At 68.3% G+C, this 112,703-nt stretch carries 112 protein-coding genes (2 of these 112 running past the window's edge); 49 read left to right on the top strand and 63 right to left on the bottom strand.

The features are described from left to right. A protein-coding gene (locus V9K99_RS22870; RefSeq protein ID WP_337006192.1) for a hypothetical protein crosses the window boundary here: on the top strand, positions 1–268 show its 3' portion. 221 nt of this gene lie to the left of the window's left edge; only the last 268 of its 489 coding nucleotides appear in the window; the start codon falls outside the window, past its left edge; the stop codon is at positions 266–268. On the opposite strand, the gene V9K99_RS22865 is transcribed toward V9K99_RS22870, so the two are convergent. Further along, on the bottom strand, positions 265–1,284 hold the full coding sequence (locus V9K99_RS22865; RefSeq protein ID WP_337006190.1) for a LacI family DNA-binding transcriptional regulator: 1,020 nt from the start codon (positions 1,282–1,284) through the stop codon (positions 265–267). The genes V9K99_RS22870 and V9K99_RS22865 overlap by 4 nt on opposite strands. Positions 1,285–1,508: 224 nt before the next feature. On the opposite strand from V9K99_RS22865, the gene V9K99_RS22860 reads away from it, so the two are divergent. Beyond that, positions 1,509–2,588 carry an ABC transporter ATP-binding protein gene (locus V9K99_RS22860; protein ID WP_337006188.1) on the top strand — a complete coding sequence of 360 codons (1,080 nt, stop codon included), beginning with the start codon at positions 1,509–1,511 and terminating at the stop codon, positions 2,586–2,588. Positions 2,589–2,667: 79 nt separating this feature from the next. Here V9K99_RS22860 and V9K99_RS22855 read toward each other — a convergent pair whose 3' ends face one another. Then, positions 2,668–3,642 carry a glycosyltransferase family 2 protein gene (locus V9K99_RS22855; protein WP_337006186.1) on the bottom strand — a complete coding sequence of 325 codons (975 nt, stop codon included), beginning with the start codon at positions 3,640–3,642 and terminating at the stop codon, positions 2,668–2,670. Between the two features lie 96 nt (positions 3,643–3,738). On the opposite strand from V9K99_RS22855, the gene V9K99_RS22850 reads away from it, so the two are divergent. Next, entirely contained in the window at positions 3,739–6,219 is a 2,481-nt protein-coding gene (locus V9K99_RS22850; protein ID WP_337006184.1) for a YfhO family protein, read from the top strand. On the opposite strand, the gene V9K99_RS22845 is transcribed toward V9K99_RS22850, so the two are convergent. Then, positions 6,209–7,201, bottom strand: a complete 993-nt coding sequence (locus V9K99_RS22845; RefSeq protein WP_337006182.1) for an ABC transporter permease subunit — start codon at positions 7,199–7,201, stop codon at positions 6,209–6,211. The two genes, V9K99_RS22850 and V9K99_RS22845, sit on opposite strands and share 11 nt — an antisense overlap. Then, on the bottom strand, positions 7,201–8,223 hold the full coding sequence (locus V9K99_RS22840; protein WP_337006180.1) for an ABC transporter ATP-binding protein: 1,023 nt from the start codon (positions 8,221–8,223) through the stop codon (positions 7,201–7,203). Before V9K99_RS22840 ends, V9K99_RS22845 begins: the two co-directional genes overlap by 1 nt. Positions 8,224–8,301: 78 nt before the next feature. On the opposite strand from V9K99_RS22840, the gene V9K99_RS22835 reads away from it, so the two are divergent. Genes V9K99_RS22835 through V9K99_RS22820 form a run of 4 tightly spaced genes read left to right on the top strand, consistent with a single transcriptional unit; the run spans position 8,302 to position 12,116 of the window. Further along, positions 8,302–8,604: a metal-sensitive transcriptional regulator gene (locus tag V9K99_RS22835; RefSeq protein WP_202866016.1), complete on the top strand. Its 303-nt coding sequence runs from the start codon at positions 8,302–8,304 to the stop codon at positions 8,602–8,604. Between the two features lie 33 nt (positions 8,605–8,637). Then, positions 8,638–8,856, top strand: coding sequence for a heavy-metal-associated domain-containing protein (locus V9K99_RS22830; protein ID WP_337006178.1), 219 nt, complete (start codon positions 8,638–8,640; stop codon positions 8,854–8,856). Then, positions 8,853–9,857 (top strand): hypothetical protein, encoded by a 1,005-nt coding sequence (locus V9K99_RS22825; RefSeq protein ID WP_337006176.1) that lies wholly within the window; start codon positions 8,853–8,855, stop codon positions 9,855–9,857. Before V9K99_RS22830 ends, V9K99_RS22825 begins: the two co-directional genes overlap by 4 nt. Before the next feature lie 18 nt (positions 9,858–9,875). Next, positions 9,876–12,116: a heavy metal translocating P-type ATPase gene (locus V9K99_RS22820; protein ID WP_337006174.1), complete on the top strand. Its 2,241-nt coding sequence runs from the start codon at positions 9,876–9,878 to the stop codon at positions 12,114–12,116. 235 nt (positions 12,117–12,351) lie between these two features. Here the strand turns inward: V9K99_RS22820 and V9K99_RS22815 are convergent, their stop codons facing one another. From V9K99_RS22815 to V9K99_RS22795, 5 genes are all read right to left on the bottom strand, one after another. Next, positions 12,352–13,893, bottom strand: coding sequence for a glycoside hydrolase family 13 protein (locus tag V9K99_RS22815; protein ID WP_337006172.1), 1,542 nt, complete (start codon positions 13,891–13,893; stop codon positions 12,352–12,354). 9 nt (positions 13,894–13,902) lie between these two features. Then, on the bottom strand, positions 13,903–14,772 hold the full coding sequence (locus V9K99_RS22810) for a carbohydrate ABC transporter permease (protein WP_337006170.1): 870 nt from the start codon (positions 14,770–14,772) through the stop codon (positions 13,903–13,905). Next, positions 14,769–15,539 (bottom strand): carbohydrate ABC transporter permease, encoded by a 771-nt coding sequence (locus V9K99_RS22805; protein WP_337006169.1) that lies wholly within the window; start codon positions 15,537–15,539, stop codon positions 14,769–14,771. The genes V9K99_RS22810 and V9K99_RS22805 overlap by 4 nt, the downstream gene beginning before the upstream one ends. Positions 15,540–15,718: 179 nt before the next feature. Next, positions 15,719–17,092, bottom strand: coding sequence for an ABC transporter substrate-binding protein (locus V9K99_RS22800; protein ID WP_337006167.1), 1,374 nt, complete (start codon positions 17,090–17,092; stop codon positions 15,719–15,721). A 251-nt stretch (positions 17,093–17,343) separates the two neighbouring features. After that, positions 17,344–18,336: a LacI family DNA-binding transcriptional regulator gene (locus tag V9K99_RS22795; protein WP_337006165.1), complete on the bottom strand. Its 993-nt coding sequence runs from the start codon at positions 18,334–18,336 to the stop codon at positions 17,344–17,346. Positions 18,337–18,484: 148 nt separating this feature from the next. Between V9K99_RS22795 and V9K99_RS22790 the strand changes: the two genes are divergently transcribed. The 3 genes from V9K99_RS22790 to V9K99_RS22780 all read left to right on the top strand — a co-directional run bounded on the left by V9K99_RS22790 (position 18,485) and on the right by V9K99_RS22780 (position 21,319). Further along, entirely contained in the window at positions 18,485–19,711 is a 1,227-nt protein-coding gene (locus V9K99_RS22790) for a DUF4032 domain-containing protein (protein ID WP_337006163.1), read from the top strand. 73 nt (positions 19,712–19,784) lie between these two features. Next, entirely contained in the window at positions 19,785–20,282 is a 498-nt protein-coding gene (locus tag V9K99_RS22785; protein WP_337006161.1) for a SigE family RNA polymerase sigma factor, read from the top strand. Next, positions 20,282–21,319 carry a hypothetical protein gene (locus V9K99_RS22780; protein WP_337006159.1) on the top strand — a complete coding sequence of 346 codons (1,038 nt, stop codon included), beginning with the start codon at positions 20,282–20,284 and terminating at the stop codon, positions 21,317–21,319. The genes V9K99_RS22785 and V9K99_RS22780 overlap by 1 nt, the downstream gene beginning before the upstream one ends. A gap of 117 nt (positions 21,320–21,436) precedes the next feature. Here the strand turns inward: V9K99_RS22780 and V9K99_RS22775 are convergent, their stop codons facing one another. The 7 genes from V9K99_RS22775 to V9K99_RS22745 form a co-directional block, all read right to left on the bottom strand. Beyond that, on the bottom strand, positions 21,437–21,838 hold the full coding sequence (locus tag V9K99_RS22775; RefSeq protein WP_337006157.1) for a type II toxin-antitoxin system VapC family toxin: 402 nt from the start codon (positions 21,836–21,838) through the stop codon (positions 21,437–21,439). Then, on the bottom strand, positions 21,838–22,110 hold the full coding sequence (locus V9K99_RS22770) for a type II toxin-antitoxin system Phd/YefM family antitoxin (protein WP_337006155.1): 273 nt from the start codon (positions 22,108–22,110) through the stop codon (positions 21,838–21,840). Before V9K99_RS22770 ends, V9K99_RS22775 begins: the two co-directional genes overlap by 1 nt. A 99-nt stretch (positions 22,111–22,209) precedes the next feature. Beyond that, positions 22,210–22,848 carry a glycoside hydrolase family 16 protein gene (locus V9K99_RS22765; RefSeq protein ID WP_337336407.1) on the bottom strand — a complete coding sequence of 213 codons (639 nt, stop codon included), beginning with the start codon at positions 22,846–22,848 and terminating at the stop codon, positions 22,210–22,212. A 215-nt stretch (positions 22,849–23,063) separates the two neighbouring features. Then, positions 23,064–23,885 (bottom strand): carbohydrate ABC transporter permease, encoded by an 822-nt coding sequence (locus tag V9K99_RS22760; RefSeq protein ID WP_337006151.1) that lies wholly within the window; start codon positions 23,883–23,885, stop codon positions 23,064–23,066. Beyond that, positions 23,882–24,865 carry a carbohydrate ABC transporter permease gene (locus V9K99_RS22755; RefSeq protein ID WP_337006149.1) on the bottom strand — a complete coding sequence of 328 codons (984 nt, stop codon included), beginning with the start codon at positions 24,863–24,865 and terminating at the stop codon, positions 23,882–23,884. Before V9K99_RS22755 ends, V9K99_RS22760 begins: the two co-directional genes overlap by 4 nt. After that, positions 24,862–26,229: an ABC transporter substrate-binding protein gene (locus V9K99_RS22750; protein ID WP_337006147.1), complete on the bottom strand. Its 1,368-nt coding sequence runs from the start codon at positions 26,227–26,229 to the stop codon at positions 24,862–24,864. The genes V9K99_RS22755 and V9K99_RS22750 overlap by 4 nt, the downstream gene beginning before the upstream one ends. Positions 26,230–26,239: 10 nt before the next feature. Then, entirely contained in the window at positions 26,240–27,025 is a 786-nt protein-coding gene (locus V9K99_RS22745) for an NAD-dependent epimerase/dehydratase family protein (protein WP_337006145.1), read from the bottom strand. A gap of 146 nt (positions 27,026–27,171) precedes the next feature. Here V9K99_RS22745 and V9K99_RS22740 point away from each other — a divergent pair, with 146 nt between their 5' ends. From V9K99_RS22740 to V9K99_RS22730, 3 genes are read left to right on the top strand one after another with little or no spacing between them, the layout of a single operon-like run. Next, a complete protein-coding gene (locus V9K99_RS22740; protein ID WP_337006143.1) occupies positions 27,172–28,404 on the top strand; it encodes an ROK family transcriptional regulator in 1,233 nt (410 codons plus the stop codon). Then, positions 28,401–29,546 carry a galactonate dehydratase gene (gene dgoD / locus V9K99_RS22735; protein WP_337006141.1) on the top strand — a complete coding sequence of 382 codons (1,146 nt, stop codon included), beginning with the start codon at positions 28,401–28,403 and terminating at the stop codon, positions 29,544–29,546. The genes V9K99_RS22740 and dgoD overlap by 4 nt, the downstream gene beginning before the upstream one ends. Beyond that, positions 29,540–30,793: an alpha-galactosidase gene (locus tag V9K99_RS22730; RefSeq protein ID WP_337006140.1), complete on the top strand. Its 1,254-nt coding sequence runs from the start codon at positions 29,540–29,542 to the stop codon at positions 30,791–30,793. Before dgoD ends, V9K99_RS22730 begins: the two co-directional genes overlap by 7 nt. On the opposite strand, the gene V9K99_RS22725 is transcribed toward V9K99_RS22730, so the two are convergent. Together V9K99_RS22725 and V9K99_RS22720 are read right to left on the bottom strand one after the other, a co-directional pair. Further along, a complete protein-coding gene (locus tag V9K99_RS22725; protein WP_337006138.1) occupies positions 30,786–31,553 on the bottom strand; it encodes an SDR family NAD(P)-dependent oxidoreductase in 768 nt (255 codons plus the stop codon). The two genes, V9K99_RS22730 and V9K99_RS22725, sit on opposite strands and share 8 nt — an antisense overlap. Then, entirely contained in the window at positions 31,550–32,701 is a 1,152-nt protein-coding gene (locus tag V9K99_RS22720; RefSeq protein WP_337006136.1) for an acyl-CoA dehydrogenase family protein, read from the bottom strand. The genes V9K99_RS22725 and V9K99_RS22720 overlap by 4 nt, the downstream gene beginning before the upstream one ends. 86 nt (positions 32,702–32,787) lie before the next feature. On the opposite strand from V9K99_RS22720, the gene V9K99_RS22715 reads away from it, so the two are divergent. The 4 genes from V9K99_RS22715 (at position 32,788) to V9K99_RS22700 (ending at position 37,235) form a co-directional block, all read left to right on the top strand. Next, positions 32,788–33,372: a TetR/AcrR family transcriptional regulator gene (locus tag V9K99_RS22715; protein WP_337006134.1), complete on the top strand. Its 585-nt coding sequence runs from the start codon at positions 32,788–32,790 to the stop codon at positions 33,370–33,372. A 183-nt stretch (positions 33,373–33,555) separates the two neighbouring features. Further along, positions 33,556–35,226, top strand: a complete 1,671-nt coding sequence (locus V9K99_RS22710; protein ID WP_337006132.1) for a DUF7800 domain-containing protein — start codon at positions 33,556–33,558, stop codon at positions 35,224–35,226. A gap of 93 nt (positions 35,227–35,319) precedes the next feature. Continuing rightward, the gene (locus tag V9K99_RS22705) at positions 35,320–36,150 is read left to right on the top strand and encodes a S1 family peptidase (RefSeq protein WP_337006130.1); all 831 of its coding nucleotides are present in this window, start codon (positions 35,320–35,322) and stop codon (positions 36,148–36,150) included. Positions 36,151–36,350: 200 nt separating this feature from the next. Continuing rightward, the gene (locus V9K99_RS22700) at positions 36,351–37,235 is read left to right on the top strand and encodes a S1 family peptidase (RefSeq protein WP_337006128.1); all 885 of its coding nucleotides are present in this window, start codon (positions 36,351–36,353) and stop codon (positions 37,233–37,235) included. 56 nt (positions 37,236–37,291) lie between these two features. Here the strand turns inward: V9K99_RS22700 and V9K99_RS22695 are convergent, their stop codons facing one another. Genes V9K99_RS22695 through cysS form a run of 4 tightly spaced genes read right to left on the bottom strand, consistent with a single transcriptional unit; the run spans position 37,292 to position 40,404 of the window. Further along, a complete protein-coding gene (locus tag V9K99_RS22695; protein ID WP_337006127.1) occupies positions 37,292–37,696 on the bottom strand; it encodes a type II toxin-antitoxin system VapC family toxin in 405 nt (134 codons plus the stop codon). Continuing rightward, a complete protein-coding gene (locus V9K99_RS22690) occupies positions 37,693–37,974 on the bottom strand; it encodes a type II toxin-antitoxin system Phd/YefM family antitoxin (RefSeq protein ID WP_337323597.1) in 282 nt (93 codons plus the stop codon). Before V9K99_RS22690 ends, V9K99_RS22695 begins: the two co-directional genes overlap by 4 nt. Positions 37,975–38,006: 32 nt before the next feature. Then, a complete protein-coding gene (gene rlmB / locus V9K99_RS22685) occupies positions 38,007–38,966 on the bottom strand; it encodes a 23S rRNA (guanosine(2251)-2'-O)-methyltransferase RlmB (protein WP_337006123.1) in 960 nt (319 codons plus the stop codon). A gap of 1 nt (position 38,967) precedes the next feature. Then, positions 38,968–40,404, bottom strand: a complete 1,437-nt coding sequence (cysS, locus tag V9K99_RS22680) for a cysteine--tRNA ligase (RefSeq protein ID WP_337006121.1) — start codon at positions 40,402–40,404, stop codon at positions 38,968–38,970. Positions 40,405–40,473: 69 nt separating this feature from the next. Between cysS and V9K99_RS22675 the strand changes: the two genes are divergently transcribed. The 4 genes from V9K99_RS22675 to V9K99_RS22660 all read left to right on the top strand — a co-directional run bounded on the left by V9K99_RS22675 (position 40,474) and on the right by V9K99_RS22660 (position 44,623). After that, positions 40,474–41,661, top strand: a complete 1,188-nt coding sequence (locus tag V9K99_RS22675; protein WP_337006119.1) for a neutral zinc metallopeptidase — start codon at positions 40,474–40,476, stop codon at positions 41,659–41,661. Positions 41,662–41,765: 104 nt separating this feature from the next. Further along, positions 41,766–42,602: a lysozyme gene (locus tag V9K99_RS22670; protein WP_337006118.1), complete on the top strand. Its 837-nt coding sequence runs from the start codon at positions 41,766–41,768 to the stop codon at positions 42,600–42,602. Between the two features lie 90 nt (positions 42,603–42,692). Continuing rightward, positions 42,693–43,256 (top strand): GNAT family N-acetyltransferase, encoded by a 564-nt coding sequence (locus V9K99_RS22665; RefSeq protein WP_337006117.1) that lies wholly within the window; start codon positions 42,693–42,695, stop codon positions 43,254–43,256. Between the two features lie 77 nt (positions 43,257–43,333). Then, positions 43,334–44,623 carry a peptidase C39 family protein gene (locus V9K99_RS22660; RefSeq protein WP_337006115.1) on the top strand — a complete coding sequence of 430 codons (1,290 nt, stop codon included), beginning with the start codon at positions 43,334–43,336 and terminating at the stop codon, positions 44,621–44,623. Positions 44,624–44,680: 57 nt separating this feature from the next. Here V9K99_RS22660 and V9K99_RS22655 read toward each other — a convergent pair whose 3' ends face one another. Then, positions 44,681–46,360, bottom strand: coding sequence for a DUF2207 domain-containing protein (locus V9K99_RS22655; protein WP_337006113.1), 1,680 nt, complete (start codon positions 46,358–46,360; stop codon positions 44,681–44,683). A 145-nt stretch (positions 46,361–46,505) separates the two neighbouring features. On the opposite strand from V9K99_RS22655, the gene V9K99_RS22650 reads away from it, so the two are divergent. Both V9K99_RS22650 and V9K99_RS22645 read left to right on the top strand, forming a co-directional pair. After that, a complete protein-coding gene (locus tag V9K99_RS22650; RefSeq protein WP_337006111.1) occupies positions 46,506–47,723 on the top strand; it encodes a neutral zinc metallopeptidase in 1,218 nt (405 codons plus the stop codon). A 1,120-nt stretch (positions 47,724–48,843) separates the two neighbouring features. After that, complete coding sequence (locus V9K99_RS22645) at positions 48,844–49,854, top strand: neutral zinc metallopeptidase (protein ID WP_337006109.1); 1,011 nt, start codon at positions 48,844–48,846, stop codon at positions 49,852–49,854. Between the two features lie 55 nt (positions 49,855–49,909). Here V9K99_RS22645 and V9K99_RS22640 read toward each other — a convergent pair whose 3' ends face one another. After that, positions 49,910–51,595 carry a DUF2207 domain-containing protein gene (locus tag V9K99_RS22640; RefSeq protein WP_337006107.1) on the bottom strand — a complete coding sequence of 562 codons (1,686 nt, stop codon included), beginning with the start codon at positions 51,593–51,595 and terminating at the stop codon, positions 49,910–49,912. Between the two features lie 122 nt (positions 51,596–51,717). Here V9K99_RS22640 and V9K99_RS22635 point away from each other — a divergent pair, with 122 nt between their 5' ends. Further along, positions 51,718–52,809, top strand: a complete 1,092-nt coding sequence (locus tag V9K99_RS22635; RefSeq protein ID WP_337006105.1) for a neutral zinc metallopeptidase — start codon at positions 51,718–51,720, stop codon at positions 52,807–52,809. Between the two features lie 33 nt (positions 52,810–52,842). Here V9K99_RS22635 and V9K99_RS22630 read toward each other — a convergent pair whose 3' ends face one another. Then, the gene (locus V9K99_RS22630; RefSeq protein WP_337006103.1) at positions 52,843–53,424 is read right to left on the bottom strand and encodes a dihydrofolate reductase family protein; all 582 of its coding nucleotides are present in this window, start codon (positions 53,422–53,424) and stop codon (positions 52,843–52,845) included. 67 nt (positions 53,425–53,491) lie between these two features. Continuing rightward, complete coding sequence (locus V9K99_RS22625; RefSeq protein WP_337006101.1) at positions 53,492–54,331, bottom strand: helix-turn-helix domain-containing protein; 840 nt, start codon at positions 54,329–54,331, stop codon at positions 53,492–53,494. Between the two features lie 487 nt (positions 54,332–54,818). On the opposite strand from V9K99_RS22625, the gene V9K99_RS22620 reads away from it, so the two are divergent. Together V9K99_RS22620 and V9K99_RS22615 are read left to right on the top strand one after the other, a co-directional pair. Then, positions 54,819–58,745 carry a Pls/PosA family non-ribosomal peptide synthetase gene (locus V9K99_RS22620; RefSeq protein WP_337006099.1) on the top strand — a complete coding sequence of 1,309 codons (3,927 nt, stop codon included), beginning with the start codon at positions 54,819–54,821 and terminating at the stop codon, positions 58,743–58,745. After that, positions 58,733–60,097 (top strand): M1 family metallopeptidase, encoded by a 1,365-nt coding sequence (locus V9K99_RS22615; protein WP_337006097.1) that lies wholly within the window; start codon positions 58,733–58,735, stop codon positions 60,095–60,097. Before V9K99_RS22620 ends, V9K99_RS22615 begins: the two co-directional genes overlap by 13 nt. On the opposite strand, the gene V9K99_RS22610 is transcribed toward V9K99_RS22615, so the two are convergent. After that, positions 60,066–60,929, bottom strand: a complete 864-nt coding sequence (locus V9K99_RS22610) for a LysR family transcriptional regulator (RefSeq protein ID WP_337006095.1) — start codon at positions 60,927–60,929, stop codon at positions 60,066–60,068. The two genes, V9K99_RS22615 and V9K99_RS22610, sit on opposite strands and share 32 nt — an antisense overlap. A 70-nt stretch (positions 60,930–60,999) precedes the next feature. Between V9K99_RS22610 and V9K99_RS22605 the strand changes: the two genes are divergently transcribed. Then, positions 61,000–61,986, top strand: a complete 987-nt coding sequence (locus V9K99_RS22605; protein WP_337006093.1) for a nitrilase family protein — start codon at positions 61,000–61,002, stop codon at positions 61,984–61,986. Here the strand turns inward: V9K99_RS22605 and ispF are convergent. From ispF to V9K99_RS22590, 3 genes are read right to left on the bottom strand one after another with little or no spacing between them, the layout of a single operon-like run. Then, on the bottom strand, positions 61,976–62,386 hold the full coding sequence (ispF, locus tag V9K99_RS22600) for a 2-C-methyl-D-erythritol 2,4-cyclodiphosphate synthase (protein WP_337006550.1): 411 nt from the start codon (positions 62,384–62,386) through the stop codon (positions 61,976–61,978). The two genes, V9K99_RS22605 and ispF, sit on opposite strands and share 11 nt — an antisense overlap. Positions 62,387–62,442: 56 nt before the next feature. Then, entirely contained in the window at positions 62,443–63,138 is a 696-nt protein-coding gene (gene ispD / locus V9K99_RS22595; protein WP_337006091.1) for a 2-C-methyl-D-erythritol 4-phosphate cytidylyltransferase, read from the bottom strand. A gap of 54 nt (positions 63,139–63,192) precedes the next feature. Beyond that, a complete protein-coding gene (locus V9K99_RS22590; protein WP_012918679.1) occupies positions 63,193–63,678 on the bottom strand; it encodes a CarD family transcriptional regulator in 486 nt (161 codons plus the stop codon). Positions 63,679–63,955: 277 nt separating this feature from the next. Here V9K99_RS22590 and V9K99_RS22585 point away from each other — a divergent pair, with 277 nt between their 5' ends. Beyond that, positions 63,956–64,537, top strand: a complete 582-nt coding sequence (locus tag V9K99_RS22585; protein WP_337006071.1) for a hypothetical protein — start codon at positions 63,956–63,958, stop codon at positions 64,535–64,537. 182 nt (positions 64,538–64,719) lie between these two features. Here V9K99_RS22585 and V9K99_RS22580 read toward each other — a convergent pair whose 3' ends face one another. The 3 genes from V9K99_RS22580 to V9K99_RS22570 form a co-directional block, all read right to left on the bottom strand. Further along, entirely contained in the window at positions 64,720–65,757 is a 1,038-nt protein-coding gene (locus tag V9K99_RS22580; RefSeq protein ID WP_337006069.1) for an iron-siderophore ABC transporter substrate-binding protein, read from the bottom strand. Positions 65,758–65,884: 127 nt separating this feature from the next. Next, a complete protein-coding gene (locus V9K99_RS22575; RefSeq protein ID WP_337006067.1) occupies positions 65,885–66,562 on the bottom strand; it encodes a response regulator transcription factor in 678 nt (225 codons plus the stop codon). Continuing rightward, positions 66,559–67,773 carry a sensor histidine kinase gene (locus V9K99_RS22570; RefSeq protein ID WP_337006065.1) on the bottom strand — a complete coding sequence of 405 codons (1,215 nt, stop codon included), beginning with the start codon at positions 67,771–67,773 and terminating at the stop codon, positions 66,559–66,561. The genes V9K99_RS22575 and V9K99_RS22570 overlap by 4 nt, the downstream gene beginning before the upstream one ends. 208 nt (positions 67,774–67,981) lie before the next feature. On the opposite strand from V9K99_RS22570, the gene phoU reads away from it, so the two are divergent. Together phoU and V9K99_RS22560 are read left to right on the top strand one after the other, a co-directional pair. Beyond that, complete coding sequence (gene phoU, locus V9K99_RS22565; RefSeq protein ID WP_337006063.1) at positions 67,982–68,689, top strand: phosphate signaling complex protein PhoU; 708 nt, start codon at positions 67,982–67,984, stop codon at positions 68,687–68,689. Positions 68,690–68,821: 132 nt separating this feature from the next. Further along, positions 68,822–69,055 carry a hypothetical protein gene (locus tag V9K99_RS22560; RefSeq protein ID WP_337012718.1) on the top strand — a complete coding sequence of 78 codons (234 nt, stop codon included), beginning with the start codon at positions 68,822–68,824 and terminating at the stop codon, positions 69,053–69,055. Between the two features lie 215 nt (positions 69,056–69,270). On the opposite strand, the gene V9K99_RS22555 is transcribed toward V9K99_RS22560, so the two are convergent. The 4 genes from V9K99_RS22555 to V9K99_RS22540 all read right to left on the bottom strand — a co-directional run bounded on the left by V9K99_RS22555 (position 69,271) and on the right by V9K99_RS22540 (position 72,782). Then, entirely contained in the window at positions 69,271–70,017 is a 747-nt protein-coding gene (locus V9K99_RS22555; RefSeq protein WP_337012720.1) for a phosphoglyceromutase, read from the bottom strand. A gap of 10 nt (positions 70,018–70,027) precedes the next feature. Next, entirely contained in the window at positions 70,028–70,516 is a 489-nt protein-coding gene (locus tag V9K99_RS22550; RefSeq protein ID WP_337012722.1) for a YbjN domain-containing protein, read from the bottom strand. Next, complete coding sequence (gene mshA / locus V9K99_RS22545) at positions 70,513–71,763, bottom strand: D-inositol-3-phosphate glycosyltransferase (RefSeq protein WP_442914778.1); 1,251 nt, start codon at positions 71,761–71,763, stop codon at positions 70,513–70,515. Before mshA ends, V9K99_RS22550 begins: the two co-directional genes overlap by 4 nt. 89 nt (positions 71,764–71,852) lie before the next feature. After that, a complete protein-coding gene (locus V9K99_RS22540; protein WP_337012725.1) occupies positions 71,853–72,782 on the bottom strand; it encodes a hypothetical protein in 930 nt (309 codons plus the stop codon). An 85-nt stretch (positions 72,783–72,867) separates the two neighbouring features. Between V9K99_RS22540 and V9K99_RS22535 the strand changes: the two genes are divergently transcribed. Next, positions 72,868–73,617, top strand: coding sequence for an SDR family oxidoreductase (locus tag V9K99_RS22535; RefSeq protein WP_337012727.1), 750 nt, complete (start codon positions 72,868–72,870; stop codon positions 73,615–73,617). Here V9K99_RS22535 and V9K99_RS22530 read toward each other — a convergent pair. From V9K99_RS22530 to V9K99_RS22520, 3 genes are read right to left on the bottom strand one after another with little or no spacing between them, the layout of a single operon-like run. After that, complete coding sequence (locus tag V9K99_RS22530) at positions 73,611–73,742, bottom strand: hypothetical protein (RefSeq protein ID WP_337012729.1); 132 nt, start codon at positions 73,740–73,742, stop codon at positions 73,611–73,613. The genes V9K99_RS22535 and V9K99_RS22530 overlap by 7 nt on opposite strands. After that, positions 73,739–74,212, bottom strand: coding sequence for a hypothetical protein (locus V9K99_RS22525; RefSeq protein ID WP_337012731.1), 474 nt, complete (start codon positions 74,210–74,212; stop codon positions 73,739–73,741). The genes V9K99_RS22530 and V9K99_RS22525 overlap by 4 nt, the downstream gene beginning before the upstream one ends. 40 nt (positions 74,213–74,252) lie before the next feature. Then, positions 74,253–74,924 carry a TetR/AcrR family transcriptional regulator gene (locus tag V9K99_RS22520; RefSeq protein WP_337012733.1) on the bottom strand — a complete coding sequence of 224 codons (672 nt, stop codon included), beginning with the start codon at positions 74,922–74,924 and terminating at the stop codon, positions 74,253–74,255. A gap of 280 nt (positions 74,925–75,204) precedes the next feature. Here V9K99_RS22520 and typA point away from each other — a divergent pair, with 280 nt between their 5' ends. Then, positions 75,205–77,067, top strand: a complete 1,863-nt coding sequence (typA, locus tag V9K99_RS22515) for a translational GTPase TypA (protein ID WP_337012735.1) — start codon at positions 75,205–75,207, stop codon at positions 77,065–77,067. A 216-nt stretch (positions 77,068–77,283) separates the two neighbouring features. Next, on the top strand, positions 77,284–77,847 hold the full coding sequence (locus tag V9K99_RS22510; protein WP_337012737.1) for a L,D-transpeptidase: 564 nt from the start codon (positions 77,284–77,286) through the stop codon (positions 77,845–77,847). A gap of 26 nt (positions 77,848–77,873) precedes the next feature. Here the strand turns inward: V9K99_RS22510 and V9K99_RS22505 are convergent, their stop codons facing one another. Beyond that, positions 77,874–78,377, bottom strand: a complete 504-nt coding sequence (locus V9K99_RS22505) for an O-acetyl-ADP-ribose deacetylase (protein ID WP_337012739.1) — start codon at positions 78,375–78,377, stop codon at positions 77,874–77,876. Between the two features lie 92 nt (positions 78,378–78,469). On the opposite strand from V9K99_RS22505, the gene V9K99_RS22500 reads away from it, so the two are divergent. Continuing rightward, positions 78,470–79,261: a L,D-transpeptidase family protein gene (locus V9K99_RS22500; RefSeq protein ID WP_337012741.1), complete on the top strand. Its 792-nt coding sequence runs from the start codon at positions 78,470–78,472 to the stop codon at positions 79,259–79,261. Positions 79,262–79,265: 4 nt separating this feature from the next. Here the strand turns inward: V9K99_RS22500 and V9K99_RS22495 are convergent, their stop codons facing one another. The 5 genes from V9K99_RS22495 to ygfZ all read right to left on the bottom strand — a co-directional run bounded on the left by V9K99_RS22495 (position 79,266) and on the right by ygfZ (position 82,875). Continuing rightward, a complete protein-coding gene (locus V9K99_RS22495) occupies positions 79,266–79,616 on the bottom strand; it encodes a DUF2516 family protein (RefSeq protein ID WP_337012743.1) in 351 nt (116 codons plus the stop codon). A 101-nt stretch (positions 79,617–79,717) separates the two neighbouring features. Continuing rightward, on the bottom strand, positions 79,718–80,272 hold the full coding sequence (locus V9K99_RS22490; RefSeq protein WP_337012745.1) for a hypothetical protein: 555 nt from the start codon (positions 80,270–80,272) through the stop codon (positions 79,718–79,720). A 36-nt stretch (positions 80,273–80,308) separates the two neighbouring features. Next, the gene (locus V9K99_RS22485) at positions 80,309–80,806 is read right to left on the bottom strand and encodes a helix-turn-helix domain-containing protein (protein ID WP_337012747.1); all 498 of its coding nucleotides are present in this window, start codon (positions 80,804–80,806) and stop codon (positions 80,309–80,311) included. Positions 80,807–80,879: 73 nt separating this feature from the next. Then, positions 80,880–81,836 (bottom strand): asparaginase, encoded by a 957-nt coding sequence (locus tag V9K99_RS22480; protein ID WP_337012749.1) that lies wholly within the window; start codon positions 81,834–81,836, stop codon positions 80,880–80,882. Between the two features lie 46 nt (positions 81,837–81,882). After that, positions 81,883–82,875, bottom strand: a complete 993-nt coding sequence (gene ygfZ / locus V9K99_RS22475; RefSeq protein ID WP_337012751.1) for a CAF17-like 4Fe-4S cluster assembly/insertion protein YgfZ — start codon at positions 82,873–82,875, stop codon at positions 81,883–81,885. 111 nt (positions 82,876–82,986) lie between these two features. On the opposite strand from ygfZ, the gene V9K99_RS22470 reads away from it, so the two are divergent. After that, positions 82,987–83,808, top strand: coding sequence for an LLM class flavin-dependent oxidoreductase (locus V9K99_RS22470; RefSeq protein WP_337012753.1), 822 nt, complete (start codon positions 82,987–82,989; stop codon positions 83,806–83,808). A gap of 60 nt (positions 83,809–83,868) precedes the next feature. On the opposite strand, the gene V9K99_RS22465 is transcribed toward V9K99_RS22470, so the two are convergent. Beyond that, the gene (locus V9K99_RS22465) at positions 83,869–85,245 is read right to left on the bottom strand and encodes a cation:dicarboxylate symporter family transporter (protein WP_337012755.1); all 1,377 of its coding nucleotides are present in this window, start codon (positions 85,243–85,245) and stop codon (positions 83,869–83,871) included. Between the two features lie 154 nt (positions 85,246–85,399). Here V9K99_RS22465 and V9K99_RS22460 point away from each other — a divergent pair, with 154 nt between their 5' ends. Then, entirely contained in the window at positions 85,400–86,656 is a 1,257-nt protein-coding gene (locus V9K99_RS22460) for a sensor histidine kinase (RefSeq protein WP_337012757.1), read from the top strand. Continuing rightward, positions 86,649–87,329 (top strand): response regulator, encoded by a 681-nt coding sequence (locus V9K99_RS22455; protein ID WP_337012759.1) that lies wholly within the window; start codon positions 86,649–86,651, stop codon positions 87,327–87,329. Before V9K99_RS22460 ends, V9K99_RS22455 begins: the two co-directional genes overlap by 8 nt. A gap of 50 nt (positions 87,330–87,379) precedes the next feature. On the opposite strand, the gene V9K99_RS22450 is transcribed toward V9K99_RS22455, so the two are convergent. Then, a complete protein-coding gene (locus V9K99_RS22450; protein ID WP_337012761.1) occupies positions 87,380–87,874 on the bottom strand; it encodes an FABP family protein in 495 nt (164 codons plus the stop codon). Positions 87,875–88,033: 159 nt separating this feature from the next. Here V9K99_RS22450 and V9K99_RS22445 point away from each other — a divergent pair, with 159 nt between their 5' ends. Further along, positions 88,034–88,396: a DsrE family protein gene (locus tag V9K99_RS22445; RefSeq protein WP_337012763.1), complete on the top strand. Its 363-nt coding sequence runs from the start codon at positions 88,034–88,036 to the stop codon at positions 88,394–88,396. Between the two features lie 25 nt (positions 88,397–88,421). Here V9K99_RS22445 and V9K99_RS22440 read toward each other — a convergent pair whose 3' ends face one another. The 3 genes from V9K99_RS22440 to V9K99_RS22430 form a co-directional block, all read right to left on the bottom strand. Continuing rightward, positions 88,422–89,954 carry a hypothetical protein gene (locus V9K99_RS22440; protein WP_337012764.1) on the bottom strand — a complete coding sequence of 511 codons (1,533 nt, stop codon included), beginning with the start codon at positions 89,952–89,954 and terminating at the stop codon, positions 88,422–88,424. Beyond that, positions 89,954–90,511: a hypothetical protein gene (locus V9K99_RS22435; protein ID WP_337012766.1), complete on the bottom strand. Its 558-nt coding sequence runs from the start codon at positions 90,509–90,511 to the stop codon at positions 89,954–89,956. The genes V9K99_RS22440 and V9K99_RS22435 overlap by 1 nt, the downstream gene beginning before the upstream one ends. A 222-nt stretch (positions 90,512–90,733) precedes the next feature. After that, a complete protein-coding gene (locus V9K99_RS22430) occupies positions 90,734–91,558 on the bottom strand; it encodes a 3-keto-5-aminohexanoate cleavage protein (RefSeq protein WP_337012769.1) in 825 nt (274 codons plus the stop codon). 93 nt (positions 91,559–91,651) lie between these two features. Between V9K99_RS22430 and dtd the strand changes: the two genes are divergently transcribed. Then, the gene (gene dtd / locus V9K99_RS22425) at positions 91,652–92,077 is read left to right on the top strand and encodes a D-aminoacyl-tRNA deacylase (protein WP_337012771.1); all 426 of its coding nucleotides are present in this window, start codon (positions 91,652–91,654) and stop codon (positions 92,075–92,077) included. A gap of 106 nt (positions 92,078–92,183) precedes the next feature. Here the strand turns inward: dtd and V9K99_RS22420 are convergent, their stop codons facing one another. The 7 genes from V9K99_RS22420 to arfB form a co-directional block, all read right to left on the bottom strand. Then, a complete protein-coding gene (locus V9K99_RS22420) occupies positions 92,184–93,410 on the bottom strand; it encodes a choice-of-anchor P family protein (protein WP_337010171.1) in 1,227 nt (408 codons plus the stop codon). Positions 93,411–93,722: 312 nt separating this feature from the next. Continuing rightward, positions 93,723–94,019 (bottom strand): DUF1416 domain-containing protein, encoded by a 297-nt coding sequence (locus V9K99_RS22415; protein WP_337010173.1) that lies wholly within the window; start codon positions 94,017–94,019, stop codon positions 93,723–93,725. Positions 94,020–94,022: 3 nt separating this feature from the next. Next, positions 94,023–94,871 (bottom strand): sulfurtransferase, encoded by an 849-nt coding sequence (locus tag V9K99_RS22410; protein ID WP_337010175.1) that lies wholly within the window; start codon positions 94,869–94,871, stop codon positions 94,023–94,025. A gap of 14 nt (positions 94,872–94,885) precedes the next feature. Then, positions 94,886–95,338, bottom strand: coding sequence for a DUF4395 domain-containing protein (locus V9K99_RS22405; protein WP_337010177.1), 453 nt, complete (start codon positions 95,336–95,338; stop codon positions 94,886–94,888). 272 nt (positions 95,339–95,610) lie between these two features. After that, entirely contained in the window at positions 95,611–96,447 is an 837-nt protein-coding gene (locus tag V9K99_RS22400; RefSeq protein WP_337010179.1) for an RDD family protein, read from the bottom strand. A gap of 61 nt (positions 96,448–96,508) precedes the next feature. Continuing rightward, the gene (locus V9K99_RS22395) at positions 96,509–96,967 is read right to left on the bottom strand and encodes a TlpA family protein disulfide reductase (protein ID WP_337010181.1); all 459 of its coding nucleotides are present in this window, start codon (positions 96,965–96,967) and stop codon (positions 96,509–96,511) included. A gap of 59 nt (positions 96,968–97,026) precedes the next feature. Further along, entirely contained in the window at positions 97,027–97,461 is a 435-nt protein-coding gene (arfB, locus tag V9K99_RS22390) for an alternative ribosome rescue aminoacyl-tRNA hydrolase ArfB (RefSeq protein ID WP_337010183.1), read from the bottom strand. A 34-nt stretch (positions 97,462–97,495) separates the two neighbouring features. On the opposite strand from arfB, the gene V9K99_RS22385 reads away from it, so the two are divergent. Genes V9K99_RS22385 through V9K99_RS22375 form a run of 3 tightly spaced genes read left to right on the top strand, consistent with a single transcriptional unit; the run spans position 97,496 to position 99,293 of the window. Beyond that, complete coding sequence (locus tag V9K99_RS22385) at positions 97,496–98,125, top strand: hypothetical protein (protein WP_337010185.1); 630 nt, start codon at positions 97,496–97,498, stop codon at positions 98,123–98,125. After that, a complete protein-coding gene (locus V9K99_RS22380; protein ID WP_337010187.1) occupies positions 98,122–98,691 on the top strand; it encodes a hypothetical protein in 570 nt (189 codons plus the stop codon). Before V9K99_RS22385 ends, V9K99_RS22380 begins: the two co-directional genes overlap by 4 nt. Continuing rightward, a complete protein-coding gene (locus V9K99_RS22375; protein ID WP_337010188.1) occupies positions 98,688–99,293 on the top strand; it encodes a hypothetical protein in 606 nt (201 codons plus the stop codon). Before V9K99_RS22380 ends, V9K99_RS22375 begins: the two co-directional genes overlap by 4 nt. On the opposite strand, the gene V9K99_RS22370 is transcribed toward V9K99_RS22375, so the two are convergent. Together V9K99_RS22370 and V9K99_RS22365 are read right to left on the bottom strand one after the other, a co-directional pair. After that, complete coding sequence (locus tag V9K99_RS22370) at positions 99,256–100,506, bottom strand: hypothetical protein (protein WP_337010190.1); 1,251 nt, start codon at positions 100,504–100,506, stop codon at positions 99,256–99,258. The two genes, V9K99_RS22375 and V9K99_RS22370, sit on opposite strands and share 38 nt — an antisense overlap. 213 nt (positions 100,507–100,719) lie before the next feature. Continuing rightward, positions 100,720–101,430 (bottom strand): winged helix-turn-helix transcriptional regulator, encoded by a 711-nt coding sequence (locus tag V9K99_RS22365; protein ID WP_337010192.1) that lies wholly within the window; start codon positions 101,428–101,430, stop codon positions 100,720–100,722. Positions 101,431–101,593: 163 nt separating this feature from the next. On the opposite strand from V9K99_RS22365, the gene V9K99_RS22360 reads away from it, so the two are divergent. Further along, positions 101,594–101,833, top strand: coding sequence for a MoaD/ThiS family protein (locus tag V9K99_RS22360; protein ID WP_337010194.1), 240 nt, complete (start codon positions 101,594–101,596; stop codon positions 101,831–101,833). Between the two features lie 16 nt (positions 101,834–101,849). Here V9K99_RS22360 and V9K99_RS22355 read toward each other — a convergent pair whose 3' ends face one another. Further along, a complete protein-coding gene (locus V9K99_RS22355; RefSeq protein WP_337010196.1) occupies positions 101,850–102,158 on the bottom strand; it encodes a hypothetical protein in 309 nt (102 codons plus the stop codon). 701 nt (positions 102,159–102,859) lie between these two features. After that, a complete protein-coding gene (locus V9K99_RS22350) occupies positions 102,860–104,647 on the bottom strand; it encodes a bifunctional metallophosphatase/5'-nucleotidase (RefSeq protein ID WP_337010198.1) in 1,788 nt (595 codons plus the stop codon). A gap of 119 nt (positions 104,648–104,766) precedes the next feature. On the opposite strand from V9K99_RS22350, the gene mshD reads away from it, so the two are divergent. Next, positions 104,767–105,684, top strand: a complete 918-nt coding sequence (gene mshD, locus V9K99_RS22345; protein ID WP_337010199.1) for a mycothiol synthase — start codon at positions 104,767–104,769, stop codon at positions 105,682–105,684. Positions 105,685–105,856: 172 nt separating this feature from the next. Here the strand turns inward: mshD and V9K99_RS22340 are convergent, their stop codons facing one another. Next, positions 105,857–106,915, bottom strand: coding sequence for an alpha/beta hydrolase (locus V9K99_RS22340; protein ID WP_337010200.1), 1,059 nt, complete (start codon positions 106,913–106,915; stop codon positions 105,857–105,859). Between the two features lie 86 nt (positions 106,916–107,001). On the opposite strand from V9K99_RS22340, the gene V9K99_RS22335 reads away from it, so the two are divergent. The 5 genes from V9K99_RS22335 to pstC all read left to right on the top strand — a co-directional run. Continuing rightward, the gene (locus V9K99_RS22335) at positions 107,002–109,161 is read left to right on the top strand and encodes an RNA degradosome polyphosphate kinase (protein WP_337010201.1); all 2,160 of its coding nucleotides are present in this window, start codon (positions 107,002–107,004) and stop codon (positions 109,159–109,161) included. Positions 109,162–109,170: 9 nt separating this feature from the next. Next, a complete protein-coding gene (locus V9K99_RS22330) occupies positions 109,171–110,049 on the top strand; it encodes an NUDIX hydrolase (protein ID WP_337010202.1) in 879 nt (292 codons plus the stop codon). 142 nt (positions 110,050–110,191) lie between these two features. Continuing rightward, positions 110,192–110,665, top strand: a complete 474-nt coding sequence (locus tag V9K99_RS22325) for a bifunctional nuclease family protein (RefSeq protein WP_433165628.1) — start codon at positions 110,192–110,194, stop codon at positions 110,663–110,665. A 266-nt stretch (positions 110,666–110,931) separates the two neighbouring features. Beyond that, on the top strand, positions 110,932–112,062 hold the full coding sequence (gene pstS, locus V9K99_RS22320) for a phosphate ABC transporter substrate-binding protein PstS (RefSeq protein ID WP_337010204.1): 1,131 nt from the start codon (positions 110,932–110,934) through the stop codon (positions 112,060–112,062). A 420-nt stretch (positions 112,063–112,482) separates the two neighbouring features. Continuing rightward, positions 112,483–112,703: the start of a phosphate ABC transporter permease subunit PstC gene (gene pstC / locus V9K99_RS22315; RefSeq protein WP_337010453.1), read on the top strand. 742 nt of this gene lie beyond the right edge of the window; 221 of the gene's 963 nt are visible here — the first part of the coding sequence; it begins with the start codon at positions 112,483–112,485; its stop codon lies off the right edge, out of view.

The raw sequence follows: 112,703 nt of genomic DNA, 5'->3' as shown, positions 1-112,703 counted from the left end.
GAGCGGGTTCTCCCAGTTCGACCTGGACACCGGCGGGAACGGGTGGGCTGTGGTCGGGGAGCTCGAGGCTCGGGACCCACAGCAGCGGTACACGATCTACGGGTGGTCTAACGACAACAGCTGGTCGGCGGCCCACCTGACCTTCAGTGACCGGGAGCTGTCCGGCCTGAAGCCGGGCACTGTGCTCGTGCCGGAGCGCGAGCAGGACGGGAACAGGTCCGAGTCGCTCGAGGACTTCAAGACGAGGACCTGCGAGGGCTGGTTCTAGCGGGCCGGGCCGGTCGAGCCCCTGACTACCAGTTCGGGGCGGAACAGGAACTCGGTGTGTGGGGTGGTGTGGCCGCGGACCTCTTCCAGCAGGGAAGAGACGGCGGCCAGGCCCATGGCCCGGACCGGCTGGCGGATCGTGGTCATCGGCGGGTCGGTGAACTCCATCATCGGGGCGTCGTCGTAGCCGACCACCGAGATGTCGCCGGGGACCGTGAGGCCGCGTTGGCGGGCCGCGCGGATGACGCCGAGGGCCATCATGTCCGAGCCGCAGATGACCGCGCTGACGCCGGCGTCCAGGAGCTGCTGGGCCGCCGCGGCCCCGCCCTCGACGCCAAACATGCTCAGGGCGACCATCTGGTCCAGTTCGTCGTCGGACAGGCCGAGCTGCGCCTTCATCGAGGTGCGGTAACCGGCCAGTTTCCGCTGCACCACGATGAACCGCTCCGGCCCGGAGGCGAACCCGATCCGGCGGTGGCCGAGGGCAACGAGATGGGCCACGGCCAGCTCCATCGCGGCGTACTCGTCCGACGAGACGAACGGCGCCTCCACCCCGGGCAGCCAGCCGTTGACGAACACCACCGGCAGCCGCCGGTCCACCAGTGACTGGTAGCGCGCGTGGTCGGCGCCGGTGTCGGCGTGCAGGCCGGAGACGAACATGATCCCGGAGACGCCGCGCTCCAGCAGCATCTCGACGTACTCCTCCTCGGTGGCCCCGGACGGCGACTGCGTACACAGCACCGGGGTGAACCCGCGCTGTGACAACGCGGACTCGATCACCTGGGCGAACGCCGGGAAGATCGGGTTGATCAACTCCGGCATCACCAGCCCGATCAGCCCCGCCGACCGCCGCCGCAGCCGGGTCGGCCGTTCGAACCCGAGTACGTCGAGGGCTGTCAGGACCGACTGTTTGGTCTCCTCCGCCACCCCCGGCTTGCCGTTCAGCACCCGCGAGACCGTGGCCTCGCTCACCCCCGCCTTGGCCGCGATGTCCGCCAGCCGTGCTCTGCTGCTCACGCGGGGCACTGTACCCACCGGCAGTTGACGTTGCAGCAAGATCCTGCAAGAACTTGCAGACTGAGACTGCGCGGAGTTGTCCACTACGTGAACAGAATGGACACGTCACACGCCGTACACCTTGTCAGGACGAGCCGGGCGGGTGAGGATAGCCGCACCCCCGCCCGGGGGCCTTTACTCGGATCGTCCGGCACGTTCCTGCCGGTGAAGGGATGTACATCGTCATGGCCACTGTGTCTTTCAAGGCTGCCACCCGGATCTACCCCGGTGGTGACACCCCCGCCGTCGACAAGCTCAACCTCGAGATCGAGGACGGCGAGTTCATGGTTCTCGTCGGCCCGTCGGGTTGCGGCAAGTCCACCTCGCTCCGGATGCTCGCCGGCCTCGAAGAGGTCAACGAGGGTTCCATCTACATCGGCGACCGCGACGTCACGCACCGTCCGCCGAAGGAGCGGGACATCGCGATGGTGTTCCAGAACTACGCGCTCTACCCGCACATGTCGGTTGCGGACAACATGGGCTTCGCCCTGAAGATGCAGGGTGTCTCCAAGGAGGACCGCGCCAAGCGCGTGATGGAGGCCGCCAAGCTGCTCGGCCTGGAGGAGTACCTCGAGCGCAAGCCGAAGGCTCTGTCCGGTGGTCAGCGTCAGCGTGTCGCCATGGGTCGCGCCATCGTGCGTAACCCGCAGGTCTTCCTGATGGACGAGCCGCTGTCGAACCTCGACGCCAAGCTCCGCGTCCAGACCCGTACCCAGATCGCCGAGCTGCAGCAGCGTCTCGGTGTCACCACCGTCTACGTCACCCACGACCAGGTCGAGGCCATGACGATGGGCGACCGGGTCGCCGTACTGAAGGACGGCCTGCTGCAGCAGGTCGACACCCCGCTGAACCTGTACGACCACCCGAAGAACAAGTTCGTCGCGGGCTTCATCGGCTCGCCGGCGATGAACCTGCTGACCGCGGACATCACCGAGGGCGGCGCGAAGCTGGGCGACTACATCGTCCCGCTCGAGCGCAGCCTGCTGGCCAAGGCCGGCAGCGACAAGACGCTGACCCTGGGTGTCCGGCCGGAGGCCTTCAAGGTCGCCGACCAGGGCCTGCCGGTCCACGTCGCCGTGGTCGAGGAGCTCGGTGCCGACGCGTACCTGTACGGCACCGCCGAGCACAACAACGAGCACCAGCAGATCGTTGCCCGGATCGACGCCCGGATGCCGGTCGAGAAGGGTTCGACCATCCACCTGGCGGCGCTCCCCGACAAGCTGCACCTGTTCTCCACCTCCACCGAGGAGCGGCTGACCGCCTGATCTCCGGTACGACGTAAGCCGCGGCCCCGGGTGGTTCGTCCACCCGGGGCCGCGGTGCGTCGTCGTACATCCCAAGCAGTCAGGGGACCTTCCGGTCGCGCTGGTCCCGGTTCGAAGGGTTGTCGGCCGGGTTCAGGTTGGTCTGCTTGAGCAGGTAGTGCGGCCGCTTCTTGGTCTCGTAGTAGATCCGGCCGATGTACTCGCCGATCACCCCGAGCATCACCATCTGCAGCCCGCCCAGCCCGGTGATCGCGGCGATCAGCGTCACGTATCCGGGCATCTCCACACCGCGCAGCACCGCCACCGCGATCACCCAGATCGCGTACCCGGCGGCGACCGCGGTGAGCAGCAGGCCGACGTAGATCGCCAGCCGCAACGGCCGGTTGTTGAACGAGAGCAGCCCGTCCAGCCCGTACTCGATCAGCCGCCGGAACGTCCACCGGCTCTTCCGCTCCGGCTGCTTCACGTTGTCGTACTCGAACAGGATCGACTCGTACCCGATCCAGGCGAACAGGCCCTTCGAGAACCGGTTGTACTCCCCCAGCTCGAGCAGGCCGTCGACGGCCCGGCGGGACAGCAGCCGGAAGTCGCCGACCCCGTCCATCAGCTCGACGTCGGCCCACTTGTTGATCAGCCAGTAGTACGCCCGGGCGAACAGCGTCCGGGTGGCCGGGTCGCCGACCCGGTTCCGCCGCGCGATCACCTGGTCGAACCCGCGCTCGTACAGCTCCAGCATCCGGCCGATCAGCTCCGGCGGGTGCTGCAGGTCGGCGTCCATGATCACCACCGCGTCGCCGGTGGCGTACCGCAGCCCGGCCAGCATCGCGGACTCCTTGCCGAAGTTCCGGCTGAAGGACAGGTACCGGACGGCCGGGTCGGCGTCCGCGAGCTGCACCAGCGCATCGAGGGTGCCGTCGTCGCTGCCGTCGTCGACGTACACGATCTCGTACGGCCGGCCGATCGCGGCCAGGTCCCGGCTGACGGCCTCATGGAACCGGTCGATCACCTCGACCTCGTTGTAACACGGCACCACCAGGCTCAACCGCATCGTCATCCTCATCCATCCCAGCCGGACACGTCGGTCCCACTAGTATCCAAGCCGGAATTACGCGCTAGCTTTGGCCAGGCAGAGTGAGCAGAGAGGCGGCCAGTGGTTTCGGACGACAGCGCAGTACGGCAGCGGTCGGCGGCGCTCCCCGCGCTCGTCGCCGGTGTGCTGGTGGCGGCGGTGTTCGCCGCCTCCGGAATCATCCGCGGCACCTTTCCTTTCGGTTCACTGTCCCGCAGTACCAACGATCTCGGTACCCAGTACATCCCTTTCTTCGCCCACTTGTGGGACATCCTGCACGGCCGCGCCCAGGGTGACCTGTTCTTCAACTGGCAGAGCGCGTTCGGCGTCGGGTTCCTGGCCGACTACGGCGTCGTCCTCGGCAGCCCATTGTCCCTCCTGGTGGGTCTCTTCCCGCGGGACCAGATCGACCTGGCCGTCTACGTCATCACCGTCCTGAAGCTGAGCCTGGCGGCCGCCGCGATGGCGGTCCTGCTGCTCAAAGCGGCGCCCGGCCCCCGTTGGGTTGCCGCGATGCTCGGTGCGTCGTACGGCGTCTGCGGCTGGGCGATCGACGACGGCGCGTACGTGCCGATGTGGCTGGACGGCCTGATCGCGCTGCCGATGTTCTTCCTGGTGGCCGAATGGTCACTGCGCCGGACCAACCGCCTGCTCAGCGTGCTCGTGGTCGGTGTCTTCTGGGTGTCGAACTTCTACACCGCCTACATGGCAACGATCGCGGCCGGCCTCTACCTGATCGCCCGGGTCCTGACCAGCGACCTGACCTGGCTGCTCCGGCTGCGGGTCGTCCTCCGGCACGGCATCTCGTTCGTCCTCGGGATGGCGGGGTCGGCACCGATCCTGCTCCCGATCCTCGAAGCCAACACGGACGCGACGCCGTCGCCGTCCGGCGTCTTCACCCCCTCGGCGGTCGACATCTTCCTGTCCCGCCTGCTCCCGCTGTCCGAGGGCGTCGGCCGGACGGCCAGCCTGTACGTCGGAACAGTCGCCCTCCTGCTCGCACTCACGCTGCCCTTCAACCGATACGTGCCGATCCGGACCAAGGCGGTCTGGATCGTGACGACCGCGGCGCTCGCGATGTCCTTCCGGTGGACGCCAACTCAGGAGATGTGGCACGGCTTCGACACCCCGAACGGGAGCCAATACCGCGAGGCATTCGTGCTGTGCGGCGTGATCGTCGTACTGGCCTGGTTGTCGGTCTCACACCGCCTGCCCGGACCGCTCGCGCTCCTCGGCGGCGGAGCCCTGGTCGCGGTCATCGCCGTACTGTCCGACGGCAGCCCGCTGCTGACCGAGCACGCCATGACCGTCCTGATCGCCTCGGGCGCGACCACGCTCGTTGCACTGGGCACCATTTGGGCGGTACGACGTTCTGCGTCCCTGCGACGTACCAAGTGGCCGGTCGCGGTGGCGTTCGCCGTGGTGATGGCCGTCGTCGCCGTGGAGACGACGTGGACCGCGGTGGTGACGGACGAGCAGCGGTCGAAGATCCTCAGCGCGTCGGTGCAACCGTGGGACCAGCAGCAGACCGAGCGGGCCGACGCGATCAGGGATGCAGGCGGCTGGCCGGCGTACCGGACCGATCCGGGGACGTCGGTGACGCCGAACGATCCGATGCTGCTCGGCGGTCAGGGCGCCGGGATGTACAGCAGCCTGCTGCCGGCGACGCTGAACCGGACGCTGACCGAACTCGGTTTCGGCTGGTCCGGGTACGGCCGCGCCTCCGACGATCTGGAGCAGCCGGTCACCGACGCGATCTTCTCGATCGGCGCGCGCCTGCATCTGCGCTCCGGCGGCGTCGAGACGATCGACCGGTCCGCGGTACCGCCGCTGGTGACAGTCAGGCGCCGACTCGGGGCGACGGACGGGTCGAATGCCTTCGTGGCGCAGGAACGGCTGCTCGGGACCCAGGTCTACGAGATCCCCGAGTATCGCGGCAGCAAGTCGATCACCGGCGGGGACGTGAAACTGGTCGGGCGATGCACCCCCGGTACGACGGCGTACCTGCACCTGCCACGGGTCTCCGGTGAGGCACGGCTGACCGACGGCACGCAGTGGCGTGAGCTGACGGCGAGCCGCCGGCCGGGGATCAACACGAACAGCGCGATGATCCTCCTGGGCACTGTCCCGGCATCCGGTGTGGTGTCGGCCGAGATCAAGTTCGGCGACAGCACGTCGGGGATCACGAGCACCGGTGCGCTCGGTTGTCTCGACGAGCAGGCCTTGGGGAGGGCCGTCCGGCAGTTGCGGATGGGCGGAGCAACGGATGTGGAGGTCGGCGGTCATTCGATCAGCGCGACACTGCGTCCGGGCAGCACCGGGTATGCCGTGGTCGCCGTACCGAAGCTGCCTGGTTGGCAGTGCTCGGTCGGCGATGGGAAGGCCCAGACTCCGCGTAATTACGGCGGTCTGATTGCCGTACAGCTGACGGGATCCGCCGACCGGATCGACTGCAGCTACACGCCGCCCGGCCTCCGGCGCGGCCTCGCGCTGGCCGCCGTCGCCGCCTTCATCACGCTCGGAATCGTGCTCTTCGGCCGTCTCCGCCGCGCTAGGAAGTGACGTCCCGGCGGTAGAAGACAGCTCCGCCGATCAGGACCAGTACGACGGCCAGGATGCCGAGATACCAGGCTCCGTGTTCGAACGACAGCGTCTTCTCGATCGTCTCGCACATGTAGTTGCCGTCGTCTCTGGTCGAGCACTTGTTCAGGAAGTACGTCGTGTCGTGCCGGACGAAGGCGTCGAAGTTCAGCTTCACCAGCCACGGCTGGGCGCTGTTCAGGAAGCCGGCGAAGACACCCTCGATCAGGACCAGGTACCCCATCGCCACACCGATCGCGGCCGCCGTGTGCCGGAGCAACAGCCCGACCACCCCACCGAGCGCGGCCCCCACCGCAATCAACAGAACGGCACGACCACCGATCGCGGTGAGATCGCCCCAGACCTTGGCCGTCGTACTGGACGTGTCACCGAGCTGATCCACGATCAGATAGACGCCGAACAGGACGATCGCCAGGACGACCGCCGCCACCGGGGCGAGTCCGATCGCGGCGGCCAGCAGCTTGCTGCCGTAGACGCGCAGCCGCCGTGGCTCGAAGGTCAGCCAGTTGCCGATGGAACCGGTACTGAACTCGGCACCGACGAAGCTGGCCCCGATCAGGAACGCGGCGAACACCAGCAGGTACGACGATCCGAGCAGCAACTCCGGGACCGCCTCGGCGAACACCATCCGCGGCTTGCCGAACATGTCGATGGTCGGCTCCGGGTAGCTGCACATCTCCTCCAGCGCAGGCTTCGGATCCGGCTGCTTCTGCCAGTCCGCCTCACACAGCCTGCGGTTCTCCTCGCCGTGTTCGACCCAGTTCTGGTGCTCGGTCTCGAACTGCGTCTGGGCGATCCGCTGTTGCTCGGCGGACAGCGGCCGAGCCTCCTGCCAGGTGGCGAACAACAGCAGCGCGGTGATCGCCAGCACACCCAGTACGCCGATGACGGTCAGGCGACGGGCGGTGAGCCGGCGGAGCTCGACCGTGGTGAGCCGGATCATCACAACCCCTCCCCGGCGGTCAGCTCGAGGAAGACCGACTCGAGGTCGGCGCGGACCGGGACCAGCTCGGACACGTAGAGCTCCTGTTGGGCCAGCCGGCGGGTGACGTCGGCCGGATGTTCGGCGCCGTCGACGAGGAGGTGGTGGTTGCCATCGGCCCGCACCGTCATCCCGGCCGCGGTCAGGATCCGGGTCGCGGCCTCGTGGTCGTCCACGGCGATCTTGACGGTGGCCGCCGTACCGCCGCCGATCACCTCGGCGACGGTGCCGGAGGCGAGCAGCCGGCCGTGGCCGATGATCGAGACGGTGTCGGCGACCTGCTCGACCTCGGCCAGGATGTGGCTGCTGACCAGGACCGTCCGGCCCTGGTCGCCGAGGCCGCGCATGGTCTCGCGGATCTCCCGGATCCCGGCCGGGTCGAGGCCGTTGGTCGGCTCGTCGAAGATCAGCAGGTCAGGTTCCTTCAGCAGCGTCGCGGCGATCGCCAGCCGCTGCTTCATGCCGAGCGAGTACGCCTTGTACCGGTCCTTGCCGCGATCGCCGAGCGAGGTCTGCTCGAGCACCTCGCCGACCCGCTGCCGAGGCGCGCCGATCGCCTCGGCGAGCAGTTCCAGGTTCTTCCGGCCGCTGAACGCCGGGAAGAACTTCGGCGACTCGACGATCGCGCCGACCCGGCCGACCACATCCGGCAACTGGGCCGGCACCGGCCGGCCGAACACCGTCATCGACCCCGCGTCGGCCCGGATCAGTCCGAGCAGCATCCGGATCGAGGTCGTCTTCCCGGACCCGTTCGGCCCGAGGAATCCGTGCACGCCCCCGACCGGTACGTCCAGATCGAGCCCCTGGACGGCCACCACTTTCCGGCCCAACCGGGTCCGGTAGGTCTTCCTCAGACCGCGCGTACTGATCGCCAGCTCCGGCACTGTGACCCCCTCGTCGAGCCAGTAGACGCACAGCTTGGCAGGTTTGTTGGTCCACCGCCGCTCAAATACCCCCGGTAGGTATGCCGCCAGGACTTGCATTCGATACCCCAAGGGGGTAACTTCATGCCTGTCGACATACCCCCAAGGGGTAGCCGCGGGACACTGAAGGAGCCAGACATGACCACCGACGCCGAGCACGTGCACGGTTACACCGCCGAGAAGAGCAGCCACCTGAAGCGGCTGCGGCGGATCGAGGGCCAGGTCCGTGGCCTGCAGCGGATGGTCGAGGAGGACAAGTACTGCATCGACATCCTCACCCAGGTGTCGGCGGCGACGAAGGCACTGCAGTCGTTCTCGCTGGAGCTGCTGGACGAGCACCTGGCGCACTGCGTGGTCGAGGCCGCGCAGAAGGGCGGTCCGGAGGCGGAGGAGAAGGTCCGCGAGGCCTCCGACGCGATCGCCCGCCTGGTCCGCAGCTGAACTACCCCACAGATCAGAGCAAGGAGAACCGATATGACCACCACGACCTACTCCGTCACCGGTATGACCTGCGGGCACTGCACCGCGGCAGTCACCGAGGAGATCAGCAAGCTCATCGGTGTCCAGCAGGTCAGCATCGACCTCGTCGCCGGCGGCACCTCCGCGGTGCACGTGACGAGTGAGTCCGCTCTCGACGAGGCCGCCGTACGCGAGGCTGTCGACGAGGCGGGCTACGAACTGGCGGCGTCGTGAGCCGGGCCGTCGCGCTCCGGCTCGGCGCGTTCGCCGGTGCGCTCGCGCTCGCCTTCGGGGCGGCGTTCGCGATCGGCACCGCGGTCGACCCGATCGCGGCGGCCGACACCACCACTGCCCCTGCTCATGGAGAGGAGATGGGCGGCATGGAGGAACCCGCAGCAGAACACGGGGAAGGGCACAGCGAGTCGGGCGGGCAACTGCCCGGGCTCGCGGTCTCCGAAGCCGGGTACACCCTCACCCCAGCCACGACGTTCTACCAGCCCGGCACCAAGACCGAGCTGCGTTTCACCATCCAGGGCCCGGACGGCAAGCCCGTCAAGGAATACACCGAGACGCACGAGAAGGAGCTGCACCTGATCGTCGTACGGCGTGATCTGTCCGGCTTCCACCACGTGCACCCGACCCGGGACGCCAGTGGCACCTGGAGCATTCCGTTCACGTTCACCGCCGGTGGTACGTGGCGACTGTTCGCCGACTTCCAGCCGGCCGGTCTCGACCGGACGCTGACCCTCGGCACGGACGTCAACGTCTCCGGCCTCTACATCCCGGTCCCGCTGAGCGACCCGGCGAGCATCTACAGCTTCGACGGGTACGACGTGACACTGGCCGGGACCCCGGTCGCGGGCAAGGAGTCCGAGCTGACCTTCACGATCAGCCGGGGCGGCAAGCCGGTCACCGACCTGCAGCCATACCTGGGCGCCTTCGGGCACCTGGTGTCACTGCGCGGCGGCGACCTCGCCTACCTGCACACCCACCCCGCACAGGAAGCGACAGCGGGGATGAAGGGTGGACCGGAGATCAAGTTCGCCACCACCTTCCCGACCGCCGGGACATACAGCCTGTTCCTGGACTTCCAGCACGCAGGCGCGGTCCACACCGCCGAGTTCACCGTCAAGGTGGGCACGGACGGCAGCACCGCGATCGTCCCGCCCAAGGAGCTCCCGGCCACCAAGGCTCCGGCCACGCCGGGCCACGAGACAACCCCGCACGGCCACTGAGAGAGGAGGCACACAACTATGACCACCGCAGAACCCGGTCAGTCCGTCGAACTCATCATCGGTGGCATGACGTGCGCCTCGTGCGCCGCCCGGGTGGAGAAGAAGCTGAACCGGATGGACGGTGTCACCGCGACCGTCAACTACGCCACCGAGAAGGCGAAGGTGACGTTCGCGGAGGGCATCACCACCGACGACCTGGTCGCCACGGTCGAGAAGACCGGCTACACCGCCGCCCTGCCGACGCCGGCTGTCACCTCTGAGGACGGTGAAGAGCCCGACGAGCTGAAGCCGCTCCGGCACCGCCTGTTCGCCAGCATCGCGCTGGCGGTGCCGGTGATCGCGTTCGGGATGATCCCGGCGCTGCAGTTCGACTTCTGGCAGTGGGCGTCGCTGACGCTGGCCTTCCCGGTGGTGACGTGGGCGGCCTGGCCGTTCCACAAGGCCGCCTGGACGAACCTGCGGCACGGCGCGGCCACGATGGACACGCTGATCTCGCTGGGTGTCGTGAGCGCGTTCCTGTGGTCGCTGTACGCGTTGTTCATCGGCGGTGCCGGTGAGCCGGGCATGAAGATGCCGTTCACGCTGATCCCGTCCCGGGGCAGCGGGGCCGAGGAGATCTACCTCGAGGTCGCGGCCGGCGTCACCACGTTCATCCTGGCCGGCCGGTACTTCGAGGCCCGGGCCAAGCGCCGGTCGGGTGCGGCCCTGCGGGCTCTGCTGGAGCTGGGCGCGAAGGATGTCGCCGTACTGCGCAACGGTTCCGAGGTGCGGATCCCGGCCGACCAGCTGGTCGTCGGCGATCAGTTCGTCGTACGGCCGGGCGAGAAGGTCGCCACCGACGGCGTGATCGTCACCGGCAGCAGCGCGGTCGACGCGTCGATGCTGACCGGCGAATCGGTACCGGTCGAGGTCGGCGAGGGCGACGCGGTCGTCGGGGCGACCGTGAACGCCGGCGGCCGGCTCGTGGTCCGGGCGACCCGGGTCGGGTCCGACACCCAGCTGGCGCAGATGGCCAGGCTGGTCGAGGACGCGCAGAACGGGAAGGCCGCGGTCCAGCGGCTGGCCGATAAGGTGTCCGGGATCTTCGTGCCGATCGTGATCGGGCTGGCGCTGGCGACGCTGGGGTTCTGGCTCGGCAACGGTTCGCCGGTGGAGATCGCGTTCACCGCGGCGGTCGCCGTACTGATCATCGCCTGCCCCTGCGCCCTCGGGCTGGCCACGCCGACCGCGTTGATGGTCGGGACCGGTCGGGGTGCGCAGCTGGGCATCCTGATCAAGGGCCCGGAGGTGCTCGAGTCCACTCGCCGGATCGACACCGTCGTACTGGACAAGACCGGCACCGTGACCACGGGCCGGATGGAGTTGGTCGACGTACTGCTGGCTCCGTCGGAGGACCGGGCCGAGGTGCTGCGGTTGGCCGGAGCGCTGGAGCACTCCAGCGAGCACCCGATCGCCGCTGCCATCGCCCGGGGCGCTCAGGCCGAGCTCGGTCAGCTACCTGAGGTCGAGGACTTCGGGAACGTCGAGGGCCTCGGTGTCCAGGGCATCGTCGACGGGCACGCCGTACTGGTCGGACGGACCAGGCTGCTGGAGGAGTGGAGCCAGTACCTGCCGGACGACTTGGCTCACGCGAAGGACCATGCCGAGGCCGAGGGCAGTACGGCGGTCGCAGTCGGCTGGGACGGTCAGGCCCGGGCAGTGCTGGTCGTCGCCGATACGGTGAAAGCGACGTCTGCGCAGGCCATCAGGGACCTGAAGGCACTGGGACTGCGGCCAGTGTTGCTGACCGGTGACAACGAGGCAGTGGCTACGAAGGTGGCGGCTGAGGTCGGTATCGACGAGGTGATCGCCGAAGTACTGCCGGCCGACAAGGTCGACGCGGTCAAGAAGCTGCAGGGCGAAGGCCGCGTGGTCGCGATGGTCGGCGACGGCGTCAACGACGCGGCCGCCCTGGCCCAGGCCGACCTCGGCCTGAGCATGGGCACCGGCACCGATGTGGCGATCGAGGCCAGCGACTTGACCCTGGTCCGCGGCGACCTGCGCGCAGCGGCGGACGCCATCCGCCTCTCCCGCAGCACCCTGCGCACCATCAAGGGCAACCTCTTCTGGGCCTTCGCCTACAACGTCGCCGCCATCCCCCTGGCCGCCGCCGGCCTCCTCAACCCCATGCTCGCCGGCGCCGCCATGGCCTTCAGCTCGATCTTCGTAGTCTCGAACAGCCTCCGACTGCGCAGGTTCCGCCCACTCGGCACGCCCTGAGGGCCGGAGATGTAGTCGTACGACGACATGTGCAAATGTCGCCGTACGACTACATCGGTGATTGCGATCTTCGGAGTCGCTCTCTGTGATTGGTGCAGTTCGACAGGAGGTGTCCGGCGATCGAGTCGGATACTCGGTGGGCTCGAGCGGGAGTGGCCGGTAGTGGGCGTATACGTCCTGTTGATTTGCACCCGGGTGTGTGCTCTGGGCGACCCCGACCTTCCTTGGCGCAGCCCTAGCGAATCCAGGCCGTCGTGTCGGGCGGCAGTAGCCCGGTGTCCAATGGGGTGCTGGCCAGTAGCAGTTCGTCGTGCGGTGGGAGGTTGATGGGGGTTGGGGTCAGGTTGGTGATGGAGATGAGGTTTTCGCGGGTGAAGGCCAGGACTCCGGGTGGGGTGTCGAGCCAGCGGAGGGTGCCGTCGCCCAGGTGGGTGCGGCGGAGTTTCAGGCCTGTCCGGTAGAGGGTGAGCATCGAGTTCTGGTCGTCGTACTGGGACTCGGCGGTGAGGTTCTTCCAGTCGGCTGGTTGGGGTAGCCACGGCGTACCGGTGCCGAAGCCGAACGGGGGCTCCTTGCCGGACCAGGGAAGGGGCACTCGGCAACCATCACGGCCGCGATCGGCGCCTTTCGAGCGGGTGAAGATCGGGTCCTGGAGCAGGTGGTCCGGGAGGTCTTCGACTTCTGGTAGGCCGAGTTCCTCGCCTTGATAGACGTACAGTCCACCGGGTAGAGCCATCGCGAGCAGGGCAGCCGCGCGGGCCCGGCGTTCGCCGAGGACGAGGTCGGTCTGCATGCCGTGCTTGCGGTCCTGGTGCGAGAACGACGTGTCCGGGCGACCGTACTTCGTCACCGGCCGGGTGACGTCGTGGTTGGACAGCACCCAGGTCGGCGGGGCGCCGATCGGGACGTGGGTGGTCAGGGTGAGGTCGATCGACGCCTTGAGCTCGTCCGCCTGCCAAGGGCGGGACAGGAAGTCGAAGTTGAACGCGGTCTGCATCTCGTCCGGCCGCAGGTACAGCGCGAACCGCTCCTGGTCCGGCATCCACATCTCGCCGACCAGGAACCGGTCGTCGTACTCGTCGGTGATCCGCCGCCAGCCGCGGTAGATCTCGTGCACCTCGTCGTGGTCGGTGTACGACTCCTCGGCACTGTCCAGGTCCTTGAACAGTACGGCGGCACTGTCGATGCGGATCCCGTCGACACCACGGTCCAGCCAGAACCGGAGGATGTCGTGGAACTCCTCCACCACCTCGGGGTTGCGCCAGTTGAAGTCGGGCTGCTCGGGGGCGAACAGATGCAGGTACCAGTCACCGTCCTCGACCTGGGTCCAGGCTGGTCCGTTGAAGATGGACTGCCAGTCGTTGGGTGGCTGGTTTCCCCTTCCAGGCTTGAAGATGAAGCGATTGCGCTCGGGCGAGCCGGGGCCGGCCTGGAGTGCCTGGACGAACCAGTCCTGCTGGTCGGAGCCGTGGTTGGGGACGATGTCGATGATGGTGCGGATGTTCAGGGCGTGGGCTTCCGCGATGTACGCCTCGGCCTCCTGGAGCGTCCCGAATGCCGGGTCGATGGCTCGGTAGTCGGCGACGTCGTACCCGCCGTCGGCCATCGGGGACGGGTACCACGGGTTCAGCCAGATCGCGTCGACACCGAGCTCGGCCAGGTACGGCAGTTTGTCCCGGAGACCGGCCAGGTCACCGATCCCGTCGCCGTTCCCATCGGCGAAACTCCGCAGATACACCTGGTAGATCGCCGCCCCACGCCACCACTCGTCCGCCATTGAATCTCCTTACCCTTTGAGGCTTCCGGCGGTCAGGCCCGCCATGATGCTGCGCTGGAATACGAAGAACACCAGGATTGTGGGCAGGCTGGCGATCACCAGGGACGCGATCAGCACGTTCTGCGGCATCTGCGCGGACAGCGACGCGATGCCGACGCTGATCGACATCTTGTCCGTCTCCGGCAGCACCAGCAGCGGCCAGACGAAGTCCTTCCACACCGTCACCACGGACAGGATCGACACCACCCCGAGGATCGGCCGCGACACCGGCAGCACGATCGACCACAGGATCCGCATCGGCGACGCGCCGTCGATCTCGGCCGCCTCCAGCAGCTCGCGCGGGATCGAGTCGAAGAACCGCTTCAGCAGGAAGACGAAGAACCCGTTCGCTGCCGCCGGCAACCAAATCGCCCAGGGCGTGTTCAGCAGGTCGAGATGCAGGATCGGCAGATCCTTGGCGGTCAGGTACGTCGGCAGCAGCAAGACCATCGGCGGGATCATCAGGGTCGCCAGCATCGCGCCGAGGACGACCTTGCCGAAGAACGGCCGGAGCTTCGACAACGCGTACGCCGCCGTGACGTCGACCGCGAGCGTGAAGAGCCAGGCGCCACCGGCGTACAGGACCGTGTTCTTCAGGAAGACGCCGAGCTGCAACTGCTCCCACGCCTGTTTGTAGACCCCGAAGTCGTAGTCCGTGGGGAAGAAACTCGGCGGGATCTGGGCCAGCTCGTCCGGCGACTTCAGCGCGCCGGTCACCATCCAGTACAGCGGGAAGACGAAGGCGCCGGTGAATCCGATGACTGTCAGGCTCAGCGTCGCCCAGTAGATCAGCCGGCCGCGGGTGGTCCGGAGAGACAGCGGTGACACCAGGGTCCTCATCTGGCCTCCTCTCGGGACACGCGCAGGTAGATCGCGGAGAACACCATCAGGACGACCATCAGCATCAGGCCGAGCGCGCCGCCGCCACCGAAGTCGCCGAAGTTGAAGGCGTACTGGTACATCAGATAGGCGACCGTGACGGTCGCGTTCTCCGGGCCGCCGCCGGTCAGCAGGTACGGCTCGATGAACACCTGCATGGTCGCGACGATCTGCAACAGCAACATCACCAGCAGGATCAGCTTGGTCTGCGGGATCGTCACGTGCCAGACACGCTTCAGCAGACCCGCACCGTCGAGCTCGGCCGACTCGTACAGATCGCCGGGAATGCTTTGCAGCGCGGCCAGGTAGATCAGCGTGCCGGTGCCGAGATTCATCCAGGTCGACACGAGCACCAGGCTGACAAGCGCCGTACTGGTCGAGTCGAGCCAGCTCAGCGGCGGCAGGTGGAACACGTCGAGCACCTGGTTGAACAGACCGGCGCCGGGGTCGTAGAACCACTTGAACAGCAGGACGGCGACGGCCGGCGGGAGCATCACCGGCAGGTAGACGACGAACCGCAGGTAGGCCTTGGCGTGCTTGAGTTCGTTGAGTACGACGGCCAGCACGAACGGAACGGCGTACCCGATGACGAGCGCCAGCCCGCTGAACGCCGCAGTGTTGAGCCAGGCCGAACGGAACGCCGGGTCCTCGATCACACTGCGGAAGTTGTCGAACCCGACCCACCGCGGCGGATCAACGAAGTTGTTCTCCTGGAAGCTGAGAATCACCTCCCGCACCATCGGGTACCAAGAAAACAACCCAAAACAGATCAGCGCCCCACACAAGAACCCATAGGCGGTGAGGTTGCGCCCCACCGCTCTCCGCAGAGCACCGTGGTCGTCCTGTGGTCGCGGATCCGTCGTCCCCACGCGATGGGGACGACGGACCTGCTCCTCGGTAACAGTCATCAGGTGTTCTTGGCGAGGATCTTGTTGGCTTTGCTCTCGGCGTCGCGCAGGAGCTTGTCGATGTCGGCGTCCTGGCGGGTGAGTACGGCGGACATCGCGACGTCCAGGACGGCGTACAGCTCCTGTGCCTTCGGTGGTTCAAGCTTGTTGGTGATCTTCGACTGCGCGGCGACGTACGGCGTGAAGTGGTCGACCGGGACAGTGGCGTACTGCTTGCGGAGGGCAACGATCTCCTGGCCCGGCGCGGAGTCGCCGTACAGGTCCGGGATCGGCAGCCCGACCGGCCGGCCCTGCTCCTTGGCGCGAGCGTAGTTGAACTGTCCCTTGCCCGGCGTGAGCTCGTGGAACTCCAGCCAGAGCAGCCCGGCCTTGATCTTCTCCGGCGTCGCCTTCGGGTTGAACATGTAGCCGTCGCCACCACTCAGCGACGCCTTGCCCTCGGACTCCGGTACGGCGGTGACGCCGTAGTCCTCGAACTTGCCTTGGAAGTCGTTGTTCACCCCCTGCACCACATCCGGTGCGCCGATCATCATCCCGAGCTTGCCGGAGCCCATCATCCGCATCAGGTCCTCCCACTGGAGGAGCTGCTTGCTGCCCATCGAGTTGTCGTTCCAGCGCATCTGCTTGAGGTTCTCCAGCACCGCCTTGCCCTCGGCACTGTTGAACGCGGCGGACTTGCCGTCGTCGCTGACCATCGAGCCGCCGCGGGCGTACAGGGAGGCGGCGAAGTGCCAGCCGCCGGTGTTGCCGGCGGAGTACTCACCGAAGCCGACGTACCCGGCGCCCAGCCCGGCGATCTTCTTGGCCGCCGCCTGCACGTCGGCCCAGGTCTTCGGCGGGGCGTCCGGGTCGAGACCGGCCTGGGTGAACAGCTTCCGGTTGTAGACCAGGCCCATGTTGTAGTTGTTGCGCGGCAGGCCGTAGGTCTTGTCGCCGTCCTTGAACACGCTCATCACGTCGGCGCGCACGTCGCTGACCGCCTTGACGCTGCCGACGTACTGGCTGATGTCGGCGGCTTGCCGGGCTTTGATGATCTTCTGCACGTCGGTGTAGTAGACGTAGAAGACGTCCTCCTGGGTCCCGCCGGCCAGCTTCGCCTGGAAGGTGTCCGGGTTGATGCACGGGAACGCATCCTTGCTCTGGATGGTGATGTTCGGGTGCAACGTCTGGAACTCGGCGACATCCGCGTCCCAGGCCGACCGTTCCTTCGGATTGCTCTTCGGCGGCTGACAGCCGACCGTGATCGTCACCGGGCCGTCGGCGCCCGCTGATCCCTGCGCATCCGGCTTGTCGTCCCCCGACCCACAGGACGCGGCCACCAGCCCGAGTCCCATCACCAGCAGCAGGCCGAGCCCGCGGCGCGTTGTCCTCATCGATCCACCCTCTCCCTCGGCGTCTGGCGCACACCGTAGGCAACTCGATCGAAGCTGCGCAATAGTTCGATCGAAGATTGCAAAAACGTGACTCATGATGGGAAGGTGGCGGGCGCCAAGCAGACGACAGCAGCCGCCGACCGGCGAGCGGTCAGCGGCTGCGGGTAGTGAGTGGTCGCGGGGTCAGATCCTGGCGCGGGCGGTGGCGGTCGCGCGGATCAGATTGGCGCCGGTGGTGCTGGTGGCGGGGGTTAGATCCTGGCGCGAGCGGTGGAGGCGCGGACGACGAGTTCGGGCTCGAAGAGGAGTTCGTCGGCGGGGACGGCGGCGCGTTCGATCAGGGCGACGAGCATGTCGACGGCAGCGCGGCCCATGGCGTCGATGGGCTGGCGGACGGTGGTCAGTGGCGGGTCGGTGCAGTTCATCATCGCGGAGTCGTCGTACCCGATCACCGAGACTTCCTCGGGGACGGTGAGGCCGGCCCGGCGGACCGCGCGAATGGCGCCGAGGGCAAGGATGTCGCTGGCGCAGACGATGCCGGTGACGCCCTTGTTGACCAGGCGGGTCGCGGCCGCGTGCCCGCCCTCGAGCGAGAACATGGTGTGCTCGACCAGCTCGAGATCCGCCTCGTCCGAGGCGATGAAGGCGTCCAGCTTGCGTCGTGACGGGATGTGGTCGCGGGGGCCGAGGACCATGCCGATCCGCCGGTGACCGAGCGCGCGCAGGTGCCCGAGCGCCATCTCCGCGGCGACAAAGTCGTCCGACGACACCTGCGGGAAGCCGAGATGGTCGACCGCCGCGTTGACCAGCACGGTCGGCAGCTTGCGCTCCTGGATCAACTCGTAGTGCCCGTGCGGCGCGTCGGCCTGCGCGTAGAACCCGCCGGCGAACACCACACCGGACACCTGCTGCTGCAGGAGCAGGTCGACGTAGTCCGCCTCGGACACCCCGCCGACCGTCCGGGTGCAGAGCAATGAGGTGAAGCCCTGCTGCGCGAGCGCACCGCCGACGACCTCGGCGAACGCCGGGAAGATCGGGTTCTGCAACTCGGGCAGCACCAGCCCGACCAGCCGGGCCCGGTCGCCGCGCAGTTGGGTCGGCCGCTCGTACCCGAGCACGTCCAGCGCGGTGAGGACCGCCTCCCGGGTCGCTTCGGAGACGCCTGGCTTCCCGTTCAGCACGCGGCTCACGGTCGCCTCGCTGACGCCGACCTTCTTGGCCACCTCTGCAAGTCGTCGTGTCATGACGCAAACTGTACGCCCGATAGCGCAAGTTCTTGCAACCACTTGCGTACATCGGTGTACACCGGGGCAGCCCGTCATCTTCGGGGCGCCGTACCAGGTGGTGGCTGAAGGATCAGGATTTCGGGCAGAAGCTGACAGACTGGGGGCCGTGCCCCGATTCGTTGCCACCCGCCCGGACACCGGTCTGCTGTCGCTTCCGTGGGATGTCCCGCTGGAAGACTGGCCCGAGGACCAACTGGTCGCGCTGCCGCGCGGTATCTCGCGGCACGTGGTCCGGTTCGTCCGGGTCAACGGCAGCGTCTACGCGATCAAGGAGGTGCTCGAGCATCTCGCCCTGCACGAGTACCGGCTGCTCCGCGACCTGGAACGCCTGGAGTCCCCCTCGGTCGAACCCGTCGGCGTGATCACCGACCGGCTCGACCGCAACGGCGAGCCGATCGACTCGATCCTGATCACCCGGCACCTGCAGTTCTCGCTCCCCTACCGCGCGCTGTTCTCCAGCACGCTCCGCCCGGACACGGTGAACCGGCTGATCGACGCACTGGTCGCACTGATCGTGCGGCTGCACCTGCTCGGCTTCTTCTGGGGCGACTGCTCGCTGTCCAACACGTTGTTCCGGCGTGACGCCGGCGCGTTCGCGGCGTACCTGGTGGACGCCGAGACGGGTGAACTGCACCAGGAGATCTCCGACGGGCAGCGGGCGCACGACCTCTACACCGCGGAGATCAACCTGTTCGGCGAGCTCCTCGATCTGCAGGAAGGCGGGCTGCTCGACCCGGACATCGACCCGCAGGAAACGGTGCAGTCGATCCAGGACCGGTACGAGGCGCTGTGGGCCGAGCTGACCGCGCCGGAGGAGTTCGCCACCGACGAGATGCACCGGCTGGACTCGCGGATCCGGCGGCTGAACGAACTCGGGTTCGACGTCGCCGAGATCGACATCATCACCGACTGGGACGGCAGCCAGGTCCGGATCCAGCCGAAGGTCGTGGATGCCGGGCACCACTCGCGCCGGCTGCTCCGGCTGACCGGCCTGGACGTCGAGGAGAACCAGGCCCGCCGGCTGCTGAACGACCTGGACTCGTTCGCCGCCTCCACCGACCAGCAGAACGAGGACGAGGAGATCGTCGCGCACCAGTGGCTGACCGACGTGTTCGAGCCGGTGGTCCGCTCGGTCCCGCGCGACCTGAAGCGCAAGCTCGAGCCGGCCGAGGTGTTCCACGAGGTCCTCGAGCACCGCTGGTTCCTGTCCGAAGAGGCCGGCCACGAGGTCGACACCATGGAAGCCGCTCGCTCGTACGTCGACGACGTACTCCGGGCCAAACCCGACGAAAAGCTGGCACTTCCGACCCCCACCATCCCCGAGCCCGAGTAGCCCTACCAGCCCCAAGCCGCGCAGCCTGCAACGTTCTGGCTGCTGCCGGCGTGGTTAGGGGTGGGAGGTGGCGATGGAGGGGCCGGAGTTCGATGCGTGGGTGGGGCAGCGTGGTGCGGCGTTGCTGCGGTTCGCGTACCTGATCACGCGCGACCGCAGCCGCGCCGAGGAAGCTGTCCAGGACGCACTGGTGGCGGCGTACTCGCGATGGACCCGGATCTGCCGCGACGGTGATCCCGAGTCATACGTACGGCGCTCGATCGTCAACGCCGACATCTCGCGATGGCGGCGGTTCTTCCGCCGAGAGAGTCCGACTGCGGATCCCTTCGTGCACTCGCCGAGCCCGGATCATGCGGTCGCTCAAGCGGAGCAGGACGCGGTCTGGGCGTTGTGTGCGACGTTGCCGGCCAAGCAGCGGGCGGCCGTCGTACTGCGGTACTACGAAGACCTGCCCGATGTGGAGATCGCCGAGATCCTCGAATGCAGTCCCGCGACCGTCCGGTCGCAGATCCACCGTGCGCTGGCCAGCCTGCGCACCACTCTCACCACCGCCGAGGAGGTCAACCGCTGATGGACGCCCACGAGAAGCTGATCATGACGAGCTTGTCGAAGCGCGCGACGGAGGCACCGTCGGACGAGGACCTGCTCGCCGCCGTCCACGACCGTCTCCAACGCCGCCGAACCGGTCGCACACTCGGCGCCGCCGTACTGGCATGCGCCGTGGTCGCGACCGCAATCACCGCAACCCACTCAATCACCAACGACCTGCGCACCGACCCCGAGGTTGCACGCCCAGGTACACCCGAGGCCGGTTGGCGATGGGAGTCATACAACACGGTCCAGGTCCAGGTACCTCAGGACTGGACGCAGCACATCTCCGGCCCGGCGCCGTGCCCTGGAATGTCCTCGATGAGCAAGCCGATCGTCGGTCGGTACAACGGCTGGTTCGGCCGATCGGGCTACGTTTGCGAGGACGCCGTACTCCCGGTCGAGCGACGGCTGCAGTACCTCTGGTTCAACGACGTCCAGGCTCCTGGCACCAAACAATACGACGCCGGTTGGACCGAGGAGACGCGGCTCGTGGCCGGTGTGAAGATCAGCGTGCTGACTCAGGACGACGCTCTCCGCAAGCGCATCCTCGACTCGGCCCGCCCGATCACCGGCACCGACTACTACGGCTGCGCTCCCACGGACTCCGGCGCACGTGGAAACGGCCTGGACTCCGGCGACCGCATCACGTCGGCAAGCATCTGCGAGTACTGGCAGAACACCCTGGTCGCCGGTTCTCTGTTCAACGGCGAACGCGCCGCCAAGCTGGCACAACGACTCGCCACCTCCCCTGCGGGCCCGCCACCAGCGTGGGCCGAAGGCTGCCATGACCCCGACATGCGCACGTACGTCGTCACTCTGCATGGCCACACCAATTCCTACCCAGTCCGCATCATCGCCGGCTGCTACGCCGGCCACGTCTTCCCCACCGACGACGGCGTCACCCAACGCCGCGCCGACTACGCGACCTTGGACCTCTTCCGCCAAGGCGTCCACAAACCGAACCAGCCCAGCGACCTCTTCGACGCAGCCAAACCCCTCACCCCCTCACCCCGCTGAGCTTTGTCGTCCTGTGCAAAGGGAGTTGTGGCCGGATGAGTGCTGGTGAAGTCATAGCAGCGGCGCGGTACGACGGGACCCACCGTCCGATCGGACACTGTCCGTCGAGACCTTGCGTCAGCTCAGCCCGGGACTTGCGGTGGGAAGGCCGATCGCCTTGGCCGTGGCCAGGAGACGCCGGTCGTACGTGACGAATGCGGTCAGATCGTCGCCCAGCACAGCATCCGCGGTGGCGAGATGGATCGCGTCGAGCGATCGGATCCACGGATCCTGGTAGGCGGCCGCAGTCGTCCGAACCGTCTCGTCGACGTCGTAGACGGAAATATGCGCCAGGACAGAGGGTGCAGCGGTGAGCAGAGCCGGCTCAGATCGTCGGAGGGCACGAGGCAACTCCACCTCCACGAGCGCCGAAGAGACGAAGATCCGATCGACCTGCTCGTTGAGCCATTCGACGAGCTCGTCCGACGCAGCCTCCCGTCGGACGAGCTTCACCAGCGCCGCGGTGTCGAGGTAGATCATCAGTAGCGTTCCTCGTCGCGCATCTGTTCCAGCAGCGCGCCGGCCTCGTGGTCGGTCCGTACCTCGCCTTTCGGACGCGAAAATGGTCTCGTCAGCCGGGCCGGCCGAAGACTTCCCGTCGCCAGCAGCCATGCCGTTGGCGACGGCTCGGCCGGGATCAGGCGAGCGACGACGACACCGCGCTCGGTGATGTCGATCTCCTCGCCCTGCTTCACCCGAGCCAACACGCGGGCCGTTTCCTGGTTCAACATCCGGATCGGAACCTCAGCCATGAATCCACTGTAGTACATATTTGCCAGACACCGCCTTCCCTGGTTTGTCGCCAGAGAAGATATGGGTGTTTGGGCCAGGATCAGGCTTTGTCCACAGGGCTAATTCGCGCTGTAGACGCGGATGTAGTCGATGTCGAAGGTGTTGGGGAAGGGGGTGGTGGGGTCGGGTGGGCCGCCTCGGTCGGGGTTGGCCCAGGTGCCGCTGTTGAGGACGACGTACATGGGCTTGGTGGGGACCTGGGCGCCGGTGATGGTAGAGGTGGGGGCGCCGTCGGTGTAGAAGGTGATGCGGCCGGGTGACCAGAGGACGCCGTACTTGTGCCAGCCCGCGGTCGGGTCCGAGCCGTAGGACCAGTTGCTGTCCCAGCGGACGTCGGGCCAGTTGCCGGAGGCAGGGCCGCTGTGCATGCCCTCGATACTGCCGAACCACTCGGCGACGTCGATCTCCGGCGGCCAGCTGCGGTCCTGCGGGATCAGCCAGAACGCGGGCCACAATCCCTTGCCGGCTGGGAACTTCGCGCAGATCTCCCAGTAGCCGAAGGACTGGAAGAACTTGTCGTGCGAGGAGATGAAGCCCTCGGTGTACTGGTAGGTCCCGGCCGGGTCGGTACCGACGACGGGCTTGTTGTCGGTGACCAGCCGCAGCCGGCCTTGCGAGAGTACGACGTTCTCGTCGACGGCATAACTCCCGTACGACGTGTTGTGGTAGTGACCACCGGCCCGACCCGGGAAGTCCATCACCGTGCTCCACCGCCGCGTGTCCAGCGACCGCCCGCTGAACTCGTCATGCCACGCAAGCGGCAGGTCGCGTGCGGCAGGCGAGGTGGACGACGTACAGGTCGCACCAACGGGAGCGGAAACGGCAGTGGGCTCCGCTTCAGCTGTCACAGTGCTGGTGAGGCAGGCGGCAACTAGCAACCCGGCCGCTCCGAGTCCACGCAAACGATTGGGCATCATTTGATTCCTGACGTGGAGAAGCCGCTGACGAAGCGGCGTTGCATGAACATGAACAGCACCAGGACCGGCAGGACGTACATGACCGCGCCGGCCGCCACCAGGTTGTTCAGCGGCAGGCCCTTGTCGTTGACGTAGCCGGTCGCCATCGCCACCGCCAGCGTGGTGCTGTCCTGGCTGAGGAACATGGCGGGCCCGACGAAGTCGCCCCAGGCCCCGGTGAAGGACAGGATCACGCTGGCCGCGATCACCGGCCACGACTGTGGCAGGAAGATCCGCCAGAAGATCCCGACGTACCCGCAACCGTCGATGATGGCGGCCTCCTCCATCTCCTTCGGGATACCGGCGAAGAACTGCCGGAACAGGAAGATCAGGAAGGCGCTGCCGCCGAGCCCCCAGGCCACCCAAGGCCAGTAGGTGTTGACCATGTGCAGCTTGGCGAAGATCAGGTACGTCGGCACCAGGGTGACGATGCCGGGCAGCATCATCGTGGACAGCAGGATGACGAACAGCTGCTTCTTCCCCGGCGCGGTCAGCCGGGCGAACCCGAACCCGACCCAGGCCGAGCTGAGCGTGGTGAGGGTGGTGGTGATGAAGGCGATGGTGACCGAGTTCTGCAGGGCGCCGACGAAGTTGACGCTGGTGACCGCCTCGGAGTAGTTCGCGAGCCGCGGTGCGGACGGCCACCAGGTGGGCGGGAACGACGCCATCTCGGCCGGCGACTTCAGCGAGGTCTGCACCAGCCAGTAGATCGGGCTGAGCATCAGCAGTACGACGGCCAGCAGCACGATGTAGAGCGCGTAGCGGTAGGACCTGGTCATCGCTTCCCCTCCGGCTCGACGGTGTAGAAGACGGTCTTTGCGCTCACCTTGATGATCACCAGGGTGACGAGCAGGATGACCGCGAACAGCATCCACAACATCGCCGAGGCGTAGCCGAAGCGGGACGCGGAGAAGTACTGCGCGAACACGTGGATCATGTACATGTAGTTGCCCTGCGGCACCGTCCCCGCCCCGCTGAGCGAACCCGAGGACAGCAGCAGCGGCGCGAACGACTGCAGCGAGCCGATCACCCCGGTGATCACCTGGAACAGGATCACCGGCGACAGCAGCGGGATGGTGATCCTGGTGAAGGACTGCCAGTACGACGCCCCGTCCACCTGGGCCGCCTCCACCAGCTCACGCGGGATGTCCTGCAACCCGGCCAGCGAGATGATCATCGACCCGCCACAGCCCCACATCACCAGGCCGTACAGCACGTAGCGGGCGTTCGGATCGACCAGCCAGGTGATCGGGTCCGCACCGAAGCTGCTCAGGATGCCGTTCGCCGCACCGGCGTCGCGGTCGAAGATCAACCGGAACGTCAGCGCCGCGCCCACCGGCGGAACCACCGCGGGCAGGTAGATCAGCGCCCGGAACAGCCCGCGGAGCCTGATCCGCTGGTTCAGCATCACCGCGAGCAGCAGCCCGGCGAAGATCGACAGCGGCACCGTGACGAGGGTGAACACCCCGGTCTTCGCCAGCGAGCTGATCGTCAGCGGGTCCTGGAAGATCTCGATGTAGTTGGCGAACCCGACGAAGTGGGTCTTCGGCGAGAGACCGTCGGAGTCGGTCATGCTGAGCCAGAACGCGTACCCCAGCGGGAACACGGTGAGCGCGACGAACCCGATGATCCACGGCGCGACGAACAGGTAGAAGGTCCGCGCCTTGCGCAGGCTCGGCGGTTTCTTCCTCCCCCGGTCCGCCTGTTCCGCCGCGGCCGGCGCGGCGGAACGTCGTACCTCGGTCAGTGCGGAGCTCACCGGAGCCGCTTCTTTCCGTCCGCGAGTTGCGCGTTGATCTGCGAGTTCAGCGTGTCGGCGAGCTGGCCGGCCGAGGTCGTCCCCTTGATTGCCTTGGGCAACTCACGGCCGATGACGGTGTTGATCGCGTCCAGCCGCACGTACGGCGTGAAGGACATCACCGAGAAGTGCTCCTTCTCGGCCATCTGCACCTCGTAGGCCTGCTTCTGGTACGGCAGCTTCTGCGGCATGAGCTTCTGCAGCGACTTCAGCGGCGGGATACCCCAGCCGCCGGCCGCCCGCGCCTTGGCCGGGTCACCGGCCAGGAACCACTCCATCACCGCGAACGCGGCGTCCTTGTTCTTGCTGGCCTTTGGGATCCACAGCCCGGTGCCGCCGAAGCACGGGCTGACCCGGCGGCCGGTGTCGAACTGCGGCGCCGGTGCGAAGCCCGCGACCTTGGCGGACTTCGCGTCACCGGCGAACAGCCCGCCGAGCCAGTAGCCGCTGAGCGTGGCCGCCATCCGGCCGGCCTGGAAGGTCGGGCCGTCCCAGCCGTTCGGGTCGGGGTTGAGGACGGTCGGGCCGATGCCGGCCTTGGCGTACTCCAGGTACCAGGTCAGGGCCCGCTGGGCCTCCGGGCTGCTGAAGTCGACCGACGCGAGATCGTCGGCGGTCAGCTTCCCGCCGGCCAGATCGGTCAGCCAGGTCAGCTGGGTGAACAGGCCCAGCCCGTTCGGGTTGAGGCCGTAGACACTGACCTTCGCGCCCTGGCGCTTGGTCAGCTTCTTGCCCTCTTCGAGCAGTTCGTCGAGCAGCAACGGCGTGGTCGCGCTCGGGCGGGTCACCTTCGCGGCGTCGTACAGCCCGCCGTTGTACCAGAGGGTGCAGTCCTGCGAGTAGTCCTTCGCGAACCCGTACCGCGGCCCGCTGCCCTGCTTCTCGCCGTCGTACCGCCAGACGTCGTTGACCGGATCGATGTCGTCGGCCTTGATCAGCGTGCTCTTCTCGAAGTACGGATCGAGGTTCTCGGCCACTTGCCGGGCCACCAGGTACGGCGTCTCGGTCGCGCCCATCCCGCGGACGACGTCGGGCGGGTTGCCGCTGGCGAGCATCGCGGTCAGCTTGGTCAGGTCGTACTCGACCGTCTTCACGGTGAGACCGAGCGCCTGGGCGGCCGCCTTGGCCTCCTTCGGGCCGAACTCACCCGACTGGGACATGACGGTCACGGTCCCTTTGGCGGCCGAGCCCGAGCCGGTGCCGGTGGCGGCCGGGGTGTTCGTCGAGGACGCGGGCGAGCAGCCGACCGCGAAGGCACCACCGACGGCGGCACCCGAGACAGCAAGGAACCGGCGGCGGGAGAGCCCTGGGTTCGTGGTGGTCATGTCAAACCTCTCATTCAGAAAGCTGTGAGTCGTCGAAGAGCCGGCAGACCGGGCCGGAGGAGGGCCCGGTCCGGTCTGCCAGCAGCTCGCTGTCGTCCTCGGGCCGGTAGCCGAGCTCGTGCCGGGCCGAGGTGATGTCCCAGTGGTTGCGGGTGTTGGCGGACACCCCGAAATGCACGCCGTAGTGCTCTCGTGAGTTCAGCGCGGCCAGCATCAGCCGCCCGGCGTCGCCGTCGGACAGCCACTGGCCGAGATAGCGCCGCTCGGTCAGCCCCCAGCCGGTCAGGCCGAGGCGCAGGCAGGTGACCGAGGCGCCGGTCCGGGCCGCGTGCGTCCGGCCGAGTGCTTCGAGCACGACCTTGCCGAGGCCGTACGGGCAACACGGGCGGGGATCGACGCGTGGATCGACCGGCCAGTACTGCGGCCGGTTGTACTCGCCCACCGCGTGCAGTGAGCTGGCCAGCACGATCTTCGGTACGGCGTGCGCCGCGGCCGCCTCGAGCACGTACTGAAGCGGCCTGATGTTGGCGGCGTACACGCTGTCCCAGGTCTGCCACGGGCTGCTGTTCGCGGCCAGGTGCAGGATGGCGTCGGCTCCCTCGAAGGCCCGGTACGCCGCATCGGGGTCGCCGATGTCGGCCTGCACCACCTCGTCGCCGGATCCGGCCGGTGTGGACCGGTCGACGAGCCGGAGCCGGTAGTGCTTCCGCAGTTGCGGCAGCACCACAGTGGCCACCCGCCCCAATCCGCCGGTGATCACCACCAGCGGTTCACGGTCGTTCCGCACAGCGTCCATGTCGTGCCATCCATGTCGCCCGGCCGGGACCGATACCCGAACTGTGACCGTGATTGTTCGAGTACTTCCGGGTTTGTGTCAAGAGTGTGAACGAACCATGTCCATTTTGTTGACGCCGGTACGGCTCGCCGTCAATACTCGACGACGTGGCTGCCAAGGACACCGGATCTCTGCGAGCGCTGCGGCGCACCAACTCCGAACGGCTGCTGTCGAGCCTGATGGAGCACGGCGCGTTGCACCGCGCCGAGCTCGCGCGCATCTGCGGGCTGTCCCGGACCACGGTGTCGACGATCGTGGCGGACCTGATCATCGGCGGCGTCGTGATCGAGGCGGTCGGTGACCAAGTCGCCCAGGCCGGGATCGACGCCTCGGAGGTGGACGGGCGCGCCCGCGGCTTCCTGCAGGCGAACCCGGGAGCGGGTGCGGCGGCCGGCCTGGACTTCACCCTCGAACGCGTCTGGGGCCACGTCACCGACCTCTCCGGTACGACGCTGGCCAGCGCCGGAGTCACCACCGGCGGGGACACCCCGTGGCAGGAGCGGTTGACGGCCGGCTTGACCCTGCTCGACGATCTGCTGACCGAGGCCGGGCTCGATCGCACCGCCCTGGTCGGTGTCGCGATCGGCGTACCCGGTCCGATCGACCTGCAGAGCGGTGTGGTCGGTCCGTCGCTGCCAGGACAGGCGTGGGCGGGCGTGAACGTCTCGGCCGAGTTCAGCCGGCATCTCGCCGTACCGGTGCTGGTGGAGAACAACACCCGGCTCGAGGCGGTCGCCGAGTTCACCTGGGGCGCGGGCCGGGGTGCCCGCGATGTCCTGTATCTCGGGCTGTCCACCGGGATCGGGTCCGGATTGCTTGTCGACGGCAACCTTCATCACGGTGGCGCGCGCGGTGGCGGCGGCGAGATCGGCCACATCTCGGCGGACCCGGCCGGTGCGCCGTGCCCGTGTGGGAACCGTGGCTGCCTGGTGCAGTACGCGTCACTTCTCGCCGTACTGAAGACATTGCAGCTGGCGGACCTCGACGAGCTGCTTGCGTCGGCCGAGGCCGGCGACCCGGAGACCGTTCGCGTGCTGCGTGAGGCCGGCGAGATGACTGGGCGGGTGCTGGCGAACATCTGCAACCTGCTCAACCCGGAGCGGATCATCGTCGGCGGCGAGCTGGCCCGGGCCGGCGACCTAGTGCTGGAGCCGATCCGCGCCACCTTGCGCCGATCCGCGATGGCACTCACCCGCGACGCCGACGTGGTCGCCGCAGAGCTCGACCTCGGCGCCCGGGCGGGCGCGTCCGGCGCCGCCGCCCTGGTGCTGCGACAGACCGATCAGCTCGTCGCCGCGCTGCTGGCCGGCGCGGAACTCAAATCTAATGAGGCAGTGTGAAGATCGTCGGGTACGAGACTTTCCTGGTTGCACCGCGCTGGCAGTTCTTGCGCATCGACACCGACGAAGGCATCAGCGGCTGGGGTGAGCCGATCGTCGAGGGTCGCGCCGAAGCGGTCCAGGGCGCGGTCACCGCACTGATGGAGTACCTGGTCGGGACAGATCCGCTGCGCATCGAGGATCACTGGCAGGCGCTGGCCAAGGGCGGTTTCTACCGCGGCGGCCCGGTGCTGTCGAGCGCGCTGGCCGGGATCGACCAGGCCCTCTGGGACATCAAGGGCCGCTACCACGAGGCACCGGTACACGAGCTGCTCGGCGGTCCGGTCCGCGACCGCATCCGCATGTACACCTGGGTCGGCGGGCGCGATACCGCCGCACTTGTGGACGACGCGCAGGCCAAGGTCGCCAAGGGATTCACCGCGATCAAGCTCAACGTCTCCGACGCGTTGCCGGCGGTGCCTTCGGCAGCCGAGATCCACGCGATGGTGGGCCGGGTCGAGGCATTGCGCGACGCACTCGGTGATTCCATCGACATCGCGCTCGACTTCCACGGCAGGTTCAGTACGGCGGCCACCCGCCGGATCCTGCCGTTGCTCGAGCCACTGCTGCCGATGTTCGTCGAGGAGCCGGTGCTGCCGGAGTTCGCCCGCGACCTGCGCCGGATCACCGACTCGACCAGCATCCCGATCGCGACCGGCGAACGCCTCTACTCCCGCTGGGACTTCCGCGACGTGATGCCCACCGGGATCGCGGTCGCGCAGCCTGACCTGTCCCACGCGGGCGGCATCTCCGAGGTACGCCGGATCGCCGCGATGGCCGAGGTGTACGACGTGGCCGTCGCACCGCACTGCCCGTTGGGCCCGATCACGCTGGCCGCCAGCCTGCAGATCGACCTGGCCATACCGAACTTCCTGATCCAGGAGCAGAGCCTCGGCATCGAGTACGGCGGCGGGAGCGCGCTACTCGACTACTTGATCGATCCACTAGTGTTCACGTTCGTCGACGGCCACATCGAGCGGCCGGCCGGCCCCGGCCTCGGCATCGAGGTCAACGAGGACGCCGTACGCGCGGCTGCCGCGGACGGTCACAGCTGGCGGTCACCGGTGCTGCGCCACCCAGACGGGAGTTTCGCAGAATGGTGACCCGGGCGCAGACGCCGCCGATGGGATGGAACAGCTGGGACTGCTTCGGTACGACGGTCACCGAGGAGGAGACCCTCGCGAATGCGCAGGTGATGCACGACCGGCTGCTGGCGTCCGGTTGGGACACGATCGTCGTGGACATCGCGTGGTACGACCCGACCGCCCGGTCGCACGGCTACAACGCGGACGCGCCGATCGTCCTGGACGATCACGGCCGCCAGTTGCCGGCGCCCAACCGCTTCCCCTCAGCGGTCGACGGCGCCGGCTTCGGGCCGCTCGCGGCGAAGGTGCACGACCTCGGGCTGAAGTTCGGGCTGCACATCATGCGCGGCATCCCACGGCACGCGGTCGAGCTCGACCTGCCGGTGTTCGGCACGCAGTGGACCGCGCGCGAGATCGCCGACCCGGAGAACGTTTGCGTCTGGAACCCGGACAACCTGGGGCTGAACCACGACCACCCCGGCGCCCAGGCGTACTACGACGCGCAGGTGGCGCAGTTCGCCGCCTGGGGTGTCGACTTCATCAAGGCCGACGACATGCTGGCGCCATACCACGATCGTGAGATCGCGGCGTACGCGCGAGCGATCGAGCGCAGCGGCCGGGACATCGTGCTGTCGCTGTCGCCGGGCACGCATCTGTCGACTCACCACCTCGACCACCTGCGTGCCAACGCGCAGATGTGGCGGATCTCCGACGACCTGTGGGACCGCTGGGAGGACGTGCACGCGCAGTTCGCGCGGCTGGCCCGGTGGGCGCCGTTCCAGCAGGCCGGTGGATGGGCGGACGCCGACATGCTGCCGCTCGGGCACATCGGGATCCGGGCCGAGCGCGGTGAGGATCGGTCGAGTCGACTCAGCGCAGATGAGCAGAAGACGTTGCTGACGTTGTGGGTGATGGGACGGTCGCCGCTGATGATGGGTGGCGACCTGCCGACCACGAACGACGCGACGCTGGATCTGCTCGCCAATCCCGCACTTGCCGAGATGCTGCGGTCGTCGTACGACGGTCGCGAGGTCACCCGTGAGCCGATCGACGACGGCGAACTCATCGTCTGGACAGCACAGCCCGGCTATGTGGCGATCTTCTGGACCGGCGCCTCCCCACGCAAGGTGACCGTGCCGCTGGCATCAGTCGGTGCCAGTGCGTCAAGGGCACAGGACCTGTGGGACGGCACCGCGCAGGACGTGACTGACCAACTGGAGTACGACGTTCCAGCGCATGGTGTGCGCTGGTTGCGTCTTACCTAGGCGGCATCCGCAGAGCGCCGTCGAGGCGGATGACCTCGCCGTTGAGCAGCTGGTTGTCGATGATGTGACCGACCAGGGCGGCGTACTCCGACGGCCGGCCGAGCCGCGACGGGTGCGGCACCTGCTGCTCGAGGACTGCGCGGGTCTCCTCCGGGAGGCCCGCCAGCATCGGCGTCTCCATCGTGCCCGGCGCGATGGTGACGACCCGGATCCCCTTGTCCGCCAGGTCGCGCGCCGCGGTCAGGGTGAGACCGACGATGCCGCCCTTGCTGGCCGCGTACGCCGCCTGCCCGACCTGACCGTCGTACGCCGCGATGGACGCGGTCATCACCACGACGCCGCGGTCGCCGTCCTCGCCGGCCGGCTGCGCGATCATCCGCTCGGCGGCCAGCCGGAGCACGTTGAAGGTGCCGATCAGGTTGACCTCGACCACCTGCCGGAAGGTTGCCAGCGGCAACGGGCCCTTGCGGCCGACGACCCGGCCCGGGGTGGCGATCCCCGCGCAGGTGACGACGACGCGCATGGGCCCGAGCGCGGCGGCCGCGTCCAGGGCCGCGGTCACCGCGACCTCGTCGGTGACGTCAGCCGGCGCGAAGACGACCCGGTCGCCCAGTTCGTCGGCGACCGCCTTGCCGGCTGAGGACGGCAGGTCGACGATCACGACCCCGATCCCGTCGGCGGCCAGCCGCCGTACCGTCGCCTCACCGAGGCCTGAACCGCCACCGGTGACCAGTGCGACATCGGACGGGGCAAGCTTCATTTGACGCTCCTGAGCAGGTCGCGGCTGATCACCAGCCGCTGGATCTGGTTGGTTCCTTCGAAGATCTGGGTGACCTTGGCCTCGCGCATGTAGCGCTCGGCCGGGAACTCGCGGGTGTAACCGTACCCACCGAGCACCTGGACGGCGTCCGTGCTGACCTTCATCGCGGCGTCGGTGCAGACCAGCTTGGCGATCGCCGCCTGCTGGGTGAACGACCGGCCGAGGTCGCGCCGGCGAGCGGCCTGCAGGTACGTCGCGCGGGCCGACTCGACCGCGGCGGCCATGTCGGCGAGCAGGAACTGGACGCCCTGGAAGTCCGCGATCGCCTGCCCGAACTGCTGCCGCTCCAGCGCGTACGACGCGGCGAGGTCGAGCGCGGCCTGGGCCAGGCCGGTCGCACACGCGGCGATACCGAGACGGCCGGAATCCAAGGCGGACAAGGCGATCCGCATGCCGTCACCCTCGGCGCCGATGCGGTTGGAGACCGGGACGCGAACCTGGTCGTAGTTGACCAGCGTGGTGGTGGATCCGGTCAGGCCCATTTTGCGCTCGGGCGCACCGAAGCTGAGGCCCGCGACCGAAGCCGGCACGTGGAAGGCGGAGATGCCGCGCTTCGGGTCCTCCGACGTCCGGGCGAAGGTGGTGTAGAAGTCGGCATGCGAGCCGTGGCTGATCCAGGCCTTGGTGCCGGTCAGGACGTACTCGTCGCCCTGCCGGACCGCCTTCGTGGTCATCCGGCTGATGTCGGAACCGGCCTGCGGCTCGGACAGCGCGTAGGCGCCGAGCAGATCACCGCCGACCATGTCGGGGAGCAGCCGCGCGCGCTGCTCCTCGGAGCCGAAGGTGGCGACGGCGTAGCTCGTCATGGTGTGCACCGAGACCCCCACGCCGACCGACATCCAGGCGGCGGCGATCTCCTCCAGCATCTGGAGGTACACCTCGTACGGCTGCTCGGCGCCGCCGTACTGCTCCGGGTAGGGCAGGCCGAGCAGGCCCGCCTTGCCGAGGGTGCGGAACGCTTCCCGCGGGAACGTCTCGCTCTCCTCGGCCTGGGCAGCGTGCGGCGCCAGCTCGTGCGTGCACAGGTCGCGCACGAGAGCCAGCAGGTCAGTGGATTCCTCGGTCGGCAGGAGACGATCGACAGCCATCAGGCACCCCTCTCAACGGCTGCGAAAAATGATACTACAAACGATACTGATGAACATACGTCAGTATCGTTCTATGCTGTCTCGATATGACGACAGTCGTTCCGGGGCGCCGTACCCGCAGGCAGTCCGAGCTGCTCGACCGGCTTCTCTCCCTGTTTCTCACACAGGGCTTCAGCCGGTTCACCCTGGACGACCTCGCCGCCGAGCTGCGCTGCAGCAAGACGACCCTCTACGCGCTCGCGCCGAGCAAGGAACAGCTCGCCGTCGAGGTGGTGAAGCACTACTTCAAGAATGCCACCGCCCAGGTCGAGTCCGCGGTCGCGCGACAGACCCGGCACGACCGGCGGATCGCGGCGTACCTGAACGCGGTCGCGGACGCGCTCCGGCCGGCCAGCCGGACGTTCCTGGACGACGTGTCCCGGTTCGCGCCGGCCCGCTCGGTGTACGAACGGAACACCCGGATCGCGGCCGACCGGGTCCGGACGCTGATCGAGGACGGCATCAACAACAAGGCCTTCCGGCCGGTCGACATCGCATTCGCGGCCGAGATGATCGCGCACACGATGCAGGCGATCCAGCGCGGCGACATCGCCCGCCGCACCGGCCTCAACGACGCCGAGGCCTACCGCGAACTCGCATCGTTCGTGCTGCACTCCCTGCGGCTGGACTAGGTCGTGTCTGATGATCCCGCGCCGTCGCGAGCAGGTGCTCGGTGCGGTAGCTCGGCGTGCTGGAGTGAAGGCCTCGATGCTTTTCCATCGTGGCCTTTGCTCCAGTGCGGCGAGATGCCGTGCCGAGTGCCGCGCAGTAGGCGCGGGATCATCAGACACGGCCTAACCTTGTAGGTTTTCCGAGTGGAACTCAGGCTGGGGCCGCTGCTGCGGTACGTCGATGACACTCGGGCCACTGTCTGGGTCGAGACCAGCGCGCCCTGTGACGTCGAGATCCTCGGACACCGCGCCCGGACCTGGTCGGTCCACGGCCACCACTACGCACTGGTCCGGATCAAGGGCCTCACGCCGGACAGCGCGACGCCGTACGAGGTGCGGCTGGACGGCCACAAAGTCTGGCCGCTCGAGGACAGCGAGTTCGGTCCCAGCGCGATCCGGACGCCGCGCGCGGACGGGACCTTCCGGCTGACGTTCGGGTCGTGCCGGCGGTCGGCGCCGTTCGACGCGAAGGGGTTCAAGGAGTTCGGGCCGGATGCGCTCGTCGCGCTCGCCGAGCAGATGGCGGCCGGGACCGACGAACCACCGGACGCGATCCTGCTGCTCGGTGACCAGGTGTACGCCGACGACCCGTCGGACGCCGTACTCGAGAAACTGCGGGACGCGCACGGCGGTCGGCAAGGGTCCGAGGTCGCCGACGAGATCGGCAACTTCGAGGAGTACACCTGGCTGTACGACGACGCGTGGGTGACGCCGGCGGTTCGCTGGCTGTTCTCCACCGTCCCGCTCTGCATGCTGCTCGACGACCACGACCTGCGCGACGACTGGAACACCTCGCTGACCTGGCGTCGCTGGGTCACCTCGCAGCCGTGGTGGCATGACCGGGTCGTCGGCGCCTACGCGTCGTACTGGGTCTATCAGCACCTCGGCAATCTGTCGCCCGAGCAGCTCGACCAGGATCCGACGTACCGGGCGATGCTCACGATCGAGGAGGACGACGAGCGTACGGCGTACCTGGACAGCTTCGCGTGGGCAGCCGACGAGGACCCGGCCTCGACCCGGTGGAGCTTCTACCGCGACTTCGGCGACGCATCCCGCGGGGTCCGGCTGGTCGCGGTCGACTCGCGCTGCTCGCGGCACCTCGAGCCGGGCGAACGCGCGATGGTCGACGCGCACGAGTGGGAGTGGGTCCGGCATCACACCGTCGAGGCGTCCCGGCCGATCCACCATCTGCTGCTCGCGTCGACGCTGCCGTTCCTGCTCGCACCCGGACTGCATCACCTGGAGGGCTGGGACGAGGCGATCTCGTCCGGCGCCTGGGGACCGCGCGGCGCGCGGATCGGCGAGAAGATCCGGCAGGGCATGGATCTGGAGCACTGGGCGTCGTTCCGCAGATCGTTCGACGACGTGACCGACCTGCTCGCCGAGGTGGTCGGCGGCGAGGATCCGCCGGCGTCGATCCTGCTGCTGTCCGGCGACGTGCACTGCAGCTACCTCGCCGAGGCGCACCTGCTCGCCGTCGACCATCCCGGTACGGCGATCCGCCAGCTCACCATGTCGCCGTTCCGGAACCCGGTCCCGCGGCACATCCAGTGGGCGAATCACCTGCTCGACAAACGCTGGATGACGACGCTGCTGCACAAGCTGGCCCGGTCGGCCGGCGTCCGCGATGTCGCGGCCGACTGGCGGATCGCGCATGGTCCGTGGTTCGGCAACGGCGCGATGACGGTGACGTTGTCCGGTGAGGACTGGGCAGTGGACGTCGACCATGCCGAGCTGCGCGGCGAGCGGCAGCTTCTCGAGCGGTCGTTGACCTATGGACGCTTAGACTCGCCTTCCAAGCGCTTGATGTCCTGAAGCTGCCACGAGCGGTTCGCCCGCAGCTCGTTACGGAAGGCTTTTGTCATGCGATCTTCCACCCTCCGACGCACGGCGGCGATCGTCGCCGCTATGACTTTGTCTCTGGCCGCCCTGCCGGCGGCTCAGGCCGATCCGGTCAAGCCACCACGGTTGTCCGCGGCCGCCATCACATCCACCCTCAACCAGGAGGTGTACACCCCCGGAACGGCCTGGATGACCCGGCCGGACGGCAAGGTCGTCGTCTCCTACGACTCCACTGTCACCGGTTCGAAGCTGACCGCGCTGACCAACGTCACCAAGAGGCTCGGCGAGAACGTCGTCCTCGAGAAGCTGCCCGGCAAGCTGACCAAGTACGTCAGCGGCGGCACCGGCATCTGGGGCGGCGAGGTCAAGTGCTCGGTCGCCTTCAATGTCCAGCGGAGAGGCAAGTACTACGCCCTGACCGCCGGGCACTGCGGCAACGAGGCCTCGACCTGGTACTCCGACTCCGACCACGACGTCTACATGGGCAAGCTGCACCACTCCAGCTACCCGTGGAACGACTACGCCCTGCTCATCTACCCCCTGTCCGTCCGTCCCGGCGGCAGCGTGTACCTGTACAACGGCCGCTCGCAGGACATCCGGGTGGCGATGAACCCGGGCGTCGGGCAGTACGTGTACCGGGCCGGCGTCACCACCGGTCTGCACAGCGGCCGGGTGACCGGGCTGGGCTCCGTGGTTAACTACGGCGACGGCCGGGTCGCGGGCCTGATCCGGACCAGCGTCTGCGCCGAGCCGGGTGACTCCGGCGGCCCGCTGTTCTACCGGCAGTACGCCTTCGGCATCACTTCAGGTGGGTCCGGCGACTGCTCCTCCGGCGGTGTGACCTACTTCCAGCCGGTGGTCGAGGCCCTCAACGTGTACGGCGTGAGCGTTTACTGACCGTTGATGTGACGCCAGTCACACCCACCGCGGCGGCTTCCCGTAGTTCCGGGTAAAACCGGGGGAGGCCGCCGCGCAGGATTTCCCTCACTCTCCGAACTCACCTGAATACTCAGGGACTATCGGGGTAGTACTGCTCACGGTTGAAGTCAAGGACGCACCCGCCCCGAGCGCGTCCTCATCGTGAGGAGGCTGAAACCGTGAAATTTCTGCCCATTCGCCGTACCGCCGCAATCCTGGCAGCCGCCGGACTGACCGCCACCGGACTGCTCGCCACGCAGGCCTCGGCAGCCCCGGTCGACCCGTCGACGCTGTCGGCCACGGCCATCACCGCGACCTTGTCCAAGGACGCATCCATCCCGGGCACCGCCTGGCAGACCAACCCGGACGGCCGGATCATCGTCTCGTACGACGACACGGTCACCGGTGGGAAGCTGACGGCGCTCACCAATGTCACCAAGCAGTTCGGTGACCGGGTCACGCTGGAGAAGATGTCCGGCAAGCTGTCGAAGTACATCCGCGGCGGTGACGCCATCTACGGCGGGCAGTACCGCTGCTCGCTCGGCTTCAACGTCCGCAGCGGCAGCACGTACTACTTCCTGACCGCGGGTCACTGCACCAACATCGCCAGCAGCTGGTACGCCAACTCGAGCAAGACCACCCTGCTCGGCACCGTGACCGGTTCGAGTTTCCCCGGTAACGACTACGGGATCGTCCGGTACAGCACGTCGTACACGAACCACCCCGGCAGCGTGAACCTGTACAACGGGTCGACGCAGGACATCACCTCGGCGGGGAACGCGTTCGTCGGTCAGGCGGTCAAGCGCAGTGGTAGCACGACCGGCCTGCGCAGCGGCTCGGTCACCGGGACCAACGCCACGGTGAACTACGCCGAGGGCACGGTCACCGGCCTGATCCGCACCAACGTCTGCGCCGAGGGCGGTGACTCCGGCGGTGCTCTCTTCGCCGGCACCGTCGCCCTGGGCCTGACCTCCGGTGGTTCCGGCAACTGCTCTTCCGGCGGCACCACCTACTTCCAGCCCGTCACCGAAGTTCTCTCCCGCTACGGCGTCAGCGTCTACTGACCAACGCAAACGGCGCCCCGGACCCGCTGCGGGTCCGGGGCGCCGCCTCGTCACAGCTACGCCGGCGCGGTCACCGGGAAGCCAAGCTCCTCGGCGGCACCCGCCAACTCTTTGTCATAGGTGACGAACTCGGACAGGTCCCCGCGGAACGGCTCTGCGCTGGCCAGATGAATGGCGTCAAGCGATCCGAGCCGGCTTGTCCGGTACGCCATCGCGCGGCTCAACACGGTCGAGGTCAGGTCGACCAGATAGATCCCACGAACGGCCTGTGCCGCAAAGAACGGCACCTGCTGATGATCCACACCCGCCCGCAGCAAAGTACGAGTGATTTCGAGCTTGGCCAGCTCGCTGGTGATCAACTCCACGTCCTCCGACAGCGACTCCCGCCACCGCCGCAGGGCCGCCGACTCTACTTCGGGCTTGATGAACTTCAACAGCGCGCAGGCATCGAGGTAGATCACCTGCGCCGCTCCTTGTCCCGATCCTCGATCAGCACGTCCGAAAGACTCTCCACATCCGGCGCAAGCTCGAGCATCAGATCCGGCATCCCCAGCTCGGCGGGTGGCGTGACCTCACCGGCGTCGATCAACCGCTGGAGAGCACCCGGCCGCTCGTCCTCCGGCACGAGGCGAAGCACCGGCCGGCCCCGGTCGGTCACCACAATCGTCTCGCCGGCGCGCACGCGAGCCACCGCTTTCGACGGGTTCTGGTTCAGCTCGCGCAGCCCGATGGTCTCCATACTCATCAATGTACCTACTTCATGTAGTTACATCAACCGCGGCGGCGGGAGATCTCGTAGAGGGCTACGCCGGTGGCGATACCGGCGTTGAGGGATTCGGTGGCGCTGGTCATCGGGATGGAGACGATGATGTCGCAGTTCTCGCGGACCAGGCGGGCCAGGCCCTTGCCTTCGGAGCCGACCACGAGGACGAGCGGCTCGGTGGCCGCGTCCAGGTCGGGGAGCTCGACCTCGCCGCCCATGTCCAGGCCGACGACCATCAGGCCGGCGTCCTTGTACGACTTGAGCGCGCGGTTCAGGTTGGTCGCGCGAGCGACCGGGATCCGGGCCGCCGCACCGGCCGACGTCTTCCACGCCGACGCCGACATGGACGCCGTACGACGCTCTGGCACCAGTACGCCGTGGGCACCGAAAGCGGCCGCGGAGCGGGTGATCGCGCCCAGGTTGCGCGGGTCGGTCACCCCGTCGAGCGCGACCACGAGCGGCACCTCGCCGGCGTCGTACGCCCGGGTGAGCAGGTCGTCCGGATGTGCGTACTCGTACGGCGGGATCTGCACCGCGACACCCTGGTGGGCGCCGTTGCTGGTCACCCGGTCGAGCTCGGTCCGCGGCACCTCGAGCACCGAGATGCCGTGCTCGACCGCGATCAGCAGCGCCTCCCGCAGCCGGGCGTCCCGTTCGGTGCCCTCGGCAACATGAAGAGCGGCGACCGGAACCCCGGCCCGCAACGCCTCCACGACCGGGTTGCGGCCGTACACCCACTCGACGGACGAGTCGGTGTCCTTCCGGGCCGGTCGACGGCTGCGTTCGCGCTCCTGGGCGCGCTCCTTCGCCTTCGCCCGCTTGTGCGCGGGGTGCTTGACCCGGTCCACCGCCTTCGGTGTCGGGCCCTTGCCCTCCAGACCGCGGCGAACCCGGCCACCGGATCCGGCGGTCGGGTTCCCACGTGGCTTCTTCCGGATGGCACCCTTGCGCTGGCTGTTGCCTGGCACGTCAGCTTCCTTCGTTGTTGGTTGCCGGCGCGGCAATCGACCAGCGAGGCCCCTGTGGGGTGTCCTCGACGACGACGCCGAGCGCCTTCAGCCGGTCGCGGATCTCGTCCGACGCGGCATAGTCCTTGCGCTCCCGGGCGGCCTGCCGCTGCTCCAACAGCGCCTTGACCAACCCGTCCACCACCTCACTGAGCTCTTCGGTGGCACCGGTCCTGGACACCCACGGCTCGGCCAGCGGGTCGATCCCGAGCACGCCGAGCATCCCGCGGACGGCCGCCAGGTTCTCCCGCAGGGCGGGCGAGTCCCCGTCGGCGACCAGCTTGTTCCCGTCCCGGATGGTGTTGTGCAGTACGGCGAACGCCGCCGGCGTGCCGAGATCGTCGTCCATCGCGGTGACGAAGTCGGCCGGCAACCCGTCGGCCGGCTCGACCCCACCGGTCACCTCGGTCGCCCGCGTCACGAACCCCTCGACCCGCTGGAAGCTGGTCGCAGCCTCCTCCAGCGCACCGAAGGAGAACTCCACCACCGAGCGGTAGTGCGACTGGACCAGGTAGTACCGCAGCTCGATCGGCCGGACCCGCTCGACCACGTTGCGGACGACCGCGCTGTTGCCCAGCGACTTCGACATCTTCTCGCCGGCCGTGGTGACGAGCGCGTTGTGCATCCAGAACCGGGCGAACTTCTGGCCGACCGCGGTCGACTGGGCCAGCTCGTTCTCGTGGTGCGGGAACCGCAGGTCCAGCCCGCCACCGTGGATGTCGAACTCGTCGCCGAGGTACTTGCCCGCCATCGCCGAGCACTCCAGGTGCCAGCCCGGGCGGCCGCGGCCCCACGGGGTCGGCCAGGACGCCGTCCGCGGCGTGCCGTCGGTGTGGCCCTTCCACAGCGCGAAGTCCCGCGGGTCCCGCTTACCGCGCGGGTCCGCGTCCTCGGCGGCTTCCATGTCCTCGATCTTCTGGTTCGACAGCTCGCCGTACTGCGGCCACGACTTCACGTCGAAGTAGACGTCACCCGACCCGTCCGGGGCGACGTACGCGTGTCCGCGCTCGATCAGCTGGTCGATCAGCTCCAGCATCTCCGGGATGTGGCCGGTGGCGCGCGGCTCGTAGGTCGGCGGGCGGCAGCCGAGGACGTCGTACGCCCAGTGCAGCTCGCGCTCGAACTCGTAGGCGTGCGCCCACCACGGGACGCCGCGTTCGGCCGACTTGGCCAGGATCTTGTCCTCGATGTCGGTCACGTTCGCGATCACGGTGACCTCGTACCCGGAGCGCTCCAGCCAGCGCCGCAGGACGTCGAACACGACCTCCTTGTAGATGTGCCCGACGTGCGGGGCACCCTGCACCGTCAGCCCACAGTGGTAGATCCCGACCTGGCCCGGACGGACCGGCACGAAATCCCTCACTGCTGCTGTCGCGGTGTCGTACAAGCGAAGTGTCACCGATCAAGGGTAACGGGAGTTGACACCTGCTCTTGACAATATTGTCCGGACCAGCCCCAGGAGGACTCCTTGTCGAACCAGCCCCCGTACGGCGGACCGCCGCCCCAGGGACCACCGCCGTACCAGGGACCGCCCCAGCAGTACGGTCCGCCGCCGCAGCAGTACGCCGGTCCTCCCCCGCAGTACGGCGCCCCGCAGTACGGCCCGCCCGGTTCGCAGCAGTGGGGGCCGCCGCCGCAGGGACCCGGGTTCGGGTGGGGCTCGAACGGCTTCCCGCCGCCGCCGAAGAAGAAGAGCAAGGCAGGCTGGATCGTGCTGCCGATCGTGGTCGTGGTGGCCGGGGTCGTCGGGCTGTTCCTGTGGTCCCAGGTGTCGAAGGGCTCGGACGACGACTACACCTCGCCGCAGCCCACGTACACCTCGACCTACGAGCCGACCACGGCACCGACGTACAGCCGGACCAGCACGCGGCCGACCACCCGGCCGACGACGACGCGGACCACCCCCAGCGTCCCCGAGCCGTCGGACTCCGACATCGTCACGAAGAACCGGATCTACAAGACCGGCGTGCAGCGCACGGTGAACTGCCGGGAGTCGGGCGCCCGGGCCAACAGCGCTGCGAACGCCCGCAAGTACTACGCCGCACTCCTGGCCTGCCTGAACAAGGCCTGGCCGCGTCAGGTCGCGATGTCCGGCAAGACCTTCGCCGCGCCCCGGCTGATCGCGTTCACCGGCCCCGTCAGTACGCCGTGCAGCGGCAATGCGCCGAGTTCGTTCTACTGCTCGGCGAACCGGACGATCTACATGGACGCCGCGGGCGACATGAAGTACTTCCAGACGTACTCGAGGTACCCGAACCGGACGCAGGCGATGGCCTGGATCCGGGCGGAGATGACGGACACGGTCGCGCACGAGTACGGCCACCATCTGCAGAACCTGACCGGCATCCTGCGTGCGTCGAACAACATCGAGTACGAGAAGTCCGGTGACGCCGCGTTGCAGATGAGCCGGCGGCTGGAGATCCAGGCGACCTGCCTCGGCAACGTGTTCATCGGTGCGAACAAGAGCAGCTACAAGATGAGCGGGCTGCTCAAGTCGCAACTGGACTACCTGCACTCGCACTCGGGTGACGAGTACGGATCCCGGCGCGACCACGGCAGCCGGGCGGTCATCCCCCGCTGGGCCAACGCCGGTTTCGTCACCCGGAATCCGGGGTCCTGCAATACCTATGTCGCCGCCGCGACGTACGTTCGGTAAATTCTCACATTCCTTCAAAGATGAAGGGTTGATTCTTACAACTGACGGGTAAAACCTCCGCCGAGCGCTCTGTTCCGCCTCTCATCGCTCTGTGGAGGTTCACCGTGAAGTCCGCCCTTTTCACGGGTGCCGCAGTGACTCTTGGCCTGCTCCTGGCCTCGATCGGCCCCGCCCAAGCACGTCCCACCGATCCCACCACCGCAGCACAGCAGCCCACCGCCCAGGCACGTCAGCACGGCATCGACCAGGCCGGCGAGGCGTACATGGGCTGGCTGCAGAACACGACGACGACCAGTTCGGCTCCGGCCGTCATGGCACCGACCGCGGTCGTCGAAGGTATCGACGTTTCCAGTCACCAGGGCAACGTCGACTGGACCGCGCAGTGGAACAACGGCAAGCGGTTCGCCTACGTCAAGGCGACCGAAGGCACGTCGTACAAGAACCCGTACTTCGCCCAGCAGTACAACGGGTCCTACAACGTCGGCATGATCCGCGGCGCCTACCACTTCGCCACCCCGAACACCTCCAGCGGCGCCACCCAGGCCAACTACTTCGCCAGCAACGGCGGCGGCTGGTCCCGGGACGGCAAGACCCTGCCGGGCGCCCTCGACATCGAGTACAACCCGTACGGCGCCACCTGCTACGGACTGAGTCAGTCCGCCATGGTCAGCTGGATCCGGGACTTCCTCAACACCTACAAGGCCCGCACCACCCGGGACGCGGTCATCTACACCAACCTCGACTGGTGGACCCGCTGCACCGGTAACACCACCGCCTTCAACGCGACCAACCCGCTCTGGGTCGCCCGCTACGCATCGACCGTGGGCACCCTGCCGGGCGGCTGGCCGTTCTACACGTTCTGGCAGTGGACCTCCACTCCACTGGACCAGAACCACTTCAACGGCGACCAGACCCGCCTGGTTGCCCTCGCCAACGGCTGAGCCGGACTGCGTCAGGCCCTCCCACAACGACGCGGGAGGGCCTGGCCTGCCTTGTTTTATTGACTTGCGGACATCTCATAGGCTCGGAAGGTGACCCTTTCCTTGCCGATCGAGACCGACCGCCTGACCCTTCGCCGCTACCTCGAGACCGACTACGACGACCTGCTGAAACTGCAGTCGAACGACGACGTGACGCGCTTCCTGCTGTACGACACGCAGACGCCCGAGCGGGTCCGCAACAAGTCACTGCCGGGCCGGCTGGCCGACTTCCCGATGATGGACACGGACCGGCAGTCGCTGACGCTTGCGGTGATCCTGCGCGAGACCGGGCAGCACCTCGGTGAGGTGTCGCTGTTCGTAGAGAACGCGGAGCATCGCGGCGGCGAGATCGGGTTCGTGTTCCACCCGGAGTTCCACGGGCACGGGTACGCCGCGGAGGCCTCGCTCGAGACCCTGCGCCTGGGCTTCGAGGAGTTCGGCATGCACCGGATCATCGGCCGCCTGGATGCCCGCAACACCGGCTCGGCGAACCTGCTGAAGCGGCTGGGGATGCGGCACGAAGGGACCTTCCGCCAGAACGAGTTCCTCAAGGGCGAATGGACCGACGAAGCCGTCTACGCGATGCTCGCCGACGAGTGGCTCAAACGTTCGTAACTATTTGACTGGACAAGACCGCAACTGCGGCACGCGTTCACCGCGACAGCGGCGGGCACCGGGTCTACCGTCGGAACATGACCGCCGCCCGTTCCATTGCCGCCCTGCTCCTCGGTGTGGTCGTGCTGACTTCCGGCACGTTGTCCAGCGAGGCCGCCAAGGTGCCGCAGTTGCACGACATCGCGTACACCACGTGGACGTCGTCCGCCGACTTCCTCGCCGGTGCCCACTCCGGCACCACCGTCACCGACGGCGCCCTCACTTTCGGTACGTCGACCGGCACCACGTCGTACGTCGATCCGTTCGGTGACGGCACCGCGAAGAGCTACGACCGGACCAGTTGGACGTCGCCGGTCGTCACACCCGGCTTCGGCCTGACCGAGCTGATCGCCTCCTGGAACGCGACCACGCCGCCCGGCACTTGGGTCGAAGTGGCGATGTCCGGCCGGACCGATCTGGGCACCACCACCAAGTGGTACGTGCTCGGCCGGTGGTCGAGCGGTGACGACACCGCGGCCGGCGACATCCACCGCACCTCGGTGCCGGCCCAGGGGGACACGAACGGATCGGTTGCCGTCGACACCTTCGTCGCGGCCGGCGACCGGTCACTCGACCGGTGGCAGCTGAAGGTGACGCTCTACCGGCTCGCCGGTACGACGCAGGCCCCGGCGGTCCGGTCCGTCGGTGCGATGGCGTCCCGGCTGCCGGATGCGAAGAAGGTTGCCGTCAGCCCCCTTGGCGGTGCGGAGGGCATCGTTCTCGACGTACCGACGTACTCGCAGGAGACGCACATCGGGCACTACCCGCAGTGGGACGGCGGTGGCGAGGCCTGGTGCTCGGCGACGTCGACGGCGATGGTGCTCGACTACTACGGCGCCGGGCCGACCGCCGCGGAGACGGCCTGGGTCGACCCGGCCGACGCCGATCCACAGGTCGACCACGCGGCCCGATCGGTCTTCGACTACGCGTACGACGGCGCCGGGAACTGGCCGTTCAACACGGCGTACGCCGGAACACGGTCGGTCGACGGATTCGTCACCCGGCTGCGGTCGCTGACCGAGGCGGAACAGTTCATCAAGGCCGGGATCCCGTTGATCGCCTCGCTGTCCTTCAAGAAGGGCGATCTGCCCGGAGCCGGATACGGGACGAACGGGCACCTGATGGTGATCGTCGGGTTCGACGCGACCGGCAACGTGGTGGTGAACGACCCGGCGTCGCACCTGATCCCGAGCAACGACGAGGTGCGGACGACGTACGACCGGACCGCCTTCGAGAACGCCTGGGTCCCCCACTCGGGCGGCCTCGTCTACGTCATCCACCCGGCCGGGATGCCCTTGCCACCAGCAGGCCCGCAAGCCAACTGGTAAGAGCAACAGCGCCCGCACACCTGGGCGGTGTGCGGGCGCTGTTCTGCTCTGCGGACCTCAGCGGGCGAAGAGCGCTCCGGTGAGGTTGGTGGTGAGGTTGCGGAGCGAGTCCGGCAGGTACTGCAGGTGCCAGCCGCGCGGGCCGCGATACCACGGGAAGCCCTCGTCCTCGTCGACATCGTCGTCGGTCGCGACGAGTGCGTCGATCCAGCGCTCCGAGCCGCCGAGTACGACGGCGTACGGGAGCGCACGCGAGCACAGCTCGGCGTGCTGGTCCGTCGGCAGCTCGCTGACGTCCATCTCGAGCAGCTCGCCCCGGATCGCGGCGACCTGACCGAGCACCCGCCCGGCGGCCGGAGCCTTGGCCGGCATGTGGCGGCCGACCACGATCAGGCCGACGCCGACGGCGGTGACCGCGAGACCCAGCAGGCCCCAGCTCGTCAGCAGCGCAAGGGCGATGGTCAGCGCGACACCGAGCACGGTGACGGCGATGCCGATCGTTGCCCACAGCGACCGGGTGCGGTCGGGGCGCTCGGTGAACCAGCCGCGCTTGACCACACCGTCGTACAGGGCGTCCTGGACCTGGCCGAGGTTCGCCCGGACCTGGCGGCCGAGCTCGGAGACCAGCACCGAGTCGGAGTCGCCGAAGATCGCGCGGATCAGGACGTTCTCGTACCGCTGCAGCTCCTCCGACGGTGCGTTCGCGACCCGGCGCAGTTCCCAGTCCGGCCGCGCGTACTCGGAGTCGTGCTCCTGCTCGATGATCGTGAGGTGCCCGCGGACGGCCAGGTCGATGATCGTCGCGGTCACGTCGACCGGGTCGATCCGCTCGTCGATCAGGGTGCCGACCTCACCGGGACGCAGGTCGGACGGCGGGGTGAAGTCGATCCGGGTGTCGGTGCCGAGGCTGAACAGCGACGCCGGTACGACGCGGCGCGGGTCGACCCGGTCGCGGCCGCGGACCCGGTAGAGGACCAGCAGCGCGATGGCGCCGAGCAGCAGCACGGCGAGCGCGGTGAGCAGTTGCGCGGTGTCGGTGGAGAACGCCCGCTTGAAGCTCTTGCGGTACTCGACGATCGAGTTCGCGGCGATCTCGCCCTCGGGGAAGCCGACCGTCATCCGGACTGTGTTACCCGGCGGCAGGCCCTGCTGCTGGAACGTCGGACCGGCGGTCTCGCCGAGCTGCGCCAGCGTGCACGGGGTGTTGCTGTCGATCGCGCCGGCGAAACAGGAGACGTGGGTGACTTCCGGCGTACTGAAGACGATGTTCGCCTGCTGGACGGTCAGGTTGATGCCGGTCAGCGGGGCGAACCGCACCTCGGTGCCGTTCAGCGTCGTCGCGACCGCGCCCCGCACCGTGTAGGTGAAGTCCAGTTGAGTGCTGCCGCTGACGTCGGCGACCGCGATCGAGGTGACGTTGCCGTTCGTGCTGACCTCGGTCTGCTTGTCCTGGCCGCCGGCCGTGACCTTCAGATCCTCGATCTTCTGCACGTGGTCGACGTCGTCGGGCAGCTGGTCGCGGGTGACCACGAACCGCGTGAACGTCCCGGTCACGTCGCTGAGCTTCCAGGTTTCGGAGACCTTGAGCAGGCCGTCGCGTTCGACCCGGATCTGGCTGTCGAAGTTGGTCACGACCGGATCGGCCGCACCGTGGGAGTCGGTCGCACCGGCCGGGACGCCGGTCAGGGCCGAGAGACCGAGGGCACACAGGGTTAGCCCGAGCAGACGTAGACGCATCGCCCAATCACACCGTATAGAGAGGGTCAGTTGACCCGGGCACCATACCGTGACGCCGTTTCCGGGCAACGTGATGCCCACCTCAGCTCCGATCTGTTGAGCTGGGCAACAGTTGGTGAGCCTGGGCTCGGCTAGCGTCTGCCGGGTGTCTGGCAACCAGTGGGGCCCGCCGCCCGGGCAGCAACCACAGCCTCCCTACGGTGCGCCTTATGGTGCCCAGCCGTGGCAGCCGGGTCCGCAGTACGGCGGTCAGCCGCCGGCCGCGCCGTACCAGGGGATGCCCCCGCAAGGTCCGCAGTACGGCGGGCAGCCGCAGTTCGGCTGGGGCGCTCCGCCCGGTGGACCGCAGCCACCACGGAAGAAGGGCGGCGCGGCCAAGGTCGTGTTCGTGCTTCTCGGCGTCGTCGTACTGGGCGGGGTCGTGCTGTTCGGTGTCTCGAACGCGTTGAAGGACAGCGATCCGTACACCAGTCCGTCGTACTCCTCCTCCAGTTACACCCCGACGTACGGACCGTCCGCGACGCCGTCGGTGGCGACGACGGGTGCGACGAGCAAGCCGGCCAGGACCACGACGCGGCCGACGGCGACCAAGCCGACCGCACCGCGGACGACCTCCACGCCGAAGCCCAAGCCGGGGCCGACCGACACCGACCTGGTGCTGCGGAACAAGCTGTACAAGGCCGGGGCGATGCAGTCGGTGAACTGCAAGGAGTCCAGGTCCCGCCCGTCGAACGTGTCGGGCGCGCGGGCCAACTACGTCACCCTGCTGCGCTGCCTGAACAAGTCCTGGCCCGCGCTGGTGGCCAAGTCCGGCTCGAAGTTCCGGCCGCCGACCGTGCAGCCGTTCAGCGGGACCGTCAGTACGCCGTGCGGGACCGGCAACGACTCCGGTCCGCCGTTCTACTGCGGCAGCAACGAGACCATCTACATGAACCTCAGCGAGGACATCGGCAACTACAACCGCTACCCGCAGGCCTACCAGAAGGTGTGGGCGCGGATGTGGATGCTGCACCAGTTCGCTCACGAGTACGGCCACCACGTCCAGAACCTGACCGGCATCCTCGCGGCCAACCACCGGATCCGCTACGAGGCCCCGAGCCAGGCGCTGGAGCTGGAGGGCAGCCGGCGGCTGGAGCTGCAGGCGTCCTGCTTCGGCGACATCTTCATCGGCTCGAACAAGCGCACCTACCCGATCACCGGTCAGGCGCTGTTCCAGTGGAAGTGGCTGATCCTGCACTGGACCGACTACAACAACGACCACGGGGACGGGGTGAACCACCGGTACTGGGCCACCCGAGGGTTCAACAGCCGCAACCCGAGCGTCTGCAACACCTTCGCCGTCTCCTCCGCCAAGGTGCAGTAAGGGCGGGTCGTCGTACGGCGGGAACGGGGGCGGCGGGGTGGCACGTCATAGTGGTCTCGATCACGGTGGACCGGAATACAGACGCGGACTGGCCGCGCTGGCTAGCCTGGTGCGTCCGGATCACGCAAAGTATGTCCGGGGGGCGAGCAGTCCGGGGGGACGAACGACCGGGCGCGACGTCGGCACCCCGAACAGCGCCGGATGCACCACGTTGACGGCTACACCCAAAAGGTCGTGAGGAGTATCGATGTCGGACAACTGGAATCCACCCCCGGGGCGCGAACCGGCTGACGGCGACCAGCCGGCCGGTCCGCCGGAGCAGCCTGCCGGGGATGGCCAGTCGACCAGTTGGTGGAGCGAGGCTACCGAAGCTAAGCGCGAGTTCCAGGACCCCGGTGCGGCCGAGGGCGAGCGGCCGGCGAACAACTGGTTCGGCAAAGGCTGGGCCAACCGCCGCCCGGAAGACCCCGACCAGGGCCCGGCCTGGCAGACCCACCCGGAACAGTCCCGCCCCTCACACCCCACTCCCAACCAACCCGGCCCCAGCCAATCCGGCGCCAGCCAATCCGGCCCGAGCCAGCCGGGCCCAGCTCAGCCGGGTCCTGCCCAGTCAGGTCCGAGCCGGTCCGGCGGTGGGTCGGGTGGTGCTGGGCCGGTGAGTTCCTGGCAGTCGGCGCCGTCGTACGGCAGCACTCCGCAGCCGCCGCAGAGCCGGTCGCAGCAGGGAGCTGGTCCTCAGCAGGGCTCCGGACCTCGGCAGGGTGCCGCACCGATTGCCGGTCCGGCGCAGGGCGGCCGTGCTCCTCAGGCTGGTGTCCCTCGACCGCAGACTGGTCCTCAGTCCGGTGGTCCGCAGGCTGGTAGGCCGCAGGCGGGTGGCGCCCGCGAGGGCGCGGCACCACGCTTGGGGGAGCCGGGTGCTCAGACCGGCGGCACAGGTGCTTACTCGGAAAGCTCCTACCTGTGGGGACCTAGCGCACAAAGTGGTCCTTCGCAGCCTGGGCCCGCTCCGCAGGCGCAGTCTCCGTGGAGCAATGCGCTGCCGCCGACCAACCAGCAGCAGAGCGCACAGCAGCAGGGCGGCCCTCGTCACGCGGCCCAGCGCGGCCAGATCGGTCCGATGGGACAGCCGGTGCAGCAGCCGCCGACGTGGCAGTACCCACCGATCCCGATCCCACAGCCGCCGGGAGGCGGTCGGCGCCGGAAGCCGCGGACGCGGACCCGTGGTCTGCTGATCGGCCTCGTGGTGCTCGCCGTACTGGTCGTCGGCTCCGGAGTAACCCTCCTGGTCCGCAACACCGGCGACGACACACAGACGACCAACACCCCGTCGACGGACCCCTCCGGCACCCCGTCCGAGACGCCGTCCGGGAGCCCCTCGCCGGCGTCCGAGACACCGTCGCCCGCCGTGCCGACCGACGAGGAGAAGGTCACCGCGAGCAAGCTCTACACCGTCGGCCCGATCGCGGCCGCGAAGTGCGCCGAACCGACGTTCGCGCCGATCAACTTCACCGCCTCGCGGAACTACTACAACCGCCTGCTGCCGTGCCTCAACCGCACCTGGTCGATGGCGATGAAGAAGGCCGGCCTGCCGTTCCGGGCCCCGAAGGCGACCGTGTACGCCGGCAAGCTGCCGTCCCCGTGTGGCATCCAGCGCAGCGTCCGGGCGTCGTACTGCGCGGCGAACGACACCATCTACATCCCGTGGGCGGTGGACAACCGGTACTACGTAAACAACCCGGTGTACGCCCGCGCGATCATGCTGAACACGTTCGCGCACGAGTACGGCCACCACGTCCAGAACCTGAGCGGCATCCTCGCGGCCTCGGTCTCGCGGCAGCAGAAGATGACGCCGAACCAGAAGCTGCTCGAGAGCCGTCGCCGCGAACTGCAGGCCACCTGCCTCGGTGCGGCGTACCTGGGCGCGAACGCGGCCGTCATCCCGATGCGCGGTCCGCTGCTGGCCAACTGGAAGTTCCTGATCGCGCACACCGGTGACGACTACGCGCGGCCGCGGGTGCACGACCACGGCAACCGGGTCAGCAACTACCAGTGGTCCATCGCCGGGTTCAACAGCAAGCAGCCGAACTCCTGCAACACCTACACCGCGGCAGAGTCCCGAGTGGCCTAGCAGAACAACAGAGAAGCCCGGGTCCGCACTGGACCCGGGCTTCTGTGTGTGTAGCTCAGAAGAGGCGGCGCGCCGTGGTCAGCGAGCCGCCGAACGACGTCACGAAGTTGCTGAGCGATTCACCGATGTCGGACAGGTGCCAGTTCTCCGGTCCGGAGTACCAGCCGATGCCGGCGTCCGGGTCGTCGTCGTCATCGGTTGCGGCGATCTCCAGCGCCCACTTCTCGGTCAGCCCGAGCACAGCGGCGTACGGGAGGCACCGGGACGCGAACTCGAGCCGGTGGCTCTGCGGCAGGTCAGCCGAGGTCTCGTCGAGCAGGTACTGCTGCAGACCGGCCACGCGCCCCAGTACGGCGGCACCACGCGCAGTGCGAGCCGGTGCGATCTGACCGACGAGTGCGAGCACCAGCCCGGCCAGCATCACCGCGAAGCCCACCAGGGCGTACTTGCTCACGATGGCGAGCACGATCGTCAGTACGACGCCGGCACCCAGCAGCACCATGCCCGCAGTGGTCCAGCGGTTCCGGACGGCGTCCGGGCGGCTGCTGAACCACCCTTGCGTCACGACATCGGCGTACAGCTGCTCACGCACCAGGTTGAGCCGCGGCCGCAGCGACGGGCCGAGCGCGGAGACGACCACCGTGTCGCCGTCCGCGAACACCGCGTCCAGCAGGGCCTTCTCGTACGGCAGCAGCTCCGGACCACCCTGGTTCAACCGGTGCAGCTCCCAGTCCAGCTTGCCGAACTGGCTCTGCCGCGGCAGCTCCACGATCGTCAGGTAGTTGCGTACGGCGAGGTCCAGCAGCGTCGCGGTGATGTCGACGACGTCAGCCGTTTCGTCCACCACTGTGCCGACCTGACCCGGCCGGATGCCGTCCGGCGCGGCGAACTGCGGACCGTCCGAGCCGTCCAGCACAGGCCGCTCCGGCGCGCCACCACCGACCTTGCCCGCGTCACGACCTCGGAGGAACCACAGCGCGGCGGCAGCGAGCAGTCCGATGCCGAACACCAGCGCAGCGAGCCCGATCGTGCTGGAGTCGACGGTGAACGCCCGGCCGAGGCTCCAGCGAGTCGTGAACTCCGCGTTCGGCTGCACCGTCGCCTGGTCGCTGAGCCCGGTCAGGAAGGTCAACCGCCCACCAGCCGGTACGCCGTTCTGGTCGATCTGCAACGCGGCCGACTCAGCCAACTGTGACGACGTACACGGCATACTCGAGCCGACTCGGCCGGCGATACAGGTCACCCAGGTCGCGAACGGCACGTCCACAGTCACTGAGGCCTTCGGGACCGCCGTACCGAAGCCCTGCACGATCGGCCAGCTGACCTCGCGGCCCTCGGTGGACTCGGCCACCACGTTGTCCACGGTGTAGCTGTAGACGATCTTCGACTGGCCGGACACGTTCAGAGTGAGCCGGCGACCGTTGTCGATGCTCTCGTTCTGGAATCCCTGCGCCGGTTGACCGTTCACAGTGGCCGACACGTCGCTGACGCCGTACGTCCGGTCCCGCTCGGAGTCCGCTCGGACCCTGGTGGTCAGTGTGCGACTGAACGTCGTGCCGCCGGCTGACAGGTCAACTGTCTCCTTGACCTGCAGCGCACCGTCCTTGGTCAGCGTCGCCTCGGCCGTGTACGCCGTGATCTGGTCGTCGGCGGCCTGGGCAGGCAATGTGCCCAGGGCAACGAACGGGACGGTCAGGGACATCAGCAGGGCAGCCGGCAGGAGGCGGCGCTTCAGTGACATGGGTCGAGAGTAGTCTCGTGCCGGTTCGCCCAGCGAACCCGAGTCAGTCCAGTGTCAGCGGCAGGAGGGCAACACCGGTGAGCAGCCCGTACGGCTACGGGGGCCGTCCACAGGATCGGCCCGTGGGTCCACCGCCTGGCGTCCTGCCGCCTCCCCAGGCAGCCCCTTGGCCACAGGGCCAGTACGGCGGCCCTCAGTACCAGGGTGGTCCTCAGTACCAGCCGGGTCCGTTCCAGCAGGGAGCGCCGTACCAGGGGCAGTGGGGTCAGCCGTACTACGGCGGGCAGGGGCAGTTCAGCGGATTCCAGCCGCCAAAGCGCCGGGGTGGCGCGGTCCGGCTCATCCTGTTCGGCTTCGTCATGCTCATCATCGTCGGCGGGGCGCTGGCCGCCATCAGCGTGATCCTGACGGGCGGCGACGCCGACGACACCGCCCAGCCCGGTGTGACCGGTCCGTCGATCGTGCCGACAGCCACCACCAATCCACAGGAGGGTTCGGCGGAGGACTACCTGCTCAACGCGGAGATCTACCGCAGCGGCGCACTGCCGGAGCAGAACTGCAAGGCCGCGAACCTCGGCAACGGCAGCCTGGCGGCGCAGAAGGTGTACTACGAAAAGCTGTTCACCTGCCTGAACGACGCCTGGCGCCCGATTTTCAAGGGCCTCGACCAGGAGAAGCCGGACCCGGGCCTGGTCGTGTTCGACAAGCCGGTCGTCACCCCATGCGGCAGCTTTGCGCCCCTGTCCGGGCGGGTGCTGGCGTTCTACTGCTACGGCAATCAGGTGATGTATACCGACGTACAGCAGATGAACAAAGCGTTTGGTCCGGAGCAGGACCTCGCGTATCTGATGACGATCGCGCACGAGTACGGCCACCACGTGCAGGGCGTCACCGGGTTGTTCTACGCGCGAGCGGCGTACCTGCAGGACCACCCGGACAAGAAGCTCGAGTACTCCCGCCGCAACGAACTCCAGGCCTCCTGCTTCGCCGGCGTCTTCAGCAAGGCGGTCGCGAACACGTATCCGCTGACCAACCGCATGAACGAGTTCATAGAACAATCCAGCAACAGCTTCGGCGAATCCCCCAACACCCCACCCGAAGAACGAACCCACGGCCTCGCCACCAGCCAAGGCTTCTGGATCCAAAACGGCTTCAACATAGCCGAAAACAAAGCCTGCAACACCTACGCAGCCCCCGCCGACCTAGTCAAATAAACTCGGACTTCTTCGCGTACTCGCTCAGATCGGTCAACGGCGCACTTGAAAGCGCAGGTGAAGGACCCGGTTGCCCTGAATCACCGCGTCAGGATCCTCCAACAGGTGCTGCGCGTCGACCGACCCGAAGTAGCGCTTGCCGGACCCGAACACGACGGGTACGACGTCCATGCGCACCTCGTCGACCAGGCCCGCGGCAAGCGCCTGGCCACCGACGTCGCCGGCGGCGACCTCGACTATGCGGTCACCCGCAAGCTCCTGCGCCTTGGCCACGGCTGCCTCGACGCCGTCGACGAAGTGAAACGGTGCCTCGGGGTCCCAGCCCTCGGGCATCGGCCGGTGCGTCACGACGACCACGTGGTCGACCCCGCCCGGGGGCTTCCCGTCCCAGCCGTCCGTCAGGTCGAAGACGTGGCGGCCGGCGATCGTCGCCCCGATCTGGTCCCAGTACGTCCGGGTGTAGTCGTAGGACACCTGCGACAGCTTGAGCACACCGCTCTCGTCCATCGGGACGTCACCGCTGGTCAACCAGTCGAACAGCGGTCCGGGCTGGTCATTCTCGTCCGCGATGAAGCCGTCCACAGACACCGAGCTGTACATGACCACCTTGCCCACGGCGCTCTCCTTTCCATTTGGGGTGCCCCCAAATTAGCGTGTCGTGAGCTGTGGCTCTTGTAAGAAATCAATCGGCCGGCAGCGGCCAGCCGTCCAGCACGTGGCCGGGATGTTCGCGCAGGAACCGCCGCCGGACTTCGACGTACCGGGTCGGCGTGAGCCCGGTGAACGCCTGGAACTCGTGGCCGAAGTGGGCCTGGTCGAAGTAGCCTGCGCCACCAGCGAGGTCGCCCCAGTCGATCGGTCCGGCGGGGTCGATCGCCAACAGGGTGGTGGCGAAGCGGTGGCTGCGGGCCAGCCGCTTCGGCGTGACGCCGATGAGCTCCTTGAACCGCTGTGCCAGATGAGTGCTGCTGACACCGGCTGCCACGCTCAGGTCACCGATCGCCACCGCCCCCTTGGTCGCCGCGATGACACTGCTCGTATGGCGGACCAGCCCCAGGCCGGCGGTCTCGCACAGCCGTCGCATCAGCTCCTCCTCGAGCAGCGTCATCATCTCGTGCGGTCCGTCCGCCGTGGCCAGCCGGTCTCGCAGCTCAGCAACGGCAGGCCGGCCCCAAACCTGCTCTACCGTCACCGGCCGGTCACACAGCTCGGCCGCGGGCATCGGCAGGAACGGCGCCAGCCCCCACGGCTTGACGTGCACGCCGACGGACCGGGTCGGGAGTGGGTAGCTGAACTCCCACGCGCGGGTGGGCATGGTGACCACGCAGCCGTCGGCGTACTCGGCCGTCTCGATGTCGGTGGCGGCGCGGATGCGGAACGGCGCCCCGAGGTTGACGATCAGCAACGCCGACGGCGCCGGCGGCAGCGTCAGCCGGGCGTACGGCGGCGCACCCTCCAGGTAGTAAAGGTCGTCGATCAGCCCGTCCAGCGGCGGTCGCGGCACTCTGGACACGTACTCCACGCCCACAGCATCGCCGCCCCCGTGTTCGCGATCAACCCCGCCGGCAGCCCCGAGTCGGCGAGGAACCACAGCAGCGCCACGGTCCGCATCACGCGCCCGCCCCCCGGAACGCCTGGTAGATCTGGCTTTTGCGCGAGTTCGATGAATTCAGGGGCACCGCGCCACGTGCCGGCAAAGGCGGGGGCTACGGGATAGAGGGTGCTGGTCGCGGGAGACAACCACCTCACCCGACGACCACTTCCCCCTGATGCGACCACGGCCCGCCTGCCAGTCACTAAGCGCGCGACGATAGGAGCACGCGCGCCTCGGGCGGGTGGGAGCGGCGCGAGGGAGCGACGCAGGAGCGAACGTAGACGCCGCGTGGGGTCTCACGGTTGGTGGGAGCGCGGGGCGAGGGGCGGCGTCGGAGCGGACGTGGACGCTGTGTGGGGGTCTTACGGTTGTTTGAAGTTCGGGGGACGTTAACTCGGGGGCGTATCATCCGGGCGTGACGTTGCGACGCGGGGAGTGGGCGCCACCCGCGCGGACGCTGGTGGATGTGTTGGAGGAGACGGCGGCGAAGTTTGCCGATGAGCCGGCGCTTGATGACGGCAGTGTGAGTCTGAGTTATCGGGAACTGCTCGAGCAGACGAGCAGGTTCGCCTCGCGGCTGACCGGTGGTGGGGTCGGGCCGGGGGATCGGGTCGGGGTGCGGATCTCGTCCGGTCACAATGATTTGTACGTCGCGATCCTCGGCACCCTGCAGGCCGGGGCGGCGTATGTGCCGGTCGATGCGGACGATCCCGACGAGCGAGCCGAGCTGGTGTTCGGTGAGGCCGACGTCGCCGCGATCGTCACCGACGACCTCGAGCTCAGCCTGCTCCGGGCAGCGCCAGCGGGTCCGCCGCCGGACAACGACAACGCGGACGGGTACTTCGACTACCCGTACTCGGCGCGCATGGACGCACCGCAGACAGAGCCGCGGAGCGCAGACGGCCCCGAGCCGGACGACGACGCGTGGATCATCTTCACGTCGGGCTCGACCGGCGTACCCAAAGGTGTCGCGGTCTCGCACCGATCGGCGGCCGCCTTCGTGGATGCGGAAGCACGGCTGTTCCTCCAGCCCGAGCCGATCGGTCCCGACGACCGCGTCCTGGCCGGGCTCTCGGTCGCGTTCGACGCGTCGTGCGAGGAAATGTGGCTGGCCTGGCGTCACGGTGCGTGCCTCGTGCCGGCGCCCCGGTCCCTCGTCCGCAGCGGCATGGACCTCGGCCCCTGGCTGGTGGCGCAAGGAATCACGATCGTCTCCACCGTGCCCACACTCGCCGCGCTGTGGCCGCCGGACGCGCTCGACCAGGTGCGGCTGCTGATCTTCGGCGGCGAGGCCTGCCCGCCCGAGCTCGCGGAACGACTGGCCACGGATGGTCGCGAGGTCTGGAACACGTATGGCCCCACCGAGGCGACCGTGGTGGCCTGCGGCGCTCAGCTGACCGGCGAGGGACCGGTCCGGATCGGGCTGCCGCTGGACGGCTGGGACCTCGCCGTGGTCGATGCTGAAGGCAACGAAGTCGACGAGGGCGGGATCGGCGAGCTGATCATCGGCGGCGTCGGGCTGGCTCGCTATCTCGACCCGGCCAAGGATGCCGAGAAGTTCGCCCCGATGCCGTCCCTCGGCTGGGAGCGCGCGTACCGCAGTGGCGACCTGGTCCGCTACGAACCAGAAGGCCTGATCTTCCAGGGGCGTGCGGACGAGCAGATCAAACTCGGCGGCCGCCGGATCGAGCTCGGCGAGGTCGACGCCGCCCTGCAGGCATTACCCAACGTCTCCGGCGCCGCTGCAGCGGTCCGAGCCAGTGCCGCCGGTAATCAGTTGCTTGTCGGGTACGTCGTACCAGAAGACGCGACCGTGTTCGACCAGAAAGCGGCCACTGAGCGCCTGCGCGAAGCCCTGCCCGCGGCACTCGTACCGCTCCTGGCGATTGTCGACACGTTGCCGACCAGGACCTCAGGCAAGGTGGATCGCAATGCGCTCCCGTGGCCGCTCGAGGGTATGGACAGCGACGGGCCCGCGGCCGAGCTCGACGGGACGGCGGGGTGGCTCGCCGAGCGTTGGACGAAGGTCCTCGGAGCCACGGTCACCGGCACGGACAACGACTTCTTCCTGCACGGCGGCGGCAGCCTCGCGGCCGCGCAACTCGTGTCGGCGCTGCGCGAGCGCTACCCGGATGTGACCGTCGCGGACATCTACGAGTACCCGAGACTCGGGGCACTCGCCGATCGGCTGGACGAGTCCACGGTGACGGCCGAGCCGGTGGAGCTTCGTGAGATCAGGCCGACGCCGAAGTCGACGCAGCTCCTCCAGACCGCGCTGACCTTGGTGCTGCAGACGGTCGTCGGCGTGCGATGGCTCGTCTACCTGTTCACGCTGAACAACCTGCTGGCCGAGTTCGCCGGCCCGCTCCCCTGGCTGCGGACCATCTCGTGGTGGTGGATCCTGGCCGGCTGGCTGATCCTGATCACCCCGGCCGGCCGGATGGGTATCGCCGTCGTCGGCGCACGCATCCTCCTGCACAACCTGAAACCCGGTACCTATCCCAGAGGCGGCAGCGTCCACGTCCGGCTCTGGGCGGCGGAGAACCTCGCGGACGCGGCCGGCGCGGCCAACCTGGCCGGCGCACCCTGGATCGCCTACTACGCAAGGGCTCTCGGCGCGAAGATCGGCCGCGGCGTCGACCTGCACACGCTCCCGCCGGTCACCGGGATGCTCACGATGGGCCGCGGCGCCTCGATCGAACCCGAGGTGGACCTGGCCGGCTACTGGATCGACGGCGACCGCCTGCACGTCGGCCCAGTGACCATCGGCGCCGAGGCAGTCATCGGTTCCCGCAGCACGCTGCTGCCCGGTGCGGAGATCGGCCGGAACGCCGAGATCGCCGCCGGCTCGGCCGTCTCTGGCAAGGTGCCGCCGAACGAGCGCTGGTCCGGCTCCCCCGCGAGCCGCGTCGGTCGCGCCAGGCGCCCCTGGCCCGATCACCGGCCGGCCCGTGCGCCGTGGTGGGTTCTCGCGTACGGCGCTCAGTCCGCGGTGATGTCCTTGCTTCCGGTCGCCGCAGCCGCGGCCGCGATCGTCGTACTGGGTCAGGCACTTCAAGGCACGGACACCCTCGGTGACGCCGCGCTCAAGGCGCTGACCGCCGTACCGCTGATGACGCTGGTCGGGTTCGTGACGCTGGCTGTGCTGACGCTGATCGGCGTACGGCTGCTCGGTATCGGGATCAAGCCCGGCCACTATCCGGTCCGGAGCCGGATCGGCTGGCAGGTGTGGGCGACCGAGCGGCTGCTGGACTCGGCCCGGACGCTGCTGTTCCCGCTGTACGCGAGCCTGCTGACGCCGTGGTGGCTGCGGGCCCTCGGCGCGAAGATCGGCCGCGATGTCGAGGCGTCGACGGTGCTGTTGCTGCCGAAGATGACCACGGTCGGTGAGGGCGCGTTCCTGGCCGACGACACGATGATCGCGTCGTACGAGCTGGGTGGCGGCTGGCTGCACGTGGCCGGAGCGAAGGTGGGCAAGCGGGCGTTCCTCGGCAACTCCGGCATGACGGCGCCAGGCCGAAGTGTGCCGAAGAACGGCCTCGTGGCGGTGCTCAGCGCGGCGCCGAAGAAGTCGAAGGCCGGTACGTCGTGGCTCGGATCGCCACCCGTGAAGCTCCGGCGCCAGGCTGTCGAAGGCGATCAGAGCCGGACGTTCAACCCACCGCGCCGGCTCAAGGTCGCCCGGGCCCTGGTCGAGCTGTGCCGGTTCGTGCCGATGATGTGCACGGTGGTGATCGCGCTCGGTGTTCTGTTCGCGTTGCAGGCGCTCGATGTCTGGCTCGGGCCGTGGCTGACGGTGCTGCTGTCCGGTGCGGTGATCCTCGCCGCCGGTGCGGTCGCGGGCGGGATGGCGACAGTCGCGAAGTGGGTCATCGTGGGCAAGACCCGCGCGGTCGAGTACCCGCTGTGGAGCTCGTTCGTCTGGCGCAACGAGGTGGTCGACAGCTTCGTCGAACTGGTCGCGGCGCCGTGGTTCGCGAACGCCGCCGCCGGTACGCCGGTCCTCGCGCTCTGGCTGCGGACACTCGGAGCCAAGATCGGCAAGGGTGTCTGGTGCGAGACGTACTGGTTGCCCGAGGCCGATCTGGTCACCCTCGGCGACGGGGCCACGGTGAATCGCGGTTGCGTGCTGCAGACGCACCTTTTTCATGATCGAGTTCTCTCCATGAGTACAGTCACCTTCGGGCCAGGAGCGACCCTCGGGCCCCACGGCATCGTCCTGCCGGCCGCCAGTGTGGGAGCAGGAGCTACCATCGGGCCGGTGTCTCTCGTGATGCGTGGTGAAGGTGTACCTGCCGGGACGCGCTGGGCCGGAAACCCGATCGCTCCTTGGCAGAGCTGATGGTTGCCCGCAACAACGGGCAACCCGGCGCTGCGACCGCCGGCGACCCCTATGTGCCCTCCCACGGCAACGGCGGCTACCACGTCGAGTCGTACGAGCTCGACCTCGACTACCGCGTCAGCAGCAACCGGCTGACCGGCAAGGCAACGATCACCGCAGTGGCCACTCAGGCCCTGTCCCGGATCAGCTTCGACCTGTCCGGACTGCGGGTGTCCAAGGTGTCGGTCAACGGCCGCCGGCCGCAGCGCTACGTCCACCGCGCCGGGAAGCTGCACATCTCGGCGAACATCATGGACGGCGCCGAGTTCACCGTGGACATCCAGTACGGCGGCAGCCCGAAGCCCGAGGACAGTCCGTGGGGTGAGCTGGGCTGGGAGGAGCTCACCGAGGGTGTGATCGTCGCCAGCCAGCCGAGTGGCGCGGCGACCTGGTTCCCGTGCAACGACCACCCCGGGGACAAGGCCCACTACCGGATCACGGTCACCACCGATTCGCCGTACCAGGTGGTCGCCAACGGACGGCTGGTGTCACGGCGGGTGAAGGCGAGTCGGACCACCTGGGTCTTCGACCAGGCCGCGCCGATGGCGACGTACCTGGCGACTGTCCAGATCGGCCGGTACGACGCTGTCGAGCTGGCCGATTCACCGGTGACGACCCGGGCCGTGCTGCCGGCATCGCTGATCCGCAACGCGAAGGTGGATCTCGGTCGGCAGCAGGACATGATGAAGCTGTTCTGCAAGCAGTTCGGGCCGTATCCGTTCGGCGCCTACACGGTCGTGGTCACGGACGACCCGCTGGAGATCCCGCTGGAGGCCCAGGGCATCTCGGTCTTCGGCAGCAACCATCTCGACGGCCGGCGCGGATCCGAGCGGCTGGTCGCGCACGAGCTGGCGCACCAGTGGTTCGGCAACAGTCTGACGCCGTCGAGCTGGCAGCACATCTGGCTCAACGAAGGGTTCGCCTGTTACGCCGAGTGGCTGTGGTCCGAGGCGTCGGGCGGCCTGACGGCGACGCAGCAGGTGTCGAAGGCACACACGCGGCTGAAGAGCCTGCCGCAGGACCTGCTGCTGTCGGACCCGGGTCCGGAGCTCATGTTCGACGACCGGCTCTACAAACGCGGCGCGATCACCCTGCACGTACTGCGTCAGCACCTCGGCGACGACGCGTTCTTCGAGCTGCTGCGGACGTGGACCAAGTCCCACCGCCATGGCTCGGTGACGACGGACGATTTCGTCGCCCTGGCTGTCTCGTTCGGCCCGGACGAGGGCGCCGTACGCCATCTGTTCGCCCAGTGGCTGGAGTCGACGGACCTGCCGGCGATCAGGAACGGGCGACCTCGGCTGCGGCCTTGACGAAGCGTTCGGTGAGCGGGGTCCGGGTGGCCCAAGTCGCGCCGATCCACCACGACGCGGCTCGGCCGGGCAGCGGGATCAGGCGGAGCTCGGGTGGTGCGATGCGTTCGGCAGACTGCGGTACGACGGCCGGACCGGCGCCGGCGGCAACCAAAGCCAGCACGGTCTGGAGGTCGGCGGCCTCCTGAAGTACGGCGGGGTGGCAACCGAGTTCGGCGTACAGGCCGTTGATCTGGGCGGTCAGGCCAGGCCCTCGTGACGGTGTGAGACGGACGAGCGGCCGATCGTCGAGCCAGGCGCCGAGGGAACGCGGTACCTCGAGGGCCAACGGGACCGCGAGGGCCAGCCGGTCCCGCCGTAACCGTAGGTGTTCGAGACCGGCGGGCACGGGCAGCCGGACGAAGCCGATCTGCAGGCTGCCCGCGAGCAGACGTTCGCACTGGACCGCCGACGACATGTCGTCGAGGGACACCGAGACACCAGGCCAGCGGCTGCGGAACAGCGCGACCGCCCGTGGCGCCAACTCGATCCCGGACAGCCCGAACCCGACCGCCAGCGATCCTTCGCTACCCGCTGCAACCTGAGCCGCGCGCCGATCGAACGCCTCGGACCGGTCGAGCAACTCCAGAGCGTCAGGAAGCAACAGTTCACCAGCCGGCGTCAGCCGGGCGCCGTGCCGGCCCCGGCTGAACAGCACCGAACCGACCCGACGCTCCAGGACCTGGATCTGCTTGGTCAGCGCGGGCTGGCTGGTCGACAGCTCCGCGGCCGCGGCCCCGAAGTTGCGTAGCCGGGCGACCGTGACGAACGCCCGGAGCAATCGGAGATCCATAACCCCACGATATGGAATCTGATCAAACAACTATTGGACGTCATAGAACGTTCGGCGTTTCGATGGACGTATGAACCTCTTTCGCAGCGCGGTCGTCCAGTTCGAGGCCGTCCCGGACCAGCCCTCGGCCAATCTCGCCACCGTCGATCGGCTGGCCCGGCAGGCGGTCGCGGGCGGCGCCCGGCTGGTCGCGTTTCCGGAGATGTGCCTGCTCGGCTACTGGCACCTCCGCCGGCAGACCGCCGAGCGGCTGCACGAGCTGGCCACGCCCGTGGACGGACCGCTGGTCGGGCGGGTCCTTGCCCTGGCCAAGGAGCTCGACGCGGGGATCGGCGTCGGCTTCCTGGAGAGTGCCGACGGCGCGGAACCATCAGACACGGCCTCACTGTTCAACTCGTACGCCGTCTGCCTGCCGACCGGGGACGTCCACGTGCACCGGAAGCTGCACGCGTTCGAACACGAGGCGATCGCGAGCGGATCGTCGTACACGGTGTTCGACACGCCCTGGGGGTTCCGGGCCGGGGTGCTGATCTGCTGGGACAACAATCTGGTGGAGAACGTCCGGATCACCGCGTTGCTCGGGGCAACCGTCCTGCTCGCGCCACACCAGACCGGCGGGACCAACTCCCGCAGTCCGCACGGGATGAAGCCGATCCCGCTCGAGATCTGGGAGAGCGGCGACCAAGCCGCGATCGAGGAAGCCTTCAACGGTCCGAACGGACGCGGCTGGCTGATGCGATGGCTGCCGTCCCGGGCCCACGACAACGGCCTGTTCGTGCTGTTCAGCAACGGTGTCGGCCGGGACGACGACGAGGTCCGCACCGGCAACGCGATGATCTTCGATCCGTACGGCCGGATCGTCGCGGAGACCCCGGTGCCGGCCGAGTCCGTGGTGATCGCCGACCTCGACCTCGACCTGGTGCCGTTGGCAACAGGCCGCCGCTGGCTCCGCGGCCGTCGCCCCGAGCTGTACGGCGTACTCACGCAGCGAACCGGGGACGAGCTGGACCCGAGGGCAGCCCGCTTCTCGACCGACCCGGTCAGAGTCAGTAAATGAGCGCGGTGGCGATGGCCGCGATGCCCTCGCCCCGGCCGGTGAACCCCAGGCCGTCGGTCGTCGCCGCGCTGACCGAGACCTCGGCGTCGCAGCCGGCGCTGAGCACCTTCTCGGCCTCTTCCCGACGAGGGCCGATCCGCGGGCGGTTGCAGACGATCTGGACCGAGACATTGCCGATCTCGAAACCGGCCGCCCGGACCCGCCGCGCGGCCTCAGCCAGCAAAGCGATCCCTGATGCGCCGGCCCATTCCGGCTCGGCCGTACCGAAGTTCGACCCCAGATCTCCCAGCCGGGCCGCACTCAACAGCGCGGTGCAGATCGCGTGCGCGGCCGCGTCACCGTCAGAGTGCCCTGCCAACCCGGAGGTCTCCTCCGGCCAGTGCAGGCCGGCCAGCCACATCGGGCGGCCTTCCTCCAGCGGGTGTACGTCCACGCCGTTGCCGATCCGTGGGACCTTCACATCAGCCTCCTGTCCGCCAGCAACGCCTCGGCCAGCAGCAGGTCCCGCGGCCGCGTCACCTTGAACGCGTCCTCGGACCCCTCGACCGTCAGCACGGTCACCCCAAGCCGCTCACACAGCATCGCGTCATCCGTCGCCCCAGCGCCACCAGCGGCATGCGCACGACGCAGTACGGCGGGATCGAACCCCTGTGGAGTCTGTACGGCGACCAACGTCGACCGGTCGGGCGTGTCCACGACCTCACCAGCCGCCGAGACCCGCTTGATCGTGTCCGTGACAGGCACAGCCGGTACGACGGCTGACGCACCTCCGCGGACCGCTGCGACGACCCGCTCGACGACAGGCGCCGGGACGAACGCGCGAGCCGCATCGTGGACGAGGATGCAGTCGATCCCGTCCACCGGGACCAGCTCCAGAGCCGCCCGGACCGAGTCGGCCCGCTCGGCGCCACCCGCGACCACGAGCAGCCGAGCGTTCCCGGCGTACGGCTCGAGTTCCTTCTGGACCGCGTCCTCGGTGCCGGCCGGGACGGCGACCACAAAACAGGCGAGGTCGGCGGCGGTCGCTGCCAGCAGTCCACGTACGGCGTGGACCAGCAGCGATTCGCCACCGACCTCTCGAAATGCTTTGGGTGTCTCACCACCGAGCCGCAGTCCGAGCCCGGCCGCCGGGATGATGGCCGCGGTGCTCATCTAGAGCCCACGCAGGACGGCAGGATCACGTACTTCGGCTCGGTCCGACCGGAGTCAGGAAGCGAGAACCTCGTCGAGGATGGCTTCCGCCTTGTCCTCGTTGGTGTGTTCGGCCAGGGCCAGCTCGGAGACCAGGATCTGGCGAGCCTTCGCCAGCATCCGCTTCTCACCGGCGGAGAGACCGCGGTCACGCTCACGGCGCCACAGGTCGCGGACGACCTCTGCCACCTTCATTACGTCACCCGAGTGCAGCTTCTCGAGGTTCGCCTTGTACCGTCGCGACCAGTTGGTCGGCTCCTCCGTGTGCGGTGCACGCAGCACGTCGAAGACGCGCTCCAGGCCAGCCTGATCCACGACGTCACGCACGCCGACAAGATCGAGGTTGCACGCGGGGACCCGGACGACCAGGTCGTTCTGAGCGACGATCCTCAAGACCAGATAGGTCTTGTCCTCACCTTTGATCTGACGGGTCTCGATGTCCTCGATGACGGCCGCACCGTGATTGGGGTAAACAACCGTCTCGCCGACTGTGAAAGTCATATGTCACGTGCCCCTTTCCAAGCTCCATCCTACCACGTGGCACATGGTCCGGCCGGGACGTTTGCGCTGGTCAGAGGCCATTTCCCGGCTTGACAAACGCTCTCAGCCGTGCCTTGTGCGCGCGTGAATCGCGCCTGGTTGGTTGCCCGGGACACCGTCGCGACAATGCGTGATGGCCATCCCGCCGTCCCGTCCGGCGGGTGCGAGAGCTACGCTGTGACGCGCCGGAGGCCGCTGCCTGACGGCGTCGAACAGCTTTGCAGGAGAGGGATTTCCAGTGCCGATCACGTTGTCCTCGCGGTCCGTCCGGCGCACCGCGCTGGCGGGTGCCGCCGCCACCCTGAGTATCGCGCTGTCGGCCTGTGGCGCGAACTTCAACGCCCAGACGCTGCAGCACTACCAGCCGGCCGAGGGCACCAACGCCGACTCCGGCTCGATCGCGGTCCGCAACGTGCTGGTACTCGCCTCCGAGGACGGCAAGGGCGAGCTGCATGCCGTGATCGTCAACAACGGCGGATCCGACGACACGCTGGTCGGCATCGCGCAGGCCCCGGCCGGGACTCCGGACGGCCAGGCCGGCGGCGACCAGCCGACCGAGGTCACGTTCGGTGGCGTGAAGACCCTGGACCTGAAGGCCGGGAGCTCGACGCTGCTGCCGCCCAGCAAGGGCGAGGAGACCGAGAGCGGCGAGGCTCCGGGCGAGCCGATCACGGTCACCGGCGGTAAGCCGGGCCAGATGATCAACGTGGTGATCACCTTCGGCCAGGCCGCCCCGATCACCGCCTACGTCCCGGTCCTGACCGAGGACCACTACTCCCCGACCCCCCGCGCCGACGGCGAGGGCGGCGGCCACGGCTGAGCGGCCCGAACCGCGCCTGGTACGACGCTGACCGCCGTACCAGGCCAGGAACACACCGAACGGGCCGGCCCGGCGCGGGACGGCCCGTTCGTCGTACCGGCGGGACCTGTGGCCGAGGTCCCGACGGACGGTATGACGCCCGGTACGACGGATCGGTCGCCGTACCGGGCGGGTGTTGAAGGTCAGCCCGCGGCTTGGGCGGCCTTGGACAGGCCGGGGATGATCTTGTCCAGCACCCACGGGACGCTCAGCACGCTGACGGCGCTCATCCCGGAGATGACCTGCTGGTCCTCCATCACGTAGGCACTGCCCCGCTTCACCGCGGTGAGTGACGAGTAGACCGGGTCGGCATTGAACTTCTGCGCCCCCAGCCCGTCGATGTAGGCGACCACCACGTCGGCATCCAGGTCGGACACCTTCTCCTTGCTGACGGTGACCGCGAACTCCTTCTTCGTGTTGCCGGCCTGCAGCTTCTCCACGCCAGGGGCGTTCACGAAGCCCATCTCGTTCAGGATCTGCACCCGCGGGTCGGTCGGCATGTAGGCGTAGTTGTCGGCGCCGAACGAGCCGACCGAGATCGTCTTGCCCTTGAACTCGGGGTGCTCGCTGGCGACCTGCTTGATCTTGTCGTTGATGCCCGCGATCAGCTTCTCGGCCTCGGCCTTCTTGCCCAGCGCCTCACCGACCAGCAGGGTCTGGTCCTGCCAGGTGGTCTGCCACGGGGCGCCCGGGTAGGCGACGGTCGGCGCGATGTCCGACAGCGTCTTGTAGGTGGCCGCGTCGAAGCCCTCGTACGGGGCCAGGATGACGTCCGGCTTCAGCGCCGCGATCTTCTCGAACGGGAACTTGTCGCTGGTGTCCAGCAGCTCGGTCTTCGAGGCGTCGAACTTGTCTGCGTCCCACGCCGTCGTACCGGCCGCGGTCGGGCCGTAGGTCACCTTCGGCATCCCGACCGGCGTCTCACCGAGTGCGTAGACCACGTCCTGGGCGTTCCAGCCGAGCGTGACGATGCGCTCCGGCTTCTTGGTGATGGTGGTCTCGCCGAACGTGTTCTTCAACGTGACCGGGAACCCGGCGGCCGCCGTACCGGCAGAGCCGCTGCTCTGCTCGCCGGCGTCGCTGCCGCACGCGGCGAGCGTGGTCGCGACCAGGACGGTGGCGACGGCCAGCGCGGCGGTTCGGGCCGGCCGCAGGGCCGCCCGGGAACGGGACCAGGACATGGGACTCTCCTTAGCGATGAATTGCCTCAACTAAGGAGAGCCTAAGCTAACCACCAAGGCCTGTGCAGCCTGGGAGGATGTGACTCAGGACTCGGACCGGGCGGCGAGAGCCCGGCCGTCCATCGTTTCAGGAGTCGAACTTGTACCCGAGGCCACGCACCGTGACGAGGTGCTGCGGATTCGACGGGTCCTTCTCCAGCTTGGACCGCAACCGCTTCACGTGTACGTCGAGGGTCTTGGTGTCGCCCACGTAGTCGGCACCCCAGATCCGGTCGATCAGCTGCCCCCGGGTGAGCACCCGGCCGGTGTTGCGCAGCAGCATCTCGAGCAGCTCGAACTCCTTCAGCGGGAGCCGGATCTCGGTCCCGGACACGGTCACCACGTGCCGCTCCACGTCCATCCGGACCGGCCCGGCCTCCAGCGTGTCCGGCAGGAGTTCCACGTCCTGTCCACGCCGCAGTACGGCGCGGATGCGGGCGAGCAGCTCCCGGGGGCTGTAGGGCTTGGTCACGTAGTCGTCGGCGCCCAGTTCGAGGCCGACCACCTTGTCGACCTCGGTGTCCTTGGCGCTGACGATGATCACCGGGACGTTGCCCCGGCTGCGCAGTGCCCGGCACACCTCCGTGCCGGACAGACCCGGCAGCATCAGGTCGAGCAGGACGATGTCCGCACCGGCCCGGTCGTACTCGTCCAGCGCGTCCGGCCCGGTCTCCGCGACGGCGACCTCGAACCCTTCCTTGCGCAGCACGTACGACAACGCGTCGCTGTAGCTCTCTTCGTCTTCGACGACCAGCACTCGGGTCACGAAGCTGCCTCCTTGGTTCTGTCTGACGGGGTAGGCGCCAGGTAGATGGCCGGCTCCTCCTGGCTGGAGGAGTCGGTCTGACCCGCGGCGGGTTCGAGCCGCAGCGGGAGTCTCACGGTGAAGGTGGAGCCCTGGCCCTCGACGCTCCAGACCCGCACATCGCCCCCGTGGATGGACGCGATGTGCTTGACGATGGAGAGGCCGAGACCGGTACCACCGGTTTCACGGCTCCGGGCCCGGTCGACCCGGTAGAACCGCTCGAAGATCCGTTCCAGGTCGCTGCTCGGGATCCCGACGCCCTGGTCGCTGACGGTCACCTCGACCAGGTCGCCGATCGGGTGCGCGGCGACCGCCACCCGGGTGCCGTCGGGGCTGTAGTTGACCGCGTTCTCGACCAGGTTCCCGATCGCGATGGCCAACTGGTCCTCGCTGCCCATCACTTCCAGGTCCGGCTCGGTCTTCACCACGATCTTGATGTCACGGTCCTCGGCATCCACCCGGCAGCGGTCCACCGCGGCGTCGATGACGCCGTTGATGTCGACCGGGCCGGGGTTCTCCAGCGGGTCGTCGCCCTGCAGCCGGGACAGCTCGATGATCTCCTTCACCAGCCGGCTCAGCCGGGACGCCTCGACCCGCATCCGGCCGGAGAAGCGCTGCACCGCCTCCGGGTCGTCGGATGCCTCCGAGACCGCGTCGGCGAGCAGGATCAGCGCCCCGATCGGGGTCTTCAGCTCGTGGCTGACGTTGACGGTGAAGTCCCGCCGGATCGCCTCCAGGCGGCGTTCCCGGGTCCGGTCCTCGACCAGGACGAGCACCAACTGGCTGCCCAGCGGCGCCACCCGGGCACTCACGTACTGCGTGGCACCGAGCCGGCCGCGGACGATCTCCAGGTCCTGCTGGCGGATCTCTCCGTCCCGGCGGACCGCCCGGACCATGGTCAGCAGGTCCTCGACCACCAGCCGCTCGCCCCGGACGATGCCGAGCACGTGCGCCGGGGCGCTGGCCTGCAGCACCTGGTCCTCGGGACCCATCACCACTGCGGACGAACGCAGTACCGACAGAACGGTGGCGACGCCGGTGGGGACGATCGGGTCCGGAGACTCCGGGATCTTGTGCTGAGCCCGCTCGCTGAGCATCATCGCACCGAGCGAAAGCAGGGCCAGGGCCGCGCCGATGACGCCGCCCAGCACCGCAGCCAGCGTGGGGTCCACGGCAACGATGCTACGCGGGCAACCAGCAGGGAAAGACAGAATGATCACCGGATGACCGGGGGACGACCTAACTGTTCATCAGGCGTTCACCACTCGTCGCCATCCGGCAACCTCGGCGGCATACGGTCACCGTTGGGCGGGTACCAGGCGGGTGCCTGCCGCTCCGCCCACCCGCGGCACCGGACACCACAGATCGGAAACGAACACAATGCGTGACAGCTACCACGAGCAGCTCGACGACATCCTCGCCGAGCTGGAGCGGATGACCCGGACGGTGTCCACCGCCGTACGACGCTCGACGGCGGCGCTGCTGGAAGCCGACATCCGGAAGGCGGAGGAGGTCATCGCGGCCGACATCCAGCTGGACGCGGCCGGCGAGGGCGTCGAGGACAAGGTGTTCGAGCTGATGGCGCGGCAGTCGCCGGTCGCCAACGAGCTGCGGATGCTGGTCGCCGCGCTGCGGATGGTCGCGGACCTGGAGCGGATGGGCGACCTGGCCGCGCACGTGTCCAAGATCGCCCGGATGCGCTACCCGTCGCCGGCCATCCCGGACGAGCTGCACAACGTCATCGAGGAGATGGGCTCGGTGGCCGGCAAGATGGTCGACGCCGCCGGTGACGTGATCAAGTCCCGCGACGTCGAGGCGGCCGGCCGGCTGGAGGCCACCGACGACGAGATGGACAAGCTGCGGACCAACCAGTTCCGGCTGATGATGGACGACTCCTGGCCGCACGGCGTCGAGGTCGCGGTCGACATCGCCCTGCTCGGCCGGTACTACGAGCGCATCTCCGACCACGCCGTCTCGATGGCCCGCCGGGTCGTCTACCTGGTCACCGGCGAACTCCCGGTCGCCGTCGGCGGTACGGCAGCAGGCTCCGGCGCCGGCGCCTCCGCCCCGAACCCCAACGGCAACTGACCCCAGCCACACAAGGAGCCCTCGGCAACCATCAGGTTGTCGAGGGCTCCTTGCCTACTGCGGTCGGGGGTTGCCCACTGAGATTCTCAGTGGGCAACCCCCGAGCTGAGTGGGCAAGCGGTACCTTCGGGCATGGACGAATCAGTGACCGACCGGCTGGTGAGCACCGATGTGTCAGCGTTGAACGGTGCCGAGGTGCTTGCACATCTGGATGCGGTGGAGCAGCACCTGCGAACCCTGCAGCGGGCCCAGCTCGCTCTACTCGACGAGAACCCTCAGGTCGTCGAGCAGAGCCCCGAGCTACGTGCCCAACGCGACCACCTGCGCACCCTGAACCTCGACGAGCTCAACACCCCTGGCTCCTGACGGCCGACCCATCACTGCCGATCAGCGTCCCTGGCTCTTGACGGCTGACCCAGCACTGCCGACCTTCAGCGGCCCTGGATCTTGACGTCCTCGGTGGCGTGCTCGGTCGCCGAGCCAGTCTTCACGGTGCTTGCCGCCGAGTGCGCCGACTCGTGACCACGGCCTGCGCACCCGGCGAAGCCGGGCAATAAGGCAGCCGCGGCGGAGGCGCGGCCTTAGCGGCCCTGGTTCTTGACGGCTTCGATGGCTTCTTTGGCGGCGGTGGGGTCGAGGTACTCGCCGCCGGGGGTGACGGGGTTGAAGTCCTCGTCGAGCTCGTAGTACAGCGGGATGCCGGTCGGGATGTTCAGGCCGACGATGGTCGCCTCGTCCAGGTTGTCCAGGTGCTTGACCAGGGCCCGCAGCGAGTTGCCGTGGGCGGTGACCAGGACGGTCTTGCCGTCCCGCAGGTCCGGCACGATGGCGTCGTACCAGTAGGGCAGCATCCGCTCGACGACGTCCTTCAGGCACTCGGTCGACGGCAGCAGCTCCGACGGGAGCCCGGCGTACCGCGGGTCGCCGGCCTGGTCGTACTCCGAGCCGCGCTCGATCGGCGGCGGCGGGGTGTCGTAGGAACGGCGGAACAGCATGAACTGCTCCTCGCCGAGCTCCTCCAGGGTCTGCTTCTTGTCCTTGCCCTGCAGCCCGCCGTAGTGGCGCTCGTTCAGCCGCCAGGACCGCCGTACGTCGATCCACTGGCGCCCGGCCTCCTCGAGCGCGATGTTGGCGGTCCGGATGGCGCGGCGCAGCACCGAGGTGTGCAGGACGTCGGGCAGCAGTTCGCGCTCGAGCAGCAGCTGACCGCCGCGGTGCGCCTCCTCGACGCCCTGGGCGTTCAGGTCGACGTCGACCCAGCCGGTGAACAGGTTCTTGGCGTTCCAGTCGCTGTGGCCGTGGCGGAGCAGGATCAGGCGATAGGTCATGGCAGCAAGCCTACTGGGGCTCCAGCCAGCCCTTGAAAGCGTCCAGATTCCGGGTCGACTCACCGCGAGCGATCCGCCACTCGTACTCCTTGCGGATGGACGAGGCGAAGCCGAGCTCCAGGATCGTGTTGAACGACGAGTCGGCGTACTCGAGCACCGCGCCGAGCAGCCGGTCCACCTCGGTCGGGGTGATCGCGTGCAGCGGGACCCGGCCGTCCAGGTGGATGTCACCCAGGTGGTCGACGGCGAACGCGACGCCGTACATCTTCAGGTTCCGCTCCAGCAGCCAGCGATAGACGGCCTCGTGGTTCTCGTCCGGCTGCCGGGCGACGAACGCGTGCACGTGGACCGCCTGCGGGCCGACCGTCAACGTGACCGTCGTCTTCAGCTTCCGCTCCCCCGGCAGGTCCGCGGCGAACGCGCCCTCCTCACTCTCGGTGAACTCGAGGTCGTTCTCCTTCAGGACCTGGCGGATGACATCCGCGGCCGACACTCTCATCCAGCTACCTCCGTGGCCAGCTCGGCCGCCATCGTCTCCGCCGCGATCCGGTACGCGGCCAGCGTCTTGCGCGCGGTCAGCTCCCAGCCGAACCCCTGCGCGTGCTTGACCGCCGCCCGGCCCATGGTCTCGCGGGTGAGCGGATCCGTCGCGATCCGGGTCAGCGCGTCGGCGAAGTCGTCGACCCCGTGCCCGGGCACCAGCAGCCCGGTCTGCCCGTTCGCGACCGCGGTCGTCAGCCCGCCGACAGCCGCCGCGACCACCGGCGTACCGCAGGCCTGCGCCTCCAGCGCGACCAGCCCGAAGGATTCCGAGTACGACGGTACGCAGACGACCGACGCGGATCGGTACCAGTCCGCCAGCGCCGATCGCTCCATCGGCTTGACGAACCGGGTCACGTCGTCGACGCCCAAAGCCCGGGCCAGCTCCGCATGCGACTCGGGATGCTCCATGCCGTTCCCGGACGGTCCGCCGATCACCGCGACCACGAGCCGCGACCGCAACGACGGATCCCGCTCGAGCATCCGCGCGGCCGCCCGGATCAGCAGGTCCGGCGCCTTCAGCGGCTGGATCCGCCCGACGAACGCCAGTACGACGGCATCCTCGGGCAACCCGATCGACCGCCGGGCCGCCGCCTGGTCACCGGGGCTGAACATGTCCAGATCGACGCCCGGGTTGACCACACCGACCTTCGCGGGATGAGCGCCGTACAAGGTGATCAGCTCGTTGGCCTCGTCCTCGGTGTTGGCAAGCAGCCGGTCGGCGGCCTCGACCACCTGTTCCTCGCCGATCAGCCGAGCGGGCGGTTCGGGTACGTCGTCGTCCGCGAGGCTGGCGTTCTTCACCTTGGCCATCGTGTGCATGGTGTGGACCAGCGGGACGGCCCAGCGGTCGCGGGCGAGCAGGCCGACCTGGCCGGACAGCCAGTAGTGCGAGTGGATCACGTCGTAGTGCCCGGGCTCGTGGATCGCCTCGGCCCGCAGGACCGCGCGAGCGAAAGTGCACAGCTGCGCCGGCAACTCGTTCTTGGTCAGGCCTTCGTACGGACCGGCCGCGACGTTGCGGACCATCACGCCGGGCATCAGTTCGACGCGGGTGGGCAGGGCCGACGAGGTCGCCCGGGTGAACACGTCGACCTCGATCCCCAGGTCGGCGAGACGCTTCGACAGCTCGACCACGTAGACGTTCATCCCACCGGCATCTCCGGTACCCGGCAGATCCAGCGGCGACGTGTGCAGGCTGATCATCGCGACCCGCCGGAGAGGACGGTCTGCGGTGGGAACGGTCACCTCGTCAGCGTAACTCCGGCCGCACCGACGGAAATCGGGACTTCTCCCTAATCGTTCTTGGGCAGAGCGAGGGTCTGGCCGGTTTCGACGGCGGCTGCGACTCTGCGTGACAGGGCCGCGCGGAGGTCCGCGGTCTCCTTGCTGAGCTCCTCGATCAGGCCGCTGTGGCCGGCGACCTCGGTGCTGGACAGGAGTTCGACGTACCGATCGCGATCCTGGAGCGCACCCTCCAGCACGGTCTCGACCTTGAGTACGGCGTCGGCCTCGCGGACCTGGTCGGCGTACTGCTCCAGCTTGGCGACCTTCGTCTCCATCGCGGTCGCCGACAGTTCGAGGGCCTGGCGCTGCGGGTGGAGGACCGCTTCCAGGCGGGCGGACTGCAGTTCCTGCTCGATGTCGGCCTGCCGGGTGCGCAGCGACGACAGTTGCTGGAGGACGCGGCCGATGTCCCACAGCTGTTCGGGCAGGACCACGTCGTTCTTGGCCGCGTCGAGCAGGCCCTGCTTGTTCACCTCGGAGTCCTGGATCGCGTCGACCGCGCGCTGCGCCCGCCGCATCAGCGCGGTGGCGTCCTCGTCCCAGTCCTCGGCCAGCAGATACTTGCCCTGGTGCTTGCGGGCGACCGAGCGAGCCCTGGACTCGTCCGTCATCGCAGCGATCCCGGCGATGAACAGCAGAACGCCGAGCACCGCCGCGCCACCGCTCAGCCAGACAGCCAGGCCGTCGGGAAAGATCACGTACAGCAGCCAGCGCAGGGCCAGCCAGAGGCCGAACTCGATCGCGGCGAAGAAGACCAGACCACCGATCGTCTCGCCGACCGGCTGCCGCCCGACGACGTCCTGTTTCGGCGCGCTCGCGGGGATCAGGACATCCTGATGTTCGGTCAGCAGCGCCCGGGCCGCCTTCGGTACGTCGGGCGAGAAGAGCACGATCCGGTCAGCATCAGGCGACCCTGCGTCGTCAGGTTCAGTGTCCATCGCTCGCCCCCTCCCCGAAAACCTCGACGTTCTACTGTGCGGACTGGTTCCCGCTGATGGCAACCGGGCTGGGAGACTCGGAGGCATGACTTCGAATGCGCGTCCTCTTGCCGTCGTGACCGGAGCGAGCAGCGGGATCGGAGCCGCATCAGCGCGGCACCTGGCCCGCGAGGGGTTCGAGGTGATCTGCGCGGCCCGCCGGCTGGACCGGATCGAGGCGCTGGCCAAGGAGATCGACGGCCGGGCGGTGCAGTGCGACGTGACGTCGGCCGACGACGTCGCCGCGCTGACCGCGGCGGTCGGCGACCGGCTGGACCTGCTGGTGAACAACGCCGGCGGCGCGTTCGGCTTCGAGCCGGTCGCCGAGGCGGACCTGGAGGCCTGGCGGCAGATGTACGAGGTGAACGTGATCGGCGTCGCGGCCGTCACGAAGTCGTTGCTCCCGGCCCTGATCGCCGGGCGCGGCACGATCATCGTGATGGGCTCGACCGCCGGCCAGGTCGCCTACGAGGGCGGCGGCGGGTACGTCGCCGCCAAGCATGCCGCCAAGGCCGTCGTCGACACCCTCCGGCTGGAGCTGTACGACCAGCCGGTCCGGGTCTGCGAGATCGCCCCGGGCATGGTGCGCAGCGAGGGCTTCGCGCTGACCCGGTTCGACGGCGACCAGGCGAAGGCCGACGCCGTGTACGCCGGTGTCGCCGAGCCGCTCACCTCCGACGACATCGCCGACATCGTCGCCTGGATCGCCACCCGCCCGTCGCACGTGAACATCGACCGCCTCACGGTCCGTCCCCGTGCCCAGGCGGCCCAACACAAGGTCCACCGCGTTCAGTAGGGGTGCACCGCGGTGACATGGCGGCAGTGGATCAGTACGTCGAGCCACTCGGCAACACTGCTGCCAGTCATCCACGACGTCGCCCCGGCCTCCGGATACCCACGCGCCTTCGCCGTACCGTTCAACCACTCCCGTACGACGCCGTTGGCCGGCCTGCGGAGATCCAGACTGAAGGCGTCGGTCCCGCCCGCACGGAGCTGGTACTCGAACCAGTCCGGTCGATCTGCCGTGCATTATGTACGACGACCTGGTCGGGCAGATCACGGACCAACGCGTAGACCGCCCGCGCTTTGCTGATGTACGGCGCTTTGTCCTCGACCTCCTTCCAGTACCACCGGACGTACTTGCCCATGTCCGTCGTGTTCGGACGAATCGGCACCAGGCTCCGGCGGAGTTCCGCCAACCGGTCGGGCGCGTGACGGGCGACGTACCGCTCGATGGCGTCGTACGAGAGCTGCCGCGTCGCGTAGTACTCGACCCCGGCGAAGTACACCTTGTCGGGGGCCGCGTATCCGGGCAGCCTCAGTCCACCTACCGCGGCCGCGCCGAGCGCGCCGCCCAACAACGTTCTCCGGGAAACCGCAGTCTTTTCCATGCCTCCCAACACCGGCGTCCCGGCTTGGGCCGGGCATCCCTCAGTGGGCGGCATCGGTTGTACGCCGTACGTCGTATGACTTGGCGCGGAGGCGGTGGACTGGGGGTGAGGTGATCGGGAGTGGGTGGGGTGGGTCGGGGAGGGCGTAGCCGGTGTAGAGGCGGCGGCGGACTGCTTCGAGTGGGAAGGTGTCGCGGTAGATCGCGAGTTTGACGGTGACGCCTTCTAAGGTTGCTCTGAGCAACATTTCCTCGACGGCCGGGTCGGCGGCGCCGCGGTCGGCGAAGACGGCGCGGATGGCGTCCTCGACCTGGGCGAGGCGGGTGTTCTTGTCGGCTTCCACCTGGGCGAAGACGTCGTGGGTGGTGGGCTGCATCATCAGCGTGATGGCCAGGCGCTGGATCGGGAGTGTGGTGGCGGCTGCCATCAGGGCTCCGTCGATGATGCCGGCCAGGCGTTCGTCCGGGGTGCCTTGCAGGGTGAGGATCGCGGTGATGCCGTCGAGCCAGCGGTCCAGCAGCTCGGCGGCCAACTGCTCCTTGGTGGCGAAGTAGTAGGAGACCAGGCCGCGGGAGACGCCCGCGGCGGCGGTGATCTCGGAGATCGACGCGGCCTCGTAGCCCTTCGCGGCGAAGACCTCGAGCGCGGCGGCGAGGATGCGTTCACGGGAGCGTTCCCGCAGCTCCTGGTTCGCGGTGGCCGAACGCGGCACGGTTCCTTCCCCGATGCTGGTCGTGGCCCCGGAGGCCGAGCAACCCCCCACATCATGCTCGGCACTCCCGGGCGCGGACCCCCCCGTTGTTTCCGGACCCCTCCCCAGGCGTCCCGTCTATAGACTGGACGTCCAGTCAATCAAAGTCAAAGGGATGTCCGGATTCGTCGGCGGAGAGCTCTCGCCGGTAGGATGAGGACGCTGCGCCCTGTGTCGAGTGGCACGTGAACCAGCCGTAGCCACCGCCTGAAACCCTTCTGATTGCTTGGAGCGCTTCCCCATGCCTGTCCGTAACGACCTGCGCAACGTGGCCATCGTGGCCCACGTCGACCACGGGAAGACCACCCTGGTCGACGCGATGCTGTGGCAGTCCGGCGCCTTCGGCGCGCATCAGCACGTGGACGAGCGGGCGATGGACTCCGGCGACCTGGAACGTGAGAAGGGCATCACGATCCTGGCCAAGAACACCGCCGTCCGGCACAAGATGGCCAACGGCGAGCAGATGACCATCAACATCATCGACACCCCCGGTCACGCCGACTTCGGCGGCGAGGTCGAGCGCGGCCTGTCGATGGTGGACGCGATCGTGCTGCTGGTGGACGCCTCCGAGGGCCCGCTGCCGCAGACCCGGTTCGTGCTGCGCAAGGCGCTAGCCCGGCAGATGCCGGTGATCCTGGTGGTGAACAAAGTGGACCGCCCGGACGCCCGGATCGCCGAGGTCGTCGACGAGACGTACGAACTGTTCCTCGACCTGCTCGACCACGACGCGGACCAGAGCGCGCTCGACTTCCCGGTCGTGTACGCCTCCGCCCGGGCCGGCCGCGCGTCGCTGACCCAGCCGGCCGACGGCGGGATGCCGGACTCCGAGGACCTCGAGCCGCTGTTCGAGACCATCCTGAACAACGTGCCGGCCCCGACGTACGTCGAGGACGCTCCGCTGCAGGCGCATGTGACCAACCTGGACGCCTCGCCGTTCCTCGGCCGGCTCGCGCTGGTCCGCGTCCACGAGGGCACGCTGAAGAAGGGCGCCCAGGTCGCCTGGTGCAAGCACGACGGCTCCGTCGAGCGGGTCAAGATCACCGAACTGCTGATCACCGAGGCGCTCGAGCGGGTGCCCGGCGACTCGGCCGGCCCGGGCGACATCTGCGCGATCGCGGGAATCCCGGAGATCATGATCGGCGACACCCTGGCCGACCCGGAGAACCCGAAGCCGCTGCCGCTGATCACCGTGGACGAGCCGGCCATCTCGATGACGATCGGTACCAACACCTCGCCGCTGGCGGGCCGGGCCAAGGGCACCAAGGTCACCGCCCGGCTGGTCAAGGACCGGCTGGACAAGGAACTCGTCGGCAACGTGTCGATCAAGGTGCTGCCGACCGAGCGGCCGGACGCCTGGGAGGTGCAGGGCCGTGGTGAGCTGGCGCTGGCCATCCTGGTCGAGCAGATGCGCCGGGAGGGCTACGAGCTGACCGTCGGCAAGCCGCAGGTGGTCACCCGCGAGATCGACGGCAAGCGGCACGAGCCGGTCGAGCGGCTGACGATCGACTGCCCGGAGGAGTACCTCGGCACCGTCACCCAGCTGCTCGCGGTCCGCAAGGGCCGGATGGAGCAGATGACCAACCACGGCACCGGCTGGGTCCGGATGGAGTTCCTGGTCCCGGCCCGCGGCCTGATCGGGTTCCGCACCGAGTTCCTCACCGACACCCGCGGTACCGGTATCGCGCACCACGTGTTCGAGGGTTACGAGCCGTGGTTCGGCGAGCTGCGGACCCGGCCGAGCGGTTCGCTGGTGGCCGACCGGGCCGGCGCGGCGACGTCGTACGCGATGATCAACCTGCAAGAGCGCGGCACGCTGTTCGTCGAGCCGACCACCGAGGTGTACGAGGGCATGATCGTCGGCGAGAACTCGCGCAGCGACGACATGGACGTGAACATCACCAAGGAAAAGAAGATGACCAACGTCCGGTCGAACGCCGACGAGTTCGAGAAGCTGGTCCCGGCCCGCAAGCTGTCGCTCGAGCAGTCGCTGGAGTTCTGCCGCGAGGACGAGTGCGTCGAGGTCACGCCCGACGCCGTCCGGATGCGGAAGGTCGCGCTGACCCAGATCGAGCGCGCGAAACTCGGCCGCAAGAACAAGAGCTGAACCGGCGCCACCACCCACCCCGCAGCGTCCGCTGCGGGGTCAAGAGCACGAAGTGGACACGGTCGCACCTGTGGCGCGAAGTGAACTACATCGGTGTGATACACCAGTCTTCGGTCCGTGGCGGGGGAAGTATGTTCCGGATCGTTACCAACCAGACGTGAGGCACTGACGTCTGACTTGATGCAAGCACTCAGTTGGGGGAAGGACACAGGAAACATGGGCATTCTGCGTAAGCTCGGCGCCACCGTCACGGCTGCCGCGTTCGTGGGTGTAGGCGCACTGACCGCCGCCACGACGGCCGAGGCCGCCACGCTGGCACCGAAGATTGCGCCCCAGGTCGTGGTCGCGCCGCAGACGGCGACCGCGGCGGCGAGTTCGACCGCGGTCGTGCCGGGGAAGCTGCGGATCGACAAGCGCTGTATGACGAAGGGCCGGGTGCTGTGCCTGAACAAGCGCACCCGCAAGCTGGTGTACCTGGTGAACGGCAAGCCGATCCAGATCGCCGACGCCCGGTTCGGCGGCCGTAAGACGCCGACCCGCAACGGCGTCTTCAAGGTCTACCGCAAGTCGAAGAACCACGTGTCGTCGCTGTACAAGTCGCCGATGCCGTACGCGATGTTCTTCAGCGGCGGCCAGGCGGTCCACTACTCGTCGGACTTCAAGGCCCGCGGCTACAACGGCGCGTCGCACGGCTGCGCGAACATCCGGGACAAGAAGAAGATCGCCTGGATCTTCGCCCGGGTGAAGATCGGCGACAAGGTCGTCGTCTACAGCGCCTGACCCGCTTCGCAGCGGCCGGAGAGTGCTTACTCTCCGGCCGCTGTCGCGTTCTGGAAGGCCTTGTGGAGACGGGGTTCGACCAGACAGAAGGTCGCCGTCTCGACGCCGGTCGCCGTACGGCGAAGGGTCTGTACGGCGATGCCCGCCGCGGACTGGGCCGGCCAGCCGTAGATCCCGGCCGAGACCGCCGGCAGGGCGAGTGTCTTGACGCCCAGCTCGTCCGCGATCCGCAACGCGTTGCGGTAGCAGGACTCGAGCAGCGCCGGATCCCGTTGGCCGGCGGTGTAATTCGGCCCGACCACATGGATCACGTACGACGCCGGCAGCGCACCCGCGGTCGTCCACGCGGCCTCACCGGTCGCGGCACCGTGGGGATACCGCTCGATCAGCTCGGCCAGGATCTCGGGGCCACCGGCCCGGTGGATCGCACCGTCCACACCACCCCCGCCACGCAACGCGTGATGGGCCGCATTGACGATCGCATCCACGGGGACAGTGGTGATGTCCGCCGTACTCAGCACGATTTCCATCGCTGTTCCTCCGGTACGCTAAGGCGCCAACCAAAAGACCGGTGAGGACGTCCCACAAGTGTAGGGACGGGGTCTACACAAAGGGGTGTCCGATGCGCGGGCTGATCATTCGCAAGCTGGTGACTGGACTGGTCGTCGGCACCGGCATTGCGGCACTGCTCAGTTTCGGAACGAACGCCACCGCGGCTCCGAGTGATCTCAAGACCGTGCCGTTCGAGGTCAGCGGCGAACTGCCGATCTACCCGAAGGCCCTGTGGAAGAACGGGTCCACCGGGGCGAACGTGCGCAAGGTCGAGGCCCGGCTGATCCAGCTCAACCTGCTGGAGAAGCGCTACCTGGACAACGAGTTCGGCACCATGACCCGGTCCGCGGTGAAGAAGTTCCAGAAGTCCAAGGGCATTCCCCAGCTCGGGTACGTCGATCAGAACACCTTGGACCAACTGGTCGCGGCCACCCACGAGCCGACCCAGGCCGAGCTCTACCCGCCGGCTCCCGTGGTCAACGGCAAGAAGCTCGACGCGCGCTGCGCGACCGGCGTCGTACTGTGCATCGACAAGTCCACCCGCAAGCTGCGGTACGTCGTCGACGGCGTGGTGAAGATGCAGCTGGACGTGCGGTTCGGCGCGGTGAAGACGGCCACCCGCGAGGGCAGCTTCACGGTCGGCTGGAAGAGCCGCAACCACGTGTCGAAGCTGTACGACTCGCCTATGCCGTACGCGATGTTCTTCAGCGGCGGCCAGGCGGTGCACTACTCGTCGGACTTCGCGGCCCGCGGCTACAACGGCGCCTCGCACGGCTGCGTGAACGTGCGGGATCTGGGCAAGATCAAGATCCTGTTCGACCAGATCAACGTCGGCGACAAGGTCATCGTCTACCGGTCGTAGGTGCTTAGAGCGGGCGCGGGCCCCGGCGGCGACGGATCCCCCAGCCACCCCGGCCGCGACCGGCGGCCGCGCGCAGGGCCGGGCGGGCGTCGACCAGGTAGACCGCGGCGGCGACGATGCCGATCAGGCCGAAGAAGCTCAGCCAGCCCTGGAAGATCTGACTCAGCGTGAACACGCAGAGGATCAGCACCCAACCGGGCTTGGTCAGCTTGTCCGCGGCGACGAACACCGCCCGCGGCCGGAAGGCGGCATCGACCAGCGCGACCAGTTTGATCCCGAGCAGCACCCACCAGATGATCTCGAGCGGACCGGCGAACCCGGGAAAGAGGTTCGGGAACGTGGCGAGTGGGAGCATGCGTACGAGCGTACCCAAAGACCGGGCGGCCCACCTCTGCTGAGTGCAGATTGTGGGCCGCCCGGCCTGATGATTCACCCAGATGTGGGCAATTGTTACTGTCAGTCGCCGACCTTGGAGGCCGCGGCGCCCGCCGCCTTGGAGGCGGTCTTCGCGGTCTTGCGGGCGCTGGTGGTGGTCGCCTTGACGTTGCGGGTGGCGGTCTCGGCGGTCTTCTTCGCGGTGGTCCGGGTGGCCTTGGCCTTGCTCACCGTGGTCTTGGCCTGGGTGACCAGGTCCTCGGTGGCCTTCTGGCTGCGGATCCGCTCGACCAGGTCCTTGCCGCGGCCGGCCAGGTCCTCGTAGGTCTCCTCGGCCTGGCCGAGCACGGTGGTGAAACCGGCCTGCGCGGTGGCGGGCAGCTCACGCAGCTTGGCCGGGGCGGTCTTCGCGTCGGCGACGATGGCCTCGAAGCGCTTCTCGACCAGCTTGGCGAGCTCGGCCTGACGCTTGCTCAGCTCGGTCTGCGCCTTGGTGAGCTCGGTCTGCAGGGTCTTCTGGTCCAGCTTGGCGAACCGGGCGGTGACGTCGTCGCTGACCGCGCGGAACTTCTCCACCGCCAGGTCGCCGGCGCCGGCCAGGGCGTAGAACGGGGTGACGGGCGTACGGGTAGCCATCAGGCTTCTCCTCGGGATGTTTTTCAGCAGGAAGGATTACTTGGTGCGCTTTGTTGCAGGGGTCTTCTTGGCCGTCGACTTCTTCGCAGCAGCGGCAGCCGGTCTGGCAGGACCCGGCTTCTCGGCGGCCTCGTGGTCGGGGGCGGTGTCGGACTCGGGGGTGTTCTCCCGGACGAAGGACGCGTAGACGTCCAGCAGCACACGCTTCTGCCGCTCGTTCAGCGCTGGATCGAGCAGTACGGCGTCGACCACACCCGACGCACGCCGGGCACCGTCGGAGCTTTCGTCCGGATCGAGAATGCCGGCCCGTACGTACAGGGTCTCCGCGGAGATCCGCAACGCCTTCGCGAGCTGCTGCAGCACATCGGCCGACGGTTTCCGCAGGCCGCGCTCGATCTGGCTGAGGTACGGGTTCGACACACCGGCCAGGTCGGACAGTTGCCGCAACGACAACTGCGCGTGCCGCCGCTGCTCGGCGAGGTACTCCCCGACGGAGCCCACCGAACCGGCAACACGATCACTCAACTTGGCCACACACCCAGTGTGCTAGCAGCGTGCTTGCAATTGCAAGCAGAAGCGCCGTGAGCCCGCTCACGCGGGCCGATGACTAGCTGAAGGTTGAAGGATGGGGCTGTACGGCGCCGACGTCCACGCCACCGCCGTACAAGGGGAAGCGGGACTGCTGGTCGATCACCTCGTGCTCGAGACCGAGCTTCCGCAGTACGGCGGCCATCACCACGGCGCGTGCTCGCGGCGTACCGTCCTCGACCTTCAGTGCGATGCCACGGCCGTCCTCGAGACCGACGGCGTACACGCTCTCCGCGCCGACCTTGCAGAACAGGCCCGGGATGGCCCGCATGAGAGCGGCCTCGTCGCGCGTACTCCCGCTGGCGTACTCCGGGTACGCCCGGAACGCGTCCTTCACCTTGGCCTCGAACGTGCCCGGGGCAGCCGCCGCGAACAGACCAAAGGACCGGGCCAGGCCGGCCAGGCTGATGGCGAGGATCGGGGCGCCGCAACCGTCCACGGCAACGTACGAGACCTTCTCGCCGGCCGTGTCCTCGACCGCGGTCCGGATCACCTTCTGCAGTGGATGGTCGGGCGAGCGGTAATCGTCGATCGACCAGCCATTGAGCACGCAGGTCAGCAGCATCGCCGCGTGCTTACCCGAGCAGTTCATCGTGATCCGCTCCGGGCCGTGACCCGCGCGCACCCAAGCGTCCCGGGCAGTGTCCTCCAGCGGGTACGCCGGCGGCGTCTGCAGAGCCGACTCGTCCAGGTTTGCCAGCGCGAGGATCTCGCGTACGCCGTCCAGGTGGAACTGCTCGCCCGAGTGGGACGCGCCCGCGAGCGACAGCAGTTTGCCGTCGAGCGGGAGCCCGTGGCGGAGCATGCCGAGAGCCTGCATCGGCTTGTTCGACGAGCGCGGGAACATCGGCTGGTCCACCACACCGAGGGACCACTCGACGGCGCCGTCGGCATTCGTCACCACGACGGAGCCGCGGTGATGGCCCTCCACGAAGCCGCTGCGGACGACGTCGGCCAGGATCACAGGTTCGGTCACGGCTGAACTGTACAGGTGCAAAAAGGCGTTATGCCAATGATCCGGCTCACAGCCGGGCGCGGACGTGCAGCCCGGCCTCGGGGTCGACCAGAATCTCCTGGGTCGCGGTCACTGTCGGCTGATCCTCGGCAACAACTTCGAGTACGGCGTCCGGGTCGACGTTCCGCTTGACCATCGCCAGCGCGATCGGCCCGAACTCGTGATGCCGGGCCGCCGACCCGATGAACCCGACCTGCTTCTCCCCCGCGCGTACGGCGTACCCGTGAGCCGGCAGGTGGTCGACCGAACCGTCCAGATGCAGCCGGACCAACCGGCGCGGCGGACGACCCAGGTTGTGCACCCGGGCGACTGTCTCCTGACCGCGGTAGCAGCCCTTGTTCAGGTGGACGCCGACGCCGAGCCAGCCCACCTCGTTCGGGATCGCGCGCTCGTCCGTGTCCAGGCCGAACCGCGGCGCGCCCGCCTCGATCCGGAGCGCCTCGTACGCCCAGATCCCGGCGACCGGTCCTTCCAGAGCGGCCAACTCGGCACGCGGGAGGAACACCTCATGCCCACCCAGCGAGTCCTCACCGCTGCGAGTCAAAAGGTCACCCCCAGCGGGCCCAGGGCGCCAGATGATCGCGTAGTCGTCGGTCACGTCGGTGATCTCGACGCGGGACATGAACACCATCTTCTGCAGCCACTCGATCATCGCCGCGGCCGCGCCGGGCTCGGTGTGCAGCCAGAAGGTCTCGCCGTCGTCGACGCCGTACATCACGTGCTCGATGTGACCCGTCGGCGACAGCAGCAGCGCGGTTGTCGACGTACCGGGCTTCAGGCCCTCGAAATACTGCGTGGTCAGCGCGTGCAGCCAGGTCAGGCGGTCCGGGCCGCTGATCTTGACGACGTCGCGGTGCGACAGGTCGACGAATCCGTTGCCGTCCGCCAGGGTCCGCTGCTCCCGCAGGTCGGACCCGTAGTGGGCCGCGACGCCGGCGTCGACTCCGTCGGCCTCGACCGCGCCGGGCCGGTCCAGCAGGGGGCTGCGCTTCAGTGACATGTCACCAGAGTACGTCGGGTGGCGTACGGCGATCGCCTCCCACCGTGGGATGTGGACACCACCCGGTCCCGGACAGCCTGGAGCTACCAAAATCTCGAAGGGAGCAAGGGGATGAGCGACAGGCGATTCCGGTTCGGCGTGGTGGGCAGTCCGGCGACCGCGGAGCAATGGACCACGACCGTACGCCGGGCGGCCGACATCGGTTACTCGAGCGTGCTGATGCCCGACGGACTGCAGTTGCCGTCGCCGTTCGCATCCCTCGCGATGGCCGCGACGCTCGCGGACATCCGGGTCGGCACCTTCGTGGCCGCGGCGCCGCTGCGGACACCCCGGCAAGCGGCCTGGGACGCGCACACGCTGACCGTGCTGACCGACGGCCGGTTCGACTTCGGTATCGGCACCGGACGGCCGGGCACCGACCAGCAGGCGGCCGAGCTCGGGCTGCCATTCGGGTCCGGCAAGGAGCGTCGCGACCAGGTGCGGGAGACCCTGGACATCCTGGAGCGGCTCGACGGCGACCGTCGTACGCCGATCATGCTGGCCGCCGGCGGACCGCGGGCGCTGGCCCTGGCGGCCGCACGGGCCGACATCGTGTCGATCGCCAAGGACGCGATGACACCACGGGCGGACGTCCTGCGGTTGGTCCGGGACCTGCGCGAGCTGGCCGGACCGCGCGCGGACCAGATCGAGCTGGCGATGAACCTGTTCGCGGCCGGGACGCGCGAGCTGCCGCCGTGGACGCAGCAGGCTGCCGGGGTGTCACCCGAGGAGCTCGAGGCAAGCGACTCGCTGATGATGCTGCGCGGCACGCCTCAGCAGATGGTGGACGAGCTGCAGCGACGCAGAGATGAGTTCGGTACGACGTACATCACGGTCAACGCGACGTACCTCGAAGACCTGGCTCCGGTGGTCGAAAAGCTCGCCGGAAGCTGACAAAGCGCTGCCCGCCGGTCTGTGGCCCGGCGGGCAGCGCTTGGAGGGGTGGAGAGGTGGCTAGTGGCTCGGACCGCTGTCCAGTGCCGGAGCGGCGGTCTGCGGTACGTCGCCGGCGTGGGTGTCACCGGCGGCGAAGGCGGCCTCGTCGAACGGATCCTCGCCGGCGAACACCTGCCGGGCCTGGTCCTTGTCGAACTCGCCGACCCAGTGCCCGACCAGGACGGTGGCGACCGCGTTACCGGCGAAGTTCGTCAGCGCCCGGGCCTCCGACATGAACCGGTCGATGCCGACGATCAGGCCAACGCCGTCGACCAGGTCCGGCCGGTGCGACTGCAGCCCGCCGGCCAGGGTGGCCAGACCGGCGCCGGTGACACCGGCGGCACCCTTCGACGCGATGATCATGAACGCCAGCAGGGAGATCTGCTGGCCGAGCGAGAACGGCTGGTCCATCGCCTCGGCGATGAACAGCGACGCCATGGTCAGGTAGATCGCGGTGCCGTCCAGGTTGAACGAGTATCCGGTCGGGACGGTGATGCCGACCACGGACTTGTCCACGCCGAGGTGTTCCATCTTCCCGATCAGCCGCGGCAGCGCGGTCTCCGAGGACGAGGTCGACACGATCAGCAGGAACTCGCGACCGAGGTACTTCAGCAGCTGGAAGATCGACAGCCCGGTGACCACCCGAAGAAGGGTGCCCAGGACAACGATCACGAAGAGCAGGCAGGTCAGGTAGAACGCGAGCATGATCTTCAGCAGGCTGACCAGTGCGGTCGAGCCGGCCGCGCCGACGACCGCGGCGATCGCGCCGAAGGCACCGATCGGGGCCGCCCACATGATCATCGACAGCACCTTGAACACCAGCCGCTGGATGTGGCCGATGCCGTCCAGGATCGGCTGTCCGGCGCGGCCCATCGACTGCAGCGCGAAGCCGACCAGCAGCGCGACCAGGACGGTCTGCAACACGTAGCCCTCGGTCAGCGCCGAGACCAGCGTCTTCGGGATGATCCCGAGCAGGAACTCCGTCGTACCCTCATGCGCGCCGGCGGCCTGCTTCTGGCCGGCTTCGCGCAGCTTGTCGGTCAGGTTCAGACCGGAACCGGGCTGGACCAGGTTGCCGACCACCAGGCCGATCGCGAGCGCGGCCGTCGACATCACCAGGAAGTAGACGAGCGCCAGTCCGCCGACCTTGCCGACACTGGCGGCCTTGCGGACCGAGCCGATGCCGAGCACCAGGGTGCAGAAGATGACCGGGCTGATCAGCATCTTGATCAGGTTGACGAAACCGGTGCCGATCGGTTTCAGCTCGACCGCGAAGTTCGGGAAGAGGAACCCGACACCGATGCCGAGCAGTACGGCGACGATGACGGCGATGTAGAGGAAGTGGGTCCGGTCGTTGCGAACCGGCGTCGGTCGGGAATCTTGAGGGCTCGACATGGTGGGGACTCCTGTATCGGCCAGGCGGGCTGTACCTGAGTAACTGTGACGTGACGCACAGGGGAACAGCTCATTTCGTTCATATCGTTCGCCACAGCGGACCAGTGACACCGCTGGAATGCACAAAACCGTCCGTCGCGTGCAAACTGTCCGCATGAACCACCGGCCGTGGGAACTGCGCCGCCAGGTGCTCTGGCTGCAGACCGTCACGGCCCTGGTGTTGATCGCGATGGTCTGGATCACGATGATCGCCCAGTCCCGGACCCAGGCCGACCGCGACGCCGCGGCCGCCGGCGTCGCCCCGCCCAGCTGGGGGGAGCTGATCCGGCTCGACATCCGCTCGATGCTCGGCGTCGCCAGCCTGATGCTCGGCGTCGCGATCGCCGGCAACGCCCTGGTCTCCTGGCGGGTACGGCGGGCCACCCGCGGCATCGGCACCCAGGCACTGGCCCGGATGCTCGACTTCTACGAGGGCGTCCTGCGCGCCGCCCGCGAAGGGCTGATCCTGCTCGACGCCGACGGCCGGGTCCAGCTCGTCAACGACGAGGCCCGTCGACTGCTCGGCCAGGGGATCATCGAACCCGGCACTCCGATCAAGGATCTCCATCTGGGCACCACTCTGTCCGAGTTGCTGACCGCTGGGCGGACGGCGTACGACGAACTCCACCTCGGCGCCGAGGGTGTCGTCGTCGTCAACCAGCAGCCGGCCCGGTCCGGGCGGATCGTCACGCTCCGGGACCACACCCAGCTGCAGCGGCTGCTAGGCGAGCTGGACGCGGTCCGCAGTCTGGCCGAATCCCTGCAGGCGCAGAACCACGAGGCCTCGAACCGGCTGCACACGGTGGTCAGCCTGATCGAGATCGGCAAGCCGGAGAAGGCCCGCGAGTTCGCGGTGTCGGAGCTGCAGTTCGCCCAGGCGATGACGGACCGCGTGGTCGGCACGGTCGGCGACCCGGTGCTCGCGTCGCTGCTGCTGGCCAAGCTGTCCCAGGCCCAGGAACGCGGCGTCGCACTCACCTTGGAGCTCGGTCAGGAGTCGCTCAACACCCGGTTGCCGGCGCAGGACGTGGTCACGGTCGTCGGCAACCTGCTCGACAACGCCATCGAGGCCGCCCGCGGCGGATCCGCTCCACGCCGGGTCGAGTTGCGCGCGGGTACGACGGCGGACGCGATCGACCTCGCCGTCACGAACACGGGTGCCGAGCTGGGCGCGGTCGAGCTGGCCCACATGTTCGATCGCGGCTGGACCACAAAGGCGGAGCCGGGTCACGGCCTCGGGCTCGTACTGGTCCGCAGTACGGTCGAGCGCTGGCAGGGCTCGCTGATGGTCGATCCGGATTCCGAGCTGGACGACGTACCGGCGCTGACTGTGCGGGTCCGGCTGCCGCGGGCGGTGGACGCCAGTGCCTGACCTGCGGGTCCTCGTCGTCGAGGACGACCCGGTCGCCGCGGAGGCCCACCGCACGTACGTCGACCGGCTGCCCGGCTTCACGTGTCTCGGCGTCGCCGGTACTGCGGCCCGCGCGCTGCAGGTGCTGGCCCGGGGGGAGGTGGACCTGGTGCTCCTGGACATGAACCTCCCTGACGGTCACGGCCTGGACGTGGTTCGGCGAATGCGGGCCCTGGGCAACCAAACTGACGTGGTCGCGGTGACGTCGGCGCGAGAGGTGTCCGCAGTGCAGGCGGCGGCCCGGATCGGCGTGGTGCAGTACGTGCTGAAACCCTTTGCCTATGAGACTTTGCGGGATCGGCTGACGGCGTACGCCCGGCAACGGAAGGCGGCCGAGTCGGGTCAGGTGGTCGCCGATCAGGACGAGGTGGACCGGTTGTTGCACCCGGCAACCGTCTCGTCGTCGGTGCCGAAGGGGCTGGCCGGATCGGTGCTGGATCGCGTCGTGCAGCTGCTCGGCAACCGGGAGGGCTGGACCGCCGAGGAGGTCGCCGCCTCGATCGGCACCTCACGCATCACCGCGCGCCGCTACCTGGAACACCTCGCCGACCAGGGCCAAGCACTCCGCACCCAACGCTACGACGGCCGCAGCGGCCGCCCGAAGGTCGAGTACTCCTGGGTCGCCGAAAGCTAGCGTCCGAAGATCCGTGGCCTATAGCCCTCGGTTCTTCGGACGTAACGGGATCAGGATCGGACGAGGGTGGCCCAGAGGTGGGGCTGGAGGGGCTGGCCCTCGGCGGCCATGTCGTAGGCCCACATCAGTTCGCCCTTGACCAGGCCGTAGAGGCGGTGGCCGGCGCTGACCTCTTTGGCCGTCTCGGTGCGGGCGACGACGTCGGTGCGCATCTCGATCTTGGCGCCCTCGATCTCGCCGTACCAGATCTCGGCGAAGCCGGTCGGGTGCGCGAGGATCACCTCGAGCTTGTTCTCCGGCTTCGGCCGCCAGAACCCGGTCTCGACCGCGAGCGGGCGTTCCTTCGTGCCGTCCTCGCCGACCACGTAGGTCTGGCTGACGTAGTGCAGGTAGGGCTTGCCGTTGTGGCTGAAGTCGATCTGCTGCCCGAACTCGAACTTCTCGATCGTCGGGTAGTCCCCGTGACCGCGGCCCTCCCAGCGGCCGAGCAGCCAGGCCAGCGGCATCAGGTCCGGGTGGAGGTCCTGCGGGATCTCGAAGGCCATCTCAGTTCGCGCTGCGGCCGCGGTAGAGCCGGTAGACGACGAACGCCGAGAACCAGGCCATGAACACAGTGACCAGGATCAGCAGGGTGGTGAAGACGACATGCAGCACGGTCGTCAGTCTAGAGGATGCCGGCGAGGGCCTTGGGCTACCGTGGCGTGATGTCCCGCACGCTGGTGATCAAGCTGACCGCAGGCGCCGAAGAGCCCGAACGCGCCAACCAGGCATTCACGGTGGCCGCGACGGCCGTGGCTGCTGGAGCCACGGTGTCACTGTGGCTGACCGGGGAGGCGGTGTGGTTCGCCGTACCTGGTCGGGCTGAGGCCTTCGAGTTGCCGCACGCGGCGCCGCTGGCAGAGCTGGTCGCTGCCGTACTGGAAGGTGGTCAGCTGACCGTCTGCACGCAGTGCGCCAAGCGTCGCGAGCTGACCTCGGACGACCTGCTTCCGGGCGCTCGTGTCGCGGGGGCTCCGGCGTTCACGGAGGAGATCCTGGCGGACAACGCCCAGGCGATCGTGTATTGAGCCCGCCATTGGGCTCGCGGTGGACTTACTCCTTCTTCCGAGTACGCTCCGGGCCGGAACTTTCCTGACCTCGGCTGCCTCGATCGGCGTGTGCCTGGCGAAGCGCGTGGCCACTCCTGGCTCCGTGCGACGCCTCTGTGGCTTCCGTCCCCTGTGCCTGGGCTGCCGGTCGTGGGGAGCCGGCCTGGGCGACACCGGCGGCGGCCAGGTGCCTGTTGCGCTGCTCCTCTGGATCCGGCGCCTCACGACCAGGCGATCGCTCACCACGCTGAGCCCGCTGCTCGGCCAGATTCTCCTCGAGCGGACCCGCCTGAACCCCGACCTGCGCCTGCCCCGAACCGGCGCTCGGCACACTCGCCCCAGCCTCCTGGCCCTCCGCACCCGCCTGCTGCTCCTGGACACCCTCTTGGCCAGGCCCCTGCTGCTCACCGGTCTGCTCCGGCCCCTGCAATCCCTGCCCCTGGGCGCGCGACTCCGGCTCCCGCAGTTCCTGGCCGGGCTGCTCCTGCCCCTGCAACTCCTGGCCACGCTCATCCTGGCCGCGCTGCTCGCCGGCCTGCTCCGGCAGCTCTTGATCCTGCTCCTGGCCCGGCAGATCCTGGCCCTGCAGATCCTGGCCCGGCGGATCCTGGGTCGGCAGATCCTGGCCCTGCAGATCCTGGGCCGGCAGATCCTGGGCCGGCAGATCCTGGGCCGGCAGATCCTGGGCCGGCTGATCCTGGGCCGGCTGATCCTGGGTCTGGTGGTCCTGGTCCGGCTGCGGTTGCCGTGGGTCGTCCGCGCGCAACGCCTCCTGCTCGTTGGCCGGCTCCTGCTGCCGGTCGACGTTCTCCGCGAGCGGCTCCTCGTGACCGACCTCGTCCTCATTGGCGACCTCAGGCTCTGACCGCTCCTGGTCCCGCTCGGCCTGCTGCTCCTCCTCGCGGTCGGCCACCTCGTCGGCAACGACTGCCGCCGTACCCGCCGCGGCTGCCGCCGTACCAACGCCGGGCCCGTCCTGTTCCTGCTCGCGATCCCGGCGGCGCTCGTCTTCCTTCTTCTGCTCCTCCTGCGCGGCCTGCTCGTTCCGCTCCCGCTCGCGGTCGTTGGCCGCCGCCTCCAGCTCGTCCGCCCGCTCTGTGTCCGCGGCCGCCTCATCGGCTCGCTCGTCCGTGTCGAGCCTGCCGTCCCGATCGAAGTCCTCACGATCCTGCCGCGCGTCGGGAATGCCGTCCTGATCGACGTCTTCCCGCAGCTCCTCGGCCTGCCGGTCGAGCTCCGCCTGGGTCCGCTGGATCTCGCCCATCGCTGCGAGGTTCTCCTGCTGGATCCGCACGTTCTCGTCGTGCAGGTCCTGGATCTGCCGCTCCAGCTGTGCCCACTGGGCGGCCCGGTCCGGGTCGTTGTTCAGCAACCGGTCGAGGTCGGGGTTGTGCTGCCGGGCGTTGCGCATCTGCTCCAGCAAGACACGCGCCTGTCGCTGGCGGGCGACACGGTTCGCCATCAGGCGACGCAGCCACTGGATCTGCGTCCGCAGCGCGCCCAGCGTCTGTTCGAAGATCTGTTCCGCTTCGGCCATCACGCCACCTCGCTCGCATAGACGGAGTACCCGAAGCCGGCCTGAGTTTCTTCCGGCCCGGGCTGTGTCGCGTACAGGTGAAACTCGGCGCCCGGCCGCAGCCAGACTGCCAGATGGCGACGGCGTCCCCGCCACTCGAGAGGAATCCGCGGGTCGGTCCCCGGACCGACGAACACCGGGTCACCCCAGTGCTTCCGCGCCAGCGCGAGCTGCCCGGGCCAGTAGGAGTCGAGCCCTTCCTCGGCGTCGGCCACCTCGGCCGGCGCGATCTCGTACGCCGACCAGCCGCTGCGCGGACTCTCCGGGAGTACGGCGTCCGGCAGCACGAGCATCACGGTCTCGCGCGGGGTGACCAGGCCCCAGGTGTAGCGGCTGGGATCGATGTTGCCGGGAGCCCACGGACGCCAGCCGGTGACCGCGGTGACCCGGGAGACGAGCGCTCGGATCGCGTCCAGCCCGGTTCCCGGCGGTCCCCAGACGGATCTCCAGTCGGAGACCTCGGCCAGGTCGGCCATGGCGCGCTCGTCATCGTCGGACGATCGCAGCTGCGTCTTCACCCGTCGACTCCTCTCCTCAACCCGCCAAGCCTAAGCCCCTCCCGGTGCCACCACCTCCCGACAGACGCACGGCCTCGGCAGCCGGATCCCGGCACCGTACACAAGAACGGGTAGTGGTCTGTCGGCCCGGCGATCCACCGACCGCGGAGGGCTGGAGAACCGGTCGGCCGGGCCACTACCACCCGTCCGTCGGTACATCTCCAACATTGCCTAAGGCAACTGTCAGCGCTTGAGGTTGAGCAGTTCGCGCGCCTCGTCGGGCGACATCGGCGGGCGCTGCACGAGAGTCGCGAGGGCCGCGGCCCGCTCGACCAGCTCGGCGTTGTGGGTGACCGGCTGCCCCTTGGCCAGGGTCAGCGTGTCCTCCATCCCGACCCGCAGGTGGCCGCCCTTCGACAACGCAGCCAGCGCGACCGGCAGCGTCGTACGCCCGACTCCCGTCGCCGACCAGGACGTGACCGCGCTCGGCAGAGCGTTGACCGCGGCAACCAAGGCGTCCGTCGTACCAGGCATGCCACCCGGTACGCCCATCACCAGGTCGCAGTGCACGCGGCCGCCGTACGGCAGGCCGAACTTGTCCAGCAGCCGATGCAGCGCGGCCACATGCCCGAGGTCGAACAGCTCGAACTCCGGCACGACCTCGCGCTCCTGGGTCAGCCGATAGAGCTCGGTCACGAACGGCCACGGGTTCATGAACACGTCGTCACCGAAGTTCACCGTGCCCATCGTCAGCGAGCACGAGTCCGGCGCGGCGTCCAGCACGCGGAGCCGGTGGTCGAGCGGATCGGTCACCGCACCGCCAGTCGACAGCTGCACGATCAGCGCCGTGTTTTCCCGGACCGCGGCGACCGTCTCGGTCAGCCGGCCGAGGTCCAGCGTCGGCCGGTGCTCGCCGTCCCGGATGTGGATGTGGATCATCGCGGCCCCGGCGGCCTCGCACCGCTTCGCCGTCTCCACCAGCTCGTCGAGGGTGGTCGGCAGCGCCGGACAGTCCGCCTTGGCGGTCTCGGCGCCGGTGGGTGCGACAGTGATCAGAGTCGAAGCCATGAACAGATCCTGCCAGATCCGGTCTATTGACGGGACATTTGCCTGCTGAACACCCTGATTACCGGACGATCTCCCGCGCGGCAGGATGGACGCATGAGAGCAGTGGTACAGCGGGTCAGCCAGGCATCGGTCACCGTCGAGGGCGAGGTGGTCGGCGCGATCGACGAGCCGGGGCTGCTGGTCCTCCTCGGCGTCACCCACGACGACACCGAGGAGAAGGCGAAGGCCCTCGCCGCGAAGATCTGGACCGTCCGCATCCTCCGGGACGAACGCTCCTGCGCGGACGAACAGGCACCGATCCTGGCCATCAGCCAGTTCACCCTGTACGCCGACACCCGCAAGGGCCGCCGCCCGTCCTGGAGCGCCGCCGCCCCCGCCTCGGTCTCCGAACCCTTGTACGACGCCTTCTGCACCGCCCTCGAGTCCCTCGGCGCCAAGGTGGAACGCGGCCGCTTCGGCGCCCACATGGACGTAGCCCTGACCAACGACGGCCCGGTCACCCTGATCCTCGACGCCTGAACCGCGGACAACGAACGGCCCCGGCTGGATCCTGGGGATCCAGCCGGGGCCGGTGTGTTGTGTCTGAATCGGTGAGGTTCGACTCAGAAAGGTGCGTCCAGCTGGATCAGCCGATGACGCCGGCGGCCGAGTGGCCGACGATGACCTTGGTGTTCAGGCTGTACACGTCGATCACCAGAGCGTTGACCGCGATGTAGCGCTGCTGCTTCACGATCTGGTTGAAGGTCAGCCGGGCGATCCCCGGGATCTCCAGCGTGCTGTTCGGCTTGTTCGGCACGGCGTAGGTCTTGTTGCCGACCTTGATCGAAGCGACGGTCCCGGACCAGTCCAGACCGACCTTGCCGTCCTTGGTCTTCCACGCCGCGGCCGAGGACTCGATCGCGCCGATCGACAGGTTGCCGACCTTCACGCCCGCGGTGTGCGCGGTGAACTTCACCGCGGACTTGTCCAGGCTCATGTAGCCGTTCTTCGTGGTGTAGACCGCACCCACGTAGGCGACCTTCGGGATGACCAGCTCGCCGACCGCATTCCGGATCGTCTTGCCCTCAGTGCCCTGGCAGGTGGACTGGTACGACGTCGGACCGGACACGACCAGCTTGTCCACGTGCGCCTTGGTGCCGTAGGCGTCACCGATCACCATCGCGGTGGCCGGCTTGGTGATCTCCGCGCGGGTCTTCAGCACCGCGACGTCGACACCCTCGGGGATGTACTGGTTCTTCACGTTCGCGTGCAGCACGACGGCCTGCGCGTACGAGTAGATGCCGGTGTTCGTCTTCACGCCACCGACGCGGTTCAGCACGATGTAGCCGAGGCCCGGGACTGCGACCTTGGTGTTCGGCTCGGGCTTGAGCAGCGACGGCACCGAGACGGCACCGATCTTCACGCCGGCGAAGGTGGTGCTGCCGGTGTAGGAGAGCTTGCCGTTCTTGTACACCGACGTGGTGGTGGTCTTCACACCCGTCAGGTGCAGCAGGTTGCCGAGCTTGATGTCGACCGCGGTCGCGTTGCTGGTGACACCGTTGCCGCTCTTGTTGTTGAACGAGTGGGTGTCGGTCCGCACCGTACGCGCGATCGCGTGGTTGTTGACGTTCGCCGCGGCGAGGTCGTTCTTGTCGAACCGGTTCGAGTCCGTGGTGCAGCTGATCTGGCTGACCACCTGCGGGCCGCTGTTCGCCAGGCCCGACTGGACGTCGGTGCCGAACGCGTAGCCGCTGTACCCGAAGACGGGCGACGCGGACGCCGAGCCCGACGTCAGCGCAATCGTAGAAGCCACGCCGACAACCGCCGCGACTCCGACGGCAGCGAGCTTCTTGTATCCGATGCGGGGTCTCATGACCCCTCCTCCCTGAGTGATGACGTGACCCGGATGGCGGGCCAGGACACAGACACAACTCAGTCGGTTGCGGTAGGTAACGAGAACGTTCCGCTCCGAGACCAAACCGTTACATCCAGGCTCGACCCGCAAGATTCCCGGGGTGCACCCGTAACTCCGGGATGATGCCGAAAACCCCTGTGGACAAACTGCTTTCGGACATGCCGAAGGGTCCGGACGCGCAAGGTCCGGACCCTTCGGGCCATACAAGGTGAACCGCCATCAGGGTGGTGCCGCCATCTGGCGGTAGCACCATCAGTAACGAGCCAACGCTCAGACGGTGACGGCCACCTCGGCGACCTCGCCGTACTGGGCGACGACCTGGCGGTCGACCGGCTCCGCCTTCGGGGCCAGCGTGCGCAGCGTCCAGCTGCCCGGCGCCGCGAAGAACCGGAAGTGCCCGGTCGCCGACGTCGGCACCTCGGCGGTGAACTCACCAGAGGCGTCCAGCAGCCGCACGTACGCGCCGCTGACCGGCTCCTCACCGCGCAGGACCTGGCCCTGGATGACAGCTTCCTTGTCGACGTCCACGCCCTTGAGGTCGAGGCCGCCCTTTTTCGCTCCGCACATGTGTCAGGCCTTTCCGGGCTCGTCGCCGAGGGCAACGGGTACGCCGACCAGCGAACCCCACTCGGTCCAGGAACCGTCGTAGTTCTTCACGTTCGCCTGACCGAGGATCTCGTGCAGCACGAACCAGGTGTGCGCCGACCGCTCGCCGATGCGGCAGTAGGCGATGGTGTCCTTGCCGAAGTCGACGCCGGCGTCCGCGTACAGCTGCTTCAGCTCGTCGTCGCTCCGGAAGGTGCCGTCGTCGTTGGCGGCCTTGCTCCAGGGGATGTTCGCGGCGGTCGGGATGTGACCCGCACGCTGCGCCTGCTCCTGCGGCAGGTGGGCCGGGGCCAGCAGCCGGCCGGCGTACTCGTCCGGGCTGCGGACGTCGACCAGGTTCTTCACGTCGATGGCCTCGAGGACCTCGTCGCGGAAGGCGCGGATGTTCAGGTCCGGGTCCTGCGCGCTGTACTGGGTCGTCTCGCGCTTGACGACCTCGTCGGTCAGCTCGCGGCTGTCCAGCTCCCAGCGCTTGCGGCCGCCGTCGAGCAGCCGGACGTCACCGTGGCCGTACAGCTTGAAGTACCAGTACGCGTAGGCCGCGAACCAGTTGTTGTTGCCGCCGTACAGCACGACCGTGTCGTCGTTGGACACGCCGCGGTCGGACAGCAGCGCCTCGAACTGCTCCTTGTTGACGAAGTCCCGGCGGACGTGGTCCTGCAGGTCTTCCTTCCAGTCCAGCTTGATCGCACCGGCGATGTGGCCGGCGTCGTACGCCGAGACGTCTTCGTCGACCTCGATCAGGACGACACCGGCGTCGGTCTTGTGCTCCTCGACCCAGTCGGCCGAGACGAGAGCGGATTCCCTGCTCATTTGTGTGCTGCCTCTCAGTTGGTAGCGGTGGTTGGCGTACGAATGCGGTGGATCAGCAGATAGGCCTCGCAACCGAGGCAGAGCCCGACGGCCGCGTTCACGAACGCGGCGACCAGGGCGAATCCGGTGGCGACCACGCCGAGCAGGGTGACGCCGGTCAGATACCCGATCAGACCGGCGACCGCGAAGGCGAGGCCGACCAGCTGGGCGAACCGCGGCGGCGCCGCGTCCTCCAGCTCCTTGGGCGGACCCAGCCGGGGGCGGATCAGCCGCTTGAACAGCTGCCCGTACGGCGACGCCTGGACGCCGAACGCGACGGAGATCGCGAACACCACGGCCTGGAGCGCGAGCGGCCAGGCGCTGTTCAGGATCAACGTCAGCGCGAGCAGCACGGTGGTGACGCCCGCCGCGAACCGGAGTCCACGCGGGTCGACCTTGGTGGCTTGATGTGCCGTCTGATCGGACATGACGACTCCCGGAGGAGGAGATGGTTCGAGTCAGACCCGCCCGGATACGCGGGAGGCGACGTACGCGGAACCGTGCTCAGCTACCGGTCTCCGCAGCGCTCGGGACGCCGCCTGGTCAGCGGCGACGACACAGCGACGAGCGCATCCGGCAGTTGTCCACTGCCCTGCGCTTGGTCAGCCATGTCGTGTAAGCCACGGGATCGAGAGTACGGAAAGCGGGCGGGACCGCCACCCGTGGTCCCGAGTAATGAGACAACTGATCACATCGCGGACTAGGTCCTCACCACGTTGGTGCCGGCGACCTTGTCGTGCAGGGCCTGCTTCTTGTCGTCCCAGAGCGGCCAGAGGTAGTTGATCAGGCCGAGGAAGCTGAACAGAGTGCCGATCAACGGGATCACGCTGAGCATGCTGATCGCGGTGTCGAAGCCAACTCGCTTGGCCACCGCGGCTCCCGGCGGCGGCCCGGGCACGTCGCGCAGCCGGACCGCGATCCCGAGCGCCTTCTTGCCCAGGGTGGCCCCGCTGCGGGTGAGGAAGAGGTACTCGTACACGAACCCCACCGCCAGCCCGATGAGCACCGCCGGGATCATCCATTGGTACGCCTCGGCAGGCACCTGGAAACCTGGCGCTGTCGCACCGGCCGCGGCCGCGTCGATGGCCTCTTCCATCTGAGCCCACACGACCTGGAAGTACTGCCAGTAGAAGTACCCGGTGAACGGCAGGCCGATGATCCCGACGATGATCCCGTCGATCACTCGGGCGAACACCCGCCGCCACCAGCCGGACAGCGGCTGACCGTCGGGGGTGGCGTGCACCTTCAGGCCGGGGTAGCCATACCCCTGCCCGGTCTGCTGCGGATACGGCGGATACGGCTGCCCGGCCTGTGGCTGGCCGCCGTACTGACCCGCTGGTCCTGGCTGGGCGCCGCCGTACACCTGACCGTGCTGAGCCGGCTGCCCGAACCTCTCGCCGGCGGGCTGACCGTACTGGCCCTGGTACGGCGGTGGGCCCTGCCGCGGACGGCGATTGTCGGTCCACGCGCTGCCGTCCCAGTAGCGCTGCTGGGACTGGTCCTGGGGGTCGTCGTACCAACCGGCTGGAAAGCTCACCGCCAAAGCATCACCTAAGTAGCGACCCATCCGCCATTCGTTGGCAGTTAACGGACGCGGCTCAGCGGGGCGCGTGCTCGATCGCGGTCGCCAGCGCGGCGATCACGTCGGGCTTGCGGGGTGCACCGCTGGCGCGCTTGACGATCGCTCCGGTGCTGTCGAGCACCAGCGTCGTGGGGGTGCGCAAGATGTCCAGCCGGCGGACCAGCTCGAGATGCGCCTCCGCGTCGAGCTCGACATGCCGCACGCCGTCGACCATGCCCTCGACCTCGGCCAGCGTCCGCCGGGTCGCCCGGCACGGCGCGCAGAAGGCCGAGGAGAACTGCAGCAGCGTCGCGCGCTCGCCCAGCTCACCACCGACATCGGCTGCCGAAACCCGGTCCACGCTGTCCACCTCGTGCGCCTCTGTTCTCCGCAGCAGCCGAGTGCCCCGGAACCGCCCGTCGAGCTTGGATTTGAGCAGGCTGAGCACGACGCCGGCAACGACCGCGCCGACCAATACCCACATCCCCAGGCTCATGACAATCAAGAGTACGTCGCTGGTCTAAGGGCTCAAACGGTCGTTCATCCCTCGGACGGTTAGTCGTCGGGACGGCCGCGGAGGCGCTTGGTCTCGCCGCGGCGTTTCTTGTCGTCCAGCCGGCGGCGGACCGCGTTCTTGCTGGGCCTGGTCGGCCGCCGTGGCCGGGGCGGCGCCGCGATCGCGTCCCGGAGCAGCGCGGCCAGCCGGGTCCGGGCCGCCTCCCGGTTGCGCCACTGCGACTTGTGCTCCGACGCGGCCACGGTCAGTACGCCATTCACCAGCCGCGACTCGAGTCGCTCGAGCGCGCGAGCCCGCAGTACGTCGGACAGCGCCGTCGTACTGGCAACATCGAAACTCAGCTCGACCCGGCTGTCCGTCGTGTTGACCGACTGCCCGCCCGGACCGCTGGACCGTGAGAAGCGCCACTCCAACTCCGCATCCGGGATGACCACCCCGGTCCGCACCACCAGCCCGCTGTCCACGAGCACCATTCAACCGGACCCCTCGGTCGTTAGGCTGCTGCCCGTGCAGGAAACGGGGAGCGGGGGGAAGGACCGGGATGAAGAACTCCCGGACCTCCAGAACATCAAGGTGCGCGGCCGGTCGGTCCGGACGTGGGTCATCAGCGCCGGAGCGGTGCTGCTGGCGATCTCGGCCGCGTTCGGCGGTCTGAAGAAAGCGGCGGACGAGACACCGCGGGTTGACGCCGGTACGGCGATCGACGCCGGCCGGTACGAGGTGACGATCCAGCGCGTGGTCACGGTCGCCGATCTGAAGCCTCTGTTCACGCCAGACGAGGGCGGCGCGCTGATCGCGGTGGTGACCAAACTGAAGGTCACCGATGACATCGGTACGACGCCGTCCAGCGACCTGATCAGGCTGGTCGGCGTACCTGGGATCAAGGACACCGACGCGCCGCTGGGCACCACCAACCTCCGCGACGCAACCATGAATCCGGTGCTCACCCCCGGGTTCGCCGAGGACGTCGCCTACGTGTGGAAGTTGCCCAAGGCGACCGAGTTGCCGACGTCGGTCGAGCTCACGGTGCACGGGTACGACCATCAGGAGCAGTCGCTGCTGGACCACCACGAGAAGTGGCTGCCGGGCGAGGTCGCCGCTGAGAGCACCGTCGCGGTGAAGGACAACACGAAATGAGCACGCGCAAGCTGGTCAACGTGGCGCTCACGCTCGCCGTACTGGTCGCGATCGTCGGCCTGTACCGCCTCACCCCGACGCAAAAGGACATCCAGGAACCCACTGCGGTGAACGGAGTCGTCGGCCGCGCGGTGAAGACACCGCGGTTCGACCTGACCGTCGAGGGCGTCAGGGTCGGCCGCGCGTTGCGGCTCCCGGGCTCGTCGAAAGCACGTGACACCCTGTCGAACTTCGTCGTCGTGGACGCCGTGGTCACCTCGACCCGCGAGCCGATCCACCTGGCCTCGGTCCGGATCCAGGCCTCGGACGGGGTGGTCTATCTCGCTGCGAACCGCAGCGGTCTGGACCGGGTGGACCTGACCGGGTTCGAGTTCGCCCCGGACATCCCGGTGCGTGGGTCGTTCGTGGTCGAGCTACCGGCCGACAAGTTGCCTGGCGCAACCTTGCAGGTGATGGAGAAGGCGATCTTCAACGATCTGGAGCCGCAGGCAACGATCCCGCTCGGGGTCGACTCGGCGCCGACGGTCGAGGACGTGGTGTCGCTGACCCGGGCGAGCGAGTCATGACCGGCGCACGTCGGGCCCGGCGGGGCTGGTTCCGCAAGAACACCGCCGCGCTGAGCGCATTGGTCATCGCCATCCCACTGGCCGGCTGGTGGACCACTCGGAGCGACTACAAGTCCTGGTACGACGCTGAGCCGCGCGACCCCGTGGTCGTGGCCGCCGGCGGGACGTCGTACGCGGGAGCCACCTGGTACGCCGCCAGCGTCGAGGTGGATCCGCAGCCGCGCGCAGGCCGGCAGGCTGATCCCACACCGGCCGGAACCACGCGAGTCCGCGTGTACTTCCGTCTGCAGGTCTCCGACTTGGCAGCACTGGAGGGACTCGGCGGCTGCCGGCCTCAGCTCCGTGCGGCGGACGGACGGGTGTGGAACGACTCAGCATCGGCCGGTGACTTCCAGGACCGGCCTTCCGGCTGCACAGGTGGGGACGACTCGAAGCCGCAGAGCTGGCGTGGCGCGGCTGCGCAGTACTACCTGAAGCCGGTGGCCGGTAAGCCATTCGAGACGGTCGCGGTGTTCGTCGTACCGTCGTCTGTCGCTTCGAGCGTGGAGCCGACGCTCACGTGGGCTACGAGGCTCCCTCAGTACTTGGTATTCCCGAGGTAGCCGCGGACAAGTCGGTCACACCGTGGTCGCCCTCAGGCTGCTCGTACACTGCGCGGGTCCGCGGGGTCAGGTAGCCGGCCAGGCCGCCGATCATCCGGTCGTACGCGGCCGCCAGCAGACTGACCTGGAGCATGATCTTCAGCCCCTCGGTGACCAGGCTCAGCGGCTCGTCGACGACCTGCCAGAACTGCAGCGAGTGCGGGCCGAGCACCCACAGCTTCAGCGCGATCCACACCCCGCTGGCCGCGAACGTCACGACCGCCCAGGCCAGGAAGTACCCGAGCATCGGCCGCAACCCGGACCGCACCACCAGCCGGAACGCGTCCATCACCGGTGTCCACCGGTCCCGCCAGTCCGACACCACCGAGTTGCCGGCCGCCTGGACGATCCGCGGCGTCCGCTGCCAGCGATTGGTGATCCGGTCGAACCGCCAGCGCGGCTGCGCCTTCTCCACCTTGTGCACCGCCCGGCCGTAGATCACCGCGGTCATCGTGATCCACATCAGCGGCAGCACCGCGGCGTTCCACAGATCACCGATGCCGGCAGCAACGAACCCGGTGACCGCATCCCAGACCTCACGGACCTGGTCGATCCCCAGCGCGTGGTCCAGCAACCAGCCGTATCCGTCCTTCAGCCACAGCCAGACCTGCCGCTCCTGCAGCCACGTCTTCGGCGACGGGATGAACGACGTTGCCTGGTACGCCACCACGAAGATCCACAACGCCTCGAGATACGTGACGAACAGCTTCCGGACCGGGCCCTCCTTCTCCCGCTTCCACTTCTTGAACAGCAACCGGAGCAGGTACGCCGACGCACCCAGCCCGATGAACAGCCAGGTCGACAACGACTGCAGCCCCTCGGACTCCTGCCCAGCCGACCCGCCGGTCAAGACCGCCGCCACTGTCTCGTTCACCTTGTGAACAGCCAGTTGGTACTCGTAGTCGAGCGCCTCAGCCTGCAGGAACTTGTACGCCGCGTAGAACGCCAGGAACGGCAGCAACGCCGCCGCAAGCGCATCCAGCGCCCGATGCTCGATGCCCGGCTCCACCCCGTCGGGCGCCAGCATGCCCTCGCTCACCGCCCGCTTGTGGAACGGCAGCTCGCCCCTGAGCACCAGGAACATCGCGACGTACATCGCCAGCGAGACCACCACCAGCAACGCCAGCACAGCGATCCCGGCCGCCTCGGCCTTGGCCCCCGCCTGCACAGCCACCCACTGCAGCCCCCGATGCGCCAGTTGCGCAATCAGAAATACAGCCAGCAACCGAGGCCAAGCCCTCGCAAACAATCCCCCAGCCCGCCCCACCGTAGTGAGCAGGCTCCCCGTATCCGCCGCCACGCCCCGAAATCTACCTCCCGACAGCGTCACCCCTGCCCGGAAACCAGAAAAGCCGCCGGAGCGTGGGCTCCGGCGGCTTCTGGACTGTCAGACGGTGGCGTCCGCGGTTTCGCGGGTGGTGGTGGGCGGGATGACGAAGCGGTAACCGACGTTGCGGACCGTTCCGATCAGCGCCTCGTGCTCCGGGCCGAGCTTCGCGCGCAACCGCCGTACATGGACGTCGACCGTCCGCGTACCACCGAAGTAGTCGTACCCCCACACCTCCTGCAGCAGCTGCTCCCGGGTGAACACCCGCCCCGGATGCTGCGCGAGGAACTTGAACAGCTCGAACTCCTTGTAGGTGAGATCGAGCGCCCGCCCGTTCAGCTTCGCCGTATACGACGCCTCGTCGATCACGACGTCGCCGCTGCGGATCAGCGTGGTGTCGGGGTCCTCGTTCCGCGCCGCGGCGAGCCGGCCGATGACCAGCCGCAGCCGGGCCTCGATCTCGGCCGGGCCGGCCGTGTCCAGCAGGACGTCGTCGGCGCCCCAGTCGGCGTTGACCGCGGTCAGGCCGCCCTCGGTGACGACCAGGATCAGCGGTACGTCGACCCCGGTGGTCCGGATCAGGCGGGACACGCCACGCACCGCGACCAGGTCACGGCGGGCGTCGAGCAGGACGGCATCCGCGTCCGGGGCGTCGACCAGTGCGGCGACCTCGGCGGGCAGGATCCGGATCTGGTGCGGCAGCAGGGCGAGCGAGGGCAGCACCTCGGTGGAGGCCTGCAACGCGTTCGTCAGCAGAAGCAACGTACTCACGCTGTCTCCTTGTGCTGGTCGTCGGATCCCCGGTAAGCGATCCGGTCCTTTTGCACGTCAGGCCCCAGCGGCGTCGTTGCCGGGGGCCTGAGTCACACTGGAAAGCAAGAGCAAGCTGACATAATAGCGGAAGACTTAACCGATTAGTGAGGCGTTCTCTCAGATGCCGGAAGTCACCATCAGGTACTTTGCCGCCGCCCGGGCCGCGGCAGGCGAATCCTCCGCGACCGCCGACGCCGCCTCGATCCGCGATCTGATCGGCACCGTCTCCGCCGACCGGCCCGATCTCGCCCGCGTTCTCGGCATCTGCACGTTCCTCCTCGACGGCCAGCGCGCCGACCCCGCCACCCCGCTCCACGCGGGCGCACTGGTTGACGCCCTCCCGCCGTTCGCCGGCGGCTGAGCCGAGTCCTGAGCGCTCAGAGCAGGAACTTGAGCAGGACGAAGGTGAGCGCGACGGCCGTGCACAGGGCCGCCTTCCCGGATCCGAACCCCCGCCGCAGCGCAGTACCGAACACCGCGACGGTGAGCGGCACCAACATCACCAGCAGCGTCACGCCGGCCGCGTGAACGCCGACGTGCGACCGTGCGGTCAGCACCAGACCGAGAACCATCGCGAACGTGAGCCCCAGCCACGTCGTGAGCTGGATCGGCCCGTCAGCACTGCGATGCCCGCGATGCGACGCGCGGGTCGCACGGCGATGCGAAGTCGGAGCAACGTGCGCCATCGGTCACCTTCCGTGAAAGACCGAATACGCAAGGTACCAGCAACCCCCAAGAACCAAAAACCTGCCCGCTCAACAGCTCACACCGCTTCACCTCCGAGCCATCCAGGCGTCACCGGCCCCGGAGAACCAGGTCCAGGGAGAGCGTTCGCGACGAGGCCGGTCACGCAGCACGCGCGAGCTCGCCCGCACACCTGCGCAGTACGCGCGAGCTCGCCCGCGCATCTGATCGTGAACGGCGGCCGTCCGGCCGCGCCGGGGTCAGCTCGCCTCGCATCGCCGCGCGGCACGGAGCTGACGGCTCAGTCCACGGCCCGGTACGTCGCACCGAGACATCGGACCCCGTGCTGCTGCCATGCGGCCGACGACCTGCCCGGCCCGGCGGATGATCGTCACGTGCCGACGTCGTACTGCTTCATGTCCCGATGTCGTTCACGCTGCAGGTGTTCGTCATCGTCGGCAGTGTCACCGGTGCGGTCGTACACCGGGGCCGGCACGCCCAGTCGCATCGTCCCCCGGGTCGCATCGTCCCCCGTCCGCCCTCCAGCCCCATGCGGACGTAGCGTCCGACCCTTTGCGGGCGTGGTCGACGCTCCCACTCGTGCTGTCCGGGAGCGCCGGTACGCCGTGGGTCGGCGGCGTACCGGCGTACGTCCGACGCTCTCTGACTCAGGTACGCCGGTTGGCGGCGCACCGGAGGCAGCTCAGGAGCCGGTGGAGATGCGGTCGGTGGCGACCGGGGTGTACGGGTCGTGGGCGGTCAGGTAGTTGGCGAAGGCATCGATGTCGAGGCCGCCGAAGAACTTGTTCGTCGCCGTGGTGAAGGCCGGGAAGCCGTCGCCGCCGTCGGAGAGGAAGTTGTTCGTGACGATCCGGTACGTCGTACCGTCCACCAGCGGCTGGCCGGCGATCTTGATCGAACCGGGGACCACCTTCGCCCCCGCGGTCGCGGCCGGGTTCCAGGTGTAGGTGATGCCGGCGACCTGGAGCACCTTGAACTTCGGTGCTTCCGGACCGTTCACGCCGGAGAACTGCTGCTCCAGCAGGGCCTTGATCTGCGTACCGGTCATGTCCATCGACACCAGGAAGTTGTTGAAGGGCTGCACGGTGAACGCCTGCCCGAAGGTGACCTCCCCAGCGTTAGACGCGAGGTCGGCGCGAATGCCACCCGGGTTCATGAACGCCACCACCGGGGTCTTCCCGCCTGTCACCACCGACGGGTCGGCGAGCTGAGCGTCGGCGATCAGGTTGCCCAATGGCGATTCGAGCGACTCGTCCGGGGTCCGCGACACCGACGTGGTGGTCAGATGCCCGATCACCTTGTTGGCGATCGGCGCGACCAGCGTCTGGTACTTGCTGATCAGCGCGCTGGTCCGGGCGTCCTTGGCCACATCCTGGGTGACGATCTGGTTATTGGCGACCGTGTTCGCCCGGTCGACGTCACCGGTCGTGTTGTCGATGCTCAGCCGCACCTCGGTCACGAGCTTGCCGAACGAGGACGCGCTGGTGACGAGCCGCGGCTGGCCGGCCTTGTCCGGCAACGTGCAGTTGTAGCCCTGGTGGGTGTGGCCGGAGATGATCGTGTCGATCTCCGGGTCCAGGCCGGCGTTGATGTCGACGATCGGGCCGGAGATCCCCGGGCAACTGTTGTACGCGCGCGGGTCGGCCGGGAAGCCACCCTCGTGCAGCAGCACGACGATCGACTCGACCCCCTTCTTCTTCAGGATCGGGACCAGTTTGTTCGCGGTCTCGATCTCGTCGGTGAAGGTCAGGCCCTCGACACCGGCCTTGGTGACGATGTTCGGCGTGTTCTCCAGCGTCATGCCGATGAACCCGACCTTGCGGCCGTCCTTGAAGGTCTTGATCTTGTACGGCGCGAACAGCGTCTGCTGGGTGTTCTCGAAGTAGACGTTCGCCGCCAGGTACTTGAACTTCGCACCCGTGAAGGGCTGCTGCGGATCGGGGCAGGAGTTCTGGTTGTTCTGCCCGTCGCCGTCCGGGAGGCAGCCACCGGACTGCATCCGGAGCAACTCGCGCCAGCCCTCGTCGAACTCGTGGTTACCGACGGAGGCGACCTCCAGACCCATCCCGCTCAACGCCTCGACCGTCGGCTCGTCGTGGAACGCGGCCGACAACAGCGGCGAGGCGCCGATCAGGTCACCCGCGGCGACGGTGACGGACTCCTGGCCCTTGGCCGCGGCGGCCGCGCGCATCTGCTTCAGGTGCGTCGCGAGGAACTCCGCGCCACCGGCAGGCGTGCCGTTGACGTTCCCGCTCGAACTGGTCGGGCTGTTCGGCGCCAGGTTGCCGTGGAAATCGTTGATGGCGAGTAGCTGGATCTGGGTGTGCGTCGGCTTGGGTTTCGCCGTCGTCGCTGCCTGGGTCACGGTTCCCCCCGTGGCCAAGCCGAGTACCGCGGCCGTCCCCGCGGCGAGCAGGCCGATCGCCCGCCGTCCCCGCAGCCACGTTTTGTCTCGTCCTGTGAAGGCCATGTCTACTCCGTCGTAGTCTCGGTCACCGCTGGTGTGCGGTGCCGCGAAAATTACCCGACCCGGCGCGGCCTCTCCAAGGACCTGAGCAGGAACTGACCCGGACCTTTTACGGTATTCGAGTGACCCTCGAAGCCGTACCCTCACCGTTGCCCTCGGCCACCGCCTCCGCCGTGACGGAACTCGCCCACGCCGCAGCACAGAGCGACGGCGTGAATCCACTGTCGGAGCGCACCCTGCTCCACCTCGACGGCGAACACCCTGGCGACCTCCACGTCCTCGCGTACGAAGGCGACCCGGGCACGATCGAGGTCTCCGGCCTCCAGAGCGCCCGAAACCTGATCGGGTACGGCGCCCTGTCACCTGACGGCTCCGCCGAACTGGTGGTCTCCCCCGCAGCCAGACGACAGGGCACCGGTACGGCGCTACTACGCATGCTGCTCGATCACGGTGGCGCCCGGCTCCGCGTCTGGGCACACGGGCGACTCCCAGGCAGCGATGAGCTCGCAGCACGACTGGGTCTGGAAGTCAGCCGGGAGCTGTACTTCCTCCGCCGTACCAGAGCCCCGCTGCCCGAACCGGTCTGGCCGGACGGGATCGCCGTACGGGCGTTCGTACCCGGGCAGGACGAGGCTGCGTGGCTGGAGGTGAACAGCCAGGCGTTTGCGAACCACCCGGAGCAGGGCAGTTGGACCTCGTCCGATCTGGCCGAACGTCTTCAGCAGCCGTGGTTCGACCCGGCCGGCTTCTTCCTGGCGGTGGACTCAGCGAGTGGCGCGCTGGCCGGCTTCCACTGGACGAAGGTCGAGGAAGGAATCGGTGAGGTGTACGTCGTCGGCGTATCCCCCAGCTACCAGGGCAGCGGCCTCGGCAAGGCCCTGACCCTCCAGGGTCTGCACCACTTGCAGGAGGAACGCGGCCTCGAGACCGTCGTGCTGTACGTCGACGGCACCAACACCGCCGCCCGTCGCCTCTACACCGCTCTCGGCTTCACCACAGCCGCCCTGGACGTCCAGTTCGCGCCCACCACCCCACTGTGAACGGCATCACAGCGAATCCACCCGATCACTTCGCGTCATAAACCCCGCCGCCCCCCGTCTCACCATCAGCCAGGAGCCGTCCGAGCCTCTAACCCCCCAGCCGGGCGGCTCCTGGCCCCAACCATTTATCCACAGCCGCACCTTCGCCATCCCAAGCCGCTCCCACCCGCAGTTAGGGGTTGAGGGTTTGGCGGAGGTGGGTTGTTAGGGCGTTGTGGGCGGTTCGGGTGGGGCCGGGGAGGGTTAGTAGGTTGCTGTGGCCGTGGGTCAGGGAGGGGTGGAAGGCGTGGGTTACGGGGACGCCGGCTGATTTGAGGGCTTCGGCGTACTGGTTGCCTTCGTCGCGGAGGGGGTCGAAGCCGCCGGTGGTGATGTAGGCGGGCGGTAGGCCGGTGAGGTCTTCGGCCAGTAGCGGGGACACGAGTGGGTCGGGGCGGATGGCGGGGTCCGGGGTGTAGTGGTCTCGGTACCAGATGATGTCGGCCTCGGTGAGGATGAAGCCTTCGCCGAAGAGGTCTCGGCTGGGGCGGCGGCCGACCAGGTCGAGGGCGGGGTAGAGAAGCACCTGGAGGGCGGGTCGCGGGAGATCGCGGCGGACGCACTGCTGGGCCACGACGGCGGCCAGGTTTCCGCCGGCGCTGTCGCCACCGACGGCCACGAGCCCAGGATCCACACCGAGATCGGGAGCGTTGTCGACGGCCCAGGTGAAGGCGGCGATGGCGTCCTCGGCGGCGGTCGGGGCCGGGGCCTCCGGGGCGAGGCGGTACTCGACCGACAGCACCCGGATGCCCGCATCGTCGGCGAGGGCTCGGCAGAGCGCGTCGTGGGTGTCGAGGTCGCCGACGACCCAGCCGCCGCCGTGGAAGAAGACCAGCAGGCCGCGGCCGGGGTCACGCGGTACGTAGAGGCGGGCGCCGAGTTGACCGTCGGCGCCGCGGACCGTGAGTTCGGTCACGCGCTGTAGCTCGCGCGGGTGACCCGAGATCAGCCGGCACAAGGTCTTCAGGTGCGCGCGGGCCTTGGCCGCCTCGGTTTTGGGTGCGTTCGGCAACAATCCCTCGACCCGCAGGAGCAGCTGCAACTCCGGGTCGAGGACGTTGCCGTCGATCTGGATCGGTGCGCCGGCGAGGCGGCGCCGGACGGCCGTGGGCAGCGCGTACAGCGGCGTCAGGGCGTTCGCCTGTACGGCGGTCGTCGCGCCGCGGAGCAGCGAGTCCAGTCGTGGGTTCACAAGGAGTGACGCTAGCAACAGAAGCGGCAACGGCGGCAACCGCGATCGACATGCCCTCGGCAACCTGTCGTTCACCAAAGGATGGGATGATGGTCAACGTGGCTGGAGACTTGCTGGCATCCCACAACCGGGAGTACGACGTCGAGCCGCCGTACGACATCGCGGCGGCCGGCGATCTTCCGGCTGACCGTTTCTCGGATCGCGAGCTGAGCTGGCTCGCTTTCAACCAGCGGGTGCTGGAGCTGGCCGAGAACGATCGGATCCCGTTGCTCGAGCGGGCCAAGTTCCTGGCCATCTTCGCCAGCAACCTGGACGAGTTCTTCATGGTCCGGGTCGCCGGTCTGAAACGCCGGATCGCCGCCGGGGTCGCGGTGAAGGCGGCCAGCGGGCTGATGCCGCGCGAGGTGCTCGACCGCAGCCTGAACCGCAGCCGCGAGCTGATGGACCGGCACGCCGAGACCTGGCGGAAGGCGGTCCAGCCGGCGCTGACCGAGCAGGGCATCGACATCCTGCGCTGGGACGATCTGGAGCACTCCGAGCGCGAGGACATGACCCGGTTCTTCCGGGACCGGGTGTTCCCGGTGCTGACCCCGCTGGCAGTCGACCCGTCGCACCCGTTCCCCTACATTTCCGGTCTGAGCCTGAACCTGGCCGTCGTGGTCCGCAACCCCGACTCCGGCGGCGAGCACTTCGCCCGGGTCAAGGTGCCGCCGCTGCTGCCCCGGTTCATCCAGGTGGCCGAAGGCCGGTTCGTACCGCTGGAGGACGTCATCGCGACCCACCTGGGGCAGCTGTTCCCAGGGATGGAGGTCACCCAGCACCACACCTTCCGGGTCACCCGCAACGAGGACCTGGAGGTCGAGGAGGACGACGCGGAGAACCTGCTGGCCGCGCTCGAGAAGGAGCTGCTGCGCCGCAGGTTCGGTCCGCCGGTCCGGCTCGAGGTCGAGGAGTCGATCGACCCGCAGGTGAAGGCGCTGCTGCTGTCAGAGCTGGGTGTCACCGAGGCAGAGGTGTTCGAGCTACCCGGTCCGTTGGACCTGCGCGGTCTCTTCGCCATCGCCGGAATGGACCGGGCCGAGCTGAAGTACCCGGCCTTCGTACCGTCAACACACCCGCACCTGGCCGAGGTGGAGACGTCCAACCCGGCGGACATGTTCTACGCGTTGAAGCAGCGCGACGTCCTGGTGCACCACCCGTACGACTCCTTCTCGACGAGCGTGCAGCGGTTCATCGAGCAGGCCGCTGCCGACCCGCACGTGCTCGCGATCAAGCAGACCCTGTACCGGACCAGCGGTGACTCCCCGATCGTGGACGCCCTGATCGACGCCGCCGAGGCCGGCAAGCAGGTGCTGGTCCTGGTGGAGATCCAGGCGCGCTTCGACGAGCAGGCGAACATCAAGTGGGCCCGTCAGCTCGAGCATGCCGGCTGTCACGTCGTGTACGGCGTCATCGGCCTCAAGACGCACTGCAAGCTGTCGATGGTGGTCCGCGACGAGCCGGACGGCCTGCGCAGGTACGCCCACATCGGCACCGGCAACTACCACCCCAAGACCGCCAGGCTGTACGAGGACCTCGGACTGCTGACCAGCGACAAGGTGGTCACCGAGGACATCGCGCACCTGTTCAACCACCTCTCCGGCTTCGCCCGCAGTGCGGGGTACCGGCGGATCCTGGTCGCTCCTCAGTCGGTACGACGAGGGCTCGTCGAGCGCATCGACCGAGAGGTCCAGCACCACCTGGCAGGTCGTCCGGCCCGGGTCCGGATCAAGGTGAACAGCCTGGTCGACGAGGCCCTGTGCGATGCGCTCTACCGGGCGTCGCAGGCCGGCGTACCCGTCGAGCTGTGGATCCGCGGCATCTGCACGCTCCGCCCCGGCGTACCCGGGCTGTCCGACAACATCCAGGTGCGCAGCATCCTGGGCCGGTTCCTCGAGCACAGCCGGGTGTTCTGGTTCGAGAACGGCGGTGAGCCGGAGGTGTGGATCGGCTCGGCGGACCTGATGCACCGCAACCTGGACCGCCGGGTCGAGGTGCTGGTCCAACTGAAGGAACTGGACCACGTCAGCGAGCTCCGGGAGATGTTCGACCTTGCCCTCGACGAAGGCACCGGCTCGTGGTGGCTGCAGGCTGACGACACCTGGCAACCCAAGCTCAGCGGGCCGGGCGGTGAGCCGCTTCGGGACATGCAGGAAAGGCTCATCGCGACGCGTGGGCGCCGTAGACTTGCCGACCCGATTACCTAGGCTGATTCCATGAGCGACCCGGCGACCGTCATCGCCGCGGGTGGTGTCGTCTGGCGCGAGCGCCGCGGCACCCGGGAGGTGCTGCTCATCCACCGGCCCCGGTACGACGACTGGTCGCTTCCGAAGGGCAAACTCACGCCGCACGAGCACGTGCTGCTCGGTGCGCGGCGTGAGATCGAGGAAGAGACCGGACAGCAGGTCGTACTCGGTCCACCGCTCGGTGTGCAGCGCTACACGGTCCGCAAGAACGGCGGGACCGCGGACAAGCTCGTGCACTACTGGTCGGCCACACCACTCGACGACGCCGAGTTCCAGCCCAACAGCGAGGTCGACGAGGTTGCCTGGCTGCCGGTGGACAAGGCACGCACCAAGCTCAGCTACCCGCGTGACGTGGACATTCTCGACTCCCTGGATCGCGTCGTACCCGTTGTCGCCACCCTGGTTCTGCTGCGTCACGCCGAGGCGGTGAAGCGAAAGGATTGGGAGAGCAAAGACACAGCCCGGCCGCTCAACACCAGCGGGACCGCCCAGGCCGAGCGGCTGACCGGCGTACTGGCCGCACTCGGTGTGGACAGGGTCATCAGCAGTGACGCTGAGCGGTGCGTTGCGACGGTCACGCCGTACGCCGCCTCGATCGACAGGCACATCGACCTCTGGCCGGAGATCTCGGAGCGTGGGTACGACGCGGACCCGGGTGCACTCCGCGGGTTGGCCGAGAAGGCGTGGAAGCCGGGCAAGGTGACGGCCGTCTGCTCGCACCGGCCAGTGCTGCCGGCCCTGTCCCGGGAGCTCGGGCTGAAGGTGGGCAAATTCTCGCCCGGAGCGTTCCTGGTCGCCCACCAACTGAGTGACGGACGTCTCAGGTACGAGCGGTTCGGGGCACCCTAGAACGCGCAACCAGCACGGGTCGGTGACGATCCAGGCACAGCCGCCGGGGTGGCCGGATGACACCGGAAGTGGCGGGTATGTTCCTACCGAGGAACCTGGCGCCCCACCGGGCCCGGGTCTGAGGAGAGGTTCGGGGCGCACCATGACGATGATGCGAGAACTGACACTGATCGGGATCCGGATGGAATCGCCCAACCGGGCCCCGGTGATGATGCTGCGCGAGACCGAGGGCTACCGCTACCTGCCGATCTCGATCGGCTCGGTCGAGGCGACCGCGATCGCCTACGAGGAGCAGGGCCTGCGTCCGTCGCGGCCGCTCACCCATGACCTGATGCGCGACCTGATCCAGGCGTTCGGGGTGCACATCGAGGCGGTCGAGATCGTCGAGCTGCGCGACGCCGTCTTCTACGCCGAACTCGTGCTGGCCAACGGCGCCCGCGTCTCGGCCCGGCCGAGCGACTCGGTCGCCCTCGCGGTCAGACTCGGAACCCCGATCCGCTGTACCGAACAGGTCCTGCGCGAAGCCGGCGTGGCCACCCCGGAAGAGGAGCAGGCCGAGCTCGAACGCTTCCGCCAGTTCCTCGACGGCGTCGCCCCGGAGGACTTCTCCAGCTGATCCGTTGGTACGGCGTCCACCTGTTCGTTCACGTTGACAGGGCGCTGTGTGTGACCGATATGTGGGTCGAAAGTGGTTGAGATCTACGCAGAGTCACGGCTCTTAACTGAGTTCACCTGTTGGCCGCCTGTCGGCACGCCAGACGTCGCCGACGCTATCGGAATCGTTCACCGCTCGTTCACCAACGACGGACCGGTCGGTCACCTGCTCTCCCTACCGTCTGTGGAAGTTCAGAAGTCTGATTCCCGCAGAAGGGCAACACTCTCGTGTCCGTCAATCGCCTGCTCCGCGTCGGCTCCGTCGCCGTGGCATCCCTCGGCGTTCTCGCTTTGAGCGCCTGTGGCAGTGACCCGGAGCCGTCCGGTTCCTCGAGCCCGGAGGGTTCCTCGTCGGCCGGTGCCGACTGCCCGCAGGGCACCCTGAACGCAGAGGGCTCCTCGGCGCAGAAGAACGCCATCGAGGAAGTCATCAGCAAGTACAACGAGAAGTGCGCCGACGTCACGGTGAACTACAACCCGACCGGTTCCGGTGCGGGTATCAAGCAGTTCAACGCGAGCCAGGTCGACTTCGCCGGTTCGGACTCCACCCTGAAGACCGAGGGCAAGGACGGTGCCGAGTCCGAGGCCGCGCAGGCCGCGAAGCGGTGTGCGAACAACCCGGCGGTCAACCTGCCGATGGTGATCGGCCCGGTTGCGATCGCCTACAACCTGGAGGGCGTGGACAAGCTGGCCCTGGACGGCCCGACTGCCGCCAAGATCTTCCAGGGCACCATCAAGACGTGGAACGACCCGGCGATCGCCAAGCTGAACGCGGGCGTGACGCTGCCGTCGGCCCCGATCTCGGTGTTCTTCCGGTCCGACGAGTCCGGCACCACCGAGAACTTCACCAAGTACCTGGCTGCCGCCGGCGGCGGTGCCTGGAAGGGTGAGCCGGCCAAGAAGTGGACCGGCACCGGTGCCGGCAAGGAGAAGTCCGCCGGTGTCGCCGAGGGCGTGAAGAGCACCAAGAACTCGATCACCTACGTCGAGTGGTCGTACGCGGTGGACAACAAGCTCGGTGTCGCGCAGATCGACAACGGCTCCGGCACCCCGGTCGAGCTGACCGCCGAGTCCGCGGGTAAGGCGCTCGCCGCCGCGAAGCCGGCCGGTTCGGGCAGCGACTTGGCACTGAAGCTGGACTACGCGACCAAGGAGGCGGGTGCGTACCCGATCATCCTGGTCACCTACGAGATCGCCTGCAGCAAGGGCCTGCCGGCCGAGAAGACGGCGCTGGTCAAGAGCTTCCTGAGCTACTTCGCCAGCACCGAGGGCCAGTCCTCGCTGACCGAACTGAACTACGCGCCGCTCCCGGACGCAATCCGGACAAAGGTCGACGCCGCGATCCAGTCGATCAGCTGACGACGAAGAAGTACTGATGCGAGCCCCGGCCGGTCCGAGTCATCGGAGGCGGCCGGGGCTTCGCCTCGTCGGACCCACCGCAGACAAAGCCCTACGACCCAGGCGCTTGGAGCACCATCGATGAGTAGTCCAGACGGCACGGCACCGCCCGACCGGCCGGCCGGCGAGCCCGCCGAGACACCGGACCAGGCCACCGCCGGCACCCCAACCGGGGACCAGGTGGCCGCGGCCGAGACGGCGGAGCCGGCCGCCCAGGAAGAACCCCGGATCGAGGATCTGGTCCACGAACCGGCCGGACCCACCCCGCACTTCGAAGGGCTGGCCGAGAAGCACGCCGAGTCCGCCGCGACCGCCGGTCCGCCGGCCGAGACGAAGGGGCCGAAGCTCGAGCTCGGCCCGGTCGGTCACCTCGGCGACCGGTTGTTCGCCGGCCTGGCCCGCGGCTCCGGCGGCCTGGTGGTCGCGATCGTCGCGTTCGTCGGCATCTTCCTGCTGGCGCTGGCGATCCCGGCCCTGGCCGACGACCAGAGCAGCTTCCTGTTCTCCCGGATCTGGGAACCCGGCGGCGAGCAGCCCAGGTTCGGCATCGCCGCCCTGTTCTACACCACCGTGATCAGCTCGATCATCGCGATGGTGATCGC

This window comes from Kribbella sp. CCNWLW201 (assembly GCF_037203805.1).
Lineage (GTDB): Bacteria > Actinomycetota > Actinomycetes > Propionibacteriales > Kribbellaceae > Kribbella.
This window is presented reverse-complemented; position numbering and strand designations above follow the sequence as displayed.

Bases quoted from the DNA above. Each gene is read 5' to 3' on its own strand.
- mshA (WP_442914778.1), bottom strand. From the start codon at position 71,763: ATGATCAGCCTGCACACGTCGCCGCTGGATCTGCCGGGTACCGGAGAT.
- V9K99_RS22415 (WP_337010173.1), bottom strand. From the start codon at position 94,019: ATGTGCGGAGCGAAAAAGGGCGGCCTCGACCTCAAGGGCGTGGACGTC.
- ygfZ (WP_337012751.1), bottom strand. From the start codon at position 82,875: ATGTCACTGAAGCGCAGCCCCCTGCTGGACCGGCCCGGCGCGGTCGAG.
- V9K99_RS22645 (WP_337006109.1), top strand. From the start codon at position 48,844: ATGGGACAGCCGGTGCAGCAGCCGCCGACGTGGCAGTACCCACCGATC.
- V9K99_RS22660 (WP_337006115.1), top strand. From the start codon at position 43,334: ATGACCGCCGCCCGTTCCATTGCCGCCCTGCTCCTCGGTGTGGTCGTG.
- V9K99_RS22770 (WP_337006155.1), bottom strand. From the start codon at position 22,110: ATGGCTGAGGTTCCGATCCGGATGTTGAACCAGGAAACGGCCCGCGTG.
- V9K99_RS22725 (WP_337006138.1), bottom strand. From the start codon at position 31,553: ATGAAGCTTGCCCCGTCCGATGTCGCACTGGTCACCGGTGGCGGTTCA.
- V9K99_RS22730 (WP_337006140.1), top strand. From the start codon at position 29,540: ATGGTGACCCGGGCGCAGACGCCGCCGATGGGATGGAACAGCTGGGAC.
- V9K99_RS22750 (WP_337006147.1), bottom strand. From the start codon at position 26,229: ATGACCACCACGAACCCAGGGCTCTCCCGCCGCCGGTTCCTTGCTGTC.
- V9K99_RS22720 (WP_337006136.1), bottom strand. From the start codon at position 32,701: ATGGCTGTCGATCGTCTCCTGCCGACCGAGGAATCCACTGACCTGCTG.
- V9K99_RS22640 (WP_337006107.1), bottom strand. From the start codon at position 51,595: ATGTCACTGAAGCGCCGCCTCCTGCCGGCTGCCCTGCTGATGTCCCTG.
- dtd (WP_337012771.1), top strand. From the start codon at position 91,652: ATGAGAGCAGTGGTACAGCGGGTCAGCCAGGCATCGGTCACCGTCGAG.
- V9K99_RS22830 (WP_337006178.1), top strand. From the start codon at position 8,638: ATGACCACCACGACCTACTCCGTCACCGGTATGACCTGCGGGCACTGC.
- V9K99_RS22760 (WP_337006151.1), bottom strand. From the start codon at position 23,885: ATGACCAGGTCCTACCGCTACGCGCTCTACATCGTGCTGCTGGCCGTC.
- V9K99_RS22405 (WP_337010177.1), bottom strand. From the start codon at position 95,338: ATGTCCGATCAGACGGCACATCAAGCCACCAAGGTCGACCCGCGTGGA.
- V9K99_RS22785 (WP_337006161.1), top strand. From the start codon at position 19,785: ATGGAGGGGCCGGAGTTCGATGCGTGGGTGGGGCAGCGTGGTGCGGCG.
- V9K99_RS22580 (WP_337006069.1), bottom strand. From the start codon at position 65,757: ATGTCCTGGTCCCGTTCCCGGGCGGCCCTGCGGCCGGCCCGAACCGCC.
- V9K99_RS22330 (WP_337010202.1), top strand. From the start codon at position 109,171: ATGAGCGACCCGGCGACCGTCATCGCCGCGGGTGGTGTCGTCTGGCGC.
- V9K99_RS22795 (WP_337006165.1), bottom strand. From the start codon at position 18,336: ATGACACGACGACTTGCAGAGGTGGCCAAGAAGGTCGGCGTCAGCGAG.
- V9K99_RS22335 (WP_337010201.1), top strand. From the start codon at position 107,002: ATGATGGTCAACGTGGCTGGAGACTTGCTGGCATCCCACAACCGGGAG.
- V9K99_RS22350 (WP_337010198.1), bottom strand. From the start codon at position 104,647: ATGGCCTTCACAGGACGAGACAAAACGTGGCTGCGGGGACGGCGGGCG.
- V9K99_RS22535 (WP_337012727.1), top strand. From the start codon at position 72,868: ATGACTTCGAATGCGCGTCCTCTTGCCGTCGTGACCGGAGCGAGCAGC.
- V9K99_RS22430 (WP_337012769.1), bottom strand. From the start codon at position 91,558: ATGGCTTCGACTCTGATCACTGTCGCACCCACCGGCGCCGAGACCGCC.
- V9K99_RS22705 (WP_337006130.1), top strand. From the start codon at position 35,320: ATGACTTTGTCTCTGGCCGCCCTGCCGGCGGCTCAGGCCGATCCGGTC.
- V9K99_RS22495 (WP_337012743.1), bottom strand. From the start codon at position 79,616: ATGCTCCCACTCGCCACGTTCCCGAACCTCTTTCCCGGGTTCGCCGGT.
- V9K99_RS22765 (WP_337336407.1), bottom strand. From the start codon at position 22,848: ATGGACTTCCCGGGTCGGGCCGGTGGTCACTACCACAACACGTCGTAC.
- V9K99_RS22525 (WP_337012731.1), bottom strand. From the start codon at position 74,212: ATGGAAAAGACTGCGGTTTCCCGGAGAACGTTGTTGGGCGGCGCGCTC.
- V9K99_RS22780 (WP_337006159.1), top strand. From the start codon at position 20,282: ATGGACGCCCACGAGAAGCTGATCATGACGAGCTTGTCGAAGCGCGCG.
- V9K99_RS22860 (WP_337006188.1), top strand. From the start codon at position 1,509: ATGGCCACTGTGTCTTTCAAGGCTGCCACCCGGATCTACCCCGGTGGT.
- V9K99_RS22560 (WP_337012718.1), top strand. From the start codon at position 68,822: ATGGACGAATCAGTGACCGACCGGCTGGTGAGCACCGATGTGTCAGCG.
- V9K99_RS22380 (WP_337010187.1), top strand. From the start codon at position 98,122: ATGAGCACGCGCAAGCTGGTCAACGTGGCGCTCACGCTCGCCGTACTG.
- arfB (WP_337010183.1), bottom strand. From the start codon at position 97,461: ATGGTGCTCGTGGACAGCGGGCTGGTGGTGCGGACCGGGGTGGTCATC.
- V9K99_RS22440 (WP_337012764.1), bottom strand. From the start codon at position 89,954: ATGGCCGAAGCGGAACAGATCTTCGAACAGACGCTGGGCGCGCTGCGG.
- V9K99_RS22605 (WP_337006093.1), top strand. From the start codon at position 61,000: ATGAACCTCTTTCGCAGCGCGGTCGTCCAGTTCGAGGCCGTCCCGGAC.
- V9K99_RS22835 (WP_202866016.1), top strand. From the start codon at position 8,302: ATGACCACCGACGCCGAGCACGTGCACGGTTACACCGCCGAGAAGAGC.
- V9K99_RS22820 (WP_337006174.1), top strand. From the start codon at position 9,876: ATGACCACCGCAGAACCCGGTCAGTCCGTCGAACTCATCATCGGTGGC.
- V9K99_RS22800 (WP_337006167.1), bottom strand. From the start codon at position 17,092: ATGAGGACAACGCGCCGCGGGCTCGGCCTGCTGCTGGTGATGGGACTC.
- V9K99_RS22590 (WP_012918679.1), bottom strand. From the start codon at position 63,678: ATGACTTTCACAGTCGGCGAGACGGTTGTTTACCCCAATCACGGTGCG.
- phoU (WP_337006063.1), top strand. From the start codon at position 67,982: ATGCGTGACAGCTACCACGAGCAGCTCGACGACATCCTCGCCGAGCTG.
- V9K99_RS22450 (WP_337012761.1), bottom strand. From the start codon at position 87,874: ATGGCCTTCGAGATCCCGCAGGACCTCCACCCGGACCTGATGCCGCTG.
- V9K99_RS22420 (WP_337010171.1), bottom strand. From the start codon at position 93,410: ATGAGACCCCGCATCGGATACAAGAAGCTCGCTGCCGTCGGAGTCGCG.
- ispF (WP_337006550.1), bottom strand. From the start codon at position 62,386: ATGTGGCTGGCCGGCCTGCACTGGCCGGAGGAGACCTCCGGGTTGGCA.
- V9K99_RS22610 (WP_337006095.1), bottom strand. From the start codon at position 60,929: ATGGATCTCCGATTGCTCCGGGCGTTCGTCACGGTCGCCCGGCTACGC.
- V9K99_RS22810 (WP_337006170.1), bottom strand. From the start codon at position 14,772: ATGAGGACCCTGGTGTCACCGCTGTCTCTCCGGACCACCCGCGGCCGG.
- V9K99_RS22775 (WP_337006157.1), bottom strand. From the start codon at position 21,838: ATGATCTACCTCGACACCGCGGCGCTGGTGAAGCTCGTCCGACGGGAG.
- V9K99_RS22325 (WP_433165628.1), top strand. From the start codon at position 110,192: ATGACGATGATGCGAGAACTGACACTGATCGGGATCCGGATGGAATCG.
- V9K99_RS22855 (WP_337006186.1), bottom strand. From the start codon at position 3,642: ATGACGATGCGGTTGAGCCTGGTGGTGCCGTGTTACAACGAGGTCGAG.
- V9K99_RS22510 (WP_337012737.1), top strand. From the start codon at position 77,284: ATGGGCATTCTGCGTAAGCTCGGCGCCACCGTCACGGCTGCCGCGTTC.
- V9K99_RS22445 (WP_337012763.1), top strand. From the start codon at position 88,034: ATGTCCCGCACGCTGGTGATCAAGCTGACCGCAGGCGCCGAAGAGCCC.
- V9K99_RS22395 (WP_337010181.1), bottom strand. From the start codon at position 96,967: ATGAGCCTGGGGATGTGGGTATTGGTCGGCGCGGTCGTTGCCGGCGTC.
- V9K99_RS22460 (WP_337012757.1), top strand. From the start codon at position 85,400: ATGAACCACCGGCCGTGGGAACTGCGCCGCCAGGTGCTCTGGCTGCAG.
- V9K99_RS22410 (WP_337010175.1), bottom strand. From the start codon at position 94,871: ATGAGCAGGGAATCCGCTCTCGTCTCGGCCGACTGGGTCGAGGAGCAC.
- V9K99_RS22470 (WP_337012753.1), top strand. From the start codon at position 82,987: ATGAGCGACAGGCGATTCCGGTTCGGCGTGGTGGGCAGTCCGGCGACC.
- V9K99_RS22465 (WP_337012755.1), bottom strand. From the start codon at position 85,245: ATGTCGAGCCCTCAAGATTCCCGACCGACGCCGGTTCGCAACGACCGG.
- V9K99_RS22715 (WP_337006134.1), top strand. From the start codon at position 32,788: ATGACGACAGTCGTTCCGGGGCGCCGTACCCGCAGGCAGTCCGAGCTG.
- V9K99_RS22840 (WP_337006180.1), bottom strand. From the start codon at position 8,223: ATGCAAGTCCTGGCGGCATACCTACCGGGGGTATTTGAGCGGCGGTGG.
- V9K99_RS22550 (WP_337012722.1), bottom strand. From the start codon at position 70,516: ATGAGAGTGTCGGCCGCGGATGTCATCCGCCAGGTCCTGAAGGAGAAC.
- V9K99_RS22845 (WP_337006182.1), bottom strand. From the start codon at position 7,201: ATGATCCGGCTCACCACGGTCGAGCTCCGCCGGCTCACCGCCCGTCGC.
- V9K99_RS22690 (WP_337323597.1), bottom strand. From the start codon at position 37,974: ATGGAGACCATCGGGCTGCGCGAGCTGAACCAGAACCCGTCGAAAGCG.
- V9K99_RS22355 (WP_337010196.1), bottom strand. From the start codon at position 102,158: ATGGCGCACGTTGCTCCGACTTCGCATCGCCGTGCGACCCGCGCGTCG.
- V9K99_RS22490 (WP_337012745.1), bottom strand. From the start codon at position 80,272: ATGGCTACCCGTACGCCCGTCACCCCGTTCTACGCCCTGGCCGGCGCC.
- V9K99_RS22745 (WP_337006145.1), bottom strand. From the start codon at position 27,025: ATGGACGCTGTGCGGAACGACCGTGAACCGCTGGTGGTGATCACCGGC.
- V9K99_RS22655 (WP_337006113.1), bottom strand. From the start codon at position 46,360: ATGCGTCTACGTCTGCTCGGGCTAACCCTGTGTGCCCTCGGTCTCTCG.
- V9K99_RS22540 (WP_337012725.1), bottom strand. From the start codon at position 72,782: ATGGACACTGAACCTGACGACGCAGGGTCGCCTGATGCTGACCGGATC.
- V9K99_RS22555 (WP_337012720.1), bottom strand. From the start codon at position 70,017: ATGACCTATCGCCTGATCCTGCTCCGCCACGGCCACAGCGACTGGAAC.
- V9K99_RS22500 (WP_337012741.1), top strand. From the start codon at position 78,470: ATGCGCGGGCTGATCATTCGCAAGCTGGTGACTGGACTGGTCGTCGGC.
- V9K99_RS22815 (WP_337006172.1), bottom strand. From the start codon at position 13,893: ATGGCGGACGAGTGGTGGCGTGGGGCGGCGATCTACCAGGTGTATCTG.
- ispD (WP_337006091.1), bottom strand. From the start codon at position 63,138: ATGAGCACCGCGGCCATCATCCCGGCGGCCGGGCTCGGACTGCGGCTC.
- V9K99_RS22505 (WP_337012739.1), bottom strand. From the start codon at position 78,377: ATGGAAATCGTGCTGAGTACGGCGGACATCACCACTGTCCCCGTGGAT.
- V9K99_RS22375 (WP_337010188.1), top strand. From the start codon at position 98,688: ATGACCGGCGCACGTCGGGCCCGGCGGGGCTGGTTCCGCAAGAACACC.
- V9K99_RS22360 (WP_337010194.1), top strand. From the start codon at position 101,594: ATGCCGGAAGTCACCATCAGGTACTTTGCCGCCGCCCGGGCCGCGGCA.
- typA (WP_337012735.1), top strand. From the start codon at position 75,205: ATGCCTGTCCGTAACGACCTGCGCAACGTGGCCATCGTGGCCCACGTC.